Source organism: Mycobacterium sp. IDUB_17 (genome assembly GCF_055419465.1).
Window position 1 is genome coordinate 113216 of record NZ_JBVAXS010000003.1, and the last position, 115343, is coordinate 228558.

The following is a 115343-nucleotide window of genomic DNA, read 5'->3' on the forward strand; positions in this document are numbered from 1 at the left end:
GGCAGTTACCGCGACGACATCACGCAGATCCTGGGTACCGCCGACGACGCGGCCGCCGTCGAACTCGGCCGCGGCCTGCTGATCCGGCGCACCATCTCGGCCACCATCGCGGTCACGGGGCGGGTGATCGGCAATGCCGCGCTGGCCGACGCGCGCCCGGTGTGGGCCCGGGTGTTGGGCCGGCGGCTGCCCGAGACCGGCGCCGCCGACTGGGTGATGCCCGAGGCTGTCGCGGTCGCGGCCATCGCCAAGGGCCTGGTGGCCACGCGGGCGGTGGTGCTGCGCAACAGTCTGCGCACCGGGTTGGGACTGGCCGTGGCGGTGGCCGTCACGCACGTGTTCCCGGTCCAACACGGATTCTGGGTGGTGCTGGGCGCGATGTCGGTACTGCGCAGCAGCGCACTGACCACCGGGACGCGGGTGCTGCGGGCCGTGGCCGGCACCGCGATCGGATTCGTGCTGGGCGCGGTGCTCATCGAGTTCGTCGGGGTGGACCCCGTGGTGTTGTGGATCCTGTTGCCCCTCGTGGCATTCGGGTCCGCCTACGTGCCCGAGGTCGGATCGTTCATCGCCGGGCAGGCGGCGTTCACCATGATGGTGCTGATCAACTTCAACCTGATCGTGCCGACGGGCTGGCGCGTGGGGCTGGTCCGGGTCGAGGACGTCGTCGTCGGCGCGATGGTCGGGATCGTGGTGTCGCTGCTGTTGTGGCCACGGGGCGCGACGGCGTCGGTGTCGAAGGCGATCGACCAGGCCCGCGCGGCGGGTGCGCAGTTCCTGAAGTACGCCGTTCTTCGCGTGACCCGGGGCGCCTCCGAACAGGCCACCGACCGCGTCGTCGCCCTGGGACACGACGCGCTTTCGGCCTCCCGGACCCTTGATGATGCTGTCCGCCAATACCTTTCGGAGAACGGTGGGCCCAGCGACCAACGCGCTCCGGTGGTGCGCGCAGCCAACCGGGCCAACCGGGTGCGGGCCGCGGCCGAGCTGATCGCCGACGTCGTGCCGCCGCCGCTCGGCGTCTACCCACGCACCCGCGAAGTGATCGAGGAGCACGCCGCGGCCATCTGCGCCCGGCTCACCGGCGCCGACGCCACCGCGGTGCTGGTGCCGATCGGGGAGAGTTTCGTGGTGTCGTTACGCGCCGAGGCCGCCGGAACGGATCTTGCCGTTTCGGCGGCCCTGCCGCTGGTGGCGGCTGCAGCGCATCTCGGCGAGCTGGAGCTGTTGTACCCGCAGCCCGCCGAGTCGGTGGGTTAGCCCGTCAGCTCAAAGGCCGGTGGGGCATCAGGGCATTCGGCGGGATCTGGCCGAACTTGCCCGCCTGGTAGTCCTCCAGCGCCTGGATGAGCTCGGACTTCGAGTTCATCACGAAGGGGCCGTAGTGGAAGACCGGTTCCCGGATCGGCTGACCGCCCAGCAGCAGAACTTCCATCGCGGGCCGGTTCGAGTCCTGGGTTCCCTCGGCCGACACCGTGATCCGGTCGCCGGGGCCCAGTACCGCGAGCTGGCCCTGATGGATCGGGTGGCCGACCGGGCCGACGCTGCCGCGTCCGCTCAGCACGTACACCAGCGCGTTGAAATCACGGTTCCACGGCAGGTTGAGCTGCGCACCCGGTTCGATCGTGGCGTGCGCCAGGGTGATCGGGGTGTGTGTCGCACCCGGTCCCTGAGCACCGTCGATCTCACCGGCGATGATCCGGACCAAGGATCCGCCGTCCTGAGAGGACAGCAGCTTGGCGTCGGGACCCTCGATGGCCTGGTAGCGCGGGGTCGCGAACTTGTCCTTCTTGGGCAGGTTCACCCACAGCTGGATGCCGTGGAACGTGCCGCCGTTCTCGACCAGTTCGGCCGGCGGGGTCTCGATGTGCAGGATGCCCGATCCGGCGGTCATCCACTGGGTGGCGCCGTCGGTGATCAGGCCGCCACCGCCGTGTGAATCCTGGTGGGCGAAACGGCCGTCGATCATGTAGGTGACGGTTTCGAACCCGCGGTGCGGGTGCCAATCGGTGCCCCGGGGCTCGCCGGGCTGGTATTCCACCTCACCCATCTGGTCCATGTGGACGAACGGGTCGAGGTCTGCGGCGCTGACTCCACCGAACGCACGCACGACGGGGAATCCCTCGCCTTCGAATCCGCGCGGGCCGGTCGTGATGGAGCGGACCGGGCGTTCGGTGTCCGACGCCTGAGCTGCCGCGATGCGGGGCAGGGTCAAGGTGTCTGCGGTGATGGCTGGCATCTCCTACCTCCAATTTGTAGTCTGATGCCAGGTATAACCGGACTGCGGTCCGATTATTCCTCAGGAATCTTTCCCCTGGTCAGGCGAGGGCCGCCAGGGCGGCCTCGCGGGCCTCGGCAGCCGACTCGGTGTCCAGGACCGCCTCGGCCGCGGAGCGACACTGTTGCAACGTCACCTGCGCGATCCGCGCGCCCACCGCGGCGATCGCCGCCGGCGCCATCGACAACGACGTCACCCCGAGCCCCACCAGGACGGCGGCCAACAATGGGTCCGCCGCGGCCTCACCGCACACTCCGACCGGCTTGCCCGCCACCGCTCCCGCCCGCGCGGCCAACCCCACGAGGGCCAGCACCGCGGGCTGCCACGGATCCGTGAGGGCGGCCAGGTCGGCCGACATCCGGTCGGCCGCCATCGTGTACTGCGCGAGGTCGTTGGTGCCGATCGACAGAAACTCGACGTGCTCGAGAATCTTGTCGGCCAACAGTGCCGCGGCGGGCACCTCGATCATCACGCCGGGGCTGAGCCCATGCGAACGCACTTTGGCGGCAAAGCTTTTCGCCTCGGCCGCAGTGGCGATCATGGGCGCCATCACCCACGGCTGCTGGCCGGTCGCCTTGGCGGCGGCGGCCACCGCCTCGAGCTGGTGCTCCAGCAGGCCGGGATTGCCCTCGGCGATCCGGATACCACGCACGCCGAGTGCAGGGTTCGCCTCTTCGGGGTGCCCGGCGAACTTCAGGGGCTTGTCCGAGCCCGCATCGAGCGTACGGACCACGACTTTCTGCCCGGCGAAGGCCTCCAGGACCTCCCCGTAGATCTTGGCCTGTTCCGCCACGGTCGGCTCGGTGTCCCGGTTCAGGAAGCACAGCTCGGTGCGGAACAGCCCGACGCCTTCGGCAGGGGTTTCCCGCGCCGCCCTTGCGGCCGCGCCATCCTGCACGTTGGCCAGGATCGCGACGGCGTGACCGTCTGCCGTCGCACCGGGACCGGTCCACTCCCGGACCGCCTGGGCATCGCGTTGAGCGGCGGCCACCGCTTCGGCGGCAATGGATGGGTCCGGGTCAGTGGTCAGGGTGCCCGCGGTGCCGTCAAGCAGGACCATGGCACCGGCGGTGACGGAATCGAGCCCGCTCACCGCCACGACGCACGGAATCCCCAGCTGACGGGCGATGATCGCGGTGTGACTGGTCGGCCCGCCGAGCGTAGTGGCCAGCCCGACCACCAGCTGCGGGTCCAGCCCCGCGGTGTCGGCCGGCGCCAGGTCCTCAGCGCACAGGATGGATGGGATATCCGGCAGCGGCACACCAGGTTCCGGCAGTCCGGACAGTTCGGCGATCACCCGGTCGCGGATATCGCGCAGATCGGTGACGCGTTCGGCCATCAGCCCGCCGATCTGCGTGAACAGGTCCACGAACTGGTCGACGGCCTCGGTCACGGCACGGACCGCGGGCGCCCCGGCGGCGATCCGTTTGTCGGCAGCCCCCAGCCAGGCCCGGTCCTGGGCCAGCGTCGCGGTGGCCGCGAGAACTTCTGAGGCGGCGCCCGTGGCATGCGCGGCCCGGTCTCGCAGCCGGGTCGCGACCTCCGTCGCCGCGGCGGCGAAACGCTCAGCCTCGGCCGGCCGGTCCGCCTCATCGACGTCGCCGGCAGGAACCTGAATCTCCGGAAGCCTGCTGACCCGGATCACAGGTGCGTACCGCACACCCGGGACCACCGGAACCCCACGGAAGACGGTGGGTGATGCCACCGACGATGTAGTGCCCATGTGAGACAGATTACAAGAAAGCGTTGACAAGTCAACACAGTCAAGCGTAAAACAACACATATCAACATTTGATCGCGCTTGAACCCACACAAACGGAGGCTCATGTACGCCGAGGAGCGCCAGCAGGCCATCGCCGCGCTGGTCATGAGCAGGGGCCGCGCCTCAGTCGCCGAACTGGCGCAGACATACGACGTCACCACCGAGACCGTCCGCCGCGATCTGGCCGTGCTCGACAAAGCCGGCGTCGTGCGCCGCGTCCACGGCGGGGCGGTACCGGCCCAGATGCTGCATCTCGTCGAAGCCGGGGTCGGTGAACGCGACACCACCCGCGCCGCGCAGAAAGATGCCATCGCCGCGGCCGCTGTCGACTTCTTCCCCCTCACCGGTGCCAGCGTGCTGCTGGACGCGGGGACGACCACCGCCCGCGTCGCCTCCCAACTACCGGCGGATCGGGAACTCACCGTGGTGACCAACTCGGTCCCGATCGCCGGCCTCCTCGCCACGGTGCCGACCGTCACCCTGCAGTTGCTCGGCGGACGGGTCCGCGGGCTCACCCAGGCCGCCGTCGGCGAGCACGTACTGCGCGTACTCGAAACCCTGCGGGTGGACGTCGGGTTCATCGGCACCAACGCCATCAGCGTGCGGCACGGACTGTCGACCCCCGACACCGAGGAAGCAGCGGTGAAGCGGGCCATGGTGCAGGCCGCGAATTACGTCGTGGTCGTCGCGGACTCGTCAAAAGTCGGTCAAGAGGACTTCGTCAGCTTCGCCCCCATCGACAGCGTCGACACCCTGATCACCGACGCCGAGATCTCCGACGCCGACCGCGCGCTGCTCACCGGGCACGGCGTCGAGGTGGTGATCGCGTGATCATCACCGTCACCCCGAACCCCAGCCTGGACCGCACCGTCACCGTGGGATCGCCGTTGATCCGCGGAGCGGTGCAGCGCGTCGATTCCGTCACCGTCGAACCGGGCGGCAAGGGCATCAACGTGGCCCGTGCGTTGACCTTGGCCGGCGTCGCCGCCGAGGCCGTGTTGCCCGCGGGCGACTCTGATCCTCTTCTCGGTGCTCTGCTGACGCTTGGTGTGCCGTTCACCAATGTTCCGATCGCAGAGCCTGTCCGCACCAACCTGGCGATCACCGAATCCGACGGCACCACAACCAAACTCAACGAACGTGGCGCTGTTGTGGACGCTGACGCACTCGGGGCGTTGACCCGCTGCGTACTGGCCAAGGCGCAGGGTGCGTCGTGGGTGGTGCTGTCCGGATCGCTGCCGCCCGAGATACCGCTCGACTGGTACGCGCAGGTGGTCTCGCTGCTGGCACCGCTCGACTGCAGGGTGGCCGTCGATACCTCCGAGGCACCGCTGGCCGCGCTGGCCGCCGGATTCGAGGCGGCCGCGCCGGATCTGATCAAGCCCAATGCCGAAGAGCTGGCCGATCTGGCGGGAGTGCCGGCGGCGGAATTGGAAAGTGCTGCAGCCCAGGGCGATATGTCGCCGGTGGTGGCCGCTTCTCGTGCACTCGTCGGGCGAGGTGTCGGCGCCGTGCTGGCCACGCTCGGTGCCGCCGGCGCGGTGCTGGTCGATGGGTCGGGCGCCTGGCTCGCGACGCCGCCGCCGATCGTGCCCCGCAGCACCGTCGGTGCAGGGGATTCTTCCTTGGCGGGTTATCTACGCGCCGTCGTCGCCGGTGTCGAAGCCCCGCAGCGACTACAGATGGCGGTCGCCTACGGCAGTGCCGCCGCCGCGCTGCCCGGATCGGCCCTCCCCGGCCCCGACCAACTCGACCTCGACGCAGTCCGTACCCACCCCATGAAGGTGTCGCTATGAATCAACCGATCATCACCCCCGGGCTGGTCCTGCTCGATGTCGACGCGGGCAGTGACAAGGAAGCGGTCATCGCGCGTCTGGTCGGCGCACTCGCCGAGGCGGGCCGCACCAGCGACACCGAAGGCCTGGTAGGCGCGGCGATGGCCCGCGAGGCCCAATCCGCCACCGGACTACCCGGCGGCATCGCGATTCCACACTGCCGCTCCCCCTACGTCGATACGCCCACAATCGGCTTCGCCCGACTCTCCCCTAAGGTCGACTTCGGCGCCCCCGACGGTCCGGCCGATCTCGTGTTCCTGATCGCCGCTCCGGAATCCGGTGGGGCCGAACACATGAAGCTGCTGTCCAGCCTGGCCCGGGCGCTGGTCCGCAAGGATTTCGTGGCGTCGCTGCGGGACGCCGGGAGCGTCCCTGAGGTGGTGACGCTCGTCGACGATGTGGTGAACCCGGCGCCTGCCGTCCCTGCGCCTGTCCCGGTTGCTGAACCCGCCGCTGAGCCGGTCAAAGCGGTGTCGATCGTCGCGATCACGGCCTGCCCCACCGGTATTGCGCACACCTACATGGCGGCCGATGCACTCAAGCAGGCCGCCGAGACCGCCGGGGTGGAGTTGACCGTCGAAACTCAAGGGTCTTCCGGCAGCACGCCCGTGTCCGCGGCCACCATCGCCGCGGCGAATGCCGTCATCTTCGCCACAGACGTCGGCGTCAAGGACAAGCAACGCTTCGCGGGCAAGCCCGTCATCGCCTCCGGCGTCAAACGCGCCATCAACGAGCCCGACGCCATGATCTCCGAAGCCGTCAGTGCCGCAGGCAATCCCAATGCCCCGCGGGTGACCGGATCTGTTGACGAGGCCGCTCCGGCCGCGTCGGGCGACGTGGGCTGGGGTACCCGTACCCGCCAGATCCTGCTCACCGGCGTGAGCTACATGATCCCGTTCGTCGCGGCCGGTGGTCTACTCATCGCGCTGGGCTTCCTGTTCGCCGGATACGACATCGGCAATACCCCTGATGGCGCGGAACCACTGGCCTACGGGATGAACTCGCTGGGCCACCACATCGCCGTCACCAACACGCTGGCAGACCTGCCGCCGGGTGGGCTGACGCAGTATCTCGGGGCGGTGTTGTTCACGCTCGGCGGGCTGGCCTTCATGTTCCTGGTGCCTGCCCTGGCCGGTTACATCTCCTTCGCGATCGCCGACCGGCCCGGTATCGCACCGGGTTTCACCGCGGGAGCCGTGGCCGTCTTCGTCGGCGGCGGGTTCATCGGCGGCATCGTCGGCGGTTTGATCGCAGGGTTCGCCGCACAGTGGATCAGTTCCTTCAAGGTGCCGCAGTGGTTCCGGGGGCTGATGCCCGTGGTGGTGATCCCGCTCGGTGCGTCGCTCATCGTCGGTCTGCTGATGTTCCTGCTGCTCGGGCGGCCGTTGGCCGCGCTGACCACCGGCCTGACCAATTGGCTCAGCGGCATGACCGGAACCTCGGTCGTGGTGCTCGGGGTGATTCTCGGGTTGATGATGTGCTTCGACCTCGGCGGCCCGGTCAACAAGGCGGCATATGCATTCGCCACCGCGGGCCTCAATGTCGCCGACCCCGCCACTCTCCGCATCATGGCCGCGGTGATGGCCGCCGGCATGGTGCCGCCGCTCGCGATGGCGTTGGCCTCGACCCTGCGACCGGGGCTGTTCACTGAACCTGAGCGCGAGAATGGCCGTGCTGCATGGCTTCTCGGAGCATCCTTCATCTCCGAAGGTGCCATCCCGTTCGCCGCGGCGGACCCGCTGCGGGTGATTCCGTCGATGATGCTCGGCGGCGCCGTCACCGGCGGGCTGATCATGGCGTTCGACGTCACGCTGAAGGCACCGCACGGCGGCATCTTCGTGTTCTTCGCGATCGGCAACCTGCTGTGGTTCCTGGTCGCCCTGGCCGCTGGCACCGTCATCGCCGCCCTGGCCGTCATCATGGCCAAGCAATTCGCCAAACCAGCTGTCACCACACCGGAAACCCCGGCGCTGGCCACCACTTAAGTCACAACCCTAAGGAGAAACAATGCCCAGCAAGACTGTCACCGTCGGTTCCGCCATCGGCCTGCACGCCCGCCCCGCAGCGATCATCGCCGAGGCTGTGGTCAACGCCGGAGTCCCGGTCACCCTGTCGATGGATGGTGGCGAGCCCGTCGACGCCGGTTCGGCCCTGATGATCATGACGCTGGGTGCCGCCAAGGGAGCTCAGGTGACCGTGGAATCCGACGACACTGACGCGTTGGCCACTGTGGCGGGGTTGGTCGAACAGGATTTGGACGCGTAAGGCCTACCGCTCGGCGTGGCGGGCGATGAGTGCGAGTTCAGCCTCGCCAGCCTGTTCCGGGGTAGAAAACGGCATATTTGTCCCAACGAAGTCCCGAGCTTCACGAAAGTCCATGCCCTGCTCGACGAACATATTCACTGTGCCGACATGCAATACCGCTGTCGCACGCTTGGCGGCCACCCCGGCCACGAACCGGATCTCGTCGGCCAGCTGCGCCTCGGTCAGCTTCGTCACCTTTGGATCCAGGTCCAGCTGGGCAACCGAACCGCTGAGGTAGGCAGTAACAGTCACTGTGCCCGGCGGGTTGGTTATCTGCACCACCGGAATCTGCTCCTGGTCTTCGGGCTCACCCTCGCCATCGATGGCACCGAAGCCGTCGTCCTCCACTTCCTCGACTTCGCGGCCGGAGTAGTCATAGACCGCGTCGAGGTCGCCGTAATCGTTGCCAGGGTTCACATCGCCTGCCGCGTCGTCGGGCAGAGCGTCGAGTCCCGATCCATCGTCGAACACCGGGGTGCCAAAGTCGAGAGCGTCGAGACCGTTGTCGTTGCTGTCGTCGTCCCAGTCGTCCGAACCGTGAGGCGTCATGCGTCAGTGATATCCCATCGCATTCCATCGGTCGACCCCGATGTTGTCCGCGGCGCCGCAAATGGCGCTATCGGCCTGCCCGAACGCGCCCGCCTTGCCGCGTGCAACACTCACCGCGGACACAAAGCGTCATCACCCTCACCTGGGCACCCTTATGATTGCCTGCGTGCGATTAGCCGGACGGCTTGACGTGAGACGATGCGTTTCTGAACGGGCCGGATTTTGTTTGCTGAAAGTGCATCAGCACACTGCAGACATGTCCGATATCATTGGGGGAGTGTGAGGCGTGCAGCGCTTAGCCGTGATGCTGCTGGCAGTTTTGTTGGCCCTATTCAGTGCGCCTCCGGCGTTTGCGATCGATCCACCCGCGATCGACGCCGCGGCCCTTCCACCTGATGAAACCGGTCCCGATCAGCCGACGGAACAGCGCAAGATCTGTGCGGCGCCGACGGTCATGCCGAATTCGAACTTCGCCGACAAGCCGTGGGCGGCCGACTACCTGAAGCTGGCCGAGGCGCAGAAGTTCGCAACTGGCGCCGGCGTAACTGTCGCGGTCATCGACACCGGGGTCAACGGGTCGCCCCGGGTTCCGGCCGAGCCAGGTGGCGACTTCGTCGACGCCGCAGGCAACGGGATGTCCGACTGTGATGCCCACGGGACCCTGACCGCATCGATCATCGCCGGACGCCCGTCCCCGACTGACGGATTCGTCGGTGTGGCCCCCGATGCGCGACTGATTTCGCTGCGTCAGACGTCAGTGGCGTTCCAGCCCAAGGGTTCGCGCCAGGATCCCAACGACCCGAACTCCACCCAGACCGCGGGCTCGATTCGCAGCCTGGCCCGTTCGGTGGTCCACGCGGCCAACCTCGGCGCGCAAGTGATCAACATCAGTGAGGCCGCCTGCTACAAGGTGACCCGCCGGATCGACGAGAGCAGCCTGGGCGCGGCCATCAACTACGCGGTGAACGTCAAGGGCGCGGTGATCGTCGTCGCCGCCGGCAACACCGGCCAGGACTGCACCCAGAACCTGGCGCCGGATCCGTCGGTCCCCGCCGATGCGCGTGGTTGGAAGGGCGTTCAGACGATCGTCAGCCCGGCCTGGTACGACCCGCTGGTGCTCACCGTCGGCAGCGTCGGCCAGAACGGCCAGCCGAGCAATTTCTCGATGTCGGGTCCGTGGTTGGGCGCGGCCGCCCCCGGCGAGAATCTCACCGCGCTGGGCTATGAGGGCCAGCCGATCAATGCCACCCCCGGTGAGGACGGCCCGGTGCCGCTCAACGGCACGTCGTTCTCGGCCGCGTTCGTCTCCGGTCTGGCAGCGCTGGTCAAGCAGCGCTTCCCGGATCTGACCCCGGCCCAGGTCATCAATCGGATCACCGCCACCGCCCGCCATCCCGGCGGCGGGGTCGACAACTACGTCGGTGCCGGCGTGGTCGATCCGGTGGCCGCCCTGACATGGGAGGTTCCCGAGGGTCCGGCCAAGGCGCCGTTCCGCGTCAAGGAAGTTCCACCGCCGGTGTACATCCCGCCGCCAGATCGCGGCCCGATCACCGGTGTGGTGGTCGCGGGCGTCGCGCTGGCACTGATCCTCGGGATCGCTGCGATGACCCGACGCGCGTTGCGGCGGCGCCCGTGAACTTCCTGCGGCGGCATTTCGGTTTCCGATTCACCACGGGGCACGCCATCTGGGCGGCCACGCTGATCCCGGCCTGCATCGCGGTGTGCCTGCACTTCAAGCTGCTGTGGCTGGGAATCACGCTGTCGGTGCTGATCGCGATCTTCTCGGTGCTCACGATCCGCGGATACCGGCTCACCGGCTGGGTCAGAGCGCTCTTCTCGTGGCGGCGGCGCCACCGCAGCACCCCCGATGTGCCCTCGGAGCCTGCCGTCGGGGCCACCGTCATGCCGGGCGATCACGTCGCCGTGCGCTGGCAGGGCGACTACCTGGTCGCGGTAATCGAGTTGATACCAAGGCCTTTCACGCCGACGGTGATCGTCAACGGCGATGCCGTCTCTGACGACACCGTCAGCACCAAACTGGTCGAAAAGCTGCTACGGGCGCACTGCCCCGACCTGGAGGCCGATGTCGTGTCGGCCGGCTACCGCGTCGGCAAGACCGCACCGGCCAGCCTGGTGGCGCTTTACGAGCAGGTGGTGGGCCCGTACCCGGCGCCGGCGAACCGGCGCACCTGGATCGTGCTGCGTGCCGACCCGGAGAAGACCCGGCGCTCGGCCCAGCGCCGCGACAGCGGGGTGTCCGGGTTGGCCCGGTACCTGGTGGCGTCAGCCACCCGCATCGCGGATCAGTTGGCCAGCAACGGAATCGACGCGCGGTGCTCGCGCAGTTTCGACGATTACGACAAGGCCACCGAGATCAGTTTCGAGAAGGAAACCTGGTCGCTGATCAAGGGCCGTAGTACCTTCACCGCGGCGTACAACGCGCCCGGCGGTCCGGACGTCTGGTGGTCGGCCCGCGCCGATCACACCACGACGTGCGTACGGATTCGTCCCGGGGCGGCTCCGACGTCGACGGTGTTGTTGACGACGTTGTCCAATCCGACTACGCCGCGAGGGTTTTCCTGCCTCTACGGCGGGCAGCGGGCGGCCCTTCAGGGCCTCACGCCGGTCACCGACAAGCACTACGACCTGCCGATCGGCTCTGCCGGCGTGCTCGTCGGCGAGACCTCGGACCGCTACCCGGTGTACATGCCGTTCGACAACGTCGACGTCAGCATCAACCTCGGGGACGCCCGGCTGTTCACCCAGTTCGTCATCCGCTCCGCCGCATCCGGCGCGGTGGTGACCCTCGGGCCGCAGTTCCGCGAATTCGCCACGATGATCAACGGCCGCGTCGGGCGGGTCCCGCGCGTCGCGTGGCCGAACGCCACGACCTACCTTGGTCCGCATCAAGGCGTCGGCCGAGTGATCATGCGGCCCAACTTCATTGACACACCGCGACACCGGCAGCTGCCCATCACGTTGATCAATCCGCGTGAAGAGAGCCGCTACCAGATGGCGCTGGAGCAATGACATCAAGCTTCCTGGGAGAGGGGTCCCAGAAAGGTCGGGAGGAACTATGACGGACGAGATGCATCCACAGGTCGCTGCGGTCCTGCGTCAAGCGCAACAGCTGCAGTCACTCATGGACGACCAGCTACACAAGATGAACACCGAAACGTTCACTGCGGCAGACGAAGCCGAGAGCGTCGAAGTCACGCTCAACGGGCATCATCATCTGATCGACGTGTACATCAAAGATGGACTGCTGCGACTGGGCGCCCAAACCGTTGAGCAGCGACTCAACGAAGCGATTCAAAAGGCAACAGCCGCAGCCACCTCGTCAATCGAGGCCGACCGGGAACGGCTCGATGCGATGGTCGCAGAGTTGACTGAGGACGGTATGCCACGGGGCTGAGGTGCGTTCCGGGATTTCGTATTGGCGCGCATCATCGAGCCGACCAGCACCGCTCGATTCGCGTGCGCGCCAGACCGGCATCAAAACCGCCGACCACCGCACCGTGACCTATCGCCTGCCGAAGTTCGCCAACGGGCCGACGCTGATCCAATCAAATGGACGGAGAGTACGTGAGTGGACTGAGAGTATTTTCGATGGCGATCCTGGGCATCTGCGCCGTGGCGTGCGCAGCCTGGGCCGGATTTGCCCTGTTCCAGGGTGATTATCTGACCGCGTTGATAGCCGTTGGGGCCACCATATTCTGGCTCGCTCCTGCACGCGTCTGGCAGATTATGCCTACCGCCATCGCACGGGGCACATGCGATGCTCAGGGGACCACGATCCGTGTTGACAAGCGCGTCGACATTCTGTTGTTCATCGGTGTCATTGCCGGTGTGCTCGCCCTCGGCTCCGCCGGTGTGCTCGGGGCGATGAATAGACTTTTCATTCCCCTGCCTCCCGACATTGGCCCGATGTTCGCCATGGCCTTTATCGGGCCGGCGTTGGTGTTCGCCGCCGCCCTAGTCCTGACGGTCAAGCGCGGGGGCATCGGTTTTGTCCGGCTGACAGCTGACGGCTTCACGTTCGTCGAGGCGTTCTCAACGAACAGCGGTAAGTGGTCACAGGTGGTCGACATCGTAGATCGAGCACCCGACAGTGTGCCGGCAAAGAGTCCGCTGGTCATGGTAATGGCGGACGGCGATTTCAAGATGATCAAAGAGTCGTCGCTGTACTCCCCCAACGGAGCGGCCCTGCTGAAGTTCCTGCGGTTCTACTGGCTCAACCCCGACAGTCGCTCCGAGCTCACCGATGACCGTGCACTTGAGCGGCTACGCCAGGTCCAACTGGATCCCAACTCCACACCGATCTAGGTGTGCGCCTCCACCGGACCCAAATGCTGGTGCGCTAGAACATTTTGGTGTCCTGCAGGCCCCCAGTCAGTGCTTATGCTCGTAATCAACTACAGGAGAGAGAGCACGAAGCGTGGGATTTGTTGACGCCTATTCTTGGGGCAACTGGGGCTACGGTATGTATGACCGCAGTGAGGGTCTCCAAAAAGACGACCGGCATGTCGGCTGGGCCATGGCCGGATACGGCAATGACGCGGTCGGTTTTCTCCAGCCAGCAGGCGAAGGTATTGCAAAGGCACTGGGCAACGCCCGCGCTGCTGAGGCAATGGCCACTCCGATCATCCAGGCAGGCCTGTTCGCCATGATGGCGATGTCCAATACGTGCGGATTCGGCGACCCCAATACAGGTGATCAGTTCAGCCAAGGTGCCGCGAAGTTCGGCGATGCAAAGAACAAGCTCGAATCATCAGCCCGCCCTGCAAGCTGGGAAGGCGATGCCGCCAACGCGTATGACGCGCGCAACCGTGAACATAGTTCGCGAGTCGATCGACTGAAGAAAGCCGACGAGGCGATCCAGAACGCCATCAAGAGCGAGGCAGAGCAAAATGACGTCACTCGCAAGATGCTCGATCGCTGCCAGACAGTTCTGGGTCTGTCTATCATCCCGGCCATCGCACTGAATGCGGTTCCCGGTTGGGGCCAAGCCGCCTCGCTGGTATTTCAAACGGCAGCAGTCGCCGGTACGTTGCCGCCCGCCGAGTGGAGGTATCTCGACCTCATCGATAACTCCGCCCGCAATGCCACGTTGATTCGACGCGCCGGCGCCACCTACGACGAGGTTGCTGCCCAAGCCGGGGACTGGCCCGGAGCGTGCCGTTAGCGTGATAAACAACAACGTTCTCCGGCATACCTCTGAGTACAACGAAGGGAGATCGGCGTGCCCGACGATCTGAACGTTCTCGCAGAAGATCTGAATCAGCGCGGCGGGACACAACGGGCCGCTGCTGGCGACTTCAGTGCCGCCGACGCGGTGACCGACGGCGCGCCGATGGCAGTCTTCGTGACCCACGGCTTGGTATGTTCTGTAGCCACCGCGGCGCTCGGTGCAGCGCAAGCATCGCGAACGGCCGCCACAAAGGCGATGAACAAGGTCTCCAGTGAGCTCGCCGAGGCGCTCGACATCGGCGCTGCCGATTACCGACGCACCGACCATCACGAACAGAGCAACCTCGACGGCCAGATGCACCCGCGTTGACCGCTGCCTTCGTCTAGGTTTCGGCGAGCGCGAATATCCGGCCGATCGAAACCTGCGGCCTGGCCCACACCGAGCTGCCGTCCACCTTGTGCAAGGGCTACATCGGCGCACGCCGTGTTTCCTGCACCGGCGCCCACTGGGGTATCCATCGGCGTGACCCGCGCAGTGCTGGACACCGCCATCAACGACGGCAAGTCTCATGAGTTCTGCGCAAGTTTTGGCATGTTGAAAGCGCGTGGCCTGTTTGAGGCGTATGTGGCCAAGTCCGACGTCCTAGCCGGGCCCAAAGCTGCTGTGACCCAAGGATTCGCCAATGCTCGCGACGGCGTGTTGGGTGGATTTCATACGCAACCTGCACACCGCGGTGGCGGTCAAACGCCCGCGGCAGTCAGCTTCCCTGCGTTCGCCGCATTCTCGCCGGCCCGTGGCAGAGGAACTGGTCGGACAATCCGATCGAACGACTCACCAAGGGCATCAAACGCCGCGCCATCGCAGTGGGATAGTCGCCAACTCGGGCAGCGTTCATCATCGAACCCACCCACGACGGATGGCAAGCCGCCCGCCGCTAGCGCTCCGATGTCTCGAGGACGACTACGCCCTGTCATCGCAGCCAAGAGCACCCGGGCGACACTTGCTGACCAACACCAAATCACCTAGCGGTCAACATGACTCGTTGTTCGCACGCGTGAACGGCGCCGGATCCGAAGCCCATTGCTCATTGGGACGCGGCCACCGTCCACATGTGCCGCGCACACCCATTGGTGCATACATTTGCCGCCGAAGTTGCAGGGCCTCCATCTTCGGGAGGCCTCGACACCTATCCCCGGCAGCAACGCGCCCGCTCTGCAAAGAAAACAAAAAGAGCCGCCTCACCCACGCATGCAGCGGCGGGGGTTCGCGGGTAACCCCCGAACCCCCGCCTAAGCCGAAATCATCGACCGCAGGGCAGAAATGTAGCGCCCTACCCTGCGGCTACTTCTTGGTGTCCTTCGCATCCGGGCGCGCACGACGGCCAATAACCGCCTCGGTGTACGCGCGGTCTTCCTTGTAGAGGTCCTCGTCCTCGGACAGGTTGGGGTTGCGGCGCTTCTCCTTGCCCTGGCCCTGACCATGGCCACCGCCCATGCCACCCATACCGCCGCCCATACCGCCCGCGCCGGCACCGCCCGGTGTGCCGGGGACTCCGCCGCCGCCACGTGCGGCCGCGGGAGATGGCGCCACCGAGTCCGCTCCGACGGCGGGGCCCAGCGGCATCGACGGCATACCGCCGCCGCCACCGCCCATACCGCCACCGCCGCCCGCACTGGCGGGCTTCAGGCTGGGTTCCCCGACGCCGGGCATCTCCGGCATACCCTCAGTTCCCTTCGGAAGGCCACTCGGCATTCCCCCGGAAGGTGCGCCACCACCCGACGGAGAGCCACCGCTCGGTGAGCCGCCACCGCTGGGAGAACCACCACCCGACCCCTGACCGGCCGACGGATCAGCACTGGCCGGCGACATCGACGGCATATCGGGCATCTTGGGCGCTTCGGGCATCCCGGGAGCACCGCCAGGGCTTCCACCAGGGCTTCCACCGGGGCCTCCGGGCGTGCCGGTGCCTGGGACCGCCACGGGTGCCTCACCGTCGCATACCGCCGGAAGATCCTTGCCGATCGCTGGGGGATAACGCGGCGCAATCTCCGACAGATATACATTCGCGTAGTGGTCTAATGCATCGTTGGATGCCGTCTGCAGCCTGTCCCATTCGTCGCCACGGGTTTTCGCATCCTTCCAGCTATTTTCCCGGTCCTTTTGGCGGAAAAGGTTTACGTCCGCCATTGTGGGATGCTCTGCGACAAGCTTGTCATGCGCGTCAACGAATGTTGTCGCCTCGTGGCTCAGCTTTCCGCATTCAGCGCTCATTTCTTTCCACCAAGTGGTCAAGCTTTTCGCGGTGGCGTCGCACGCTTCCGCAGCGGGACCATGCCAACCCTGGACAGTTTTCGCGAAGATATCGCCGTGCATCGCCACGACAGGAACGTACTTATCCCACTCATCTCTAAACCACTTAAGTGAGCCCGCCTGAGGATCGTGACCCTGATGTATTTTCTCCGCGATTATGTCCCAATTGTCATCGTCCTTGGCCCCCTCCTTCAGAAAGACCTCGCCCTTGATCGGCAATGAATCGAGAATCAACTTCCGGTTAGGAATTGCCGTCTCGACCTGGGGCGGTGCAGCACCGTCGCTCATCTGGCTGTTCAGCGCTGCCGTCTTCTGTTCTTGGATCGTCTTGTAGGCACCCGCAGCAGCTCGCAGAGCGCCCCCAATCCGGACTCCCTCTCGCTCCCCAGCCTTAAGGGTCGACGCCAGTCTTACGCTAGACGCCCTCAGTTGGCCCGTCAGCTTGCTGGTGATTAGCAATCCATCCGGCTCTGCCGGCCGATCCGGCGGCGACGGGGGCAGAGGCGTTTCGTATTCGCCGGCTGTGCTCTCCAGCCCCTCCGTCGTGTACTGCAATCCATCGCCCGACCCAGGTACACCCATTTCAATTCATCCTCTCTGCACCGGCGAGGCCAGCCTTGACCACCGCCGAAATGCTCAGCAACCTCGCCCCCCGAGCGATCTGCTTAGGTGCCCGACACGCGCCACCGATGTTCAGGAGCCAATCCTAAGGGCCCAACGAAGGTGCAAAACCCGCAAAATCTTTCTCGGGTCACCCCGTTGGTTGTCCCGGATCCTGGTCACCCGTCGCTGATTCCTGCTCGAGGAAGGCGTCAGCAATCAGTTGTCCAACGTGCTGCCAATACACGAAGTCACTAACAGACCGGCGTTGATCTTCGGCCTGTGTCGCAGTGTGGGCGGCATAAATCGCTTGTTCCTGAGCATGCACGGCGTACTCCAAAAGTGCCTGCAGATGTTGCTCATTCTTCTTGGCGGATCGGCTCATCAAAGGTTCCCAAACCTTGTACCACAACCTGGTCCGTCGATCCTCCGGTTGCGCAGTATCAACCGGTGCCGGTGGCAGCACGTTCACCAGATCGCCATCGCTGATCCGCATCAGTTGGGACCCCGCCTGCGGAGCGATCACCTGCAGACGATCGCGACCAATCATCGTGCCACTCGGAGGGATGTCCTCGGGGGCCAGCACTTCATGGTGCACACCAGCATCTGAGTTCTTGAGCTGGTCCTCGGTCGCGATCACTGCTCGCAACTCTGTGCCGTGGTGGTGGGCCCAACGGTGCAGTGCCGCGACCGGCTGAGTTACGCAACTCGCACGCTCCGCTGGCGACATCGACTCATCCGCCGAAGCCATCTTCACCTGATCGGGCAACCGCACCTTCTCAGGGATATAGGCCAACCCGTAGTTATTGGCCACCACGATGCTGCCGTCAACGGTGACGGCAGTGACCCAGAAGAACTTGTAATCAGCGGAATTGACCATATCGGGGGCATTGAGCGCAGCGGCAATCCTGCGCGCCAACACCAACGGATCCGAACCTGACCGCTTCGCCGCATTCTGGGCAGCGTCACGCTCGGCCCGTGCCGCGGACACGGGAATCGGCGCCACCTGAGCGCCACCAGCGATATTGGTTGGCTGAGCCGGGGGCGGTGCGGCTGCGGGCAGTGGTGCCACTGGCGCGGCGGGCGGCGCCGTCGGCGGAGGTCCAAGCGGCATCGACGGCACTCCGCCGCCCATGCCCATCGAGCCGCCCGCCGGCGGCCCCTGCACCGGAGCCACGGGCGCCTGCGCACCACTCAGTGAGGCTGGCGCCGAATGAGTACTCGCCGGTGCCATCGCATCGCTCGCCGGAACCGTGGGGGCCGGCGCCAAAGGCGGTGCGCCAGTAGAAGCGGCATGAACCGGTGTCCCCGCCGAATCCGCAAACCCCTTCGAGAAGGCCTGCAACGGATCCGTCGGTGCCCCACCGACTGGTGCTTGGCCCAATGCCTGCGACGCGCTCGCGGCTTGCTCAGCGCCACTACCACCTAAGCCACCGCTCAACGGGCTAGGGGCACCTGATGCACCGGTGCCTCCGGTGCCCCCACCGGACAAATTGGGAGCTCCACCTGATGGCGATGGAGGAGTGGGTGTAGAGGTCACGGGGGATGGTGGTGGTGTGGGTGGAGTCTTGCCGAGGGTAGGAGGTGTGGTCGCCGTGGGTAGACCTTGAATGATCGGCGGAGCCACGTTCGTATCCAGCGATTGGCCAGGCGCAGTCTGATCAGCTTTGACAAAATCGCCTCCGCCGCTGTCCGCGTCATTTGCGTCCGGGACCCCTTGCACAGCGTCCGCAACGTGTCCAGGTTTAGTTTGATCGGCCTTGACAAAGTCCGTTACGTCACTCGTATCGAGAGGCCCGGGCACAGCATCCACCGCCTGCCCGGGCGTAGTTTGGCCGGCTTTTGTGAATAGCGATAGAGGATCTGCTTCGCCAGGCTTATCCTCCTCTTTCTTATCCTTGAAGTGTTCCTTGCCATACTTTGGCGGCTCAGTAGAAACCCCATCCTTGCCCGAAACAGTATCGGCGCCCCACTGAACAATGGTTTTATTAGCCTCGTATGCTTGGCCTCTAATTTTGCTGACAGCGTCGTCTGTATTCTTTCCTTTGGCTTCGGAAATGGTGTCGTTAATTACCTCAACCGCCGTGTTAACAGTGCCGACGACCGCTTCCTTAACCCTGCCAATTAGCCCAACAGCTTCTCCACACCACCCAGTGGCCGTCGTGAGTTGCTGCTCGTGTGCTTCCATAGCCTTCGTGTGGGTGTCGACCTTGGCGTTGGCCGCGGTCGCTGAGACGCCTGCCCAGTTGTTTTCGCTCTTGAGGTAAGACTGACCGGACTCCCAACCCTCCTTGGCGCCAGTCAGATCTTTACGAATGCCGCCCAACTGCGTACTGCGATCGGTAAACACCGACTCATCCGTCTCTGGCCAAGCGCCCGGCCCAACCATCTCGTCAATGTGCTCGCCGGAAGGCTTCTTGTGATTTTCGATACCCATCATGACGCGGCCTTACAGCCCCACGTGATAGTTGCCGATAGATATACTGCGGACTGCGACATAAAGTTATCTACAGGTCTGTAGTTGGGAATCGCCAGCACAAATGCTCGACGGTATTGCGCCGCCAGGACGGCAATGTCTTCGAAAACCGGATTCCCACTATCTCTGCCCAACCGTTCGATATCATCTGCGTTCGTCGACATCACGGCTGCCGCACTATCATTCACGGCTCGTTGTTCAGGCGTCCAGTCACCGGCGGGAGTTTTTGCGTCGATGGCCCGCCATTCTGCCGTCGTATCATCAAACTTCTCCATAAGGGGGCCCCATTCTGAGCAACTGGAATTCCCCAGCGCAAGGAACGGCTTCCCGACAGAGCTGTCACCAGGCGACCACACTTCGGACGGCGAGCCAGGTGCCGCAACAAGGGGTGCAAGAGTCTGCGCTACGTTTACGTGAATTGCCGAGCATATATTCGCCAGCGCAGACGCCACGGAATCGGTTGCCCCCGAAAGATTGTTATCTGTACTGACGTAATTCGGTATTGAGGCCACAGCCAGCCGCGAATAAGCGATGAATTGCGTATAAAGTTCGCGTATCACTCTATGAGGCGTCTGTTTTGCCAAGGTCTCTGCCTGATTCGCCGCATCCGTGCGTGCCTTCCCCATGGCTTCGTATGTCGCACGTTGCTCGGCGGTCCACGCAGTCGCGGGGATCGCAGAGTCCCGTTGGGCCCAGCCTGAAGCCTTTGTAACCGAAAGGTAGTCCTGATAAACCCGTCCCCAAGCGTCACACGTCGGGTCTTCGGTAATGATGTTGACCGGTCCGGTGTCATTGGCGCTCGCAAATTCGGATTTGGAGCCGTCTGCCCCAGCATTCGACCGACCATTCCCACCGCTGTCGGGCTTGACGACTAACACGGTAATGACGACGGCGAGTGCGATCGCCAGCGCCACAGCGAGCCCACCGAGGATCCATTTGGTTTTCCCGCCGCCGCTGGGCGGTGGCGGAGGGCCAGCCGCCCACTGCTGTTGAGGACCCCACGGCGGAGGCCCACCAGGCGGCGGGCCGGCCGGACCGCTGGGTTGCTGCTGCCACGGTTGCGGCGCACCGCCAGGCTGACCGCCACCACCCGTAGGCGGGTGCTGCCCAAACGAACCCGGCGGGGGAGGCAAACTCATTGGCACACCTTCGACTCAGTGATGGATACGGTTACAACACAATCGCAGGATCAGACGGTGCCCGTCGCGGCCCCGTCGCGACCGGCGGCGTCGCCGCTTCCGGCGCCGAGGTACCAGGCGCAGGGGCGGGTTGCGCAGTAGCCGGTGCAGACACCGGGGCCCGTTCGGTGGGCGCGGACTCTGCTGCAGCGCCCTCCGACGCCTCAGCTTCTCCGTCACGTTCGGCGTGGGGTTTCTCGCGCTCGTCACGCTGGTCGGCTTTGCCGGTGACAGGCTGTCCGGAGCCCGCAGGCCCGCCGCCGGGCTTGCCGGCCGCGCCATCAGCGCCTTGACCCATCCCCCCCGTCATCTGACCGATCTGCTGCACACCCTGCATCACCGCCTGGGGTATCTGGCCGGCCATCTGGGCCAATTGCATCGGAACCTGGGCGGCCATCTGCGCCATCTGCATCGGCATCTGCATCATCTGCTGCAGCTGCTGCAGTCCCTCCGCTCCACCGCCGCCACCGGATCCGCCGGCTGCGCCCGCAGCATCGCCCAGTCCCGTCGCCTGGACCTTCCCGGCGATGTCTTGATCGGACTGCTCATACTTGTCCGCAGCCGCCTGAATATTCCGTGCCGTGGCCTGTGCGTCAGCCTTGGTTTGGCCGACACCATCAATGAACGGCGCCTCGACCTCCTGCGTCCGAGTGGCCAACGCTTCCGACATCGGATCAGTGCCCTGTGCCGTAAATCGGTCCGGTGGCGCGGGAATGGCGGCGGCACTGGATTCCATCGATGCGCCATGATTCCGCACCTCGACTGTATTGACCTTCAGTTCACCCATCGGCATCCCCAATCGCCCGGTACACCAACCGCATCCACACCCCATAGACCGCGGGCGTTCCCACAGCCAGCGATCGCCATCACCGACAACGAGGAGACGCGAGTCGCGCAAGTAACAACCGAGGCGGCGTACACGTCACGCGTCGACTTCGAGCGAAGTTCAGCACTGATGTTGCGGTCTCCTGGTGACGACACTCGGTCAGTCAACTCGACAAACTTCCCCGCAGCGCGCGAACCCCGGCTCACCAGCCCAGACACGCCCATAGTGTGGTCCCCTCCACCAAATAGCTCAGCAAAAGACTACCTGAGCCGCAGCGACCCCCAACGCGCAAAATTTGGGCCGATGCCGCCTGGAGTCCACGAGGGTTAGTTCAGACTCCGAAGCGACAGGGCCAGTGCCAGAGTCGTCGCGCCCACACTGTCTTGGCCGAGTCGGGCACCCTGCCAGCGATCTGCCGCACTCCCAGCATGCTCGACGCCGGAATCGAGCTCAGCTGTTGGGCCATCTCCGTCGGCATATACATCATCTGTCCGAACTGACCTTGTGCATCCGTCGCCCCACCACCGCTCGGGATCGATGGCTCGAACTTCGAGTCGAACTCCGCCGACCGGGCATTGGCATCAGCCACCACGAGTCTTGGTCAAAGCCGTCTGCGAATCACCTCTGGTCGTCGGCTCAGCCGCTCAGCGGCGCCTCCATGGAACCCCCGCCTGACACATTGCGGGTACAGCAAGCCTCGGTACGTCCATCAACATGCGGTCACGGTGTCTCGCACCGGATTCTTCATCTGGTTGACAAGGCAGCGACGTCAGGTTCCGGCTCGCAACTTCCGCTGCCGAGAAAGTCCCCAAATCCCATGTGCTGCTCAGGACCTAGGTTGGTCGTCCACCTTGACATCGAACTTGACGTTGTCGCCGTCAACCGATGTGGCGTTGACATTCACGCCCAACTTCGAGCCGCCAGCTGTCAGCAGACATGTCTGCGTTGCCCCCACTTTGGCCTCAAGGTCCCCGTCGCAGGTCACCGAATCCGCCTTCTCACCCACCTGGGCTTCCAGCTTCTCCTTGACCAACTTGGCCAATTGCTCTTTGGAGATTGCGGCAGTCTTTCCAACCTCCACGCTGGCCGAACACGCGCCAAGCAGTCCAGCAGCAACCACCGCCACCGCTGCAACACCTACACGCACGTTTGACGTGATGTTCATTCTGGTGATCTCCCTCGAAGTCGTACCCCGATTCTGCTCGACTGCAGAATTCCTCGGCCAGCCAGCGTAACCCGTTGTCACACACCGAAAGCGCGGAAATTTTCCGCCGGCGCAGCCCTTCTTGATCCGGGTCGCACACCACGTCGCCGAAGCAGCACTAGTTCCCGTCCGCTCGAGCGTTCTAGGAAGAGTCGGGCTACTTAGATCTGCCCGCCTGACGCCTCAGCTCAACAACTCGGCCGGTGCGGAATACTGCTGGGTCCAGTCGGTCCACACCGGCGAAATGGCACCAATACGTCGGGCTGGTACGGTCAAAATCAAAGCGGGGTTGGGATTTGGTGACCATGCAGTTGCATGACGTCAATCAGAATTCGCCTGAGGGACAGGCAATTCTGAAGGCGTCCACCGACCTCGATGGCCAACTCGGTAAGCCCGCTCAGTTTGCGGTACAGACCTTCAAGGTCGTGAGCGGGTGGGCGTTCCTCTCCGTGCAGTTCAAGGGACCTGATGGGAGTCCGCTTGACTATGCGGGGACTCCGCTGGCCGAAGCCGCGGCAAATGGTGGCGCCTCGAAGCGGTCGCCGGTAATCGCCGCCGGCGAGGCCTTCTACCGAGGTGATCAAAACGGTCGTTTGGCGCGCCTGCTCTGCGGCCACCAAAAGGGCAGTCGCAGGGTACGGCCAGTCCGGAAGCCGATCGAACGCCGTCGAAGCCCGCTGCTCACATCGGATGACCCAGTTACGATGCAAGCCAGTACCGCCACGACGACACAGACGACACGAATGTGGCGGCGCCGCGACGGTGGTTTCGCCGTATTCAATTTCCCTGCACGTTTTCGACTATGTAACTGCCGTAGTCCACCACGCTACCGCCGCCCGCAGCGGGTCCTTTCGTCATCGTAACGGCCGCATCCGAGCGAATAAGAACAACAACTCGGCGGGCCAAACCCCCTAGGGGCTAATCCCTTTGGACGACAACGATCCCAACGAAGTCTGCGCCGAGCCGTGGGCACATTGGCGTCGGTCGGTCGGCACTTAGCGGTGGCCGCGACAAACGGGGGCCAAAGAGGCTCGCATCCGTGGCGGCCACCGTCTCGCGTTCCGCAGGAAGGACCGCTACCTAACGCATCCCGCCTCGTTGGGCTCGCGGCTGAGCATGACCTCGGTGTGGCTCTTGTCCCACGGAGCCGGATTCATACTCACCGAAACCAAGTCCGCCCGTGTCCCCCAGGTCCACATAGTTATGTCATACCTCTTACCATCAATTTCAGTTGGCCGAGTGTACTCACGGCACCACGCCAAACCGTCGTAGGGTCGGCCGATAGGCAGTTGCGTCCGCAGCGTCTCGACCGTCACGGTGTACTCCGTGGGGGAATCCCATTGCTCCAAATGCCCGGGTATCTCATTTACCAGTTTCGCTCCCGCTGCAAGCGTCAACTCGGGAAGCAACACGGATTGTGGCGCTGCAGCGGCTGGAGTATTCGCGGCAGCATCGTCAGCGGAGAGCCGCGGTCCGCGGTGCATAAGCACCGACGTCGCAACGCCGATGACCACAACCAGAACGAGAATTGACGCCGAAACGACGAGCCAAGCCCGTTTCGACAGCCCTGCGCCCCGACGATTCCCCCCGGACGCAACAGCACTGATCGGTTCAGTCCCGCTGGGGCCGAAGCCGTAAGGCAAACCCTGCTGCCCCTCCGGTGGCGGATACCACCCAGGTGGTGTACTCATCTACCGTCACTCTCCGCCGAACTCACAAAGTCAACTTCGAACGCATGATCAATCGGAACCACCGTAATACCGCGTCGCAAATACATGCGACTTTGTCGCTTCGTACTCTGCCTGAGACGGCATACCTATCTTGCCCAAGCTCTCGCCCATAGATACAGGATCGAGGCCCGTCAATCGGGCTACCTCGACAGCGAACTCACGTACTTCCGCCCTAGCCTGTTGCCCAGCAATATCTGCACTAACTCGAATCTCGTCTGCCAATTGTTGCTCAGACATACGGGAGGTCTCAGGACTGAGATCAATGCGATGAACCCTTCCGTCGTAGTTCACGGTCACCGATACGGAGCCTGGCGGATTCGTAAATGTCGTAAGTCCCGGATCTTCTTCTGCATCGCCAGCGCCATTCTCGAATTGCTCGAACTGCGCATTGTCGTCACGGTCAGCAGCTACCGCCGGAACATACTCTGGCAATCCATCCAAATCCGAGCCAGAACCTTCATCCTCGCCCCAGACCGAGTTGGAAGTGCCATCAATCTCGTCTCCCCACGAAGCCCACGTGCCGTCTGTCATAGGTTTCGCCTCTGATTCCGGCCCTCAACGGACCTCATCGGGGCGGAACCTGCCGATCAAGTTTGGCTTTCTCCGCATCGTCGGTCCCATCAAAGACCCCCGCACCATGCCGCAGTTTCTGAGCAAGCTCAGTGCAGACCGCCTGCATGTTGGTTCCCGCCGTTGACCGCTCAGCCTCCGCCGCCTTGACTGCATCATTTGTTACCGCGCAGATGACACCATGCGTCTTCTCCATCTCAACTCCTGCGAACTGCACGCGAAGTACTGCAGACTCGACGCCCTGCGACAAATGGTCCTGCATCGAGGCTAATCCCTTCATGGTTGACCCCGAAATATTCACATCTGGTTCGGTACTCACAGAGCTCTCCTTACGGTCGGCTTAACGGTGTGGATCAAAGTCGCCAAATGAATCTTGGGGGGTTGATTCTCTAGATACGCCTTCATACGACTGCAGAGCCTCCCTCACCGCGGCAGCGTTGGCATTGGCGTTGTCGTGCATTGCCCAGATCTTCTTGGTCGCTTCCGTCAGAACCTGAGCCACTGCAGCAGTTTCGATCGAAAGCTGCAGTGTTTTTCCAATTTGACCGACACCAAGAAACCTAGTGTATTCGCCAACCTCAGCCAATTCGTTGTGCAATCCGTCAAGAATTCGGCGAACTTCGTTAATTTCGTCGGCTTCTCGACTCATAACCTCCGCAACCCTACTGTCGGCATCTCGCATGATCGCAACGTGATTCAATTGCTTTTCAAGCCTGCGCTCATACGCTTTCGGTGCGTCACCACCTGACCAGGTATCACCTGGACGCGCGGCGTCGAATTTCGGCTCTAATTCCCTAAATGCTTGCGATCCTGCAACAAACCGGGTACCGAGAATGGGATCTCCGTCCCCAGTCGTCCAGCGCATGCCGACAACAATCTTCTGACCAGCCTTCAACACAGGCGTTGGCGCAATCTTTAGCGGAGAGACCCATTTACCAAAAGATTTGGCGAAGTCGGCAACGTCAAGAAGCTTGCCTTTCTTGGCGATGACCTCCACCACCTTCGCCCCATTTTTCAGTTTTCCTGCCGTGTCACCGACCGTATCAACGATTGTGTCAACGACATCGAAGAAACCCATTTCTATCCCCCATCCAGATTGATGACTATTTTACAGCTAAACGCCATAGAGATTTGTCACAATCTGAATCGTCAACTTGGGTTGTGCGCTGGTTCCGCTAGCACCACGCACGGAGTTCAGCGCACCTTTTTGACAACCACAGCAGCCCCAGTTTCAGCGCCGCGATATTTCATAGCTGCCGCCGCCAGATCCAGGCCGATGGTGGTCACACCCTTGGCGATGGTGCCCGACTGCTCGACCACCGCAGCGGGCGCGGCACGAATGGCCTCAGCCGTCCACAACCCCGCCACGCCACTGGCAGCCGAGTAGAGCGGAGGTCCACTTTGCGTACGGACACCTCCGACGCCGCAGTGCCATAAACAGTTTCGGCACTGGTCAGCGCACCGGGGTCGACCCGAAATCCGTCACCCGATTCGGTCCCCCGCGAGTGTAAGCCTCAGTGCAAGCGCAGGTTTCGCAGCAGGTCGTACACGCCGGCGATCCACAGCAGCAGTGGAATCACCGCGGCGATCGCGGCTCCGTCGGTCAGCTCCAGAATTCGCTTGGTCACCGGTGACACCCGACGCCCACTATCGGTGGCCCCCACCGCGATCACTGCGACCAGACCCACCGCCGTGTATACCGCCAGCACCAACCAGGCGTTACCCGGATTCCACAGGCACAGGCGCACCATCACACCCGTGGGCACGGCGATTGCCGCCGCGAGCAGTGCCCAGGAGCACCACCGCTCGGCATACAGCCGCGACCGGAAGCCACAGATCACGGCCACCAGTGCGGCCACGATCATGCTGTGTACGAAGAAATGCCCCTGCACCACAACCGCAATGGCACCCACCGACAGCACCAGGGAACCAGCCGACAGGAAACCGATCAACAGCTGGCTGGTCAGCTGGCTGCGCTCTTGCAGGCGTGCGGCCGATTCCGGCACCGAAGCGATGATCGCCTTCCATGTGGGCGAGGCGTCGTCGACCTCGTCCGGCGTGACGACCGGGTCGAGCAGCTCGTCGTTGGACACCGACTCACCGGGCGCCGGGATCGGCGGCAGGGCGATACGGGCAACGGCGACAGTGAGTTTGGCGGCGTTGGTCACCACGATCAATCCGAACGCGATGGCACCGGCGGGCACCCAGCTCGCTCCGCCGTACCCGACCGTGATCGCGGCGCCGGTGATCGCGATCGCCAAGATGGCGACGAATGAAGCCACGTCAGCGCGACGACGCGGCCCACCGCGGGTTGCCAACGTCACCAACAGCACCACCGCGCCTGCACCGGCGAGTTGTGGCGCACCAAGGGAATCCGCGTCGTAGGGCAACGGCACGGCCAGCGCTGCGGCACCGCCCAACACGATCGTCGCGCCCAGTAGCAGGCTCTCGGCCAGATCCAGGTTCTCGTAACGGCTCTGGGCAGCGAAGCTTCCGCCGAGCAGGCCCAGGCCGAACAACCCCAGCGCCACCGCCCACCACCAGCCCTGGCCGGCGCCACTCGAGGACACCAACGACATCGCGGTGATTGCCGTGGCCACCACCGGGATCGCCACGCCGACAAAGCGATTCAATGCAGTGCGGTCGAACACCGGTGATTCGTCGAGCACGGCGATCGCGTCGATCACGTCCTCGACCAGCGGGCGGTACCGCTCGGTGCGGCTGACCGAAACGAGCGTCAGCAACGAACCGTCGACCACTCCGGCATCATCCAGCGATTCGTCGGCCTTCAACGGCGGCGCACCCGGGCGGGCGAACGCCCACATGCCCTGCTCGGAGAAGTCGAAACCCGCGAGGGTGTCCTTCGGCGTGTCCTCGAGCAAATCGCCCAGCACACTGACGGTTTCGTCGATATAGGTCTCGATCGCCGCACTTGCCGGCAGCACCAGATCGGTCATCCGTTTGCCGGTGAGGATCGTGACCCTGGTGGTGGACGGCTTGTTCGGCGCCGAGGTCGATGAATCAGCGGTTGCTGCGGTCGCGGTCAACGGCGTTCAAGCCTGTCGAAATCGTCGGACAGGGCAGCGGCCAGCTCGGTGATGCGGCGCTGGAACGTGTCGCTGAGCAACTCGAGTTGAATCTCGGTGCCGGCGGCGATGTGTTTGTCGTACGGCAGCACGATGACACGACCCGGGGGTACGTGGCGCTCGAACTGCTGCACCAGGTCCTCGATGTCGACGTTGGGCTTACCCGGGTTGACGTGGTTGATGACGACGCAGGACCGGCCGAGCAGATCCTGATATCCGTTCTGGCGCAGCCAGTCCATCGTGATGGCGGCCTGGCGGGCGCCGTCGATCGAGGCGCTGGCCACGATGACCATGCCGGACACGGTGGACAACACACCGCGGGAGGCCTTCTGGAAAAGGCCGGCGCCGCAGTCGGCGAGAACCAGATTGTAGTAGCGCGACACCACGGAGGTGGCGCCCTTCCAGTCGTCGTCGTTGAATTCGCGCTGCGCGCCGCTGTAGTCCTCGGAGGACAGCACTTCGAGGTTGGACCCGTTCATGCTCGTGTAGGCGCGAATGTCGTTGTAACGCGACAGTTCCTGGTCGGCCAGCAGATCGTTGATCGTCGCCGCGGACTGCCGTCCGGCCCGGTCGGCCAGATTGCCGCCGTCGGGGTCGGCGTCGATCGCCAGGATGCGGTCGCCGCGAACCTTGGCCATCGCCGACCCGAGTGCAACGGTCACCGCGGTCTTGCCGACGCCGCCCTTCAAACCGAACACGCCGATCTGGTACGAGTCACGGGCATTGCGCCGAATTCGGCCGTGCAATTCAAGTTCATAGATCTCATCGGGCGACAGACCGAGATTGATCCGCGTCGTGAGATACAGCCAGTGCCGCCATCCACGCTGGGACGGCATCTTCACACCGGTTTTCACCCCGACATGCGACAGCGCGTCGATGGCACGGTGGTTGCCCATCGAGGCCGCCGAGGTGGGGCCGGGCGCAGCCGGGGACGGGATCGCCTGACCTGCCCGCCACTGGCCGCTGACCTCGGGATCGAGGTCAGCGAACTGTGACGGCGCCGGGCCGGGCGCGACGCGTGGAGCCGGGCCGGGCAGGGTGCGGGCCTGCTCGTGACGTGCGCCCTGGCCGAACTGCTGCTGCTGGGGGGCCCGCAGCATCGAGTTCTGCGGCCACTGCGGCGCGCTCGCCGGCGGCGGCGGCATCGGCGCAGGCATCTGCGGAGTGGTATCCGCATGCCGCGGCTGCGCGGCCGCTTGAGTTTGGGTTGCCCCCGTGGGGGCCACGGGAACGTCCGTGGAACTGGTTTCCCCAACCGGGACCGGCGGTGGCGGCGCGGCCGCGGCGGCCTTCAGAATGGCATCTCTGTCCACGATTGCGGTGGCATCGTCGACCGGTTTACCCGGTTCAGACGAGTGGAAGAGCCGGTCATAGTCGGCCGACATGGGGACCCCTCAATTTGTCAAATACAGATGATTAGATCTTTACACCCAAGCACAAGCGGTGGGCGGGTTCGGCCATCACCAGATAGACCGAGCACCCGCCCACCAAACGCATGCGTGTTGCTGCCCGTTGCTAGGCAAACATTCCCGCGACGCCGGACTCGGTCTGGGACATGGTCTGTCCAGCCTCGCTGATCGTCTGGGCGAGGTTCTGCAGAGCCGAGTTCAGCTCGTTGGCGGTGCTGTCCCAACGGGTCTGAACGGCCTGGTAGGCCTCCGAACCCGAGCCACCCCACGCCGAGGCGAGCGAGGCGAGCGAACCCTTGCCCTCGTCCAGGAGGCCGGCGGTGGTGCCGACGGCACCCTGGATCTCACTGGCTCCGCCTTCGATACCGGCGAAATTCCAAACCTGTTCTGTCATGTCTTGTCTCCGTTTCTTGAGGTCAGCTAGGTCAGATGTTCATCGACGAGGCCAGGTTTCCGGCCTGATCGTCGTCGGTGCTGGTGTACTGCGTACCCGAGGTGTGGATGTTGTTGGAGATGTCGTTCAGCTCCTGGATCTGCTTGTCAGCAGCCTCGTGGAACCGGATCAGTGCCTGCTGAGCGGCGGTGCCGGCCTGGCCCTGCATCTGCGTCGCCAGAGAGCCACCGGTCGACTCGACCTGAGCGATGACGCTCTTCAGCTCACCGGAGATGCGCTCGAAGTTGGCAGCCTCCTTGGCGAGGACGGCGGCATCTGTATTCATCTGTGCCATGTTGGATTCCCCTTATTTTTCCTTGTCCTCACCAGAAAAGTTTTGGCGAGTCCTCCGGCCGGGTGGCCGGAAAGTCTTGTCGTGGACGACTACCAATCGTCGTCTGCGTCTTCCGTTTGGTCGTATGTGAGAGCGGTCGGCGCGACCAATCCGTCTTTGGTTTCGCCGCTCTTCTCTTCGTTGTTCTTGGCGGCGTGCACCGGTGCACCACCACCTCCGCCGGCACCGCTGCCGACCGGTGCCATCGGACCCGCTGCGCCCGCGGCGGCAGCGGACACGGCCGGTTTGGCCTCCCCGCTGATACCGAGCATGCTGGACAACAGCGCGGTACGCGGCGGAGATCCGAGCGCACCCGGCAGTGACGCCGCGCGCACCAGACCGGCACCCGAACTCGGGCCCGCGCCTCCGGCCAGCGGATGGTTCGAGAACGGCATCGCCCCCATCAGCCCGACCTGCATACCCCGGTCACTGCCCCCCATGCTGGAGAACTGACTCACCATCTGCGTCACCTGCTGCAGCGGTTGCGTCATCGCCTGCATCGGGCTCTGGAGCATCTGCGGGATCTGCCCCGCGATCTGCCCAGCCTGCTGCCCCATCTGCATGACCATCTGCATGCCCTGCTGCATGGGGTTCTTCTCAGTCGGGTCCTTCTCCTGCTGCCCGGCGTTCTCGGCCTTGCCCGCCGCACCGACCGCCCGCTGCTCGGCATGGTTGGCCTGCGCGGCAGCGTTGCCGCCAACCAAACCCACCGATTCGACGGTGGCCAGTGCGCCGAGGCCCTCGATCATGGCGTTGCGCATCATGCCCATGGCAGTCCGCGGTGCCGTCGACGCCAGCGCCGCTGCCGCGGTCGTCTCGCCGATCCCGGGCAGCACGATGGGTGTCATCGGCATGATCGGCTCGAACAGCAGGTTCATGGTGGTTTCGGCGTGGTACGCCTCCATCGCGTCGGCGGCCTGGTTCCACATCCGGACGAAGTAGTCCATCTCGTTGAGGCCGATCGGCATCGTGTTGATACCGAGGAAGTTGGTGGCGTTCAGGACTGCGTTCGTGACGTGGTTCTGCTCGATCTCGGGAATCGGCGGAGTTGTCGCCAGGGCCAACGTGTACGAGCTTGCCTGCGCACCGGCCTGCAAGGCCCGTTTCTGCGCCTGCAATGCCATCGTCCGCAGCCACATGATCATCGGCATGGTTGCGGAGACAGCTCGCTCGCTCGCCCCGCCGCTCCACACCGACGTCAGGGTGCTCAGCGCCCCGGCGAGTTCGTCTGCCTGAGTCTCCAGCAGGATTGCCAGGCCCTCCCAACCGGTGGCCGCCTGGAGCATCGGTGCCGGGCCGGCACCGACCATCAAGCGTGCTGTGTTGACCTCTGGAGGCAACGCGAACCAGGTCGGTGGGACGGGCGGTACCGCAACCATTACTGGATGACCCTAACTTCGACGAATCGTGCCTGCTAAAGCGTGGTCGCCTGGGCGGCGTCGACCGCGTTGTAAATGCCCGCGATCTCCTGGTACGCGGCGCCCGCCCGGGTCAGCTCCTCCTGGGCGAACGAGTTCGCCGCCAGAGCCTCGACACCCTCGCTGGCGAAGGCCATGGCGGCGATCGCCGAGACCTCGTCAGCGCCGGCCGGAACCAGCGCGGTGACGGCGGCAGTGGCGGTGGTGCCACCGGCCAAACCACGGGCTGCGTTTGCGATCACCTGTGCCGCAACACCTTCGGCGCCCGGGTTGTGCATCAACGGTTCCATTTGCTTGCTCCCCTGTTTCGATTGCAAATAACCAGGGACAAGCACTCAAGATCGACCTGGCATGAAGTTTGCCAAGTCGCCAAGGAATCTGTCCCCCGATCCCTTTGCTGGCGGGCCGCCGCCAGCGTTGCTGAGTGCGTTGGATAAATACTAACCGCCCTATTGGGGTGCTGAGAACACTTATTCCGCGGGTGGATCGACGTAGGCCGCCTGAATGACTTCCTTGCCATCGGGCCCGACCATAAATGCCTGGCCAGGCGGCCTTTTCTTGACGATGATCTCCCGCGACGGGAAGTCGTTCTTCTCGCCGGAGAGGAACAAGGTCGGCGAACCGGCGCCATAAGCAGCGCCCACGAACTTGTCCATCGTGGCCCGGTGCGCCTGGCTCATCTGGCACGTCACGATGATGTGCAGGCCGATATCGGCGGCCGCGGGCAGTAGCGGGCCCAGCGGCGCCATCGGCGACAGCATGCCCGCAGCCGCGACGATCATGTGCCAGTCGTCGACCAGCAACACGATGTCCGGACCGGTCCACCACGACCGGGCCCGCAGCTGCGCGGTGGTCAGGTCCGGCGGTGGCAACCGCTTCTTCAGGTTGACCGCCAGCGCCTTGATCGACTCCTCCAGCGAGGCGCTGTTGCGGTTGATCGCACCGGCAGCGAGCAGATGCGATTCGGGCACCGCGTCGAGCAGCCCGGACCGGTAGTCAGCCAGCATGAACCGCACCTGGTCGGGACTGTTCCGGCTGCAGATCGCCTTGGCCACGGCCTGGGCGATCGTGGTCTTGCCCGACTTCGGGGCACCGAAGATCAGCTGATGCGGCGTCATGTTCATCTGGTTGTACGCAACCGTGAGGTCGGACTCGCGCACGCCCAGCGGCACCTGCCAACGGGTGCGGTAATCGGCATCGGCTCCCGGCGGGTTCGGATCCAGCTGATGGAGGTAGATCTTCTCTGGGAGCACCCGAACCTGCGGTGCCTGGTCGGTGTAGCGCGAGGCCACTTCCTGTACGCCGGCCGAGATCGCATCGACGATGTTGGCGGCGCTGTGGACGCCGTCCAGCCGGGGGACTCCGATCATCAGATGGTGTTTCTCGAGAGAGACGGCCCGGCCCGGCCGGTTGGCCGGGATATCCCGCGTGATCCGGTCGATCTGGGTCTCATTGACGTCGCCGAGGCGGAATTCCACCTTGGTGCCCAGGTAGTCGCGCACACGTGACTTGAGCTCGGTCCAGCGCGGTGTGGAGATGATGACGTGCACGCCGTACGCCAGACCCTGGCCGGCAAGATCCTGCACGGTCGGTTCCAGATCGGGGAACTCGGCCACGAAAGCCGGCCAGCCGTCGATCACCAGGAAAACGTCACCGAACGGATCTTGGGCAGCCGGATTGTTCGGGTCCTCCCGCATCTCGCGGTAGGACGAGATGGACCCCACGCGGTACTGCTTGAAGACCTGCTCACGGGCCCTCAGTACCGCTTTGACCTCGGCCACCACCCGGTTGACCCGGTCCGGCTCGGCACGGGTGGCCACGCCGCCCACATGCGGCAGCTCCTCCATGTACATCAAGCCACCACCGCCGAGGTCGATGCAGTAGAACTGCACCTGCCGCGGTGTGTGGGTGGCCGCGGCCGAGAGCATCAGAGTCTGCAGGAAGGTCGACTTCCCCGTCTGCGGTGCGCCACCGATCGCGATGTTGCCGCCGGCCGCCGACACGTCGACGCCCCAGATGTCCTGCCGGTGCCGGCGCGGCTCGTCCATGATTCCCAACGCGAAGCGCAGCGGCTGCCGCTGGTGGTCCCGCTCGATCAGTTCGTTGACCGGCGTCGGATCCGTCAGTGGCGGCAGCCACATCTTGTAGGCGCGGCTCTCACCAGTGCCCAGCTGCCCGAGGACCACCTCACGCAACACCCTGGGTTCGGCGTCTGTACTCATCGCTAACTCACCGCCGTATCAAAAATCGGGGTCGTCGTGAACTGATGAATCCGCACCCGGGTCTGCCGCTTCTCCCGCGGTCTGGCCTCGCCGTCCACGGAGTCCTCCACCTCGGGCACATAGTTGGCGCCGGTGTAGAGGGTGCTGAACTTCACCGGGTCTTCCATGCCCACTCGCAGGAACCCGACGCCGCTCTCCTTGTTGGTGATGTACTGGGCCTCCGGAGTACCGATCACCGCCTTCGACTCCGAGGAACTGGTGGTACGCAACGCGATTCGGTAGGTCAGGTTCGGCTCGAGCTTGTCGATCCGGACACCGCCAGTGTTCAGCGACTGGGTGGCCAGCAGCAGGTGCACGCGCAGCGAGCGACCCACACGGCAGATCCGGTCGAACAGCTGGATGAAGTCCGGATGGTTCTGTAGAAGCTCGGCGAACTCGTCGACCACCACGAACAGCGTCGGCAACGGTGGCAGGTCCGCACCACGCTCGCGGTGCTTCTCGTACTCGGCCACACCCGAGAGCGCACCCGCGGCACCCACCTGCATACCGGCCTGACGCAGGATCTGCTGACGCCGGTCGAGCTCACCGGTGAGCACCTCGCCCATACGTCCGACGAGTTCGGCTTCCTCTTCCATGTTGGTGACGACGGCCGCGGTGTGCGGCAGCTTCTCCATACCCAGGAAGGTCGAACCGCCCTTGAAGTCGGTGAGCAGCAGGTTGATCTGATCTGGGTGGTGGGTGGCCACCAGCGACAGGATCATGGTCCGGAGGAACTCCGACTTACCCGAGCCGGTGGTACCGATCAGCATGCCGTGCGGGCCGGCACCGAACTCGGCGCCCTCCTTGATGTCCAGCTTCATCACCTCGCCGGACTTGAGTTCGTGGCCGAACGGGATCTTGAGCCGGTCCCGGTCGGTGTCGGTGAACATCCGCCAACGCGCCGGAGTCACCTCCTCCACCGACTTGGCACCCACCAGGTGATGCCATTCCTTGGAGACCTTCTTCTGCACCCGGACGTTCTTGTCGATGATCGTCCCGGTGATCGACCAGCCGGCCAGTTTGCGGGCGACTCGGCCGGCCTGCGCCGGGGTCATCCGGTCGACGACCCGCGTCACCTCGCGGTAGTTCTGGTTCGGAAGCTTGTCGTCGGCTGTCCCGTCGGCGTCGACCCGCAGCCGGTAAGCCGAGCCGCGGTGATTACCCAGGGTCAGCACAGTGACCCCGGCCCGGCCGTCGACCGGGAACCCGGCCTTGCCACCGGTCAGATCCACCACGATCACATACGGGCCGCCGGGCGCGGCGTCCGCGCTGTGCGGGCCGCGCGCGGTCAGATCGCTCAGGCCGTCGGGGCGGGTGTAGACGAGGCGGGTGGGCCCGGCCGCGTCGGTATCCGTCTGGTGCTGAACGTGCGGCAACCACTTGAGCCAGGACCAGTTCGGATCTTCTGGATTGTCGGTGAGCACCCGGATCTGCAGCAGGTCTGGCGGATGGAACACCGCCAGATGACAGATCATCGCGGTCAGCAACGCCGAGGCGCCATCGATGTCGCCACCCACGGCGATGGTCGGAAATGTCCGCAGCTGAACAAGTTTCGGGCAATCCTGGATCAGGCCGTGAGTGCGCAGGAACTTGGTCACCCACATATGGCTGACCGGCTCCAGGTGCGGCTGCGGAGCGCCCTGCGGACCGGCAAGCTCGCCACTGGTGTTCGGCTTGAGCAACCGGTCCACCGCGATCTCGGCACCGATGCCGATCCGGGTGGCGGCGTAGAAGTCCGAGTTGGCCTGACGGGACCACTGCCGGTGCGTGCCGATGATCGAGAGCAGATCGTCGGGATGCGGTGCGTGGTAACCGAAGAAGGCCACCTGCGCCGATGCCGACGACGTCACCCGGGTACGCAGCCCGGCCAGGTACCGCAGGTATTCCTTGCGGTCGGCGTTGATCTCGGGGACCTTCTTGCCGCCGGCACCACCGCCGCCCATCACACCGACGGTGCCCATGATCATCATCAACGGCATCATCAGCATGTAGGGCGACAGCTGACGCACGCCCGTGAAGATCATGATCGCGATCATGCCGAGCATGCAGCCGCCCATGACCCAGGGCATGGCCTTCTGCATTCCCGATGGCGGGATCTCGATCCCGAGGTCATCCGGCGCGGCGACGTTGATCTCGCCCGGGGTGAGCCGCGGCCCCCGCTTGATCGTCGGGGTGAACTTCTTGGTGGTCATGAGCCCTGCTTGCTTTCGACTTTGCGCGGATGTGGGTCGGCAGGCAGCGTGTCGTGCTCAAGCAGCGCCGCGTCCTTCGACAGCACCGGGCCCTCCACCAGCAGCCCGACGACCTGCCACGGTGCGTTCACCGAACCGGACAAGCCCAGATTCTTGGCGGCATCGTCATTGGCGATGCCGTACCGCACCCCTTGCGGGTCGATGTAGTAGAGGCTCTCGCCCACCCGCGGATCCGGCGACTGCAGCCGCACGAACTGGCCGCCCTCGATGTACACCGTTGCGTCGCCGCCGATCTGGTCGATCCCGGTGCCGACCGCCGACGACGGGAGCGGCAGCCGGCGGCCGGCGATGACGGTGGTCTTCGGTGCCTGATCGCCCGGCTCGCGCTGCCAGGCCCAGCACAGCACCGGCGAGTCCTGACGCAACAGCACCTCGAGCGGCTTGTCCGGCAACGGCGAGGCATACACCTGCTCCGCGATCTTGGCGACCGCACTGGCCTCCACCGACGGCGGCTGCAAGAGTCCGTAGGAGTTGGTGGCGCGCAGGGCCGCAGCGGTCGTGGGATTCACCCGGGCCACCCCGTCCGGCAACACCACATAGTGCTGGGGATCGGATTCGGTGGCCGTCTGGAACACCGACCCGATCACCAAATTCTCCGGCAGCCCAACGGTATTCGGGGCACCAGCGGCCGGAATCGCCGGCAGCTGCCACGGGCCCATGTTGGCCATTGCGTTGAACAGCCCCTCCGAGACCGGGCTGGCCTTCGCGGTGACGGGGATACCCACCGCGGAACTCACCGCCCGGTCGCCCAGGTCGATGCTGTGCCGGCCTTCCGCGGTGACCAGCCAGTTGCCACCCTCGAACGACACCAGCATGCCCTGGTTCGGTCGCATCGGGCCGACCGCGACATCCGTTGCCAGCGACCGGATCAGGATCGAGGACTCCACCTTGGGTGCCGAGCTGTCCGGCTTGGCCACGGTGTCGCACAGCGTCCAGCGCGATGCGGGCGCACCCGTCGGGGTGGCATACGGCGCACCGGGGATGCCGATCGGCTGCCCCTTGGGCAACCGGTTGAGCTCTTCGGACTTCACCGCAGCGGGAGTGCCCGAATTGCCGAGCGCCAACCGGGCCGAGGTCAGGTTGTACACCGGCCGCAGCATGTTGCTGCCGGGCAACATCACGTAGAGCTGATTGGTGGTGCGATCCACCAGCAGCTGGTCGCTGCCCTGCTTGCCCAGTGGCTTGAAATACGCCAGCATGGCCGCGCCCAGGCAGATCAGCACCGAGACCACGATCCCGGCGAACACCGCACGGCTGTAGAACTGCAGCGGATCGTCGAACATCCGGGTGTCCCGGCGCACGATCGCGTGCTCGACCCGGCGCAGCAGAAAACGCCAGCCGCTGACCTGAACCTTGGTGGTGAGCCGGAAGCCTGCCATCGCCTATTCGCCGATATTCAGGCGGCTGTGCACCGCCGCGATCGCCGCCGACATGTCTTCTCCGTTGATCTCACTGAGCTGCTCGACACCCAGACTCTCGAAGTCCAGCGACCGGGACAGCCGCATGTCGCGGTTCTGCTCACCGGCTTCCACCAGCTGCCGTGCGTAGCGACCGTTACCGGCGATGTCGAGCGCCGGCTTGTTGTTGAGCGTGCGCTGACTCAACAACGCGGCCGCCTCGTTGACCCGCTTGCAGGCGTCATCATCGAGCCACGAATCATTGGACTTGGCAATGACTTTGGCGATCTCGACAATGTCGTCGGGGGAGTACGAGTCGAACTCGATACGGGTGGCGAACCGGGAACGCAGACCGTCGTTGGCCTCCAACAAACGGTCGATGTCGTTGCTGTAACCGGCGATGATGACCACCAGACGGTCGCGGTCGTTCTCCATCCGGGCCAGCAGGGTGTCCAGCGCCTCGGTACCGAACGGGTCGGCACGGCCGTCGCGCTCCTGCACCAGGGTGTAGGCCTCGTCGATGAACAGCACGCCACCAAGGGCGCGATCGATCGTCTTGGCCGTCTTCACCGCCGACTGGCCTTCGTACTCCGCGACGAAATCCTTACGCGAGGTTTCGATCAGCTTGGGCTCGGCGATGACCCCGAGGCCGGCCAGGATGTTGGCCACCACCCGCGCGATCGTGGTCTTACCCGTACCGGGCGGACCCGCGAAGATCATGTGCTTGGAGGTCTGGGCCACCTTCATGCCGCGCGCGGCACGGATCCGGGCCATCTGGGTCGCCGCCCGGTAGGCCTCGATCTGCTCCTTGACCCGGCTCAGGCCGATCTGCTTGTCCAGTTCGGCCTGCGCCTCGGCCAGCAGCTTGTCGCGCCCCGAGGTATCGGCCACCACGCTGGACGGATCCCACGGATCGGTACGGGCCGCGATCTTCTCAGCGGTGGTGGTCTCCAGTCGATACGCCGGATCACGCAGCGCCGCAGTGACTTTGGGCTCAGGGAAGTTCGCCTGCAGCCATTCCAGGAGAACCTGCGCCGACTCTTCGTTGCCCTGGGCGCGCCGGGCCATCGCCAGGAACCAGGCGATGGCACGTGAACAGGCGGCCGCTGCCGGCGTACCGTCCGCGGCGGTGAGGCGGCGGTCTGCCTCGGTGAACAGCCCGAGATTGGCCGCCGCCACGCCATGGGCCACACCTGCAGCGGCCGCCAGGAAACTGTCCGGCCATTGCTCGGCACCGCGCACCTGGTCGATCACATCGGTCCAGCGTTGCGCCGCACCGTAGATCACTGCCTTGACCCAGGACACCAGATGCTCGGACCCGCCGGCCGGGGCATCTTCCAACGCCTCCATGGCGTCGGCGTAGTTGCCCTCGGACGCCTCCTGCACCGCGAAACCCAAGGTGATCGCCAGCGGCGAGTTGATCGGGTAGGAGATGTCCTTCCCGTAGATGCCGCCGATCGGGATCCGCGCGCCGACACCGTTCATCGAGATCTCGGCCGAGCCGGCCAACTGACCGAAGTTCGAGCGTGAATACCAGGCCCGGAACAACGTCACCCGGTCGGTGTCACCGCAGCGGATCCGGCCCACCCATGCGTCACACGCGGATTCGTCGTAATTGGTGATCTCGGTGAATATCTCGAGTGAACGCGCCGGAGAACCGCTCAGCATCCCGACGGCCGAGCCGAACATCCCAGCGAGGTGGTCAACCATGATCGCCTCCATAGCGAGTCGAAAAGACCTGGGCCCGAGCATCATCGGCTTGCTCGGGGGTGAGCAGATCCAGGTCGCGAGTCAGAAAGTCGCGGGTCGCCGCGTCGTCGTGCCCAAGCTCGCGCATTCCCGCGAGCATGAACGCGTACTGGGCGGACTTGGCCTGTTGAGCTGCCAGGCCCGCGATCACCAGGATCTCCTCGGCAAGATCCCGTTCGGTCAGGTTGGTGATTTTGGGAGCCAATTCGATCCGATGCACCCTGCCGTCCATGAACGCCGTCACCGTGACGGATTCGGGCGGATTGGTGACGATGAACAGTGGAACTGCAAGATTCTCGTCCTCGTCGACGAAAGCGTCAGATTCTGCGCCGCCAGATATGGCAGCGCCAAAAACAACTCCGTCGCCGTCGTACGTCCCGAGCGCATCCAGACCCGCGGCGTCCGAATCCTCTTCCGGGTACGAGAATTCCGGCACCGAGCGGTTGTCATAGTCGTGGTCATCGTCGTCCGGATGATGTGGCGGAAAGTCACCCACCGTTGCGGCCTCTCTCAGTGCAGGTAGGAGCTATCCGGTTCGGACTTGTCGAACCATGAACCCGACGGCAGGAACTCGATCAACCCTTCCAGGGCCCGCTGCAGGTTGTCCTTGGTTCCGGTCAGGAAACTGCCGTAGAGCTCCCCGTTCACCTTGCGCGGGATGGACACGATGCGCCCCTGCTTGGAATCGAGCACACCTGCGGCCACGTCGACCTGAGCAGTGGTGCCGCCCGGATTCCGCTCGGACACCACGAGTTCCACCCAGCTCTCGGGTTCGGAGATGATGTTCGCGTACACCCGCGCCGAGGTCGGCGGAATCCCGTAACCGGTCAGCTCGTCGGCGGTCCGGCAATTGGCCAGCGTCGCCGCGACACCGGTCAAGGGCTCGACACTGGCAGGCATGCCTTCTCCGAGCACCGTCATCACCATGCCGGCCAGACCCACCTGCGCGGCCACCCGCTGCAGCACCAGCATGTCGTTGTCGCGGGCGGCGACCACATGCCGACCGCCCTTGCGGCACACCACGAACCGGATCATCTTTCCGCCCACATCGCGGCGCCACCAGCGCCCCTCCAGTGTGCGGTCGGGCCGGCTCAAGGTGTCGAGCATGGCGGCCACCTCCGGGTGTGGGGTGCCGAAGACATCCAGCACACCCTGGGCCGTGAGATCCCGCTCGACCTGTTCCCACACAGTCTTGCGCAGGTCGGGTTGCGGAATGTTCAGCCGGATTCCCATCGACGGCGGGAAATCGGTCAGTCCCAGCTTGTCGGCGACCACCAGGATCCCGTCGATGGTCAGTTCGACCCCGACGACATCGTCGATCGCCTGCGTATTCGCGTCAGCGCTGTACGGATTGGTCATGAGTCCGCTCCGCCGCTACCGAGCAGTTCCACAGATGGCGTCGCCCATCGTCGAATCCGTCCGGTCATACCCACCCGCTGCGCGGGTGAGTTTTTCCCCGAGGTTCCGCGACACACTGGCCATACCGGTTCCGGCAGCTCGGCGCGCATTGAGCGCGGCCACGACGGCCGTGGCCGTCGACGACGAAATCGGCCCATGCGTGACCCGCACCGAGGCGTCGACACCATCGACCACCCCGGTAGCGATAGTCAGACTGGTCGCGGCCTGGCCTTGTTTGGCCGACAGCTCATACAAATGCGCGGTGGCAACCCGCAAATCACCCGCCATGAAATTCCCCTCGATCCCTGTCCCCGGATTCTTACCTGTCGATCACGGCCGCAGATCCGGGTACACCGCGATCTAATGTAGCCGCCGCTGCCATGTGCAGCTGGCCCTGCTCGAAATCCACCCCGACATGCACCGGAGCCGGACCCGCCACGCCGCCGCCGGCAGCCACGGGTTCCAGGTCAGGCGGCAGTGTCTTGGCAGGCTTGTCATCCCGCCCGGCGTCCAGCGGATCAGCCGGTCCACCCGCAGAATCCGCGTCAGACGGGCCTCCTGCCTGTCCCTCGTCGGGCCCGTCCCCCCTGTCCTCGCCGTCCTTCTCGTCCGCCTTCTCGTCCTCGGCGTCCTTCTCGCGGTCTTCGTCATCTTTGTCATCAACGTCGAAGCCCGCACCTCCCGACGCCTTCCCGAGCTGGGCGTCGTCAGCGCCTGTGCCACCCGCCTGCCCGGCCATCTGGGCCGCCTGTGTCCCTGCCTGGGTGGCCGCCTGCAACACGCCGCCCAGGATTCCGCTCAGCGGGCCCATCAGTGAGCCCAGAATTCCGCCGAGCACGCCGGCGGCATCGGAGGCCGCGGGTGCCGACGGCGCAGCTGCGGACGGCGCGGCCCCCGTGGCCGGCATGTTCGACGGCATCGAGGGAGCTGACATCGGCCCCGACAAGCTCGTGGGTGCGCCACCGCCGCCACCGCCCGGGGCGTCTCCTCCTTCACCGGATGTGGAGCCAGCGGGAGCCGCGACCCAGGGACCTTCCGATGCACCGGGGCAGGCATCTTCCGGCGCGGCGGACGCCTCGGGGTCGCCGGCCGCGGGCACGGACTCCGCGCCGACAGGGGCGGCGCCACCCGCCAGGGCCTCGTATTGCGCTGCTGCGCTGCGCAATACGGCTGCGTTCTGGTCGATATGCCCACACAGGGCCTTCAGATCGCCGCTCGAGTCGCCAACGGCCTTGGCCACCATCGCGAATTCGGCCGACATTTGGGCCGCCGGACCGAAACCCGGAATGATGCCCGCGCTCGTGGTGAGCAGGCTCATCGCGCCCAGCCAGTCAGAATGCCCGTCAAGACTGTCCCTGGTGACCGCGATCTGGCCGGCTTCGGCGGACAGTACCCCGGCGACCATGGTGTCCAACCCGAGCATGGTCTGGACCCGGCCGACCTGCTCGGCGTTGCGGCCGGCGTAGGCGCTGGCGCCACCGCTGTTCCAACTGTCATCCGGGAATGCCGACACGAGCACCTGCCCGACCGCGTCCATCTTGTCGGCCCCGGTACCGAAGCGTTGTCCGTCTTCCGGATCGCCGACTCCGGTGCTCTTCTTCATCGACGCGATGGTCTGCTGACCGGCGGCCAGGATGGGCGACCGGGCCGATCTGATCAGGCGCCGGCCGATCCGCGATCCGAAAAAGTTGGCGGCGTTCTGGCTGAGGGCGACGATTTGGCCGCCGAACTTGGCGACCTGCTCGAGTTCGGCACCCACGGTGTTGCGGGCGATGAACTCCCCGACCTTGGCGGCGCGCTCGGTCCACTTCAGATTGTTCTCGATCACGCCTTTGCCGAACTCGGCAATATCGCCCAGCAGTCCCATGCCCCGTATCCCCTTCGCCGGAACAGAGATTACCAGCGCATCTGACCCGGTCAGCGCACCAATTTCAGCCCTCCGACGGCGCCGAACAAGCGGCCCCGGAACCCCCTCGGACCATGGTTTATTGCAGTTGGGAAAGCATTTTCCCCGAGGTGTCCAACCGGGTGCGGACCGTCCCTGCGCGGGGTGTGGGGTGTGGCGATACCGGGGCACTTCGCCATGCCTGCCGGCGCGGATTCCCCCTCGCTTTTGGCGCGCGCCGAGTTTGCCACCCGAATTTGCTGCAGCGTAACTTCGGGCCGATTGTGGGCGGATCATGCAAGCCGGACTGGTTGTGGTCGATACTTGAGCACGGTCAAAGTTCCCTTGTGTTGCGTTCCGGAGGAGATTCAGGCGTGCCCGACCCCGACGACACCTTGCGTAGAGAGCTCGGCTGGACGGGTCCGGAGGAATCTCATTTCGAACCCGATACCCGTCCGACCCGACGCAAGCCGCCAGAGCCGCCGTCGATCCCCGGACGCGCTCCGGTCAATTTCGTGCCGTCGAAGGCAGCGGAAACCACTGAGCCCAACGAATCCGGGCCGTCGCAGGGCGTACCGACCGACCCCGACGCCGAGCGCGCCCGCAGCACGTTCCGGGAGGCACCACCCGCTCAGCCACAGCAGCAGGCACCCCCGCCGCCGGCACCACCCCCGCCGCCACGCGACGTCCGTCAAGCACCGCCGAACCAGGCTCCGCCCAACATGGGCCATCCGGATGCCCGACCCGATGCGTGGGACCAGCACCCGCCGGGCTGGCAGCTTCCGTCCCAGCGTCCGCCCGGGCCCGGGGGCCCGCCGCAGCAGCCCTACGGACCACCACCCGGCCAACCTTGGCCTACCGAAGGCGGATTCGCGCCGGATCCGGGTGGCGCACCCGGCGTGCCGCCACTGCCTACCGGCTCCTACGCCGACCGCATCCGGGTCAACGACCTGGTGCCGCCGAAGCGGCAGCCGCCGGGCAGTGGCTGGCGACTGTTCGTGTATCGGGCGACGTTCGGGCTGGTCAACCCCGGCCCGTCACCCGAGGACCTTCGTCAGGCCGAGTTGGAGGCCAAGATCAAGGGGCTCCTCCGCGGCCATTACAAGGTCGGGGTGATGGGCAAGGGCGGGGTGGGCAAGACCACCGTCTCGGCCAGCGTCGGATCGATCTTCGCCCAGTTGCGCCAGGACGATCGCGTGGTGGCCATCGACGCCGACACGTCCTTCGGCAAGCTCGGCAGCCGCGTCGACCCCCAGGCGCAGAGCTCGTATTGGGAGCTCGCCAACGACAAACACCTGGATTCGTTCGCCGATGTGCGCAGTCGCGTCGGCAACAACGCCGCCGGGCTGTTCGTCCTGGCCGGCGAGGGCACGCCGGCTCGCCGCCGGGTGCTCGACGCGGCCATCTATCGCGAGGCCACCACCCGACTCGACAGGCATTTCTCGATCTCGGTGGTGGACTGCAGTTCGACCATGGACTCGCCGGTGACCCAGGAAGTGTTGCGCGATCTCGACGGTTTGATCGTGGTGTCCTCGCCATGGGTGGACGGCGCCGCCACGGCCGGCCAGACGCTGGACTGGCTGGCCGCCCACGAGATGACAGACCTGCTGCAGCGCACGGTCGTGGTGCTCAACGACTCCGACGGCCACGCCGACAAACGCACGCGCACCATCCTGGCCGGACAGTTCTCCGGTCAGGGTCAGCGAGTGATCGAGGTGCCTTTCGACGGGCATCTGCGTCCCGGCGGCGTCGTCGATCCGCGAGAGATGTCGACCCCGACCCGGCGCCGGTTCCTGGAGATCGCCGCGGCACTGGCCGAGCACTTCCCGACCCACGACGATCGGCGGGACCGCTAGCCGGTCCGCTGATCAGCGCATCGCGCCGATCAGTGCCTCAAGAGCATGGACCGCGGGGGCGTCGACGGGGTATTCCGCCTCGGCGCGGGCCACGGTGTCCTCTGAAACACCTGCAGCCGTTGCGGTTTCACCGATCGTCAGGTTCGCCTGCCGACGGGCGGCATACAGGCGCTGCCCGAGGGTGGCTCCGGGCGCGGTGGCGGCCAGCGTGGTCAGCTCGTCGATCTGGCGTCGCACCGCGCTGAGCGCCTTGATCAGTGCCGGAGTCACCATGCTGAGCCGCGCGGCTCGAGCGGCCACCGCCTCGAGCTGACGAAGATCGGCCAGCACGGACGTCACCCGCGGGGTGAACTCGGGTTCTCCCACGGCCGGCAGCGTGGCGATCGTCGACTCCAGGGTGTTCACCGCCGTCAGGACCGCCTGGGCGATCAGCGGTACCTCGTCGCTGGCCGGTGGCGTGGTCGTCAACCGCGGTTGCGTGGTGACGACGGTCGGCGGTTCCACGGGTGCTGGTGCCGGCATCGCCGGATCGGGTACCGGCCCGCCCTGGCGCAGCCGGGCGATGGTGCCCGGCGGCCAGCGCAACACCTCTTCGAGCTTGAGCCGGGTGCGCTCGCGGGGCCAGCTGCGGCCCTTCTCGAACGCGATGAGGGCTCCGGCGTTGATGATCCCGTCGGCGGCGAGGCTGCGCTGGCTGATGTCGAGTTCGCGACGCCTGGCCGCAGCTGCAGCACCAGCGCGAATAAGTCCGACATCGAACTCGCCGGTGGCGAGGTCGTACTCAGCGTCGGTCATACGGGGCTGTTTCCTCGCCAATGTGCTCAGCCTCAGCCGAAGTGCTGAAGCGGTTGCCGGGACCCGTCAATCCTAACCCCAGACCGAAGCACCGCTACACCTTGGGTTTTTCGCATCCACAGCAAACAACTCCGATGCTACGGCTTCTTGACCGGACAAATCGATCTCCCGCTACGGGTACATACAGGTACCTATCGGCGTTCTGACGTGCGGTTTTAGATCCAAGCGGACTTTCCCCTGGTGATCCACCATCGTTACCAATGCAAATTTCCGTAGCGTTGCACCGCTGCGGTTTCAATCAAACTGTTGCATCGCTACGGTTCTTGCTATAGCGTTCCCCGCAACGCGGTACACACCGCAACAAAAGTCCTAACAGGAGCAGCAGCATGAACGCACTCATGGCCAACGGCATCCCGCTCGGCGTGTGCACCAGTGACCCGGAGCGGTGGACCTCCACCCCCGACGATCAGGCCAAGGTCATCTGCCGGGAATGCCCGCGGCGGTGGCTGTGTGCCCGCGAAGCCTGCGAACTGCCCCGCGCTGAGGGACTTTGGGCCGGCATCACGGTTCCCGAGGGGGGCCGGGGCCGCAGCTTCGCGCTGAAGCAGCTGCGATCGCTGGCCGAGCGCAACGGCTACCCCGTGCGCAAGCTGGGCCTGGTCTTCCACGAAGCCGCCTGATCCGCCGGCCGGCGCAACACCAGTACTTTTGTCTGGCCCTTGCCCTGCCGATTCGAGGGGACGGCAGGGCAAGGACAGGTTTTCCACTGGGGGAGGAATAGGGGCCCGGGGTGTGCCGTTACACCCGGGGACGGTGTCGGGCATTGCCCCGGGCCCCACACCAGAACCGTCGCTTCGAGCGACCACTCGCCGAGAGGCGCAGTGACGGCACCGTCCCCCAACTTCTCCTTCGGCTCCTACGCGAGCGTGGCGACCACGGCATCGAGCAGAGCATCCACTTCGTCCTCGTCGTAGCCGCGCTGAAACAGCGGCGGCTTGGGGAACGCGATATTGCGGACGTCATCGGCATCGAGGTGTCCGCGTCCGTCGAGCCGGCGGGCCACCAACGCCAGGAAGTCGTCGACCGACTTCTTGTCATAGCCCCGCTTACCCAGCGGCGGTTTCGAAAGCTCAGCGCCGCGAACATCTTCGGCAGTCAATCCCCCGGTCATGCCGGTCATGCTAACCGCGCGTGGTCCCGGCTGAACGCGGTTACCGTGAGGTTCATGAGCAATACCGATACGGCGCCTGCCGAAGTCACGTGCGCCAACTCGGAGTTCACCGGGGTCCTGCACCCGCGCGAGGTACCGCTGGGCGGCCCGCGCGCGATGCTCGTCCGTCGCACCCTGCCGCAGCGGGACCGGTCCATGATCGGCACCTGGTGTTTCGCCGACCACTACGGTCCGCACGACGTCCGAACCGCCGGCAGAGGCATGGACGTGCCGCCCCATCCGCACACCGGATTGCAAACGGTGAGCTGGCTTTTCGACGGGCTGATCGAGCATCGCGACAGCGCAGGAGTGCACGCCATGGTGCGTCCCGGCGAGCTCAGCCTGATGACTGCGGGCGCCGGAATCTGCCACTCGGAGGTCTCGACGCCGGAGACCACGATCCTTCACGGTGTGCAGCTGTGGGTGGCGCTGCCCGACGCCGCCCGCGACACCGACCGCGACTTCGCCCATTACGCGCCGCCGCCACAAACCGTCGGCGGCGCCACCATCCGGGTATTCCTCGGCGAGCTCGCCGACTCATCGTCGCCGGTGCACACCTTCACGCCACTGTTGGGCGCGCAGATCGACCTGGTTCCCGGTGCGGTGCTGACGCTGGATGTCGACCCGGCCTTCGAACACGGGGTGCTGCTCGACCAGGGAGCGATCGAGGTGTGCGGTACCACCCTGGCGATCGCCGATCTGGCCTACCAGGCCCCGGGGCGCGCACAACTGCAGTTGGCCAACCGCGGCGACGGCCCGGCCCGGGCAATCCTGCTGGGCGGGCCACCCTTCACCGAGGAGCTGGTGATGTGGTGGAACTTCGTCGGCCGCAGCCACGACGACATCGCCATCTACCGAGAACTGTGGCAGGCCAACGATGCACGGTTCGGCGACGTGCAGGGGTACGAAGGCCACATCGCGCGGCTACCCGCACCGCCCTTGCCCAATGGCCGGCTCAAGCCGCGCCCGCGCCCTTCGGGCTAGACGTTCAAGTATTGCGCGGTGCTGCCGCCCACCGGCATCTCGGGCAGCCCGAGCTTGCGGTGGTCCCAGCTGCGCTGCCGAGTGGGCACCACCCGTACCGCGATGCGGTTGTTCATCATCTGGTCGACGAACGGGCGCATCTCCTCGGTGTAGGGCCCGGTGTAGCGCTCCCACACGCTGATGCCCACGCGCAGAATCGTTTCCGGGTCATCGACGATCTCGGCGGTGCCGTCGATCGACACGCCGCGCAGCGTGTTGTAGGTGTCGCCGTCTTCGATCATCACCGTGATCGTCGGGTCGCGGCGCAGGTTGACCGCCTTCTGCGACTTGGCCTTGGTCTCGAACCAGATCTCACCGTCGAGCACCGCGTACCACATGGCCACCAGGTGGGGTCGGCCGCTCGACAGCACCGTGGCCATCGTCGCGGTTCGGCTGCGTTCGACGAATTCGGCGATCTCGTCGTCGCTCATGACGATCTTCGTGCGCTCGTTCTTGCCCACCTGTCACCTCTCTGCTCGGTCAGCTCACCATAGCCACGCGTCCTCAACCGCTCACCGACGCGGTCGCCAACCGGACGGTTCGGTTAGAACACACCGAACTGCGAGGTCACCCAGCGCACCGGGTCCACGCACCGGAATGGCGCAATACCCCTGGCGTGCAGACGGTTTCCGGTGGGCGGATGCCCCAGCGCCGACACCGCAAAGAACCGGCTGGCCAACCGCGCACCGGCCGACGGGTTCTCCACGGTCGACACGATCGCTCCGCCGTGCAAGCGCACCAGCAGGCTGCGCACCTCCTGGTGCAGCAGCCGGCCGTCCACATCGTCGTAGTGTTCGCCGTCGGAGGTGTCGCGCAGGAACGCCGCTCCGCCGTTGGACATGACCAACGCCCACTCCGAACCCTGCACGTCGCGCAGCGCGCGCAGCACGTCGAACTTGGACAGGATCACCGCCAGCTTGGGCTGGCCCGGGTTGACCGCCAACAGCAGATTGCCCAGCACCGAGCGCGGCTCCCCGCCGATGAACGGCTGGGGCGGCAGCAGATCCTGCAACTGGTCGCGGATCGACTTCACCCGCAACGGATCAAACATGAAGAACACCGCGTCGGCGTGGGCGAAGAACTGAAAGGGCGGCGCCCGCAGGTCACCGTTCTCCAGGTCTTCGCCTGCGACATCACGCAGCACCAGGAACCGGCGCACCCCGTGCCACACACCGACCGAGAACACCAGTGGCTCACGCTGATTCGGAGCCTGCGTGTGCACCGTCGGAGTGGGCGGCAACAGACCGCGCTGAACATACAGCGGGCCCTCGTAGTTGGCGGCGTAGTTCTGTGCGGTGGCGCGGGTGACCGGTTCCAACACGACACCGAACTTCTCGCACAACAATTCCAGCTGTTTGATCAGCACGGCGATGTAGAGGCTCTTGCCCGTCGCACGCGCACCGGCCAGCGCGATGCAGATGGCGTGCCCTTCCCGGAAGCCCTCGGGAAGCGTGAAATGGCAGACCGGGCAGATCTCCACCGCCGCTCCCTGCAGCGCCCGGCTGGCCTCGGACGGCGGCGGCGGCGGGCCGTGATAGCCGGCCGCGCGGGTCCAGGTGTACAGCGGGCCGCAATCGGCGGGTGCACCCACGTAGGCGGAGGCGACGTCGTCGCGGTAGCGGGTGCCGCCGGCCTGGGCCGGCAGCGTCCACAGGTGGTTGTTCGGGCTCAGCGGGGTGAAGCACCGCGGGCATTTGCTCATGTCAGCCCCGGCTCCCCCTCAGTCGCTCCGCCAGCGACGGTTGCTCACCCCGCCGCGTCAGCAGCCTGTTCACCATTTTGCGGTATCCGCGCATCGTCCCCTCAGAGGAATCGCCCGACAACTGCGCCATCAACACCACCACGGATTCCGCGTCGGCGCCGGACATGGTGGCCGCCACCTGTCCGGCCAGCACCCCAGCCAGCTGATCCACCGGGTCGAGAACTTGCGCGGTGGCCTCGGCCACCGCGGTCCGCAACAGGCCGATCGCCACCACCGTCACCGGCGCCAACTGGCCGCCCTCGACCAGCGGCAGCACTCGGGCCACCGCCTGTGTGCCGCAAGCATTTTCGGCGACCAACCCATTGCAGGCCTGCGGATACGGCTGACCGGAAAGTACGCCCAACAACGCGAACGCCAGCAGCCGCACCGAGAAATCCTGGTGCACAGACCCCGGCTCCAGACCGGCCAACACCTGATCCCACAGCGGCACATAGGAACTCTGGTGTGTGTGCAGGTAGCGCTGATGCAGCCACTCCCGCGGCTCGATGTGTCGTACGGCTGCACAGGCCACCGCCACGTTGTCGCCGTTGTCCTCGATCACCTTGCCGGCCAACAGGTGCAGCGCAACCGAGTCCGCAGCCCCCACCAGGGTGCGCAGCGCGGCCATCCTGGGCAGCGGCTCGGTACCGATCGCCAGCAGCAGATCCGCTGGATCCCAGACCGACGCCGCGGCGACGGCGGTGAAGTGCCCGGGCGCCGTCGTCCGCAGCCACCACAACTGTGCTCCGAGATCACCCGTGCGTTGCGGCCCGCGCCGCTGCGACCGCAGTCCGCGCAGTGCGGCACGGATCCACACCGGATCCCACGGCCGGGCCCCCGCGAGCTCGTCGCGCTCGGGCAGAGGGGCCGCGTCGGCCAGCCAGTCCAGTACGTCATCATCGATCGCGCTGCCCTCGGCGTCGCCCTCGTGCAGCAACCACGCCGCCAGCGACAGCCGGTCCGCGGCACCGATCAGGGCCCGCACCCCCGGATCTGCCAGGCCGGGCAGCACACCATCGGTCAGCGCGGCCCGCAGCCGATCATCGGCGACCCCGGCCCGCAACAGCAGGTCAACGACCCGCAGCAGCCGGGCGGGCCCCTGGTCCTGGCTACGCTCCAGGGCCGGCCCGATCGCCTTCCGCAACACCGAAGGTAGTGGTTTCCCGTGAAACATTCTCGGCCCCAATGGGATTGGACCGTTTTGCGTCAACCACGCGTCATCAGCAATCGCCCGGGCAACGTACGTGGCGTCGGCGAACGCCGCGCCGGCCCCGTCCGGCAACTCGTGCACGGCCCGCCAGGCGTCGGCCGTCGTGACACCTACCACGGCCGAGAACACGTCGGCGATGATGTGCGCCGCCTCGGACCCCACCAGCGCGCCCGAGGGCGAATGTGCGCCGATCACCTCATGCGCTTCAACGTGCGCGTCGGCGAATTCCGGGCGAGCGGCCACCGCCATCGCCATCGGCCAGGCGGGGTGCAGTCCGTCGTCGCGGACCTGGCTGGACAACGCGTCGATTTCCTCGAGCACACGTCGCGCCGACGCCGCATCGAGCAGCACCACCTGGGACATCACCGACCAGCGGGTCACCCGGATGCGATGCCCGCCCGCGGTGCAGTGTGGGTCACCACCGAGCTCACCCATCGACACCGGCTCGGATTCGCTGATCACCACCATGCCCGGTTCGATCACATCGAGATCCTCGACCGGTACCGCGCTGAGCACCTGGCCGTTGTGCGGCGCAACCTGCTCGGCACGATCAAAGGTCGAAAAGCTCAGACCTGCCGCGGTACCGGGCGACATCAGAAAACTCACCAGGCCGATCCACTGCGCCGCCGAATCCGGGGAATGCACGCCCAGCACCACCGGTGGGCCGCCGGCCAGTGCCGCGGCCACCGCGTCGAGCAGCGCAAACAGCGTGGCCAGTCGCCAGGCAGTGGGGTCCAGGGCAAAGGCCACCACGCTGTCCTTCGTCACCGCGCTGCCCAACTGGGGCAGTTCGCCGGGCAACTCCGCGCGAGCCACCGCGGCCGGCCCGTAGGGCTGCAGCCAGTGCGGCGCCCGCCACCACTGGATGGCCCGCGACCGCGGGTGGGTGTCAGGCGCCCGATCCAACAGCACATGCGCGAAGACGTTGCCGGGACGGCCCGTACTGTCCGACCCCGCCGGGCAGGTGTGCCAGAAGCCGGCACCGTCGCCGAGGTGACGGTAGGCCAGCCGGCGCGGGCCCTGCTCGAGCTGTTCCGGCGTGGGGAAATCCGGCACCGAGCCCACCGGACGGAAGATCGTACGGACGCCTGAGATCAGCGCCTGGGTCTCCGCGGGCGTGAGGTCACCGCCGGTTTGTTTCACCTGCCAACCGCCGACGGTCCCGACCGCATCGAACGACGTGTAGGCAAGCTGGCCGTACCGCGTCGTCATAGCACCGTCACGGTCAGCTGCAGAGTCTCTACCGGAGGGTCCAGCAGTGCGACAGTGCGCAATTGGATCGGGTCGGAAATGTTGACGAACAGCCGGATCCACCCGTGCAGGCCGCTGACATTCGCGGCCCAGAGTTCGCCCTCGCCGGAAGCGGTCAGTGCGGTCCAGCGCAGCTGCTTGGACGGCTGATCGGCGAGCTGCCCCTGCGCGTTGAGCGGCGCCACGTCGACCGGCTGACCGTCGTGCGCACTCAACGGCAGCCGCTGAGGATTGTTGACCAACACGAATGACGGCGACCCCGGAACGTCGTACTCCGAACGCACGGCGACGGTGGCCGTGGTGGGGAATCCGCCTGCGTCGCGGCCGATCCGGACCGCGTACTGCAGTCGCAACCGGCCCGGGTATTCGATACTGGCCACCGGCCCGGTCACTCGACGCCCGCCCGAGAACGTCACCGGCGCCAGATGTAGAGAGCATCCACCCACCGGAAGCGCACCGGTCAGGTGTAGCCCGCCGTACTTCTCGTACTCCTCGAGCGAGATCTCGAAAGTCCTGCCGGTCAGACCCGTCCGGGGATCGTGATCCTTGGGCGCCAGCGTCACCACCACGCCGGCCGCACCGTCCGGCCAATCGAAGGTCAGCACCTGCTTGTTGCAGTATTCGACGAGCTCGATGTCCCCGATCGTGCCGGTGTGCACCGCCGATACGGTGCGGCCCAACACGGCACGTCCGGCCAGGATCGTCACCGGGGTGACACAGGCCCGGCTCCAGCCCTGCGGCCAGGGCACCCCGGTCATCACGGTGCGGTGACTGCCGTCTGGTTGCGGTTGATCGACAACCCGATGCGGCAGCCGCAGGTCCGGCGTCAGCCCGACCTGCTCGAGGGCATTCTCGGGCAGCTCGGTGGAGACACCGCCGGCACTCGGACCGGTCTGGCTGAGATAGAGGACAACCTCGGCCCCCGGCGCCGCCCACGACACGTCGAGCGATTCACCGTCGAACGCGGTGTCGACGTCGATGTCGGTGACCGCGGCCAGCACAGCCGACACCTCGACATCGGCCTCGACCGGCTGCGAAAGTATGACCGCACCGTCGACGTCGACCGCGCACCGCACGCGATAGCGGTACCGCTTGCCGCGCACCGCACCGGCGTCGACGAACCCGGCCATGTTGTCGCTGTCGGTGAGGATCCGGTACCGCGCCTCGTCGTCCTCGACGTCGCCGGCCCCATCGAACGGGAGTCGGTAGACGTGCACGGCGCGGGTCGCCGGTGGTGCCGTCCACTGCCCGACGACCAGGCCGGTGTCCTCGTTGACGGACACATCGCTGACGGGGGCCACCAACACCCCTGCGGCGTGCAGCACCGGCCGGGTGCTCAGGGCATCCGCGCGCGAGGTTCCGGTGATCACCCACACCTGGTAGTAGCGCACCGGACCGGTCAACGGCCGGTCATCGCTTGCCGCCGACAACGGGGTTGCCGCGACGAGGTCGGCGTTCTCGGGTGACCTGGGTGCCCGGTCCTCGGCGCTGACCACCCGGTACAGCACCACGCCCCCGTTGGCCTCATAGTCCGGCCAGCTCAATTCCACGACATCGGGCCGGGATTCACCGTGACGGAACGAAATGGCGTGCACGTCCGCGGCTCCGGCCTGAGAGGGCGACGGAGTTTCCGAAGTACCGGTGGGGGTCCCGGCTTCCAGCTCGGCCAGCACCCGGGCCATCTCTTCGGCATGCTCGGCCACCGAACCCGGCAACATCTCGCGGATCTGCTCGACATCGGTGCGTCCGGACCTCAGGACGAGGCGCAGATGCGCCTCCTTGAAGCTGCGTGCCGCCACCGCGCCTGAGTCGACCAGCTGCTGGCGCCACGCAAGCAGCGGCGCCAGTCGCGGATCCGCGTCGTCCGGATCGTCGACGGGATACAGATCGGGCATCAGAACACCAAATCCCCGCCGGACGGCACGTCGGGATCGCTCCGCATGACCTGCTCCGGCAGCTCGAACAGTGCGAACTCCTGAGGTGTCAGACCCTCGCTGGCCTGCACACCCGGCAACGCTACCGCAGCAGCGGCCCCGTCACCGCCACATGGTGAGCCCGGGCCCGCTGCCATGACGACGCCGTCCACCGCATAAGTTCGGCACATCCCGGCGAATCGCGATCTGAGGGGGGCCATGTCATCTTCCAGCTCTTCTGCCAGCCGTGCCAGCGACGACGTGTGGGAAGTGATGTCGACGTCGCGCACGATCCGCCGGTTCACCGACGAACCGGTCGACGACGCAACGCTGACCCGCTGCTTGCAGGCCGCGGTCTGGGCTCCCTCGGGCGCGAATGCGCAGGCCTGGCGATTTGTCGTACTGCGGTCAGCCGAGCAGCGCGCAGTGGTGGCGAGGGCGGCCGCTCAGGCGCTGGCGGTGATCGAACCGGTCTACGGCATGACCCGGCCCGCCGAGAACGACACCAGCCGGCGTGCCCGGACCAATCGCGCCACCTATGAATTGCACGACCGGGCAGGCGAGTTCACCTCGGTGCTGTTCACGCAGCAGCGCTTTCCGACGGCCTCGGAACTGCTGCTCGGCGGCTCGATCTTTCCGGCCATGCAGAATTTCCTGCTTGCCGCGCGAGCCCAGGGTCTCGGTGCCTGCCTGACCAGCTGGGCCTCGTACGGCGGTGAACAACTGCTGCGCGAGGCCGTCGGGGTGCCCGAGGACTGGATGCTGGCCGGCCACGTCGTGATCGGTTGGCCTCGAGGTTCCCATGGACCGGTGCGCCGTCGCCCGGTCGAGGAGCTGGTCTGCCTGGACCGCTGGGACAACCCCGCGCCCTAAGCTGGAATCCGCGGCATCCGGAGGAGGTTCTCCATGGGTATGACAGCACCCGGACTGATGCCCGCCGCGTTCATCGGTCACGGCAGCCCGATGAACGCGATCGAGTCCAATCGATTCACCGCGGCCTGGCGCAGTTTCGGCCAGTCAGTGCCGCGACCGCGGGCGATCCTGGTGGTGAGCGCGCACTGGTACATCAATGCCACCGCGGTCACCGCGATGCCCCGTCCCCGCACCATCCATGACTTCTATGGATTTCCCCGCGAGCTGTTCGCGATCCAGTACCCGGCGCCGGGTCTGCCGGAGTTCGCCGAAGAGGTCGGCGATACGGTGCACCCGACCTGGGTCGGGGCCGACGTGGACAGCTGGGGCATCGACCATGGCACCTGGTCGGTGCTGGTGCACGCCTTTCCCGACGCGTCGATACCCGTTGTGCAACTGGCCATCAATGCCAATCAGACGTCCGAGTATCACCTGCAGCTCGGCGCGAAGCTGGCGCCGCTACGTGAACGCGGCGTGCTGGTGGTCGGCAGCGGCAACATCGTGCACAACCTCGCAGCCATGGACCCCGCCCGACCCCAGGACGGCTACAGCTGGGCCAAGCGGTTTGACGAGGCCGCCAGAGAACAACTCATCCACTCCCCCGCCGACATCCTCACCCTCGAAGCGCACCCGGACCATGCGGACGCGGTTCCCACCCCCGATCACTTCATCCCGCTGCTCTACTTCGCCGGCCTGGCCGGTGCCGCAACCGATTCCGCACGCAACCTGGACACCTTGGTCACCGGATACACCTACGGTTCGCTGTCCATGGCGTCCTACCTGCTGCATTGAGGCCGGCCGTTTCGCCGAACCCGCGCGGGTCGGCACGCTATGGTGACGGGCGTGTTGGGCCATGACAAGCCGGCGAACGCCGTCGGGGTGTAGGAAACGTGCGCGGAATCATTCTGGCCGGGGGCTCCGGCACACGACTCCATCCGATCACCATGGGCGTCAGCAAGCAGTTGCTACCGGTGTACGACAAGCCGCTGATCTACTACCCGCTGTCCACCCTGATCATGGCCGGCATCCGCGACATCCTGGTGATCACCACGCCTGTCGACGCCCCGGCTTTCCAGCGCCTCCTCGGAGACGGCTCTGCCTTCGGAGTGAACCTGACCTACGCCGTCCAACCGCAGCCCGAGGGCCTTGCCCAGGCATTCGTCATCGGTGCCGAGCACATCGGCACCGACACCGTGGCACTTGTGTTGGGCGACAACCTCTTCTACGGCCCAGGACTGGGCACGAGCCTGCGGCGCTTCCAGGATGTCGACGGCGGAGCGATATTCGCCTACTGGGTGGCGAACCCGACGGCCTACGGGGTCATCGAGTTCGGCCCGGACGGGACAGCACTGTCCCTGGAGGAGAAGCCCGCCGTTCCCAAATCCCAGTACGCCGTGCCGGGACTGTACTTCTACGACAACGACGTCATCGAGATCGCGCGATCGCTCCGTCCATCGGCCCGCGGCGAATACGAGATCACCGGAATCAACCAGACCTACCTGAGCCAGGGCCGACTCACGGTCGAGGTCCTGGCCCGCGGCACCGCGTGGCTGGACACCGGCACGTTCGACTCGCTGTTGGACGCCAGTGACTACGTACGCACCATCGAGCGGCGCCAAGGCCTGAAAATCGGTGTGCCAGAGGAGATCGCGTGGCGGGCCGGCTACATCGACGACGATCAGCTGGCCGCCCGCGCCAAGCAACTTCCCAAATCCGGCTACGGCGACTATCTGCTGGAACTGTTGCGCCGATAGCCGGCGTCATCACGCACCGATAGCCGAAAATCTGGCGCCGGGAAGGCCGAATCAGGTCACTTATAATTCGGTGAACGACCACACCGGGTCAGGAGGGACTGTGCCCGATCAGTCCGGCGTCGATAACGTCGACCCTCCGCCTCCTGCCAGCCGATAGCTGGTCACAGCCATGGAGCCGACACCGTCGAAGAGGGGGCAGTCTTGACCTATCCACCGCAATGGAACCCACCGCCGGGAGATCCGTTCGAAAACTATCAGTCGCCGCAGACGCCGAGCCCGGGCGGTTACTACCAGCCGATCCCCGGATGGTCCGGCTACGGCGAAGCGCCTCCGGCCGACCAACCACCCAAGCGGAGCCGCACGCCGCTGATCGTCGGCACCGCCGCGGGAGTCGTTGCGATCACTCTCCTGGTCGGCCTGGCGCTGTGGGGGTTCAACTCCCGCGGCAACGACACCGCTGGCATTGCCACCACCACCTCGGCCGCGGCGACCGATGAGCCCACCGGTACCACCACCGCACCGAGCTCCACCACTTCCAGCAGCTCGTCGGCACCGGCGGCGCCCCCGGCGGCACCGGCGGCGTGCGAGGGACGTGTCCCCACTGCCACACCGCAGACTCCCGCAGGGTGGAATCCGGTGGCCAGCCCGCGAGGCCTGAACTATGCCGTACCCGGCAACTGGGAAGTCAATGCCTGCACCGACATGGTGGGCTGGGAAAAGCCCTGCTCCGACGGGCCTTTCGGCTACTGCCCGATCCGCACCATGAGCGGTTCGACCTCGATTCCCAACGAGCAGTGTCCCAAGGGCAGCCGAGGGGTCACCGGCGTTCCCGGTGCGAAGAACACGCCCGATATCAATGAAGCAGTGCAGGGAGAAGCGAAGCTGGTCGCCGACATCTACACCTCCAAAAATGGTGTGGTGCCATCGGTTTCCCTGAGCCCACCCCGCAACTTCACGGTGGGCGGGGCACCTGCTGTCCAGATCGTGGCGACCGTGACCGGGATCGAGGGAGACAACTGCACCGGCACTTCAGCATTGCACTCGATGGTGGCCACCACCGTCCCCGGCCAACCCGGGTCGGTGCTGTTTGTCGTCTCGCTGGAGCAGGGCTATCCCGGTGCACCGGATCCTGGCTTGATCGACCAATTGGTGGGAACGCTGAATCGGGCCAGCTAGTCGCGATGTCCAGGGAGGTTGGCCGGTTCGGCTGACCGGCGGGGAGCCTCCGGGGTCACACCCGGAGGCCTGCACTTGTGGCACAGGTTGCCCCGAAACCATGCGGGACAACCTCCCTGGACCAGTCAGCGCTTGCCGGTGATCTTTTCGCCGATTTCACGAGCAAAGCTGAACCCCGCCGTCGGATTGTCACGTGAGCATCCCCTAGCGTCGACGATCGTATTCACCCGCAGGGCCAAGCCGCGACTGCAGCCGATGGCATCGGCGGCTCCGGTGATATCGGTGAAGATGCTCAAGTTCATGAACTGTTCCGCCGCGTCGTATCCGACGCCACCGAGTTTGAGCGTGTCGGCGCCCAGCCCCTCGTAGGTGGCGTTGATCGGGCCGGGACGGCAGCCACGCCATCCGCTGAGCTGTTTCTGGAACGCAGCCTCCGCGGTCGCGTTGTCAGGGAACAGCACCACGGCCTGAACCGCCTGGGCCGCCGGCCCAGCCTGCACCATCTGGATAACTACGTCCGTGTAACCCGTACCAGCATAAGCTGATTCGGCACCTGGAGCCCACACACCCGCACAATTCGGCGGTGTGACCGGATCGGTGGACAGAGAAGTTTCAACAGGTCCGGCAGTCAGACCCGGAGCCTTCAGCCGCTTGCCGATCTCCTCGACGGACAACAGCACACCCTGCAACTCGGATGCCTCCACTTTGCCGTCAGCACCGGGTGCCGCCGCCGATGTCGAGGTGGTCGCCGGGCTCTGTGACGTCGTCTTGGACCCCGATGCCCGCGCGCTGGTGGTGCTGGTCGCGCCGGCCCGATCAGTCGTGTCATCCCCGCCGGTCAGGTTGGTCGCCACCACGACGATCACCACCAAGAGCAGGAGCACCGTGCCGATCACACCTCCGATGATCCACGGCGTCTTGTTGCTGGGCGGCGGGGTGTACGGCCCGTTCATCATGGGCGGTGCGTTCCACGGACCTGCCGGACCGGCCTGCCACTGCGTACCGACAGGCGGCGGCGGCGGATACGGCGGCGGGGCAGAAGGCGATCCGGCTCCCCACGCCGGTGGGGCCGAACCCTGCTGGGGGTTCGCCGGGACCCAGGGTGACTGCGGCGGTTCGGGCTGGCCGCCTCCACCGGGCCAGCCACCTCCACCGCTCTGGAATGGGTCGCTCGGTCCTTGGTTCATACGGGAATCTTCCTGTCTTTCATGAGATGTCACGGAATGCGCGACAGAATCTTGGCGGCCAGCGTCTCCGCGTCGCGGCCGGGATCCGCACCGAACGCCACCACCACGTCGACGACCACGTTGTTCTTGGCTGCAACAGCCCGGACAATCGGGGTGTTCACAAGCAACTGCGGCCCGTCCAAGGTCGTGCCTCTCAGCACCGCTATCGAGGGATCAACCGCAGCTCTGGTCACCGGGTCGATCTGATACTTCGAAGTCAGCTGGGTGGCACCCACCAAGTGGTCGACCTGGCCGACGCATCCGTTCCACCGCTGCTCGATCGCCGCGGCTTGGGCGGTGGCCGACGCGGCATCGGGATACAACGTGATCCGTTCGTCGATCGCGCCCAGCTGAATCATCGTCTTGACCGGCAGGCCGTTGATCGAACGGGTCAATGTTGTTATCGCACCACTGTTTTCGTACATATCAACGGCCCCTGCGGCGATGGCGGTCATACAGCCCGCCGGAGTGAAGGCGTCTTGCGGGAGGGAATTCCAGGTGGTCATGTCGGTGGCACCGTAGGTACTGCTCAGCGGATTCACCTCCGCCTTCACCTCGTCGAGGCTGGGCAGCAGTCCCGGAAACTGCGCTTCGGTCACGACGGGCACCGCCGGCGGCGGCGTGGTGGTCGGGGTGGGCGAGGACGTCGTACCGGGCGCGGACACGGCGGTGGAACCAGGACGTGCCACCGGAGTTTCCGCCGGACCAGGGATCACGGCCCAAACCACCAGTGCCACAACGGCAACGGTGATCACCACGTAGGACAGGATCACGCCGGTCAACGCGCGGTTGCGTCCTGGTTGCCCGGTCCGCTTGATCTGCGACAGTCCGAGGTGGCCGAGCACCGCCCCGACCGGAGCGAATACGAAAGCGAACACCAGTGACAGCGTCGCGAAGGTGTTGACCGGCGCGTTCGGCGGCGCCGGCGGCGGTGCCGAGACGATCGGGGGTCCGCCGAAGGGTTGCTGCCCGCCCGGAAACTGTCCGCCGGGTTGCTGCCCGCCCGGATACTGCCCGAACGGAGTACCGCCGAACGGGTCACCGGACCCGCCGAACGGATCCCCCGGATCGCCAAATCCTCCGTGGGTCATGCGGGGATCCGCGACAGTATCTCGGCGGCGATACTCTCACCGCTGTCACCGAGGTTCCCCCCGAACACCTGCGCGTCGACCACCACATTGGCCTTTGCCGCCACCACCCGGACGTGGAGGAACTTCGATGATCCGTCCATCGTGCTGCTCACGATCGTGATCGACGGATCACGCGTAGCGCGGGTGGTGGGGCCAATTTCATAGAGCACCGTGCGGCTCCCGTCGTTGAACTTCAAGGTGACCTGCCCGGCGCACCTTCTCGACACTTCCAAGATCTGCGCGACCTGCCGGCGGTGGCGCCGAAAAGATCGGCGGGCCACCGTACGGCAGCTGCCCGAACTGGTCGGGCGTCCCCCCTGCAAAGGTCATGTCAGCCCGGGATCCGATCGAGGATGCGGCGGGCGATGGTGATGTGATCGTCACGCTGTTCCCACGCGAGGAACTGCGTATCCACCATCACGTTGGATTTGACGGCGATAGCCCGGAAGGTGAATACCTCCGGGGATCCAGGGCTGACGCTGAGCAGAGTCGTCACTCCGCCACCGACGTCTTCCACCGGCCCCGAATTGAACACCATCGGACTCGATTTGGTCGGTACCGTCAGCTCCCGGCCTGAGCACTGGCGCCACCTGTCCACGTAACGGGCGAACGCCTCTTGAGCGGCCTTCGCGTCAGCGAAGGCGACCACTCCCTGCCCGGTGACCAGATGGGCGGTTGTCTCTTCCGCCGATGTCGCGTACGCGCTCACGTAGTCGGTGCCCGCATATCCCTCTGGCGCCATGCCATAAAGCGACGCAGTGCATTCGGCCGGCGTCACGTCCCCATGCTGATCGATGACGCCGAACTGGACTTGGCTGGCGGTCAGGTTGGGCGCCTTCATGATGACGCGCAGCTCCTCGAGGTTCGGCAACAACCCGCGCAGTTCCGCAGATGTCACCGTCGGCTCGGGTTTCACCGTGCTGGTGGGGGCTGCGCTTACCTTCGGCACGGCATTGGCGGACGACGTGGTGGCACTCGTGTTCGCCTTGGATCCGTTGTGCACCAAGGCCGCCCAGACCACCAGCCCCACCACCAGCAGCACGATGAATGTGTAGGACAGCACGATGCCGATCAACGCGCGGTCGCGGCCCCGCTGGCCGGTGCGTTTGATCTGCGACAGTCCCAGATGACCCAGCACCGCCCCGGCCGGGGCGAAGAGGAACGCGAACACCACCGAGAGCGTCGCGAAGGTGTTGACCTCGGCGCTCGGCGGCGGCGGGGCCGCCGGAACCATGGGCGGACCGCCATATGGCGCCTGCCCGTATGGCTGCCCGAACGGCGCACCGCCGAACGGGTCGCCGGTCCCCCCTCCGTATGTCATGTCAACCCGGGATCCGATCGAAGATCTGCCGGACGACCCTGTTGGCCTCGTCCGTCAATCCCATGCCCAGGATTTGTACGTCCACAAGAACATTGGCTTTGGCGCCGATCGCCCGCACCATCCACACCGTTCCTTGGGGTCCCTCGTTTGCGCTGCGCAATCCCGTGATTCCCGGGCCACCGTCCTCTGGGCCACCGAGGGTGAAGTTCGCCGACCGGCCTTCATTGGTGAACGCCCAGGTAAGAGTCCGGCCGTTGCATTCACGCCAGATCTGAACGTAATTGGCCAGTGCCCGCTGCGCGGCGGCCGCGTCGTCGAAGATCGCCACCCCTTCCACCGCCTGCATGTCCACCTTCGGTTTCTGCGCCTGAACTGCCCAGGCGAGCTTCCGGTAGCCGCTGTTCTCGTACGGCCGCGGCGTGAAGACGCTGAACGAACCGGCACACTCGACCGGAGCGTAGGTCTGGGTGTCCGGGAGACCTATCTCAGGGGCGTCGCCGGGCGGGTTGTCGACCAGTTCCTGGTTGCCGGTGATCGCTCGCATCTCGTCGACGCTGGGCAACAGCGGTGCCATCCCCGCCGCCTCGATCCGTGGCGGCGGCGGTGGAGGCTTCGGCGCTGCCGTGGCCGAAGTCGACTTGGCCACGGCCGACGACGTCGTGGGGACGTCCTCCGCAACCGTCGTCGACGTCGCATGTGGTTCTCGCACCGCGATCCACACCACCAGGGCGACCACCGCCAGGGCAATGAACGAATACGACAGCGTCAGGCCGACCATGGCACGGTCCCGCCCACGCTCGCCGGTGCGGCGCACCTGTGCCAGGCCGAGGTGGCCGAGCAGAGCCCCCACAGGGGCGAACACGAATGCGAACACCACCGACAGCGTCGACAACGTGTTGTGCTCATCGGCACCCGGCTGCTGCATCGGCGGCGGCGCGTACTGCATCGGCGGCGGCCCAGCCGGATGTTGGGCAGGGTGGGGCGGTACACCCGGCCCCCCGAACGGATCTTCCCAAGGTCCCCCGAAAGTCACTGCTAGAGCACCCCGAAACTCGACGTCACCCAGCGGATCGGGTCCGCACACCGGAATGGCGCGATGCCCCGGGAATGCAGCCGGTTTCCGCTGGGCGGCTGGCCGAGGGCAGACACCACGAAATACCGGTGATGCAATCGGATTCCGGTCGACGGATTCTCGACTGCGGCGACGATGGCTCCGCCGTGCAATCGGGTCAGCAGGCTGCGGACCTCCTCATGCATGAGTTCCCCGCCCACTTCGTCGTATTGCGGACCGTCCGAGGTGTCCCGCGAGTAGGCGGCTCCGGGGTTGGACATGATGAGGCTCCACTCGGAGCCCTCGACGTCACGCAGCACCCGTAGCGCATCGAATTTGGAGAGAATGACCGCGAGCTTGGGTTGTCCCGGCCCCACCGCCATCAGAACGTTGTTGAGCACCGAGCGCGGATCGCCCCCGCTGAACATCTGCGCCGGGAGCAGATCCTGCAACTGGTCGCGAATCGCCTTGACCCGCAACGGGTCGAACATGAAGAACACCGCATCGGCGTTGGCGAAGAACCGGAACGGCGGAGTGTGCAGGTCGCCCGATTCCATGTCCTCACCGGCCACGTCGCGCAGCACCAGGAACCGACGCACCCCGTGCCACACACCGATCGAGAACATCAGCGGCTCACGCTGATTGGAGGCCTGAGTGAGCACCGTCGGCGTGGGCGGGATCAACCCGCGCTGTACGTACAACGGGGACTCGTAGTTGGTTTCGTATGCCTGGGCGGTGGCCCGGGTGACGGGCTCCATCGACACCCCGAGTTGCTCACACAGCAGTTCCAGTTGCTTCACCAGCACCGCTATGTAGAGACTCTTGCCGGTGGCGCGGGCCCCGGCCATGGCGATGCAGATGGCGTGGCCTTGGCGCCAGCCCTCGGGCAAGGTGTAGTGACACACCAGGCAGATCTCGACCGCGGGTCCCTGCAGTGCTCGGCTGGCTTCGGCCGTCGGTGGCGGCGGACCGTTGTGCCCAGGGGGGCGGGTCCAGGTGTAGAGCGGACCGCACTCAGCGGGTGCGCCCAGATACGCCGAGGCGATGTCGTCGCGGTAGCGCGCCCCGTTCGCCTGCGGTGACAACGTCCACAGATGCTGGTTCGGGTTCAGAAGTGAGAAACAACGCGGGCACTTGCTCATTCGCGGTCCATCTTCGGCTCGTCACTGAAGCTCACGTCAGCGCTCGCACCAGGTTGGCGGTGATCCGGTCCAGGACCGGAGGATGAGCCAGGAGTTCGTCACTGGCCTCATTGCCCGGCCGGGGCGACGGCAGCCGTGCGCCTGCTGCATCGAGACGTCGGTCGTTGGACAGCGCGATGACCGGAAATCGTTGCAGCACAGAACCTGTCGGAAAATCCGCACAGACCACCGTCCGCGCCGACCCTGGCGCCAGCCGGGACCAGCGGGCTCCCGCCGACCACCGTGGCTGAACCTTGCGGAGGGCACCGGCCAAATCGGCAGTGCCCACCGCGTCGACCTGGGTCACCTCGGCACCGACCAACACGGCCGTGACGTCGCGTACCCCGACGGCGTCGGCGACGCCGACCACGATGTCGGTTGCGGCCGCAACACTGCCGTCGGCAAACCACGGCCGCATCGAGGCCGAACAGTCGAAGGCCACCACCACCGCGCCGTGGGACTCCTGCGGTCCCCGGCCGGTCACCTTGCGTGCCGAACTGCGGGCAGCCGTGGCGAGTGGACTCAACGGCGTGTCGGCGACAGCACTGACCGCGATGTCGATCTGGTTGCCCTTGGGGTGCAGCGCGGCGAAAGTCACTCCCGTATCGCCGCTGACATCCACCGGGTCGAACATCACCTGGACCGGGTCGACATCACCCGGGTTGTCATGCGCGATCGCCAGGTGGATGACCGAATCAGGACCGAACCGTTCGGAGCCGACCGGGCGGACGGACACCGTGACCTGTCCGGTCAGGCTGGGTAGCAACACGTGGTGTGCCGTCGAGTGGACGATCGGTTGCTCGGGGCCACCTTGTATCTCGAGCGCGGCCCCGCCGACGGCGCCGGTGATCGACACGGCCAGCGCTTGATTCGGAATCTGCACGCGCTGGTTGCGCGCACCCACCACATAGATCGGCATCAGCGGTTCCCCCGTAATCTCGCCACCAGAGACGGTGGTGTATCGCCCCGCCGTTCCAGCATCTTGCTCACCATTTTGCGGTACCGACGTTGGGCGCCGTCGGACGTGTCTCCGGACAGCTGCGTCATCAGCACGGTGACCCCCTCGACGAGGGTGTCATCTTCGACAAGCCCGGCGGCGGCCCGCTGCGCGAGCTGACCGACGAGTTCGTCGACCGGATCCGGTAACCGTTCGCTGTCCTCAGCCGCGGCGGTGCTCACCAGACTGACCGCCATGACCGCCTGCGGTGCAATCTCATTGCCTTCGATCAGCGGCCACGCCCGGGCCACCGCCTCGCCGCCGAGCACGGCGTCGGAGGCCAGCGCATTACATATCGCCGGATATGGCTGCGCCGCGATCACGCCGAGCACGGCGAACGTCAGCAAGCGCACCTCGAAATCGTGGTGCACCTGTCCACGCTCGACCGACAGCATCGCCTTTTCCCATAGTGGGCCGTAGGCACTGTGATGAGTTTCCACATACCGCTGCTGCATCCACGCCCACGGGTCGACGTGCCGCACCGCCGCGCATGCGACTGCGCCGGCATCGCCGTTCCCGTCGATCACCTTGCCGGCCAGATCCGTGAGCGCGGCGGAATCCGGTGCGCCCAGCAGCGTGCGGATCGCGGCGGGTCCCGGCACCGGTTCCGTTCCGAAGGCCAGTTGCAGGTCGGCCGGGTCCCAGACCGATGCCGCGACGGTGTCCTCGAAGTCCGGCGAACCCGTGGCCCGCAGCCACCACAGCCAGGCCCCGGCGTCCCCGGGCCGGGCCAGCCCGCGACGTGTGGTCCGCAGGCCGTGCATCGCCGCCCGAATCCAGGTGCGGTCCCACGCTTGTGCACGGGCCAGTTCATCGGCACCGGGCAGGGGCGTCGCGTCGGCGAACCAATCGAGCAGGCTGTCGCTGATCGCCTTGCCCTCGACGTCACCGCTGCTCTGCAACACCGTAGTGGCCAGCGCCAACCGACCGTCGACGTCGATCCGCTGGCGCAGCTTGGGGCCGCGCACCGGATCGTCGAGGAGAGGCAGCAGGTCGTTGTTCAACGCCGCGTTCAGGCGCGCGTCGGCGATACCGGCCCGCAACAACAGATCCACGACCCGTAGTTCCCGTTCGGGGCCCTGCTCGCGCGCCGCCGTGAGCGCAGGACTGATCGCGTCCTTCACCTGCCCCGGAATTGGTCTTCCGTGAAATGACCTCGGGCCCAACGGAATCGGTCCGATCTGAGCCAGCCAGGTGTCGTCGGCGATCGCCCGGCTCAGGTACGTGGCGTCGGCGAACTGAGCTGCCGGGCCGTCGGGCAGCTCCTGCACCGCCCGCCACGCATCGGCGGTACTGGCCCCGACCACCGACGAGAACACACCGAATATCGTTGCGGCCGCTGTCGATCCGGCCGGCACATCGAGCGGTGAATACCCCGCGATGACCTCGTGTGCTTCCTCTTCGGCGTCGGCGAACTCGGGACTCCCCGCGATCGCCATCGCCATCGGCCAGGCCGGATGCAAACCCTGATCGACGACCTGGGCGGCCACCCGGTCGATGTCGTCGAGTAGACGTCGCGCCGAGTGGGGGTCGAGCAGCGCGACCTGAGCCATCGCCGACCACGCGGTGGCCTCGACTGCATGCCCACCGGCCGTGCGGTGCGGTGCTCCGTCGAGTTCGCCCAGCCAAACCTCTTCGGTCTCGCTGATCACCGTCACACCTGCGGGGATCGCGTCGAGGTCGACGATCGGGACCGCGGTCAGCAACTGACCGCTCTGCAGGGCGAGCGTCACCTGATCGGCACGGTCGAAGGTGGAGAAGGTCAGTCGTGCCGCGGTGCCCGCCGACATCAGAAAACTCACCACGCCGATCCACTGGGCCGCCGAATCCGGCGACTGCGTACCGAGCACCACCGGCGCACCACCGTCGAGGGCGGCCGCCACGGCGTCGAGCAGAACGAACAGTGTCGCCAACCGCCAGGTGCGGGCATCGAGCGCAAACGCCACCACACTGTCCCGGGTCACCACGGAACCCGCGGCGGGTGGGGTATCACCGATCTCGGCGCGGGCCACCGCCGCGGCGCCGAACGGGCACACCCACCCGCCGGACTGCCACAACTCGATCGGCCGGACCTGCGGTGCCCTGAACGGCATCCGGTCCAGCACCACGTGAGCGAAGACGTTGCCGGGGCGACCGGTGCTGTCCGTTCCTGCCGGGACGGTGTGCCAATACCCCGCGGTGTCGTTGTCCAGTCGCCCGAAGGCCAGCCGGCGCGGTCTCTGTTCGAGCTGTTCGGCCGTTGGATACGGGGGCAAAGCCTCAACCGGGCGGAACACCGTGCGCACCCCGGCGATGAGCGCCGCGATCTCGTCGCTTGTCAGGGCGCCGGTGCGCTGTTTGACCTGCCAGCCACCAGCCGCACCGACCGCGTCGTAAGAGGTATAGGCCAGTTGACCGTAACGCGCCGTCACTGCGTCGGCGCCGTGAGTCGAAGGCTCGCCACCGGCGGATCGAGCAGGGCGATGACGCGCAGACGCTCCGCCGACGGGGTGTTGACGAACATCCGCACCCAACCCTGTAGGCCCTGCACGTTCGCCGCCCACAATTCCCCGGAACCGGTGGTGGTCAACGCCTTCCACCGCAACTCCTTGGAGGGGCGCTCGGCGATCTGGCCCTGGGCATCCATCGGGGCGACGTCAACGGCCTGACCGTCGTGGACACTGAGCGGAATCCGCTGCGGGTTGTTCACCAGAACGAACGCCGGAGAGCCCGGCAGATCATGTTCCGAGCGCAGCGCGATGGTGGCGGTCGTCGGATATCCGTGCGGATCCCTGCCGATGCGCACGGCGTACTGCAATCGCAGCAGACCGTGGTACTCGACGCTGGCGACCGCGCCGGTGACCCGGCGGCCACCGGAGAACGCGACCGGAGCCAGGTGCAGCGAGCATCCGCCGACCGGCAGCTGGCCGGTCAACTGCATGCCGCCGTATTTCTCGTACTCTTCCAACGAAATCTCGAAGGACTTACCCGTCAAACCTGCGCGTGGATCATGGCCTTTCGGCGCCAGGTGCATGACGACAGCCGCCGCGCCGTCGGGCCAATCAAAGGTCAGCACCTGCTTGTTGCAGTACTCGGCCAGCTCGATGTCCTTGATGCTGCCGGTGCGTACCGACGACAGCGTGCGGCCCAGCAGGGCCCGGCCGGCCAGGATGGTCACCGGAGTGAGGTAGGCACGACTCCACCCGGTCGGCCAGGACACCCCGGCCAGCAGCGCCTGGGGGCGCCCGTCCGGACCCGTCCGGTTGGCCACCGGTTGGGTGAGTCTCAGTTCAGGTCCCAAGCCGACCTGCTCGAGGGCATCCTCGGGAAGTTCCCCGGCGTCTGCGCCCGCATTCGGGCCGCTCTCGGTGCGGTAGATGACCACCTTGCCGCCGGCGGGCGGTGTCCAGGTCAGGTCGAACGCGCCGGCATCGACACCGCTGACCACCGCGAGATCGGTGACCGGTGCGAGCACTGCGGATACCTCGACGTCGGCCTCGACCGCCTCCGAGAGCCTCAGCACACCCTCCACGGTGGCCGCGCACCGCGCCCGATACTGATAGCGCTCGCCGCGAACGGCCTCGGTATCGACGAAGCCGGTGAGGTTGTCGGTGCCGGCGAGGATCCGGTATTGCGGTCCGTCGCGGGCGATGTCGGCGGCGGGCACCCGGTAGACGTAGACAGCGGTGACCCCCGGAGCCACGCTCCATTGACCGATCACCCGCCCGGCATCCTCACGGATGACGAAATTTCTTATGGGACTTACCAATACGCCGGCGGCATGCAGGATCGGCTGCGCGGCCAGCGCCTCGTCTCTGGTCGCGCCGAGATTGACCCAGACCTGATAGTGCCGTGCGGACGCGACCAGCGGCCGGGCGTCGGTGGCGACCGTGTCGGCTGTCGCGGCCACCAGATCGGCCCGGTCCGGCGAGTAAGGCGGGTTGTCCTCACTGCTGACCAGCCGATAGAGCACCACCTCGCCCGCACCTTGATGCGACGGCCAACTCAACTCCAGACCAGCATGAGTCGCACCCCGCCGCAGCGCGACGGTATGCACCGGCGGAGGCTGCTGACTGAACGTGAACGCGGCGAAATGAGCTGCGGTCAACGGTGCTTCGGTGGGAGCCGGCACAACGATCTCGGCCGTGGGGGCCGGGGTTTCGGGCACCTGCTCGGAAACCGACGGCGGCAAGGCCCCGGCTGCCGGCTGCGCAGCGGGCGTCGCCTCGGGAACCCGGTGTCTGGCGCTGAAGCCGGCCTGCTGAGGGGATGCGTCGGCCAGTTCAGACAGCACCCGCGCCATTTCGTCGGCGTGCTCGGCCGCCGACCCCGGCAACATGGCCCGGATCTCCTCGACTTCGGTGCGGCCGGACCGCAGCACCAGACGAAGATGTGCCTCTTTGAAACTGCGCGGGGCCACCGCGCCGGAGTCGATGAGTTGCTGGCGCCAAGCCAACAGCGGCGCCAACCGAGGGTCGGCGTCGTCGGGAGCATCGGTGTGAGACGACTCAGGACTGGAATCCGGCATGTCAGAACACCATGTCCTCCCCTGGCGGCACATCAAGTTCGGTGCGTCGGACCATCGTTGTCGGATCGTCGTCGCCACCGGCGATGGCAACCGGTATCTCGAACAACGCAAAATTGTACGGCGGGAGACCGTCGCTGGCCTGCACGACCACCGCCCGATATCCCAGCCCGCCGCGCACCACGACGGCTTCGTCGATGGCCACCCCGGACCGCCCGGCGGTGACCGCGGCGTTGGTGAACAGCGACGCGTCGAACGGAGCCGCCCGGTCCGGCCGGTGATCGACGAACCCCGCATTGAACTGCTGCGCCGGGATGTCACGGCCGAACGTCGGAACCCGCACCGTGCCGGTCAGTGCATCGGAAAGGGCACCGGGCCGGCCCGCTGCCTCGTCGGTGAACATCTGCTCCACCCGGGCCCACAACGCGTCGGCCCCGGTCGGACGCACCCGCCCGGACATCACGGCCGCCGACCACTGATCCAGGCCCGACGACGTGCCCACCCCGGGCTGCCGAAACAGCGCGATGGGCTCCTCACGCAGGCGGGCGGCTGCCTCGGCCAGCATGTCTTCCCACGGTTTCGTCAGCCAACCCAGCGAATAGAGCCTCCGCTGGATCCCGTGGACCGCGTTGTCAGCCTGATCCGGCGACGGCGTGGCAATGCCGACCTGCGTGGACCTGGGCAGTCCGTCGACCAGAAAGCCCGCGGCGCGTTGGCTCGGCGGCGGCGGCCCGAACGGCGCCCGCAGCACCGTGCCCAACGTCCTGCACCAGGCCAGCAGCTGTCCGTAGGCCGAGGTCATTCGGCTCAGATCCTGCACGGCGGTACGCAGATTGGCGTGCATCATCTCGAGTTGGTGTTGCTGAGATTTTCGCAAGTTCATCTCGGCGAACAGATCTCGCTGACTCAGCAGGAACAGCGCCAACGACACGAGGACGTAGATGAGGATCACCGCGGCGCCGGTGCTCAGGGCGAACTTCCAACTCACCCAGTCGGCGGCGGCGATGCCGATCAAAGCCAGCAGCACCACGAACACCGCGACGGTCAACGTTCGCAGGATGATGCTGATGACGGCCTGGCGTTCCCGAAGGCGCTCGTCGACGGCGTCGCGGTTGGCTATCGCCTGGATCTGCGACACCATGTCGGTCACCTCGGACCGGGCCCGCTGCATGAAATCGGCCAGGACCGAGCTCACCTGCCAGGCGTAGCTCCGGGTCGCGGCTGCCTGCCAACGATCCAATTCGGTGCCGGTGTTGCGGGCCTCCACCCCGGCGGCCGGATCGGAGTAGGCATTCTGCAGGCGTTCGCGCACATTGGCCGCGCCGAGCACGTCGGCGCCCTCGACCTCACCGACGCCGATCACCGCTGCCAGTGAGGTCGGGATGCCCCGGAAGTGACCGGCTGGGCTGGGCACCACGTCCTCGGCGTTGAACACCACGCCGACCGCAGAACCCACTGCGACGGGGTCGAGCCCGGCCGCCCGCCGCCCCCCATCGGCCAAAGTCAATGCGCCGTTGGCGAAGTCGGTCCACAACCCGGTCAGATCCTGCTGCTGGACGAGCCCGTCCTGACCGCCGTTCAGTGCCGTCTGCAGTGTCTCTGCACTGCGGTTGAGGTCCTGCCAGTCGGCTTTCGTCGCGTCGGCGACCACGGCGAATGCCGAGTCGGTGCGCCCGAACACGGTGCCCTGCACGGTGCTGGCCACCACCGAGGTGACCGAACCCATCACGGCCGAGAGCCAGGCTGACGGAGCGCTGCGCAGTGCGGTGCCCATGAACTTGAGGAACATCTTCATCGCGGCCCAGATGGAGATCGTCTGGGTCGGCCCGGCGTCGACGGCCAGGCGCGGTCCCCGCAGCACGTCGCGGTGTTTGGTCCACAACGCGCGAGCCATGGACTGTGTCGCCGTGGGAACGTCTTCGATATAGACCACCGGGACCTGACCGCCCTGCGGCAGGGGCAGCCGACCGGTCGGATCGAAAAGGTGTGTGCGCAAGCTCTCTTCGACGGCAGTGCTGTCCAGCCTGCGGTAGAAGGCGCGGACGGCCCGCACCGTCTGGCCGGGCAGGATCTCCAGAGCGTCGAACGGGCTCCGGTCCAACCCGGCCCACAGGCCGCTGATGCCGGCCACCACCGGCGCGGTCTGCTGGGCCACGTCGGCCGGATCGGTGAGTCGGTTCCATGGCACCGCACCGAGTCCGGGCGCGGCCGAATCCTCCGGTGCGATCAGCAGGTTGTGCCAGCCTTCCAGCACCAACGCCAGATCCGGTGTGGTCGGAGCGGAGTTTCCCGGGGTGATCAGAAGCCGTAGGAGGCTGATCGGCGCCCCCATCGCGCTGCTGCGCACACTTTGCTCGACCGCCTGCTCCGTTTCGAGCGGTACCCGCTCGGCGCTGGGCGCCTCGATCGGCACCAAGACCGTGATCCGGATCCGGTCGTAACGCTCACCGGTCAGAAGCTGTTGCAGCACAACGGGTCTGGCCTGACCGTCCTGGATCATGGTGGCCGGGGTGGAGGGACCGCCCACGTCTTCTGCTGCCACCCAGGCGAACGGGTGGAGCAGTCCGACCGCCGAGTAGTCGGCCAGCACCGCGAGGATTTCCTCGGTGTGCTTCGGCGGTGCCAGCAGCACGGTCAACGCCCGCGGCGGGGCCGGGGGCTGTGTTCCCATGGACGTCGACATCGTTTAGAAGGTCCCGCCGTCCGGAATCACGACCGAGCTGCCACCGTCGTCCAGGAACGTGGCCGCGCCGGCGTGCTCGCCCCTGGCCAGTGCCTCGGCCTCGCGCTCGAGCAGCTTGATCAACATGTCGGTGGCCCAGAAGACATCTGGCGCCAGATCGCGGAAGATCGGCGTCTTGGCTGCCTTGGACCGGGTCGTGATCGTGGTGAACGCCCCCTCGGGTGCCGCACCGGGCATGTCCGAGGGCAGATACTGCGCCGCGACGTCACGGACGTTGCTCAACCAGGTTTCGGCGGCGCTGCGCCGTTCCTCGGTCGTCTGCGCCGCTGCGATCGGCCCCACCCGGGAGGTGACGCCCCGGCCCGACACTCCGGTCTGGAGGAATTCACGAAGCAACCCGGCGGCTGACAACTCGACGATGCCGCTCGCCGGGTCCTGGCTGTGCGAGTCGTAGAGCTCACGCAACACCTGGTAGGGCCGCAGGGACCGCATCACCGGGGGTTCATGCGAGGTGGCGATCGCCAACAGGATTCCCTCGAGCACCGCAGGGAGCCAGTCGTACGACGCGGTGAACGCCGACGGTGGGGTGAGCAGCGGGTTGGGGAAGTTCAGCCACTGGTTGTCGTTGCCGTCGAAGATCCGCACCGGTTCGGTGTACGGCGACGCGGGAATCTGGATGCGGCCGAGGATCTGACCCAGGAACCAGCCGGCGGTCATGGTGCGCCGCTCGTCGTCGGTCATCGGCAGCGATGCCGCCAGCGGACGCGACCGCCGGTAGCGCCAGAACTGTCCGCGTCCGGGTCCCGCGGTCTGGGCCCACTGCTGCGCCGCCGGTTTGAGCACCGAATCGAACGCCAGCGGTGAGTAGTTCGGGTAGGACCCGAAGATGTCGATGCGGGTGACACTGTCCTCGTCCGACAGCGACCGGCCGTAGTTGTCCTTGGTGGCCTGGTCGATACGCGGATTGGACCTCAACACGTCACTGAGCGCCTCGGCCACCGGTTGCCCGGCGAACGGGATCTCGGAGAACTTGTATCGGTACTCGACCTGCTGGCCGGGGTGTACCCGTTGAAGTGCCTGGTCGTTCACGCTGGCCAGCGGCCGGGCCAGGGACAGCGCCTCGCTGAACTTGGTGGCGATGTCCTGGCGGCGGTTGTTCAGTTCGGATTCCGAGGCGCCGACGCCCTGCACGAAGTCGCGCAGCGACACCTTGCAGAAGACCTCGAAGGCCTCCCCCGGGCGTGCCACGTACAACCGGGCCCGGGACAGCAGTTCGGCAGGCCGCGTGTGAATGTCGAACTGCGCCATCGACGGCACGCGTGGTCTGCCGGTCTCCGGGTCGGTTCCCAGGGCGCGGGTGACCCAGCTGGCGGTCAGCTCGACGAGCCCGCCGGGAGCCGACACACCGCCGGTGGTCTGCCACTCACCCATGATCACCCGGGTAGTGGCGTCCTCGACGGCGTTGCGCAGCGGGATCATCGCGTGCGCGCCGCCGACTGCCTTGGGCAGGTCGGCTTCGTAGCGTTGCTTGAACGCCGCGGAACTGATCAGCAGCACCTCATTGTTGGCCTCGGCGAACCGCGACGGCACGAGCTCATCGGCATCCGACGGCCAGGCGACGTACTGATCGGTCGACAACCGGGCCAATCCGATGTCCGAGGGCGGTTCTGAACGAGCCTTCTCGAGCAGAATCATCGCCTCACCGAGCGATTCCCGAAGGGGCGCAAGCAATTCGGCGCCCATCACGCGCATCACGTCGGCAACGCGGGCGGCGGCATCGGCGAAGAGCTGGCGGCGCACGTTGGAGCGGAAACCGTCCAGCGCGACCCCCAGCACCTGGTCGGCGTTGGTCATGGTGCCGTGAAGGGACCGCAGCGCCGCGTCGACCTGCGGCGGCACCGCGACGATGTCCGGCGGGCCCATGGATCCGAGCTGCGCCAGGCCCGGCGCCAGCACGTCGTTGATATGGCGACGCAGCCGGTCGACGAGCTCACGGGCATACGGCAGACCGAGGGTCGCCGCGGCGCGGCCGACCATCACTCGGACCTGTTCGGAGAACTCGTTGTGCCACGCGTAGGCCATCGCGTAGCCCGTCTCGGCGCAGGAGCGGGAAAGATCGGCACGCCGGTTGAGCACCGCCTGCCGGAAAATCGGCACCCACTGGTCGGCCGACATCCCTTGCGGATTGGGCAGATAGCCCCGCAATTGGCGTTCCACCAGACCGTTGACGGCCCCGACGACGGCTTCGGGTGCGAAGGCCCCGTTGGCGATCCAGTTACCCAGAACGCCGACCCGGGTCTGCTCGTCGCCTGCCTGATCGGGGATGCGCAGTTCACCGCAGTGCGCATGCCACTGGCTGCTCAGCAGGCTGTCGAGCTGCTCGTTGCTCGACGCCGGGTTGCCCGGCTGGACGTGGCCGAAGAGAAGTTTGTCGGCGGCCGCACGGGCGAGCCGCTGCGCTGCGTACTCCGCATACCGATCACGGCCCATCGACAGACTGGAGAAACCATATGTGCCCCAAGGTAATACATCCCACGCCGAGATGCCCCAGCCGAGGACGTCACGGTCACCGACCGGCGACGCCGTGTTGCCGAGGTCGTAGGACACGAACTGGTCGCTGGCCTTGCCACTCATCATCAGCCCGGCCAGACCGCGGGCCAGGCCGCGGTACACGGCGTTCTGGGAGCCGTCGCCGAACAGGGTCCGATCGGCGCCGATGTACCGGCCGACCGGGAACACGCGGGCGAACGGGATCGGCTCGCCGTCACCGTGGTGCTGGCCCAGGGCCCGCAGGATCCGCACGTCGTGCTCACGGGCGGCGCCGGCCTGGCTGGCCACGATCTCACCCAGCATCGCCAGCGCATTGGCCCGCACACCGGTGCGCGCGCTCTCCGGCAACGAATCGAAGATGTCGGGCGTCACCATGAAGACACCCATCAGTTTCGGGTCCAGCCCGGTCACCAAGGTGAGCAACCGGCAGACGTCCAGGGCCATCGAGGCACCGGCACCGCCGGCCATCGAAGACACCACCAGCACCAGCGGCGGCTCGTTCGGGTCGAACCGACCCATCCCGGGCACGCTGGCCGAGGCCATCTCCGAGATTGTCTCCACCCGGAACAACGCATCCCAGGACGACTGCAGCCGGGCGTGAATCTCGCTGGCCTTGCTCAGCGTGATCATCCGGCCGATCGCGCGGTACTGGCCGGCACCGGCCGAGATCGGGTTGGTGACCTCCTGCGGATTGCGCGGCGCCCAGGTGGCGACGGTATCGAGGGCGCCATCGGCAGCCAGTCGCTGCGACAGCGCACCGTCGAGAATTGCATAACTACTGCCCTGGGGACCGCACCCGATGTAGCTGCCGCCCTGGGCCGGAACGTTCGCCAGGCCCTCGGGCCCCGATTCGGCGGCACTGGGCACATCGATGTGCACGAACTGCCAGCCCGCCAACAACTTGTCGATGCCTGCGGCGTGTAGTTCAGAGCGGAGCTGATCCATCATGAACGCCAAAGTGGCGCCACCGGAACCACCACATCCGACTACCAAGAAACGGCGCATCAGGCTCCTCCACCAAACGGGTCGAACGGATCGGGGTCATATTGCTGAGGGCGCCCCTGGGGCGCCGGGGGTCCCTGCTGCCCCTGTCGAGTATCGCCAGGTGCACCGGGTTGTCGGGCGGGTGGGGGCCGGTTCCCGTCCGGCTGATACGAGTGCGGCACTTGCTGTCCCGACTCATATGGACCGGCACCCGGCCCCTGCGGCGCGGGGGGCATGCCGGCTCCGAACGGATCGGGGGGGCCAGATGCCGCGGGGGGCCCGTACGCCCCGCCGGGCGCCTCCATCGGTGCCTGGGGTCCGCCGAACGGGTCGTATCCGGCAGGGGCAGCGCCGTGTCCGGCCTCACCGAACGGTGACGCACCCTGGTCCTGATCGTCGTGGGGCGACGCGACTCCGGCCTGTACCGCACGTAGCCGCAGGCCGTTGAGGAGCTCCGGCAGCCGGCGGCCCACCTCCTCGAAGATCTTCTCCCTCGCTGCGGTGTCGGTGTTGCCGCTGACCAGCAGCAGCACCTCCGCGCGATTCGACGGTCCCCGCGGATCGTGCAGCACCACCCAGGTGTTGTGCACGGCCAGCGGCAGCACCGCGTGCAGGCCGGTCTCGTCACTACCCGGCAACTCCGAACCGACGCTGACCAGGTTGCCCGCGTCCACCGTGACCCGGCCTGCACCGAAAGGACTGCGGCCCATCACCGCGTTGAGAGTCACCCCGAGCACCGACAGTCTGCGCACACCTTCGGTCAACCCGGTGACCGGCTGGATCAGATCGGAATCGACCATCGCGAACGGATTCCCGTCGCGCAGCGCCATGTCGTTGTTGACCTCGACGTGGATTCGTTCGGCCAGCAACGGCGTATTCGGGATCTTGGTGACCCACCACTTCGACAGGTACAGCAGGCCCAACGGAATTCCCGGCCCGAGCAGCAGCGCAGCGATCAAAACCAGCACGAAGTTGGTCTTGTTCAGCGGCTTCAGCAGCGACGCGGCAAACTGCACGTCGACCACCTGGCCGTCATCGGGGTTCTCCAACGAGGCCACATGCACCGGGACGGTGCCGTTCAGACCGCCATGTCCGTCCTGGTCGGTCCGCAACGTGACCTGCAGTTTCTGGGTCTGATCTTTGTCGAGCTTGAGACAGTTGCCCGACGAGTTCTGCGCCGCGGTCACCTTCGGGTCGCCGATTCCCTCCGGTCCGGCGATCACCTTGACGGGCTCGCCGTCGGCGATCCAGACACAGCCCGGACCGGTGACGGTCAGTTCCGCAGTGGCGCCCTCGGCCGCCTGTACCGAACCGAAGTCGATCCGATCACCGATGGTGGGCAATCCCACCTTGGGCTGGATCTGCACCGGCAGGTCCCGCGTCTGCTGCGACAGTTTGGTGCCGGGGGCGATCTGCACGCCGGCCGGATCCATCGCCGGTGCGGTGGTGATCCCCAGCGACATCTTGAGCGTGGCGCGGCCCGGGGCGGCCTTGGACAGATCTACGCTCACGGGGACTGCGATGTTCTCCTTGGGCGTGGCATCCATCAGCACTATCGGCTCAGCGCCCTCGGGTACGAGTTGAACCGTCATCTCGGCGGTACCGGCGAGATCCTTCGGTGACACGGCCTGGCCCTTGCCGTCGACCAGGCCGAAAGTCAGATCGTCGATCTTCGCGCCGCTGCGCCACTTGATGGCATCGCCGTTGGTCAGCGCGGGGAAGATGTCGGTGGTGATGTGGATGTTCACCTTCGACACCGCATCGGGATGCGCGCTGCTGGGATCGACGTAGGCGATCGCCCACTGGCCGGCCCACTCACCGCCGCCGCTGTTCATCGCAATGGTCTGGGAGGTGTCGGAGAGCCATTCGTAGCTCACCGGGGCACCACCCACCTGGAGCTCGACCTTGCCGTCCTTCTTCGGTAATTCGACGGTGGCTCCCGACGGGGAAATCAGATAGGGCACCACACCCGGGACGTCGCCGGAGCCCAGGATGGTCACCGATTTGATGGAGCGGTCCAGCACGAAGTTGTGCCGGGCCTCCTCACACAGCTGCCCCTGACACACCGGTCCCTGGGAGTTCACCCCGGGTTCGGGGTTGAGCTTGTCGAACGCGAACAACATGTCGTCGATGTTCGACACCGGATAGAAGTCACCGGGGACCGGATCGGTGATGTCCCCGCACTTCATGCCGTCCAGCCCTTTTCCGGTGCTGATCGCGCTCATCACGTCGAAGTCGCCTGGTGAGGCCTCGGCGCCCAGGCCGATGCCGAGCATCACGATCCCCGATGACCGCACCTGGTCGGCAACTCCCCCGCCGCGGCAGATCGACTCGACGGCCCGCTGCCTGGCCTGATCGATGCCGCCCTGGTTGGTCAGGTCGACACCTTCGGCGTAGGGCTTGGCCACCTCGCGCGGGGTGAAATCGATCTTGCCGTCGGAGAACCAGGCCACCGCCTGACACCGCTGACCCGAGTCGGCGCCGGCACCCGCGCCGCCACCGCCGCGGGCGGCCAGAGCCTGCCGAGCCCCATCCAGTGCCATCCAGTAATCGGTATCGATACCGGTGTTCTTCGATTTCAGACTCGCCAGTTGGTCCCCTACCGAATTGGCGCTCGCCACGGTGAGCGGGGTCCAATCGTGTTCGGGCGTATAGGTGTCGGAAAAGCCTGCCGAGGCCACTTCCAGTTTGGCGCCGACCCGATCGGCAAATTCGCCGAGCGTGCGCAACAGGTATCGCGCCGCGTTCACCCGATCGCCGCCGGGATCGCTCTGCTGCAGGCTGCTCGACTCGTCGAACAACAGCAGTAGGTCACCGGACTTCTGCGCGCCCACACATGCGCCGAACCGGGCTGCCCCGCCGGTGGCCGTTTCGGCCGACGCCACCGGCGCCGACCAACCCATCACGACGACCGCAGCGGCCGAGGCGACCGCGACCAAACCCTTCGTGCTCGCGCGCGCAGCCGAACGCAAGATCCCCCTCTTCATTCCTTAGAACCTGCCTGCCCATAGCGCGATCTGCCACGCCCCGATCGCAATGCCGATCAGGCAGGCCGCCAACACCACCCAATACAGAGTTTCCGTCCAACCAGGTGCCGAATAGATGGCCTCGGTCCGCCGACGCGTATCGACGCGGGTGTAGACCGCCAATGCGCCGATGGCGACCGGTCCTGCCAACAGCCAGCCGGCCAATGCGGTCAGCAACCATGGGCCGGCCACCGCCCCGACAATGGCTATCACCGCACCCAGAACCGCCAGGCCCAGCGCCACGCCGAACCACACCAGCGGCGGCCCGGCCGTCTTCAATGCAGTCCCGCCGAGTGTCGCGGTGGATTGCCCGAACACGTCCTGGCCGTGCGGCGTCGGTGCGGCACCGAATATGTCCTGCGGCCCGGACGGCTGGGGAGCCTGTGCCGGAGGTTGGCCGGCCCACGGGTCGAAACCGGCCTGCGCCGGCGGTCCGGCAAGACCCGGCGGTGCCGATGGCGGGCCCTGGCGCTGCGGCGGGCCGAAGTCGCTGAAATCAAACGGATTCGGATTGGTCATGACGACACTGATCCTCCCATCTGCGAACCCGTCAGCCAGACGCCAGACGTCGCGCGGATGCCATATCGATGCCCCGCCGCGACCGTAAGTGAGATCCCCCGCGCTGGATTGTCCGACTCTATCGGAAACATCGTGCTGCCCCCCGCCGCCAGCTAATCCCTTTCGGGAGGCACCGCACCATCCGCGCGACCCCCGCATGCTTATCAAACTTGTGTCGAGTTGTTGCCGGAGTAGTCCGATTCCCGGTGGTCGAACACGAGCGGCGACCGCAGCCGGCTGGCACGGCATCACACGTGGATCTGGTCATCAGCATTCTTCGGCTTTCGGGGCGTTGGTAAGACTGTCACCGAATTCGGTTGTCCGCACGCGATCGCCTGCCCGGAAACGTCGAGCGCTGCATGGTCGTCCTACTCGCGATGGGCCTGTTCGGCGGCGTTACTCGGACCTAGCGTGTTGACATCAACCACACGACCAACGCGATGATCAGCAGAAACATCATGATGAAAGACACCGTCACGCCGATCAGCGCGCGTTCGCGGCCGGGCTGACCGGTCTTACCGATCTGGTAGAGCGCGACCTGCCCCATTACGGCCCCAACCGGAGCCAGGATGAACGCGAACACGACCGACAGCGTGGCCAGGGCGTTGACTTCCTGCTGATACGGCGCGTGCCCGGGCGGCGGCGCCATGCCGTAGCCGGAGGCGACGATCGGCGGTCGGTATGCGGACTCCTGCGGTAGGCCGGAGAATCCACCCCGTCCGGCGAAGAGGTCACCGTCGGATGGAGATGTCGGGCCATCCCCGTACCCGCCGGACGTCACGGACATACCCCGGCTTCGCTCGAGTAGCGATCTGATCGAGTTTCTCCGGCTTGCCCAGGCCGCCGCCGAATACCGGACAGCGCCATGGACTGCTCCGTTTCCTCGTGATCTCAACCGGTCGAACCGAGCCTAACCCGGCGATCACGGACCGCTGGACACCAAATAAATGAGTACCGACCAGCCGGTCCAGACCAGCGGAAGGACCACGCCACCCCGGCGGCCATACCGGCTACCCCCGATGAGATTCGGCCGACGACGAGCTCACGCATTCCGCACATGTGGGTCCAGCAGCTATGACAGGCGCAGAACCCGAATACTGGCTGGCATTGATCGCAATATACGGCGTTGTATTGCCTCTAGCTATGCCCCGGGCCGATCACATTGTCGACTCGCCGTTGCTGCCGTCTGAAGTCGATTGATATTTCACATAGCTTCAGAGCTTGGCTGGCCTCTGTGAATGCGGTTCGTGTTTGTTCGCATTACGCGTTAGCAAGTTCTCGTCGGACACCAACATCGGCCGACCGGTGGAGTTAAGCGACGAGCGTGCCGTTTTCGAGAACGACAGAATTGGTTTCTGTGCTCCGTTCTTGCGAAATCTTCACCTGCTTGCGACACACCCCCTTAAATGCCGCGCAGCATATGGCCTCAGTACATCGAGCAGAAAGCGTTCTCGCCCACCGAACTCTGTGTCAGGGCCACGGATTTAGTCGGATTCACGTGGCGGTCGCAAGCTGACAGTGAAGTCGCATGTGCCTGTGTGCGTGTTTTCGGCATCCGTCAGGGACACCCGAACCACGGCGTCGCATCCACGGCCAGCGCGTAACTCTTGGCGCATGAGTTCGACCGTGCCCTCGTCAAGCTTGGCGGTAGCAGAGATGCCGCCGCGGGCCGGCCGACTGTATTTGATTGTGGCGTCACGGATCACGGTATATGCGCCATGGCCATCAGCCCCGGCTGCGATTACGGCAGCGCCGGCGCCGGCGACTTCGGCGACGCCGTAGATCACAGGTGCGTTCACATGGTTGTTGTGATTGAGGTGTTCAGGTTTGGGTCGACGCAGGATCACCTGGAGTGTGCCATCCGGACCGAACTCGGTGTCCAAGTCAAGCCAGCCGATCCACGGCATCTTGGTCATTGCCTCAGTCGCTGCCATTACACGGTCCTCTCAGAGTCATCCCTGCACGACAAGACTAGAGCACTGCTCTAGTCGATACTCTGTGGCGGTGGACACACTTCGGCCACCACAGGCTCTGCTGCAAACAGCGCTGGTCATCGTTGATCGCGACGGAGTTGACGCGTTGACTGTGCGGGCGTTGGTCCGGGAGTCCGGCATCAGTAACGGCAGCGTCTATCACCACGTTGGGTCGCTGGATCGGCTCCGCGCGCTCGTGGCTGACGAGGCGGTGCAGGACTGGTCCAATTCGTTCCTTACGGCCCTGCATGCCGGCGGTTACGCATCGGCGGTAGCAGCCGACCTAACTTGGTGCCGACAGCATCCTGCACTGGCCGAACTCCTCGAAACAGAAAGTAGGCATGGCCGTCTCGGGCGCAACGCAATCCGCTTCAGTCAGCAGCTACGTCGATGGCTGGATGAGCGCCAGCTAGCGCTCGGCGCTCCTGCCCACCTTGTTTCAGCGATCGTCATCGGACCCCTGACAGAGCTGCGGCGGATCACCCGCGACACCGCCCCACCCTCCGCCGCGGACCTCGATGCGCTCGATGTCGCTGTCACTACAGCGCTCCGGGCTCTCAACGACATTGCTCGCTGATCGTCTCTGCCAGGGGCGCACGCGAACGCCGGATGGTGAAGCAATACTTCGGTCACGGTTTACGGCCGCTGGATCACTTCATCGAATTTGTTGTTATCGCTTGCTTCATCGTCACCACCCCGCCTGACACTTTCTCTCAACCGGTCACAGGTGTGGGTGTGACCTATGCAAGGAGCGCGAAGAATCCACTTCTGTGATGCCAAACACACGCGCGCCGCGGAGAAGCTGTCGCCGGAGCTACTCACAAAACCGCAACAAAGAAGAACAGCGCGACGACCATGGCCTGGTAAGGGCGCGGGGATGGAGCCGCCGCCTCGCCGAGGAATCGGTCTACACGCCCGCAGCCCGACCGATAAGCTCACTTTCGGGATTACCCGGAACCGAGTCCCGCCACTGAAGACCAGACCCATACCAAAACACAAAGGTCGCGAACCCGATTGGGCTCGCGACCTTTGTGTGTGCGGTTCATCTGAACCGCTCTCTGTGGGCGAAGGGGGACTTGAACCCCCACGTCCCGAAGGACACTGGCACCTGAAGCCAGCGCGTCTGCCATTCCGCCACTCGCCCGAATGACCGAGGGAGCGTAACACTGCGAGCGCGCCGTTCCCAAACCGCCCGATCAGCGGGCCGCCGGAGCGGCCGTCAGACTGTCAGAAGATCCTTAAGCTCATCTAGATCAGGTCACTGACCTGCATCGACCGAATTCTCAGAGTTCTGTTGGTCCCGCATTACGGCACCAGGCCGATACCATGCTTGTGAGCAGTGTGGCCAGAGCGACACGCGGGAGCACGGGTGGCCGTGCCGAGGCGACGAGCGACAACGAGAAAAGGCGGGCGGTGACATGGGTCTGGTCGACCGCATCGAACGCAAACTCGAGTCGACCGTCGGCGATGCGTTCGCCCGGGTCTTCGGCGGCTCGATAGTGCCCCAGGAAGTAGAGACGGCGTTGTGCCGGGAAGCCGAGTCCCGGGCCCGTACCGTGGCCGGTGGTCAAGTTTTGGCACCGAACGCCTACGTAATTACGCTCAGTGGCACTGACTATCAGAAAGTAAGCGCCGATACTGACCTGACCTCGTCCGCGTTCGCCAAGCATCTGGGGGGATTCATTCGTGATCAGGGGTGGCAAACGTATGGTGATGTGGTCGTTAGATTCGAGCAATCATCGAACTTGCACACCGGACAGTTCCGCGCACACGGCGCGGTTAACCCCGATTCGACCGCTGGCGAATCCGCGCGAGCCCGAGGCGACCAAGCGTTCACCGCAGAATCAGGAGAACCACCTATGACCGATAACCCGAATTACCGCGGCGGCCAGGGACAAGGGCGGCCCGGCGACGACTATTACGACGACCGCTACGGGCCGCAGGACGATCCCCGCGGTGGCCAGTACCCGCCGGATCAGGGCGGCGGTTACCCCCCTCAGGACCAGGGCGGTTACCCCCCGCAGCGCGGCGGCTACGGCGCCGAGCGCGGTGGGTACCCCGAGCAGAGCGGCTACCCCGACCAGGGCGGGTACCCCGATCAAGGCGGCTACCCCGACCAGGGCGGCTACCCCCCGCAGTCCTACGAGCAGCAGCGTCCACCCGCCGGCGGCTACGGCGGCCAGCAGGGCGGCGGTTATGACCGTGGCTACGGCGGCCAGCAGGGCGGCGGCTACGGCCAGCCCGCTCCGCCCGCCCAGCCCGCACCGGGCGGTCAGCCCGGTTACGGCGGCGGCGAGTACGACTACGGACGTCAGGACCCACGCCAGGGCGGCGGCTACCCCGAGCAAGGTGGGTACGCCGGCGGCCAGCAGCCCTACGGGCGCCAGGAGTACGGCCAGCAGCAGGATTACGGCCGCGGCTACGCCGAGCCCCAGCAGGGCGGCTACCCCGAGCAGGGCTACGGCGAGCCAGGTTATGGCGAGCAGGGCGGCTACGGCGGCGGGGAGTACGGCGCACCGCAGGGTGGCCAACCCGGTTACGGCGGCCAGCAGGGCGGGTACGGCGGCGGCGACTATGCCGCCGGCGGCGCCGCGGTCACGCTCCAGCTCGACGACGGCAGCGGCCGCACCTACCAACTGCGCGAGGGCGCCAATGTGATCGGCCGCGGGCAGGACGCCCAGTTCCGTCTCCCCGACACCGGCGTGTCACGACGGCATCTGGAGATCCGTTGGGACGGGCAGGTCGCGTTGCTGTCAGACCTCAACTCCACCAACGGCACCACGGTGAACAACGCACCGGTGCAGGAGTGGCAGCTGGCCGACGGCGACGTGATCCGGCTGGGCCATTCCGAGATCATCGTGCGCGTGCACTGAGCGTCTGAAACCGGACACACCTGAGTGGCAAGCACCCCGCTTCGCCCTCACGGCGATCGGCGTCCAAGTATCGTGACGTTGCCGACGGTAGCTGAGCGATACCAGTGGGGCGGATACGGAGAGGACGTCAGATGCAGGGGTTAGTGCTGCAACTGACGCGTGTCGGTTTCCTCCTGCTGCTGTGGCTGTTCATCTGGTCGGTGCTGCGTATCCTGCGGACCGACATCTATGCGCCCACGGGCGCGGTGATGGTCCGCCGGGGGTTGGCTCTCCGCGGTTCCCTGCTTCCGAGCCGGGACCGACGGCATATCGCGCGGCAATTGGTGGTCACCGAGGGCGCACTGGCCGGAACCCGCATCACGTTGGGTGCCCAGCCGGTGCTGATCGGCCGTGCCGACGACTCCACTCTTGTGCTCACCGATGATTACGCTTCGACGCGCCACGCCCGGCTCTCGCCACGAGGTTCGGAGTGGTACGTCGAGGACCTAGGATCGACCAACGGCACATACCTTGACAGGGCGAAGGTGACAACAGCGGTAAGGGTTTCGATCGGAACACCGGTTCGAATCGGTAAGACGGTAATCGAGTTGCGTCCGTGACGCCGCGCACGCGAGGAGCAGATCGGGCACTCCGCGCGCGAGGAGCAGGATCGATACCGCGCATGCGAGGAGCGCGAGACACACTATGACCCTCGTTCTCCGATACGCCGCGCGCAGTGATCGCGGATTGGTTCGCGCCAACAATGAGGACTCGGTGTACGCCGGGGCGCGGCTGCTGGCGCTGGCCGACGGCATGGGTGGCCATGCCGCGGGCGAAGTGGCCTCACAGCTGGTCATCGCGGCGCTCGCGCATCTCGACGACGACGAGCCCGGCGGCGATCTGCTCAGCAAGCTCAATACCGCGGTCGGCCAGGGCAATGCCGCGATCGCGGCCCACGTGGAGGCCGACCCCGAACTCGACGGCATGGGCACGACGCTCACCGCGATCCTGTTCGCGGGCAACCGGCTCGGCCTGGTCCACATCGGCGATTCCCGCGGCTACCTGCTGCGCGACGGTGAGCTGACCCAGATCACCAAGGACGACACGTTCGTCCAGACACTGGTCGACGAGGGGCGCATCACCGCCGAGGAGGCCCACAGCCATCCCCAGCGCTCGCTGATCATGCGGGCGCTGACCGGACACGAGGTCGAGCCGACCTTGATCATGCGCGAGGCCAAGGCCGGTGATCGTTACCTGCTGTGCTCGGACGGTCTGTCCGATCCGGTCAGCCACGAGACCATCAACGAGGCCCTGCAGATCGAGGATGTCGCCGAGAGTGCCGACCGGCTGATCGAATTGGCGCTGCGCGGCGGCGGCCCGGACAACGTGACCGTGGTGGTCGCCGACGTCGTCGACTATGACTACGGGCAGACGCAGCCGATCCTCGCCGGCGCGGTATCCGGAGACGACGACCAGACCGCACCCCCGGACACGGCCGCCGGACGGGCCTCGGCGTTCAATCCCCGCCGCAATGAACCCAAACGCGTGGTCCCCCAGCCGGCCGAGCCGGATCGCCGGCCGCGGTCGCGTCGCCGGATCCTGATCGCCGCTGTGCTGCTGGTGCTGGTGCTCATCGTGGGGCTGGCAATCGGTCGGGAGATCATCCGCAACAACTATTACGTCGCCGAACATCAGGGCACGGTGTCCATCATGCGCGGGGTCCAGGGCACCTTCCTCGGCATCTCGCTGCAGGAGCCGTATCGCCTCGGCTGTCTCAACGCACGCAACGAACTGTCGCTGATCAGCGCCGACCAGGAGCGCAGCCGCCTCGACTGCCGGTTGATGGCGGTCGATGACATGCGGCCCTCCGAACGGGCCTCGGTCCGGGCCGGTCTGCCCGGCGGCACCCAGGACGAAGCCATCCAGCAGATCAACGATCTGGCCCGAAGCTCCGTCCTGCCGGTGTGCGTAACGCGCACCGCGCCCACGACGACGTCGAAGCCGGCCCCAGTGCCCAGCCCGTCACCGTCGCCCTCACCTGGCGCCGCGCCGGCCCCGGCCCCGACGCCCAGCGCGGAGCCGCCGGCCCCCGAGACTCCCGCACCTGAATCACCTGCCCCCGGGGTTCCCGGGAGCGCCGCTGCCCCGCCCCCGGCACCGCCGTCACCGTCACCGACGGTCACCGCGCTGCCTCCCCCACCACAAGAACCGGGGAAGAACTGCCGAGCGGTGTCATGACGACTCAGCCCCAGTCGCCGGTTACCGTCACGCCGCCGCTACCCAATCGGCGCAATGCGGAACTGCTGCTTCTGGGGTTCGCGGCCTTCATCACCACGGTCGCGCTGCTGATCGTCGAGGCCAACCAGGAACAGGGCCTGAACTGGGATCTGGCCCGCTACGTCATCGCGTTCATCGTCCTGATGGGCGCCGCGCACCTGGCCGTGCGCCGGTTCGCGCCCTATGCCGACCCGCTGCTGCTGCCGGTCGTGGCACTGCTCAACGGGCTGGGCCTGGTGATGATCCACCGGCTGGACCTGGCCAAGGGTGAGACGGCCTCCGACGGGCTCGGCGGCACCGCCAATCAGCAGATGATGTGGACGCTGGTGGGTGTCATCGGGTTCTCGGTCGTGGTGGCACTGCTGACCGACCACCGCATGCTCGCCCGGTACGGGTACATCTGCGCGCTGACCGGCCTTGTGCTGCTTGTCATTCCGGCGTTGTTGCCGGCGAAGTACTCCGAGCAGTACGGCGCCAAGATCTGGATCCAGTTTCCCGGCTTCTCGATTCAGCCCGCCGAGTTCTCCAAGATCCTGCTGCTGATCTTCTTCGCAGCCGTGCTGGTGGCCAAGCGTGATCTGTTCACCAGCGCGGGGAAACACTTCTTCGGACTCGACCTGCCGCGACCCCGCGACCTGGCTCCCCTGCTGCTGGCCTGGGCGGCCTCAGTGGGTGTGATGGTTTTCGAAAAGGATTTGGGCACTTCACTTCTGCTGTATGCGTCGTTCCTGGTGCTGGTCTACGTGGCTACCGAGCGACTGAGCTGGGTGGTCATCGGACTCGCCTTGTTCGCCGCGGGAAGCGTTGTGGCATACCAGGTTTTCGGCCATGTCCGGGTGCGGGTGGAGACCTGGCTCGATCCGTTCGCCGATCCTGACGGCGCCGGCTACCAGATGGTGCAGTCCCTGTTCAGTTTCGCCACCGGCGGCATCTTCGGCACCGGTCTGGGCAATGGACAGCCCGGGACCGTGCCCGCCGCGGCCACCGATTTCATCATCGCCGCGATCGGCGAAGAGCTCGGATTGGTCGGGCTGGCAGGCGTTCTCATGCTCTACACGATCCTGATCATCCGCGGCATGCGCACGGCGATCGCGGTGCGCGACAGCTTCGGCAAGCTCCTGGCGGCCGGGTTGGCCTCGACGCTGGCCATTCAGCTGTTCATCGTCGTCGGCGGCGTCACGAAGCTGATCCCGTTGACCGGCCTGACCACCCCGTGGATGTCCTACGGCGGCTCCTCACTGCTGGCCAACTACATCCTGCTGGCCATCCTGGTGCGCATCTCGCACGCCGCACGCCGGCCCATCACCACCACCCCGACGCCGAACCCGACCCCCATCGCCGCGGCCAACACCGAGGTGATCGAGAAGGTATGAACACCTCCCTGCGCCGGGTGGCAGTCACGATCATGGTGCTGATCGTGCTGCTGCTGGCCAACGCCACCATCACCCAGGTCTTCACGGCCGACGGGTTACGCGCCGACCCGCGCAACCAGCGGGTGCTGCTCGACGAGTATTCGCGTCAGCGGGGCCAGATCACCGCCGGCGGCCAGCTGATGGCCTACTCGGTGGCCACCGACGGCCGGTTCCGCTTCCTGCGCACCTACCCCAACCCCGACGTCTACGCCCCGATCACCGGGTTCTACTCGCTGGGCTATTCGAGCACCGGGCTGGAGCGGGCCGAGGACGCCATCCTCAACGGCTCGGACGAGCGCCTCTTCGGCCGTCGGCTCGCCGATTTCTTCACCGGCCGCGACCCGCGCGGCGGCAATGTCGACACCACGATCAACCCGCAGGTGCAGCAGGCGGCGTGGGACGCGCTGCAGCACGGCTGCAATGACGGCCCCTGCAAGGGCTCTGTGGTGGCCCTGGAGCCTTCGACGGGCAAGATCCTGGCCATGGCGTCGTCCCCCTCGTACGACCCCAACCGGCTCGCCACACACGACCTCAACGCGCAGAGCGAGGCCTGGCAGCAGTTGCGCGACAACGAGCAGTCCCCGCTTCTCAACCGCGCCATCGCGGAGACCTACCCACCGGGTTCGACGTTCAAGGTGATCACCACCGCGGCGGCCCTGCAGTCCGGCTCCACCCCGGACACCCAGCTGACCGCGGCGCCGCGGATCCCGCTACCCGACAGCACCGCCACGCTGGAGAACTTCGGTGGGGCCCCGTGTGGGCCCGGACCGACCGCCTCCCTGCGCGAGGCGTTCGCCAAATCGTGCAACACCGCCTTCGTCGAGCTGGGGATCAAAACCGGGGCCGACAAGCTCAAGGCCACCGCCCAGGCCTTCGGGCTCGATACTCCCCCGGCGGCCATCCCGCTGCAGGTGGCCGAATCCACCACCGGACCCATCTCCGACGGCGCGGCGCTCGGTATGTCCAGCATCGGGCAGCGTGATGTCGCGTTGACTCCGCTGCAGAATGCGCAAGTGGCCGCGACCATCGCGAATGACGGCATCGCCATGCGCCCGTATCTTGTGGATAGCCTAAAAGGACCCGACCTGACCACGATCGCCACCACCGCGCCCGCCCAAGAGCGCCGGGCGGTGTCACCCCAGGTCGCAGCTACACTTACGGACTTGATGGTCGCCGCCGAGCAGGTGACTCAGCAGAAGGGAGCCATCGCCGGCGTGCAGATCGCTTCGAAGACCGGTACGGCAGAGCACGGGACGGATCCCCGTAACACTCCGCCGCATGCCTGGTACATCGCATTCGCACCGGCCAGCGACCCCAAGGTCGCGGTCTCGGTGTTGATCGAGGACGGCGGGGACCGGTTGTCGGCCACCGGCGGCGCACTCGCCGCCCCGATCGGACGCGCCACCATCGCGGCGGCGCTACGGGAGGATTCATGAGTCCCCGGGTTGGAGTCACGCTGTCCGGGCGGTACCGGCTGCAGCGACTGATCGCCACCGGCGGTATGGGTCAGGTCTGGGAGGCCGTGGACTCGCGGCTGGGCCGGCGCGTCGCGGTCAAGGTGCTCAAGGCCGAGTTCTCCACAGATGCCGAATTCGTCGAGCGGTTCCGGGCCGAGGCCCGCACCGTGGCGATGCTCAACCACCCTGGCATCGCCAGCGTGTACGACTACGGCGAGACCGATATCGACGGCGAGGGCCGCACTGCGTATCTGGTGATGGAGCTCGTCAACGGTGAGCCACTGAACTCGGTGCTCAAGCGGACCGGGCGGCTCTCGCTCCGGCATGCCCTGGACATGCTCGAGCAGACCGGACGCGCGCTACAGGTGGCCCACACCGCCGGGCTGGTCCACCGCGACGTCAAGCCGGGCAACATCCTCATCACCCCGACCGGCCAGGTGAAACTGACCGACTTCGGCATCGCCAAGGCCGTCGACGCCGCCCCGGTAACCCAGACCGGCATGGTGATGGGCACCGCCCAGTACATCGCGCCCGAGCAGGCCCTCGGCCACGACGCCACCGCTGCCAGCGACGTCTACGCGCTGGGAGTCGTTGGCTACGAATCGGTTTCGGGCAAGCGTCCATTCACCGGCGACGGTGCGCTGACGGTCGCGATGAAGCACATCAAGGAGACCCCGCCGCCGCTGCCCGCGGATCTGCCGCCCAACGTCCGCGAGCTGATCGAGATCACCCTGGTGAAGAACCCGGGGATGCGTTACAAGTCGGGCGGGCCGTTCGCCGACGCGGTCGCCGCGGTGCGCTCCGGCCGCCGTCCCCCGCGTCCCAACCAGGCCCCGACTCTGGGCCGGGCCGCTCCGGCCGCGGTTCCCTCGGCCGCCCAGGCCCGCGCCGCGGCCGAGCTCACCGGCCGCACCCCGGTGACCGCCACCCGGGCCAGGCCGACCACCGCCGCCCACCGGCCCGCACCGGCTCCGCGGCGCACGTTCTCGTCGGGTCAGCGGGCCCTGTTGTGGGCCGCCGGGGTACTCGGCGCGCTCGCTATTGTGATTGCCATCCTGATCGTGCTCAATGCACAGGATCGCAAGGATCAGCAGCAGTCACCACCGCCCACGGTCACCGACACGGTGACCCAGACGACGCCTTACCAGACCCCGGCAGCGTTGCCGGACCTGGCATTCCACGTGATCTTGCCCAGAGAAGCCGGGGCTGACGCTCCGGCCACCTCAGGGGCCCCGGAACAGATACTGCGATGACGACGCCTCAGCACCTCTCTGACCGATATGAACTCGGTGAAATTCTCGGCTTCGGCGGCATGTCCGAAGTCCACATCGCACGCGACACGCGGCTACACCGCGATGTCGCGGTCAAGGTGCTGCGGGCCGATCTGGCCCGTGACCCCAGCTTCTACCTCCGGTTCCGCCGTGAAGCACAGAACGCGGCCGCGCTGAACCACCCCGCCATCGTGGCGGTCTACGACACCGGAGAGGCCGAGACGCCCAACGGTCCGCTGCCCTACATCGTCATGGAGTACGTCGACGGTGTGACGCTGCGCGACATCGTGCACACCGATGGGCCCATGACGCCGCGCCGCGCGATCGAGGTCATCGCCGATGCCTGCCAGGCGCTGAATTTCAGCCACCAGCACGGCATCGTGCACCGCGACGTCAAGCCGGCCAACATCATGATCAGCAAGAACAACGCTGTGAAGGTGATGGACTTCGGTATCGCGCGGGCCTTGGCCGACACCGGCAACAGTGTCACGCAGACCGCCGCGGTGATCGGCACCGCACAGTACCTGTCGCCCGAGCAAGCCCGCGGTGAGACCGTCGACGCCCGTTCCGACGTCTACTCGCTGGGCTGTGTGCTCTACGAAATGCTCACCGGGGAACCACCTTTCATCGGTGATTCACCGGTGGCGGTGGCGTATCAGCATGTTCGCGAGGATCCGGTCCCGCCGTCGCAACGCCACGCCGGCATCTCCCCGGAACTCGACGCCGTGGTGCTCAAGGCCCTGGCCAAGAACCCGGACAACCGCTACCAGACCGCCGCCGAGATGCGTACGGACCTGATCCGCGTGCACAGCGGTGAGGCCCCGGAGGCCCCCAAGGTGCTCACCGACGCCGAGCGGACGTCGATGATGAACTCCGGGCCGATGCTGGCCCAGGGCGGCGGGGTGCCCACCCAGAACATGGTCGTGCCCCGCCCGGCCGACCGCAATGCCTCGATCGCCCGCTGGTTGATCGCCGTCGCGGTGCTGGCGGTGTTGACCGTGGTGGTGACGGTGGCGATCAACATGTTCGACGGCACGTCACGCGACGTGCAGGTGCCCGACGTGAGCGGCCAGCGTTCGGCCGATGCCGTTGCCGCACTGCAGAACCGCGGCTTCAAGACCCGCACCGAGCCCAAGACTGACAACAAAGTGGCCCTGGGTGTCGTGATCAACACCGACCCGGCGGCCAACAGCATGGTGGCCGCAGGCGATGAGATCACCGTGAACGTTTCCGCCGGACCCCAGCAGGCTCAGGTGCCCGATGTGGCCGGGTTGACCCCGTCCCAGGCCCGCCAGAAGCTCAAGGACGCCGGGTTCGAGAAGGTCAAAGAATCCACCAGCCCGTCGACACCCGAACAGAAGGGCCGGGTGCTGGCCACCAATCCGCCGGCCAACCAGACCGCGGGGATCATCTACGAGGTCACCGTCGTGGTCGGTTCAGGCCCGGAGGACACTGCGGTTCCGTCCTGCACCGGCCAATCGGTCGACGTGTGCAAACAGATCCTCACCGCGTCGGGATTCACCAACACCGTCGTGATCGACGTCGACAACACCGCACCCGCGGGCCAGGTGGTGGGTACCGAGCCGCCCGCCGGGACGTCGGTGCCCAAGGACACCCCGATCCAGATCCATGTCTCGAAGGGCAACCAGTTCGTCATGCCCAACCTGGTCGGGCAGTTCTGGGATGACGCCTACCAGCGCCTGAGCGCGCTGGGCTGGACCGGGGTCCTGGACAAGGGGCCGGACGTGCGCGACAGCGGTCAGCGGACCAACGCGGTCGTCACCCAGAGCCCGTCCCCGGGCACCGGGGTGAACTTCGGCGCGAAGATCACACTGAGCTTCGCGTCGTAGCCGCCGCCACTGCGCGGGCCACCTCGGCCTCGAGCGTGGCCACCAGGCCTTCCTCGGGAGCGGCACCGCACACGCCGAGCCAATTGGCCAGCATGCGGTGCCCGCCCTGGGTGAGGATCGACTCGGGGTGGAACTGCACACCGTGAATCGGCAGCTGTCGATGGCGCACGGCCATGATGACGCCACCGTCGGTCTGCCCGATGACCTCGAGCTCATCGGGCACGGTCTCGGGCAGGATCGTCAGAGAGTGGTACCGCGTCGCGGTGAACGGATCCGGAAGGCCCTTGAGCACGCCGGCATCGGCGTGATGCACGACGCTCGTCTTGCCGTGGAGCAGTTCGGGCGCCCGGTCGACGGTGCCCCCGAACGCCACCCCGATGGCCTGGTGCCCGAGGCAGACGCCGAGTAGGGGAGTGCCGGCCGCGGCGCACGCGCGCACCAGCGGAATCGTGGCTCCGGCCCGTTCCGGCGTGCCCGGGCCCGGGCTCAGCAGGACGCCGTCGAAGTCGGCCGCCACCTTGGCGAGGTCGGCTTCGGTGGCCAGGCGATCGTCGTCGTTACGCCACACCTGCGCGTCCACCCCGAGCTGACCCAGATACTGGACCAGGTTGAACACGAAGCTGTCATAGTTGTCGACGACCAGAACCTGCATCGGGCCAGGTTACCGGCTCAGTAGCCGACCGGGCCCGCGGGTTTCGCGTAGCGCATCCGCAGTGGCTCGGTGTGCCCTACCAGGTCGACCTCGGCGCGCGACTCCTCCGCATAGCCCAATCCGAACCGCACCACGTACTGCTTGTAGAGGGTGACGTTCGGGGCGGCCGCCAGCGCGGCCTGCATGGCGGAGGCATCGCCGATCGCGGTGATCACGTAGGGCGGGCTGTAGGTCCGTCCGTTGAGTAGCAGGGTGTTGCCGACGCAGCGGGGTGCCGACGTGGCGATGATGCGTTGGTCCTGCATCTGGATGCCCTCGGCGCCGGCACTCCACAGTGCGTTCAGGACGGCCTGGATGTCCTGTTGGTGCACCACGAGGTCGTCGGGGGAGGCGTCGCGGGGAAAACGGCCCTGGGCGTCGCGCTGGGCGTCGTTGAGCGTGACGACCAGGCCGGGTCCCCGCATGGGCACGGTGCCCGCGTCGACGGCCAGCTCGGCGGAGCGCCGGGTGATGGCCCCGAGCGCCGCGTGTGATCCGGGGGATCCGCCGTGATGGCTGTCGATCTCGGTCGACAGCGAATCGCGCTGGACGGTCAGCCGGTCCACCGACTGCTGTGCCTCGCGCACCAGGTCGACGAGGCGCGGTGCGTCGCTACGGCGAATCTCGTCACCGCCCGAGACGCCGTGGGTAGCGGCCAAGAGCAAGCCGGCGGCCAGGCAGACGACCGGGACGCCGAAGCGCCACGGGGATCGATCCGGTTGGTCCATCGCAGTCTCTCCTGGACGTGCAGCTACGTTAGGCTCGTGAGGCATCCTGCCTCATCGTCGCACCGTGTGACGCCGACTGTCCGCGAAGGTACCCATGCCCAAGTCCAAAGTCCGTAAGAAGAACGATTTCACCATCAAGGCGGTGAGCCGGACCCCGGTCAAGGTGAAAGCCGGGCCGTCGAGTGTGTGGTTCGTCGCGCTGTTCATCGGCCTCATGCTGTTCGGCCTGTTGTGGCTGCTGGTGTTCCAGTTGGCCGCGACCAACCCCGTGGACACCCCATCCTTCCTCCAGTGGATGGCTGACCTGGGTCCGTGGAACTACGCGATTGCCTTTGCCTTCATGATCAGCGGGCTGTTGCTCACGATGCGCTGGCGATAACCCCGGACGACGTCATAATGAATTCATCTTACGTTTTCAGCGTTACCGGTTCAGCAACCTTGGCGATGCTCAATCACATCGTTGTGATTCATCCCCATTGGGGATAGCACCTGTGGATAACTCCATTAGTCGCGGTAAGAGGGTGTGAAGAGCCCGTGCAGCAAACTCATTGGGGACCACCTGCTGCCGGAGTCGCTGGTTGCGGCATAGCCGGACTTATGATGGCTATCGCAGCTGTGACCCTGATCACAGACCCGCCCGGACGTGTTCTTGCCGGCATAGCTGGGGTGGGATTGCTCACGTTCGCAACATTGTCGTGGCGGGCACGACCCAAACTGGCAATTAACCAAGACGGTCTCACGGTCGCCGGGTGGTGGCACACCCGGACATATCGCCGGAATGAGATCCGGACGATCCGCATCACCGAGTTCCGCCGGATCGCCCGCAAGGTCCGCCTGCTGGAGATCGACACCGTCGACGACCGCCTGGTGGTCCTCACGCGCTGGGATCTCGGAACGGACCCTCTCGACGTCCTGGACGCGCTCACACAGGCCGGTTTCGCGGCCGGGTGAGGAATGGACCCCACACAACACGCGACGCCCCCGACTACGGGGGCGTCGCGCATTTGTAGGTGCGGGGTCTGGCCCGTTATGACACGGTGACCGATTCGATGACAACCGGATCGGCCGGACGATCGGAACGATCGGTGGGGGTGGACGCGATGGCGTCGACCACCTTCTTGGACTCCGGATCCACGACCTCACCGAAGATGGTGTGGCGCCGGTTCAGGTGCGGGGTCTGGCCGACCGTGATGAAGAACTGGGAGCCGTTGGTGCCCGGCCCGGCGTTGGCCATCGCCAGCAGGTAGGGCTTGTCGAACTGGAGCTCGGGGTGGAACTCATCGGCGAACTGGAAGCCCGGGCCGCCGCGACCGGTGCCGGTCGGGTCGCCGCCCTGGATCATGAAGCCGTCGATCACCCGGTGGAAGACGACGCCGTCGTAGAACGGACCGGAGGTTCCGCCCGAGGCATTCTCGGTGCTGTAGTCCTTGGTGCCCTGCGCCAAGCCGACGAAGTTGGCCACGGTCTTGGGAGCGTGGTTTCCGAACAGTGCGATCTTGATGTCGCCGCGATTGGTGTGCAGTGTCGCCGTCGCGGTCTGAATGGGGCTCGTCACGGCTACTCAGTCTGCCATCCCGGCCGCCGGCAACCGTCAGATACCCCACCAACACCCCGCGACTCGCGCAGAGATGGCAGTCTGGATCTCAGCCGACATACCGGCCTACTCCACCTCCGCCGCCAGTGCCCAGAAAGGTGCCCGATGACCGCGAACGTCGATACCCGGTTGGCCCCCCGTCAGCGCCTAGCCCGCGGTTTGAAATACAGCACCGTCGGTCCGGTCGACGTGACCCGTGGTGTGGTGGGCATCAGCGCCAACACGGTGTCCGCCGCGGCGGCCGGGCTACGCAAGCGCTACGAGTCGGGCAAGCTGCGCCGTCAGCTTGCCGCGGCCGCAGCCGCGGTGGCCGCACTGCCCGAGGTACTGCAGGAGGCCGCCGCGGCGCCACAGCCCAAGCGGCGCCGTCGCCGGTTGGTGATCGCCGCGGTGGCTGCAGCGGTCCTGGCCGGTGGGGCCGTGGCATTCTCCATCGTGCGGCGGTCCAACCGGCCCGAGCCTTCATCGCTGCCACCCAGCGTGGACGTGACACCCCGGCCCTGATCCCGGCCCCCAGAACCCACCAAAGTTGTTGTGACACATGGCAATCACGGGTGCTGGTCCTCGACGATCCCTGGCTGCCGGTGTCGGCGGGCCGGCTATTCCGACGACGGCCCCTGGCAGTCCAGCCATTGGCCGTCCTCTCGGAGGAACGTGTTCGAGTCCGTGCTCGTGGCCGGTGGCTTGTCGCCTGATTTCCATGTGACGGTCAGGTCAGCCGTCGCGTTGTCGCCGGTGACCTTGATGTTCTCCACCTTGTCGATCGTCACTGTCGTTGTCTGCCGGAGAATCTCGAGGTTCGCCGCCTTGTAGGTCGGTTCGTCGTAGCTGATCAACGCATCGACCAGTTGGCCGATCGTGGCATCTGATGCGGCGGGGTACTGCTGTTTGAGCGCCTCGGCCATCACGTCGGCAGGCTTCGCGGCCAGTTCCTCAGGTGTCCCGGCCTCGCTGAGCGGTGGGAACATCGTGTCCGGCTGGGCCAGAACGACGTCACGGTACTGCGCACAGGTCAGCTCGGCCATCCTGTCGAAGTTGAACCCCGCCATCGCAGCCTCTTGCTCATCGATCAGAGCGCGGATCTGCTGCTCGTCGCTCACCTCGGCCTGAGCCGAGGTGGCAGCAGGCTCCGACGGCGCCGACTTGCTTTCCGATCCGCAACCAGCGACGGCCAACACGGCCAGTCCGACGATGAACGCTCGTATCACGTAGTTCCTCTTCCTCACGGTGGCGCTACCGGCTCTGTATGGAGCATCCCGAGGGCAGACGAGCTCCGGCCTGCCATCTGTGGGACGGCGGCAGCTTACCGACTGGGTGAGTTGAGGTCACGAACAAAAAAGCGGCTCCGGCATCTGACACCGGAACCGCTCATGACTGTTTTGATTTGTGGAGCCTAGGAGATTCGAACTCCTGACATCTGCCTTGCAAAGGCAGCGCTCTACCAACTGAGCTAAGGCCCCTCGCTCGGACGCGACTGCGGATTTTCCGCGTCGTGCCAAACCTCTTCACCGTGTCGTGATCGCCAGACGATCACCGCGACGGCTGCGATGCCGGCCAGAAGTATGAACCGCATGGCGCAACCTCTCGATGATCACCGGTTACACCGGGTGTCGTGGGCCTAGGAGGACTCGAACCTCCGACCTCTTCGTTATCAGCGAAGCGCTCTAACCACCTGAGCTATAGGCCCGAAAATTGGGATCGACCGAGCGCAGAGATTACCGCACCGGGGCGCAGACTCCCAAATCAATCCCGGTCGGCCAGCGTGACCTCGACTCCGCCGACCAGATCGGTGGTCAGGTTGTAGATGAAGGCCCCGATGGTCGCCATCGCACACAGCACCACGATGTTCACCAGGCCGACGAGCGCCGCCCCTCCGAAGATCGTTCCGCTGGAGACCAATTCGCCTCCTGAGGCGCCGCTGGCGCTGGTCAGCAGATCGCCCACGTTGCTGTTCAGCTTGCTCCACACGCCCATCGCGCCGAGCACGAGGTACAGGAACGCCACCGCGATCATCCACACGAAGAACAGCACCACCGACAGCACCAGTGAGACTTTCAGCACAGTCCACGGATCGACCCGGCGGATCTGCATGCTGGCCCGGACCGGCCCCTGATGCGGGGTGCGGTTGGCCACCTGGATCCGGGTGGTCGGGCTGTTACTCGAGGATCTGGGCGCCTGGGTATCGGCGGATGTCTTGCGTTGCGACGGACGCTGGGACGGCGCCGACAGGTCCGGAATTTCACTCGCGTAGGCCTCGGACCGCACCGGCTCGCTGCGCGGGGCGGACGGCGCGGCCGGGGCCGACGAGGGCACGCGTGCCGGCCGGGGCTGCTGCTCCGTCTCCTGGGTCTCCGGGCCCGCGACGAAGCGCTGCAGTCGGGCTTCCACACCGGGGGAGTGGGAGCCGGGCGTACGGGCACTCTCGTCGCGCGTCTCGGTTGGCGGCTGCGGCGTGGTCCTGCCGGTTCCGCGCTGCCACGGGGGCACCTCACCGGTCTCGGTGATCTGACCGCCCGCGGGCCGAGCCTGGACCCCGGCGGTCTTGCTCGCCGTCGAAGTGCTCTCGGTCCCGGCGGCCCCGGCACCTGAGCCGTTGGAGCTGCCGGGCCGGTCGCCCGCTCGCGGGTACCCCGGCTCGCTCGGTGAACTCACCTAACAGCTCCTTAGCTCAGGCCGAGGTCCGCGTCGGGCCTCAGCGACGGCGTCACGCCTCGTCGGACTCTTCACCATCCGCATCCGAGTCCTCCTCGGCGTTGCGCGCAATCGCAATCAGTGTGTCGCCGTCGCCCAGGTTCATCAAGCGGACACCCTTGGTCTGGCGCCCAGCTTTGCGAACCTGACGTGCGGCGGTCCGGATTACACCGCCACCGGAGGTGATGGCGTACAGCTCCGTCTCGTCATCGACGATCAGCGCTCCGACCAGACTGCCACGTTTGCGGTCGTACTGGATCGTCAGGATGCCTTTGCCGCCGCGGCCCTGAACCGTGTACTCGTCGATCGCGGTGCGCTTGGCGTAGCCGCCCGCGGTCGCGACCAGCAGATATGTATCCGGTTGGACCACGTTGAGCGACAGTAGCCGGTCATCCTCGTTGAACCGCATGCCCTGCACACCCGAGGTGGCCCGACCCATCGGCCGCAGCGCCTCGTCGGTCGCCGAGAACCGGATCGACTGGCCGTTCGCGCTGACCAGCAGCAGATCGTCCTCCGCCGAGCACAGCACCGCGCCGACCAGCTCGTCACCGTCGCGCAGGTTCACCGCCACGATGCCGCCCGACCGGTTGGAGTCGAAGTCGACCAACTTGGACTTCTTCACCAGACCGTTGCGGGTGGCCAGCACCAGGTATGGCGCATCCTCGTAGCTCTTGATCTGGATGACCTGGGCGATGCGCTCTTCCGGCTGGAACGCCAGCAGGTTCGCCACATGCTGACCGCGCGCGGTGCGTGAGGTTTCCGGCAGGTCGTATGCCTTGGCCCGGTAGACGCGACCCTGCGTGGTGAAGAACAGGATCCAGTCGTGGGTCGAGCAGACGAAGAAGTGGTTGACGATGTCGTCCTGCTTGAGCCCGGCACCCTGCACGCCCTTGCCGCCGCGCTTCTGGCTGCGGTAGAGGTCGGTCTTGGTGCGCTTGGCGTACCCGGTCTCGGTGATCGTGACGACCACGTCCTCCCGGGCGATCAGGTCCTCGTCGCTGACCTCGCCGTCGGCCGGCATGATCCGGGTCCGGCGGTCGTCACCGTGCTTCTCGACGATCTCGGCCAGCTCGTCGCGGACGATCGCCCGCTGCCGTTCCGGCTTGGCCAGAATGTCCTCGAGGTCGGCGATCTCGGCTTCGATCTTGGCCAGGTCGTCGACGATCTTCTGGCGCTCCAGGGCGGCCAACCGGCGCAACTGCATGTCCAGGATGGCCTGGGCCTGGATCTCGTCGATGTCGAGCAGCTCGATCAGGCCGGCGCGCGCGATCTCGACGGTCTGTGAGGCGCGGATCAACGCGATCACTTCATCGAGTGCGTCGAGGGCCTTGACCAGACCGCGCAGGATGTGGGCCCGCTCGTTAGCCTTGCGCAACCGGTACCGGGTGCGGCGGATGATCACGTCGAGTTGGTGTGCGACGTAATGCCGGATCATCTGGTCCAGGCGCAGTGTGCGCGGCACCCCGTCGACGATCGACAGCATGTTGGCGCCGAAGCTGGTCTGCAGTTGGGTGTGCTTGTAGAGGTTGTTCAGCACAACCTTCGCGACGGCATCGCGCTTGAGCTCCACCACGATTCGCAAGCCCACGCGGTCGCTGGACTGGTCCTCGATGTTGGAGATGCCAGCCAGCTTGCCGTCGCGCACCTGCTCGGCGATCGAGGTGATGAAGTTGTCGTGGTTGACCTGGTACGGCAGCTCGGTGATGACGATGCCGGTGCGGCCCCGGTTGTCCTCTTCGATCTCCACCACACCGCGCATCCGGATCGAGCCGCGACCGGTGGTGTAGGCGTCGTGGATGCCCTGGGATCCGACGATCAAGCCGCTGGTGGGGAAGTCCGGACCCTTGACCCGCTCGCACACCGCGGTGAGGGTGGCCTCCTCATCTGCCTCGTGGTTCTCCAGGCACCAGTACACGGCCTCGGCCAACTCGCGCAGGTTGTGCGGCGGGATGTTGGTGGCCATGCCGACGGCGATGCCGCCCGAACCATTGGCCAGCAGGTTGGGGAACCGGCTCGGCAGCACCGTCGGCTCTTGTACCCGACCGTCGTAGTTCGGAATGAACTCGACTGTCTCCTCGTCGATTTCACGCAGCATCTCCATAGCCAACGGCGTCAGCCGGGCTTCGGTGTAACGCATCGCGGCCGCGGGATCGTTACCCGGCGAACCGAAGTTCCCCTGGCCGTCGACCAGTGGGTACCGCAGCGACCAGGGCTGGGCCATCCGGACCAGTGTGTCGTAGATCGAGGAGTCGCCGTGCGGGTGGTAGTTACCCATCGTCTCGGCCACCGAGCGCGCCGACTTGGCGTGGCTGCGGTCCGGGCGGAAACCGGAGTCGTACATCGCATACAGCACACGGCGGTGCACCGGCTTGAGGCCGTCACGGACCTCGGGCAGCGCGCGGCCCACGATCACGCTCATCGCGTAATCGATGTAGCTGCGCTGCATTTCGTGCTGAATGTCGACCGGTTCGATGCGGTCAGATGTTCCGTCGCCGGGTGGCAACGTGGTGTCAGTCATGAGTTCCTCGCTCGTTGGCTCGGCTTGATGCGGTCAAAGGCCATCTGGACGCGACGTGAATTACGGTGGCGCGCAGGGCATGAGTGGTCCGCCTAAACGTCCAGGAACCGGACGTCTTTGGCGTTACGCGTGATGAAGCTGCGCCGCGCCTCGACGTCCTCACCCATCAGGATGGAGAACAACTCGTCGGCCGAAGCGGCGTCGTCAAGCGTCACCTGACGCAATACCCGCACCGACGGATCCATGGTGGTCTCCCACAGTTCCTTGGCGTCCATCTCGCCGAGACCCTTGTAGCGCTGGATGCCGTCGTCGATGTTGATCCGCTTGCCCGACGCCTTGCCCGCCTCGAGCAGACCGTCCCGCTCGCGGTCGGAGTAGGCGAACTCCGGTTCCTGGCGCTGCCACTTGAGTTTGTACAGCGGCGGCTGCGCCAGGAAGATGTGGCCGTGCTCGACCAGCGGTTTCATGAAGCGGAACAGCAGGGTCAGCAGCAGGGTCGAGATGTGCTGGCCGTCGACGTCGGCGTCCGCCATCAACACGATCTTGTGGTAGCGCAGCTTGCTGATGTCGAACTCGTCGTGAATGCCGGTGCCCAGGGCGGTGATGATGGCCTGGACTTCGGTGTTCTTCAAAACCCGGTCGATACGGGCCTTTTCGACGTTGATGATCTTGCCGCGCAGCGGCAGGATGGCCTGGAACATCGAATCCCGGCCACTCTTGGCCGAGCCGCCGGCTGAATCGCCCTCCACCACATACAGTTCGGACTTCGTCGGATCCGTCGAGCGGCAGTCGGCCAGCTTGCCCGGCAGGCCGCCGATATCGGTGGCGCTCTTACGCCGAACCAGTTCGCGGGCCTTACGCGCGGCGATACGGGCCTGTGCTGACGAAACTGCCTTGTTCACAACAGTTTTCGCCTCGGCCGGATTCGCCTCGAACCAGTGGGTGAGCTGCTCGTTGCAGATCTTCTGAACGAACGACTTCACCTCGGTGTTTCCGAGCTTGGTCTTGGTCTGACCCTCGAACTGCGGTTGGGCCACCTTCACGGAGATGACCGCTGCCAACCCCTCACGAATATCGTCGCCGGTGAGGTTCGGATCCTTGTCCTTGAGCAGCTTCTTGTCTTTGGCGTACTTGTTCACCACGGTGGTCAGCGCAGCGCGGAAACCTTCCTCGTGGGTACCGCCCTCGTGGGTGTTGATCGTGTTGGCGAACGTGTGCACCGACTCGGAGTAGCCGGCATTCCACTGCATCGCGATCTCGACCTCGTGGCCGGTGCCCTTGCCGTCGAAATCGATCACGCTGGGCTGGATCGCGGTCTTGGTTCGGTTGATGTGCTTGACGAAGTCGACCAGACCGCCCGGGTAATGGAAAGTGCGGTGCTTCACCTTATGGGGTGCGGCGGCCTCGGCGGCCGTCTCTTCCGCGGTTTTCGGCGCGGCCGCGGTGTCGGCGACCACCTCGTCGACGATCTCGTCCTTGGTCACCCGCTCATCGGTGAGCTCGATGGTCAGGCCCTTGTTCAGGAACGCCATCTCCTGCAGCCGCCGGGCGATGGTCTCGAAGTCGTACACCGTGGTCTCGAAGACGTTCGGATCCGCCCAGAACCGAATCGTGGTGCCGGTCTCCTTGGTCTTCTCACCCTTTCGCAGGGTTCCCGGGACCGAGTTGTCGTAGGTCTGGAACCACTCATATCCATCGGTACGGACATCGGCCTCCAGCCGCGTGGACAGCGCGTTGACCACCGAGACACCGACGCCGTGCAGGCCGCCGGACACCTGGTAGGCGCCCTCCTCGAACTTGCCGCCGGCATGCAGAACGGTCATCACCACGTCGATCGTCGGGATACCGGTGGCGTGCATGGCGACCGGAATGCCTCGCCCGTCGTCGGTGACCTGGACTCCGCCGTCCTCGAGGATGCGCACGTCGACCTTCGTCGCGAAGCCGGCCATCGCCTCGTCTACCGCGTTGTCGACGACCTCCCACACGAGGTGGTGCAGGCCACGTTCACCGGTGGAGCCGATATACATGCCGGGACGTTTGCGAACGGCTTCGAGGCCTTCCAGCACTTTGATCGAGTCGGCACCGTACTGATTCTGGGCAGCCACGTCGGACGCGTCTCCTTGGGGTTCGCGGGAGGTGGTTGCGTCACCGCCCTGCAGATCTCGCCACAGTCTACCGGTCGACACGTACAGGGCCGACTCTGTAGCGGCGTTTCCACCTATCTAACTGCGCCGTGCGCGGAATTTCTCGGGCATCGGTGCCTTCGGACGCTTGAGAAGATCCATTTAGCGCGTCTCGGCGGTTCTGAGCGCGGTCCTAGCCGTAGGTGTCTCGAGGGCCGCGGCCTGGGACGTGATACCGACCTTTCCGCCACGACGGGCCGACGGGGCCCACGATCTTCAATGAGGTCACCACACCGTCGCCGACCGCGGCGGCGATCTTGGCCAACACCTGGGACTGCACCATCCGCAGCTGGGTGGCCCACGCGGTGGACTCCGCCGAGACGGTCAGCACGCCCTCGTTCAGGCCGGTCGGGTTGGCATGGTCGGCGATCTGGTCGCCGACCACTGTCCGCCACCGACCGAACACCGAACCCTCGGCAACCCTCGAGGACCAGCCCCGCACCTTGGCAAGATCCTGGGTCGCGGACCCGAACAGCTGCGGATCGCGGACATCGGGCCCCGGACCCGACCAGCTGCGGCGCCGGCCGGCATTGCCCGCCACCCGCCGTACCGGGGCACGGCGGCCTCGGCCGACATCCTTGCCCTGGCTGCGTGCCGCGCCTCGAGCCTCTTCCAGGGTTCGCCGCACCAGATCCATGCCGCGCATCCGGGTCAGATCTTCCGGGGAGACCGCGGGGGTGGGGGCAGCCGGATCAGGGGATTCTGCGGGATCGTTCGTCATGACTGCACCACCGATATCCGTCCCTGGTCGCCTTCTGTCATCCTGATCTCAACCCGGTTGACCGCCCAGTCCTGCGGGATGTCCTCACCGACCGCCGCGGTCACCAGTACCTGCTCGGCTTCTCCGGCCACCGCCGCCAAAGCCTGCCTCCTCGAGGTATCCAGCTCCGCGAAGACGTCGTCGAGCAACAGCACCGGATCGACGCCGTCCGACCGCAGCAATTCGTAGGCACCCAGCCGCAGGGCCAGCGCCATCGACCACGATTCACCATGGCTGGCAAAGCCTTTCGCGGGTTGGTCGCCCAGCCACAGCTCGAGATCGTCACGATGCGGACCGACCAGACAGACCCCGCGATCCAACTCCGCGTCGCGGCGTCGCGCCAACGCGTCCAGCAGCGCGGCCTCGTAGAACTCCACGGATTCCGGACCCGGAGCGTTCTCGATCGCCTCCACACTGCTGCGGTACCGGATGGCCGCGGGCCTGCTGGACGGCGCCAACAATTGATAAGCCTTCTGAACCTCGGGATGCAGCTGCTCGACCAGCGCGATGCGCGCGGCAGTCAACGCCGCGCCATGGGCAGCGAGGTGTCCGTCCCACACATCGAGGGTGTCCAGCGCGCTACGATCCCCTCGATAACGTGCTCCCGCAGCGGTTTTCAGCAATGCCGTGCGCTGCCGCACGACCTTGTCGTAGTCGGCGCGAATACCCGCGATCGCCGGGCGCCGGGTGGTCGCGAGCTCGTCGAGGTAGCGCCGCCGCTCACCGGGGTCCCCCCGCACCAGTGCGAGGTCCTCAGGACTGAACAGCACCGCCCGCAGAACCCCGAGAATTTCGCGGGGCGAGCGGACCGGTGAGCGGTTCAGCCGGGCCTTGTTGGCCCGGCCGCTGGTGATCTCGAGATCGACGGCCAGCTCCCGCCCCTCGTTGACCACGATGCTCGAGACGATCGCGCGGGGCGCACCGGCCCGGATCAACGGGGCGTCAGAGGCCACCCGATGGGAACCTAAGGTGGCGCAATACCACAGTGCCTCAACAAGATTCGTCTTACCGAAGCCGTTCGACCCGACGAAGACCGTGCGGCCGGGCTCGAGCTCGAGCTCGACATGAGCCCAGGACCGGTAGTCGGTCAGTCCCAGGTGACGGACATACATCGGAATTGCGCCTACCCGGACTCACTGATCCGGTGCACCGCATGGCCACCGAACTGGTTACGCAGGGCCGAGACGGCTTTCATGGTGGGGGAGTCCTCTTGTCTCGAGGCGAACCGGGCGAACAACGACGCCGCGATCACCGGCATCGGGACCCGGTGGCTGATCGCCTCCTCCACGGTCCAGCGACCTTCCCCGGAATCCTCGGTATAACCGCTGATCGCCGAGAAACCGGGGTCCTCCTTGAGTGCCTTGGCCAGCAGCTGCTGCAACCACGACCGCACCACGGTGCCGTTCGTCCAGGCCTGGATCACCGCCTGGGGATCGGTGATCAATTGCTCGGCCGCCAGCAGTTCATATCCCTCGGCGTAGGCGTGCATCAGGCCGTATTCGACGCCGTTGTGCACCATCTTGGCGTAATGACCCGCGCCCACCGGGCCGGCGTGGACGAATCCGTCGGCCACATCACCTTCGGGGCGCAACGTGTCGAAGATCGGCATGGCTCGAGCCACATCGGCGTCACTACCACCGACCATCAGCCCGTAACCCTCGTGCAGACCCCAGACGCCACCCGAAACACCCGCGTCGATGAATTTGATTCCCTTGTCGCCCAACAACTTTGCATGTGGACCATCTTCGGTGTACCTCGAGTTACCACCGTCGATCACCAGATCACCGGGACCCAGTACATCGGCAAGCGCGACGATGGTCTCGTGCGTGACCGTGCCCGACGGCACCATCACCCAGACAACCCGCGGCGTCTCGAGCGCACCGGCCAGGTCCGCGAGGCTGGCCACGTCGCTCACTTCCGGGCGAGGGTCGTATCCCACGACCTCGTGACCGCCGGTGCGCAGGCGCTCGCGCATGTTGAAGCCCATCTTGCCCAGGCCGACTAACCCCAGTTGCATGTGCGCCCTCTCTCGCCCGCGCCGGTCAGCCGGGAAGGCGTACCGGCATCAGCAGGTAGACGTAATCGGTCTTGGCAGCCGGGAACGGACCCGAACCGCCACCTGTACCAGCATCCTCGCTCGTGGGCCGCAACACTGCGGGCCGGCTCGGCGTGGTGAAACCGAAAGTCACCCGGTCCGAATGCAACGAGCTCAACCCATCGGTCAGATAGGTCGGGTTGAACGCGATGGTCAGCGGATCACCGGCGAAGTCGACGGGCAGATCTTCCTCGGCCCGGCCGACGTCATCGGCGCCGGCCGACAGCCGCAGCACGTCGTCGCCGAATTCCATACGGATCTGGGCACCCCGGTCTGCCACGAGCGCCACACGCTTGATCGCCTCGGTGAGCTCGGCCACGCCGATCGTGGCCACCGCGGTGTGCTCGGTCGGCAGCAGCTGACGGAACTTCGGGAACTCCGCATCGAGCAGACGGGTGGTGCTGCGCTTGCCGTTGCTGCGAATTCCGAGCAGGCCGTCCTTGCCCACTGACGCGCCGGAACCCAAGGACAGGTGCACCTGGTTACCGTCGGTACCCGCCTTGGCAGCCTCGGCCAGGGTCTTCGCCGGAACGAGCACGGCGGTTTCGATGTCGCTGGCACTGGTTTCCCAGGTCAGCTCGCGCACGGCGAGCCGGAAGCGGTCGGTCGCCGCCAAAACCACTGATTCACCGGAGATCTCGACCCGGATACCGGTCAGCATGGGCAGAGTGTCATCACGACCGGCGGCGACGGCGACCTGGCCGATCGCCTCGGCGAACAGATCCGATGACACCACGCCGGTCTCGTCCGGCAGGGTCGGCAGTGCGGGGTAGTCCTCGACCGCCAGGGTCGGCAGCGAGAACCGGGCACTGCCGCAGGTCAATGCCACCCGGGTGCCCTCCACGCTGAGCTCGACCGGCTTGGCAGGCAAGGCCTTGGTGATGTCGGACAACAACCGTCCTGACACCAAAACGCTTCCGGGAGAAGCGATTTCAGCGCTGACACGGACTTCGGCGGAGACTTCGTAGTCGAAGCCGGAGATGGTCAGGCCCTCATCGGTGCCGGTCAGCAGGACGCCGGCCAACACCGGGATGGTGGGCCGGGTCGGCAGATTGCGGGCCACCCAGGCCACCGCGTCCGCGAAGTCCTCACGCACCACGCGGAACTTCAAGTCGGTCAGCCCAGCCGTCGTCGTCGCCACGTGCTTTGCGCCCCTTCGATGATCCCCATTACGAGCTCTACCTGCGTCTTCCGAAAACCACACCACGCAGCATGAGCGCTGAATGACAAAGCTGGAAACCGCTGTCGATGAACCACCGTAGAGCTTTCCGCATGAACTTGAAAGCTAATCGATCGGGGTGACATCCGTGCTTCGTGAGCTCGAGCGGACGCACGGTCCGTCCGGTGTCCCCAACCCCCTTCTTCTAGAAAGAACTCTTAGAAGATATTTGAGTAACAGTATTAGGGGCTGTGAAAACTGGGGATGAAGGGGTGTTTGCCCAGCACCGTAGGTGTGTCGGAATGTGAGTCGGCTGTGGAGACCGGTGGATGGACCGGCGCTCGAGTGTGGACAAATGACATCGTGTGGATGATTTTGTCATTCATCCCGTGGTTTGCCCGCAGGTTGTGCACAGCGGTATCCACAGCGGTCACCTGTGACTTGTGATGCGTAATGGGGCGGAAGTTGTTACAAGATTTTTCGCCAGACGGGCCTGAAGAGACCACGATGTGAGACGCCGGAAGCTGTAAGACGGCACGAGTGAGCCGCGCTCGAGGTTGTCTCGAGGCGTCAGGGAGAGATGCGGCGCGGGATTCAGCGCTTGGCGCGCTGGCGAATCCGGGTGGTGAGTTCCTTCACGTGGTCGAAAACCTCACGTCGTTCGGCCATCTCGCCACGGATCTTCTTTTCCGCGTACATGACCGTGGTGTGGTCGCGACCGAACGCCTGGCCGATCTTGGGCAGGGACAGATCGGTGAGCTCACGGCACAGATACATGGCGATCTGCCGGGATTGCGCCAGCGCCCGGGTCTTGCCGGGGCCGCGCAGCTCCTCCACGGTGGTCTCGAAGTACTCGGCGGTGGCCGCCATGATCGCAGCGGTACTGATCTGCATGGTCGTGGCGTCGGCGATGAGATCGCGCAGCACGACTTCGGCCAGCGACTTGTCGATCCGGGTCTTGTTGAGCGACGCGAAGGCCGTGACGCGGATCAGCGCACCCTCGAGCTCGCGGATGTTGCGCTCGATGCTGCTGGCGATGAGCTCCAGCACGTCATCAGGCACGTCCAGACGGTCCATCTGAGCCTTCTTACGAAGGATCGCGATGCGCGTCTCGAGCTCAGGCGGCTGGACGTCGGTGATCAGACCCCACTCGAAACGCGTACGCAGTCGATCCTCGAGGGTGGCGAGCTGTTTGGGCGGCCGGTCCGAGGAGATGACGATCTGCTTGTTGGCGTTGTGCAGGGTGTTGAAGGTATGGAAGAACTCTTCCTGGATACCTTCCTTGCCCTCGATGAACTGGATGTCGTCGACCAACAGGATGTCGATGTCGCGGTAACTCCGCTTGAACGAGGCCTTACGGTCGTCGCGCAGCGAGTTGATGAAGTCGTTGGTGAATTCTTCTGTGGAGACGTACTTCACGCGCATGCCGGGAAAGAGACGTTGCGCATAGTTTCCGGCCGCGTGCAGCAGATGCGTCTTGCCGAGGCCGGACTCGCCCCAGATGAACAACGGGTTGTACGCGCGGGCGGGTGCCTCCGCGATGGCGAGGGTCGCGGCGTGGGCGAATCGGTTCGACGCACCGATGACGAAGGTGTCGAAGGTGTAGCGCCGATTCAGATTGACCGCGTTGTCGTCGCTGACGGTGGAGTCACGCTGCGGGCTGCTGAAGTAGGTCGGCCAGGTCTCTTCGGCGCTGACCTTTGCGGCGCGGTCGTCGTCGATCTCGTCGTTGTCGGAAGCCTGGTCCGTTGACGTGGCCGCGGGTCCGGCGTCCCGGGAATCCGCCGGCGATTCGGCGGGGGAGTCCTCGGGTTCCTTGGACGGGGTGGCGATGCGCACACCGAGCTCGACACGCTGGCCCAGTTTGCGACTGAGCGCGTTGATGATGGGCTCGCGCAGATGGCGCTCGATCTCGTTCTGGACGAACGTGGTGGGGACCGAGAGCAGAGCAAATCCCTCGGCGATCACGAGTGGTTCCACCAGCTTGAGCCAGGCCCTTTGCTGAGGTGTCAGCTGAGGTGAGGCTGTATCACCCGCGGAACCGGACTCTGTGCCGCGGTCGCCGTTGAGTTCGGCTACGACGCTGTTCCAGACGGCGACGAATGGTGGGTCGGGGTCCGCTGTCAACGACCGTTTCCCCCTTTGAGGTGCTTCGAGGTCGACCCGGTGACGACCAAAAAGAACGATGACGAACTGTCCACATATTTATCCACAGCTTGTGGAGAAAGGACAGTCGTCGTCGCTCTGTTGTCTGTTGTGAGAGCGTCGTGGCCGGGTTCGTCACATGCTGTGAGGCTTGCGGCGGAGCGACGTCCTCATCTTATTGTCCGGGGCCGGTCCAGGCTCGGAACGGCATTGCCAGAAGCTAACAGTTTTCTCTCGATGTGCCAACAGTTCTGCAACATCGAACGCCGACGATGTGGGCGGTTCGGCGCAGGTTTGACCGAGGGAATTCTCATCAGTACCCTCGAGCAGTCGCCCGCACGTGGCGGTACGGCTGCGCCCGGGATTGTTCCGGAGAACGCGCCGGTTAGAAAAGCACGACGGACGAGCTTAAACCGAGCTTGCACGGTGACCGTGTTCTTGGCGACATTTCGGTGTCGGCGAGGCGCGGGTACCAAACGGAACAAGGAGAGATTGCCGTGGCCAAGGGCAAGCGGACCTACCAGCCCAACAACCGCCGCCGTGCGCGCGTGCATGGGTTCCGGCTGCGGATGCGCACTCGCGCCGGCCGCGCCATCGTCGCCAACCGCCGTAGCAAGGGCCGTCGCGCACTTACTGCGTGATACGACGCAGGATCTAGCGCGGTGCTCCCGGCTCGATACCGGATGAGGCGGTCCGCGGAGTTCAGTGCCACCGTCAGTCGTGGCGTGCGTGCGGTTCAACCTGACGTTGTCGTACACGCGCTCCACGAGGGGACGGACGCTACCGGCCCGCGGGTCGGTCTGATCGTGTCCAAAGCCGTCGGCAACGCCGTGGAACGTCATCTGGTGTCGCGGCGGCTGCGTCATGCCGCCCGCACCGTGATTCCCAAACTGGACGCCACGGACCTCGTGGTGATCCGGGCTCGCGCAGGCAGCAGTGAAGCGCCGTCACCGCGTCTGGAGCAGCAGTTGCACCGCGCTCTCGAGCGCCTTGAAGCGCGGCGCGGGACGTCACCATGATCCGCAGAGCGGGTGCCGGTGCTGCCCGCGGCGCGATCTTCCTGATTCAGCTCTACCGTCACACCATCTCTCCGCTTCGGCTGCCGTCGTGTCGATTCATGCCGACCTGCAGCCAGTACGCGGTCGATGCCCTCACCGAATACGGCTTGGTCCGCGGCGGGTGGCTGACGTTGATCCGACTGCTGAAATGCGGACCGTGGCACCCGGGTGGATGGGACCCCATCCCGGACCGGTGCCCTCACGATCACGAGTCCATCAGCTCTGATGAGACCGTCTCTGGCGAGATAGCCGTCGCCGAAAACCTTGTCTGGGATACCCCAGCGAAGCGATGGGAGAGCAAGTCGCGTGTTTAATTGGTTCAGCCTGGACATCATCTATTACCCGGTGTCGGCGATCATGTGGGTTTGGTACAAGGCGTTCGCCTTCCTGCTCGGCCCCGAGAACTTCTTCGCCTGGGCGCTGTCGGTGATGTTCCTGGTGTTCACGTTGCGCGCGATCCTCTACAAGCCTTTCGTCAAGCAGATCCGCACCACGCGGCAGATGCAGGAACTGCAGCCTCAGATCAAGGCGCTGCAGAAGAAGTACGGCAAGGACCGGCAGCGCATGGCGCTGGAGATGCAGAAGCTTCAGCGGGAGCACGGGTTCAACCCGATCCTCGGCTGTCTGCCGATGCTGGCGCAGGTGCCGGTGTTCCTCGGCCTGTACCACGTGTTGATGTCCTTCAACCGGACGCAGACCGGCATCGGCCGGTTGGGGTTGTCGGTGGATGAGAACCGGAGCTTGGCCAACTACGTCTTCAGCGCCACCGACGTCGGCCACTTCCTCGACGCGAACCTGTTCGGGGCACCGCTCGGCGCGACGATGGTTCAGCAGCACGGGCTCGAGGCGTTCACGGAATTCAACCGGCTCGCTGTGGTTGCGGTCGGCGTCCCGATCATGATCCTGGCCGGCATCGCCACGCACTTCAACAGCCGGGCCTCGGTGGCTCGCCAGAGCGTGGAGGCCGCCGCCAACCCACAGACCGCGATGATGAACAAGCTCGCGCTCTACGTGTTCCCGCTCGGTGTGGTTGTCGGTGGGCCGTTCCTGCCGCTGGCCGTGATCATCTACTGGTTGTCGAACAACATCTGGACTTACGGACAGCAGCACTACGTGTTCGGGATGATCGAGAAGGAAGAAGAAGCCAAGAAGGTCGAGGCGATGGAACGCCGCTCGGCGAATGCGCCGGCCCCTGGTGCGAAGCCCAACCGGGCCCGGAAGGCCGAATCTGCGAGCCAGACGGAGAGCGGTGACGCGGCGGGTACCCAGACGGACGCCGCTGAGGCGCAGACGGAGGACCAGAGTGACACGGCTGGTGGATCGGGAGGGCCGAGCGTGAACCGCACGCCCAAGACCGGTGCACGCCCCAAGAAGCGGAAACGGTGACCAGTTCTCACACTGGCTACAAGTAGGGAGAAGACGGATATGACGGACGCACAGACGACCGAGCCCGGCGCCGAGCTGGAGGAGGACACCCAGTCCGCGCCGAAGAGCGAGGACGACCTGGAGGAGCGACTGGTCGCCGAAGGCGAGATCGCCGGCGACTACCTCGAGGAGCTGCTCGACCTGCTGGACTTCGACGGCGATATCGATCTCGATGTCGAAGGGGACCGGGCCGTGGTGAGCATCGACGGCGGTGGCGATCTGAGCAAGCTGGTCGGCCGCAAGGGCGAGGTGCTCGACGCCCTCCAGGAGCTGACGCGGCTGGCCGTGCACCAGAAGACCGGCGAGCGTAGTCGGCTGATGCTCGACATCGCGCGGTGGCGTCGTCGTCGTCGTGACGAGCTCGCGGCATTGGGTGACAAGGTGGCCCGCCGCGTGCTGGAGTCGGGGGAGCGTGAGGAGCTGGCTCCGATGACGCCGTTCGAGCGCAAGATCGTGCACGACGCAGTGGCCGCGGTCGACGGTGTCCGCAGCGAGAGCGAGGGCGTGGAGCCGTCGCGACGCGTCGTCGTTCTGCTTGGCTGAGCTTTAGTTACAAAGGTGTAGTTCATTTGCGGCGACGGTGCCGTAGGGAGTGCGGAGGATGTTTCACGTGAAACATGGACCGGTCCCCGCGGCACCGGACGCCGCGGCGGAGGTCTTCGGAGATCGTCTGGAGACCGCCGAGCGGTACGCGGCAATTCTGGCCGGTGCCGGTGTCGAGTGGGGTCTGATTGGTCCGCGGGAAGTGGACCGGCTCTGGGATCGACACATTCTCAACAGCTCGGCTCTCGGAGAGCTTCTGGCTCCCGATGAACGCATCGCCGACATCGGCAGCGGCGCCGGCCTCCCGGGTATCCCGTTGGCCCTGGCGCGCCCCGATGTTCATGTCACGTTGATCGAGCCGCTGCTGCGCCGCAGCGAGTTCTTGCGTGAAGTGGTTGACGAGTTGGGCCTCGACGCGGCGGTGGTCCGCGGTCGGGCAGAGGACTCCGAGGTCCGCAAATTCGTAGGCGAGTTGGATGTGGTGACATCGCGTGCGGTCGCCTCGCTGGATAAGTTGACGCGCTGGAGCATGCCGCTGCTGCGCGTCGACGGAAGAATGCTCGCCCTCAAAGGCGAGCGCGCTGAGGCTGAGATTGAAGAGCACCGGCGTGTGATGGCTTCCCTGGGTGCAGTCGATGCCAGGGTGGTGAAATGTGGCGTGAACTATTTGAACCCACCCGTAACCGTGGTCGCCGTGCGGCGCGGAGCGGTGAGACCGGGCAGCCGGTCAACGGGCAGAGCCTCCGGGTCGCGGGGGAGATCGGGCAGGAGATGAGGATGGGTTCTGATAGGCAGGCAGCCGCTGGCGGGGGTGCTCGGCCCGCCGTTTCACGTGAAACGGTTTCACGTGAAACATGGAAAAACGGTGGCACTACCCCGTGGTCCACGGACGCCAGCATGGACACCCCGATTGCGGCCGAGGCGGAGCAGGCGACTCGCGTGCTCCACACCTCGCACGGGCAGCTTCCCCGGCCGGCGCGTCAACGCGTGTTCACGATCGCGAATCAGAAGGGCGGCGTCGGCAAGACGACCACCGCGGTGAACGTCGCCGCCGCGCTCGCGCTGCAGGGATTGCGGACGTTGGTGATCGATCTCGATCCGCAGGGCAATGCCAGCACAGCTCTCGGCATCGAGCACCGGCCCGGGACCCCGTCCTCCTACGAGGTCCTCATCGGGGATATCCCGGTGGAGGAGGCGCTCCAGCAGAGCCCGCACAGCGACCGGCTGTTCTGCATTCCCGCGACGATCGATCTGGCCGGTGCTGAGATCGAGTTGGTCAGCATGGTGGCTCGTGAGGGGCGGCTGCGCTCGGCGCTCGCGGCCCTGGCGAACCACAACTTCGACTACGTGTTCATCGACTGCCCGCCGTCCCTCGGATTGCTGACCATCAACGCTCTGGTGGCCGCCCCCGAGGTGCTGATCCCGATCCAGTGCGAGTACTACGCGCTGGAAGGTGTGGGGCAGCTGCTGCGCAACATCGAGATGGTGAAGGCGCATCTGAACCCGGAGCTGTCGGTGTCCACCGTGATACTGACGATGTACGACGGGCGGACCAAGTTGGCGGATCAGGTGGCCGAGGATGTGCGGGAGCACTTCGGTGACAAGGTGTTGCGGACGGTCATCCCGCGGAGCGTGAAGGTTTCGGAAGCGCCCGGATACGGGATGACGATCCTCGATTACGATCCGGGTTCCCGTGGCGCGTTGAGCTACCTCGATGCGAGCCGCGAGATCGCAGAGCGCGGGGCGCCGCCCCGAGCTCGCTAGGCGCCAGTAACCACCAGCAGCAGACAGACAGCGGACGGCAGCGATGAGCAGGAGACGACCATGAATCAGCCGGCACGGAAGCGGAGTGGCCTTGGCAGGGGACTGGCAGCCCTCATTCCGACCGGTCCCGCTGAGGACGGTACCGACGCCCTGAGCCCCAGGATCGGTGCGACCGCGGCGGACGTTCTGCTCGGTCCATCGTCCAACTCTGGTGATGGCGGGGCGGCGGCCCCGACATCCCCCGCGCACGATGGGGCGGACCCTGTCCTGACCGCCGGTGAAGTCGGCGCGACGTATCGCGAGATCGATCCCAGCCTGATCCAGCCGAATCCGCGTCAGCCCCGCCAGGTGTTCGACGAGGAGGCGCTCAGCGAGCTGGTGCACTCCATCCGCGAGTTCGGATTGATGCAGCCGATCGTTGTCCGCGCTGTCGAGGAGAACGGTCAATCCCACTACCAGTTGGTGATGGGCGAGCGCCGCTGGCGGGCCGCACAGCAGGCCGGCCTGGACACGATCCCCGCGATCGTCCGCGAGACCGGCGACGACAACATGCTGCGCGACGCGCTGCTGGAGAACATCCACCGGGTACAGCTCAACCCACTGGAAGAGGCCGCCGCCTACCAACAGCTGCTCGACGAATTCGAAGTCACCCACGATGAACTCGCCGCCCGGATCGGGCGCTCGCGGCCGCTGATCTCCAACATGATCCGGTTGTTGAGGCTGCCGATCGCCGTGCAGCGTCGCGTGGCGGCCGGCGTGCTGTCCGCGGGCCATGCACGGGCGCTGCTCGCCCTGGAGGGGGGAGCGGAGAAGCAAGAGGAGCTGGCCGCCCGGATCATCGCCGAGGGTATGTCGGTGCGGGCGACTGAGGAGGCCGTGACACTGGCCAACCGAGACGGCAACACCGCGCCGCCGGCACCTCGGCGCAAGCCGATTCAGATGCCGGGTCTCCAGGACGTTGCTGAACGGCTCTCGTCAGCCTTCGATACTCGGGTCACCGTGAGTCTCGGCAAACGAAAAGGCAAGATTGTGGTCGAGTTCGGGTCGGTTGACGATTTGCAGCGCATTGTCGAAATTATGAGCGCCGAAGAGCACTGAGAACCCACGACCAACGACACCAGGTTGTTCCGTCACTGTGACACATCAGTGATCAGCGCCCGGAGTCGCGAGCACCACATAGCGCAAAGCATCTGTGCGGCATAGCATTTCACTTTGGAGGCGGAGCGCGATGAGAATTTCGGGGCGCAGTGGTCCGACTCCGGCGGACTCTCCTATCCTTGAGGGGCAGCCACGCACAAAGTGTGAAAGCCAGGGACCTCAGTGACAGCACGAATCACGCCGCTTCGGCTCGAGGGCTTCGAGCAGCTGCCCAAGCATGCACGGCGCTGTGTGTTCTGGGAAGTCGATCCGTCCACAGTGGGCGACGACCACCTCACTGACCCTGAATTCGAAAAAGAAGCCTGGCTCTCGATGGTGATGCTCGAGTGGGGATCATGCGGCCAGCTGGCCGTCACGGCACGCGCGGACGTATCGGACCAGGATTCAGGTGCTGGGCCAGATGCCGGCTCCGATGCCACGCTCGATCTGGTGGTGCCCGTCGACGCAGCTGACTTGGTGGTGCCGGCGGGGGAGGACTGGACGGCTCCGGCGATCTTGGACGATCCCTGTCTGGGCTTCGCGTTCTACGCGCCTCCCGGCGCGGTACCGCGGGCCCGACTATTTCCTACTGCCCCGGTGAGCGCCGACGCGATTCTGTTGACGGCGATCGGTGTGGAGTGCGCCGAAGACCGCGAGCTGTTGTCGCAGAGTCTGCTTGCCGCGGTGGTCAATGATCTGGTGCGGCGCGGTGTTCGGGCATTGGAGGCGTTCGGCTACACCTCGGCCGTGACTGAAACAGCCGACGGCGGCAAGCTGCCCGTCGAGTTGTCTCCGGTGGTGGCAGTGCTGGGGGACTGCTCGGTCGACGAGTGCATGCTGTCATCCGATTTTCTCGAAGACGTCGGGTTCACGGTCGTGGCACCGCACCCGTACTTCCCGCGGCTGCGCCTGGAACTCGACAAGGGACTCGGCTGGAAGGCTGAAGTCGAGGCCGCGCTCGAGCGCCTGTTGGAGAACGCTCGGATAGAGTTGCCGATCGGTGCGGGGATGTCCGGAGCCGGCGTCGGCGCGAAAAGCGTTGTCCGACAGACCAGCCTGACGTAACCGCCATCGGCAGACCGTGCCGGCAGGCTGAGCAATCTCGTCGGCCGGCTGCGGCCGCGACGGTGAGCTTGTCGGCTTGTTGGGCAGGACTGCTGGACCGAAGGTTGGAAGTGACGACGGTGGAGCCCTAGCCTGTGGTCATGCCAGCTGTGGGGCGGTATGCCAAGGGTGAGGTCAAACGTGCGGAGATCAAGGCGGCCGCACTGGC

Annotated in this window: 99 protein-coding genes, 3 tRNA genes and 1 pseudogene (2 of these 103 running past the window's edge); 39 read left to right on the plus strand and 64 right to left on the minus strand. The window is 66.0% G+C overall.

Going from position 1 to position 115343, the window contains the following annotated elements:
* Positions 1-1260: the 3' portion of an FUSC family protein gene (locus ACZYZ7_RS13575; RefSeq protein ID WP_463741121.1), read on the plus strand. It extends 897 nt beyond the left edge of the window; only the last 1260 of its 2157 coding nucleotides appear in the window; its start codon lies off the left edge, out of view; the stop codon is at positions 1258-1260.
* Between the two features lie 4 nt (positions 1261-1264).
* Here the strand turns inward: ACZYZ7_RS13575 and ACZYZ7_RS13580 are convergent, their stop codons facing one another.
* Positions 1265-2239, minus strand: coding sequence for a pirin family protein (locus ACZYZ7_RS13580; RefSeq protein WP_463741122.1), 975 nt, complete (start codon positions 2237-2239; stop codon positions 1265-1267).
* 79 nt (positions 2240-2318) lie between these two features.
* The gene (gene ptsP, locus ACZYZ7_RS13585) at positions 2319-4001 is read right to left on the minus strand and encodes a phosphoenolpyruvate--protein phosphotransferase (protein ID WP_463741123.1); all 1683 of its coding nucleotides are present in this window, start codon (positions 3999-4001) and stop codon (positions 2319-2321) included.
* Positions 4002-4103: 102 nt separating this feature from the next.
* Here ptsP and ACZYZ7_RS13590 point away from each other — a divergent pair, with 102 nt between their 5' ends.
* From ACZYZ7_RS13590 to ACZYZ7_RS13605, 4 genes are read left to right on the plus strand one after another with little or no spacing between them, the layout of a single operon-like run.
* The gene (locus tag ACZYZ7_RS13590) at positions 4104-4871 is read left to right on the plus strand and encodes a DeoR/GlpR family DNA-binding transcription regulator (RefSeq protein ID WP_463741124.1); all 768 of its coding nucleotides are present in this window, start codon (positions 4104-4106) and stop codon (positions 4869-4871) included.
* Positions 4868-5836 (plus strand): 1-phosphofructokinase family hexose kinase, encoded by a 969-nt coding sequence (locus ACZYZ7_RS13595; RefSeq protein WP_463741125.1) that lies wholly within the window; start codon positions 4868-4870, stop codon positions 5834-5836. The genes ACZYZ7_RS13590 and ACZYZ7_RS13595 overlap by 4 nt, the downstream gene beginning before the upstream one ends.
* Positions 5833-7860, plus strand: a complete 2028-nt coding sequence (locus tag ACZYZ7_RS13600; RefSeq protein ID WP_463741126.1) for a PTS fructose transporter subunit IIABC — start codon at positions 5833-5835, stop codon at positions 7858-7860. Before ACZYZ7_RS13595 ends, ACZYZ7_RS13600 begins: the two co-directional genes overlap by 4 nt.
* A gap of 22 nt (positions 7861-7882) precedes the next feature.
* Positions 7883-8140: an HPr family phosphocarrier protein gene (locus ACZYZ7_RS13605; RefSeq protein WP_463741127.1), complete on the plus strand. Its 258-nt coding sequence runs from the start codon at positions 7883-7885 to the stop codon at positions 8138-8140.
* Positions 8141-8143: 3 nt separating this feature from the next.
* Here the strand turns inward: ACZYZ7_RS13605 and ACZYZ7_RS13610 are convergent, their stop codons facing one another.
* Positions 8144-8728 (minus strand): hypothetical protein, encoded by a 585-nt coding sequence (locus tag ACZYZ7_RS13610; protein ID WP_463741128.1) that lies wholly within the window; start codon positions 8726-8728, stop codon positions 8144-8146.
* A gap of 286 nt (positions 8729-9014) precedes the next feature.
* Here ACZYZ7_RS13610 and mycP point away from each other — a divergent pair, with 286 nt between their 5' ends.
* From mycP to ACZYZ7_RS13640, 6 genes are all read left to right on the plus strand, one after another.
* Positions 9015-10364 carry a type VII secretion-associated serine protease mycosin gene (gene mycP, locus ACZYZ7_RS13615; RefSeq protein ID WP_463741129.1) on the plus strand — a complete coding sequence of 450 codons (1350 nt, stop codon included), beginning with the start codon at positions 9015-9017 and terminating at the stop codon, positions 10362-10364.
* The gene (gene eccE / locus ACZYZ7_RS13620) at positions 10361-11758 is read left to right on the plus strand and encodes a type VII secretion protein EccE (RefSeq protein ID WP_463741130.1); all 1398 of its coding nucleotides are present in this window, start codon (positions 10361-10363) and stop codon (positions 11756-11758) included. The genes mycP and eccE overlap by 4 nt, the downstream gene beginning before the upstream one ends.
* A 46-nt stretch (positions 11759-11804) precedes the next feature.
* Positions 11805-12143: a YbaB/EbfC family nucleoid-associated protein gene (locus tag ACZYZ7_RS13625; RefSeq protein ID WP_463741131.1), complete on the plus strand. Its 339-nt coding sequence runs from the start codon at positions 11805-11807 to the stop codon at positions 12141-12143.
* Between the two features lie 194 nt (positions 12144-12337).
* Positions 12338-13054 (plus strand): hypothetical protein, encoded by a 717-nt coding sequence (locus ACZYZ7_RS13630; protein ID WP_463741132.1) that lies wholly within the window; start codon positions 12338-12340, stop codon positions 13052-13054.
* Positions 13055-13166: 112 nt separating this feature from the next.
* A complete protein-coding gene (locus ACZYZ7_RS13635) occupies positions 13167-13913 on the plus strand; it encodes an EspA/EspE family type VII secretion system effector (RefSeq protein ID WP_463741133.1) in 747 nt (248 codons plus the stop codon).
* 57 nt (positions 13914-13970) lie between these two features.
* Positions 13971-14288 carry a type VII secretion target gene (locus ACZYZ7_RS13640; RefSeq protein ID WP_463741134.1) on the plus strand — a complete coding sequence of 106 codons (318 nt, stop codon included), beginning with the start codon at positions 13971-13973 and terminating at the stop codon, positions 14286-14288.
* A 972-nt stretch (positions 14289-15260) separates the two neighbouring features.
* Here ACZYZ7_RS13640 and ACZYZ7_RS13645 read toward each other — a convergent pair.
* The 24 genes and pseudogenes from ACZYZ7_RS13645 to ACZYZ7_RS13760 form a co-directional block, all read right to left on the minus strand.
* The gene (locus ACZYZ7_RS13645) at positions 15261-15824 is read right to left on the minus strand and encodes a hypothetical protein (RefSeq protein WP_463741428.1); all 564 of its coding nucleotides are present in this window, start codon (positions 15822-15824) and stop codon (positions 15261-15263) included.
* Between the two features lie 132 nt (positions 15825-15956).
* Positions 15957-16811 (minus strand): annotated as a pseudogene (locus ACZYZ7_RS13650) (PPE domain-containing protein); the annotation flags it as partial.
* Between the two features lie 169 nt (positions 16812-16980).
* Positions 16981-19269, minus strand: a complete 2289-nt coding sequence (locus ACZYZ7_RS13655; RefSeq protein WP_463741135.1) for a hypothetical protein — start codon at positions 19267-19269, stop codon at positions 16981-16983.
* Entirely contained in the window at positions 19266-20219 is a 954-nt protein-coding gene (locus ACZYZ7_RS13660; RefSeq protein ID WP_463741136.1) for a hypothetical protein, read from the minus strand. The genes ACZYZ7_RS13655 and ACZYZ7_RS13660 overlap by 4 nt, the downstream gene beginning before the upstream one ends.
* Before the next feature lie 256 nt (positions 20220-20475).
* The gene (locus ACZYZ7_RS13665) at positions 20476-21270 is read right to left on the minus strand and encodes a hypothetical protein (protein WP_463741137.1); all 795 of its coding nucleotides are present in this window, start codon (positions 21268-21270) and stop codon (positions 20476-20478) included.
* 865 nt (positions 21271-22135) lie between these two features.
* The gene (locus ACZYZ7_RS13670) at positions 22136-22474 is read right to left on the minus strand and encodes a DUF4333 domain-containing protein (protein WP_463741138.1); all 339 of its coding nucleotides are present in this window, start codon (positions 22472-22474) and stop codon (positions 22136-22138) included.
* Positions 22475-24252: 1778 nt separating this feature from the next.
* Positions 24253-24774, minus strand: a complete 522-nt coding sequence (locus tag ACZYZ7_RS13675; protein ID WP_463741139.1) for a hypothetical protein — start codon at positions 24772-24774, stop codon at positions 24253-24255.
* A gap of 34 nt (positions 24775-24808) precedes the next feature.
* The gene (locus ACZYZ7_RS13680; protein ID WP_463741140.1) at positions 24809-25132 is read right to left on the minus strand and encodes an ESX-1 secretion-associated protein; all 324 of its coding nucleotides are present in this window, start codon (positions 25130-25132) and stop codon (positions 24809-24811) included.
* A gap of 21 nt (positions 25133-25153) precedes the next feature.
* Positions 25154-25891, minus strand: a complete 738-nt coding sequence (locus tag ACZYZ7_RS13685) for an EspA/EspE family type VII secretion system effector (RefSeq protein WP_463741141.1) — start codon at positions 25889-25891, stop codon at positions 25154-25156.
* 116 nt (positions 25892-26007) lie between these two features.
* Positions 26008-26181, minus strand: coding sequence for a hypothetical protein (locus ACZYZ7_RS13690; RefSeq protein WP_463741142.1), 174 nt, complete (start codon positions 26179-26181; stop codon positions 26008-26010).
* Between the two features lie 146 nt (positions 26182-26327).
* On the minus strand, positions 26328-27860 hold the full coding sequence (eccD, locus tag ACZYZ7_RS13695) for a type VII secretion integral membrane protein EccD (protein WP_463741143.1): 1533 nt from the start codon (positions 27858-27860) through the stop codon (positions 26328-26330).
* Positions 27857-29284 (minus strand): MinD/ParA family ATP-binding protein, encoded by a 1428-nt coding sequence (locus ACZYZ7_RS13700; protein ID WP_463741144.1) that lies wholly within the window; start codon positions 29282-29284, stop codon positions 27857-27859. The genes eccD and ACZYZ7_RS13700 overlap by 4 nt, the downstream gene beginning before the upstream one ends.
* A gap of 130 nt (positions 29285-29414) precedes the next feature.
* On the minus strand, positions 29415-29702 hold the full coding sequence (locus tag ACZYZ7_RS13705) for a WXG100 family type VII secretion target (RefSeq protein WP_450070914.1): 288 nt from the start codon (positions 29700-29702) through the stop codon (positions 29415-29417).
* A gap of 31 nt (positions 29703-29733) precedes the next feature.
* Positions 29734-30036 carry a WXG100 family type VII secretion target gene (locus tag ACZYZ7_RS13710; protein WP_450070915.1) on the minus strand — a complete coding sequence of 101 codons (303 nt, stop codon included), beginning with the start codon at positions 30034-30036 and terminating at the stop codon, positions 29734-29736.
* Between the two features lie 89 nt (positions 30037-30125).
* Positions 30126-31454, minus strand: coding sequence for a PPE family protein (locus ACZYZ7_RS13715; protein WP_463741145.1), 1329 nt, complete (start codon positions 31452-31454; stop codon positions 30126-30128).
* A 35-nt stretch (positions 31455-31489) separates the two neighbouring features.
* On the minus strand, positions 31490-31783 hold the full coding sequence (locus ACZYZ7_RS13720) for a PE family protein (RefSeq protein WP_450070917.1): 294 nt from the start codon (positions 31781-31783) through the stop codon (positions 31490-31492).
* 180 nt (positions 31784-31963) lie between these two features.
* Positions 31964-33715: a type VII secretion protein EccCb gene (gene eccCb / locus ACZYZ7_RS13725; protein WP_450070918.1), complete on the minus strand. Its 1752-nt coding sequence runs from the start codon at positions 33713-33715 to the stop codon at positions 31964-31966.
* 2 nt (positions 33716-33717) lie between these two features.
* Complete coding sequence (gene eccCa / locus ACZYZ7_RS13730; RefSeq protein ID WP_450070919.1) at positions 33718-35946, minus strand: type VII secretion protein EccCa; 2229 nt, start codon at positions 35944-35946, stop codon at positions 33718-33720.
* Positions 35943-37385, minus strand: a complete 1443-nt coding sequence (gene eccB / locus ACZYZ7_RS13735) for a type VII secretion protein EccB (RefSeq protein ID WP_463741146.1) — start codon at positions 37383-37385, stop codon at positions 35943-35945. The genes eccCa and eccB overlap by 4 nt, the downstream gene beginning before the upstream one ends.
* A 3-nt stretch (positions 37386-37388) precedes the next feature.
* Positions 37389-39113: a type VII secretion AAA-ATPase EccA gene (gene eccA, locus ACZYZ7_RS13740; RefSeq protein WP_450070921.1), complete on the minus strand. Its 1725-nt coding sequence runs from the start codon at positions 39111-39113 to the stop codon at positions 37389-37391.
* A complete protein-coding gene (locus ACZYZ7_RS13745; RefSeq protein ID WP_463741147.1) occupies positions 39106-39648 on the minus strand; it encodes a YbaB/EbfC family DNA-binding protein in 543 nt (180 codons plus the stop codon). Before ACZYZ7_RS13745 ends, eccA begins: the two co-directional genes overlap by 8 nt.
* 14 nt (positions 39649-39662) lie before the next feature.
* On the minus strand, positions 39663-40511 hold the full coding sequence (locus tag ACZYZ7_RS13750; protein ID WP_450070923.1) for an ESX secretion-associated protein EspG: 849 nt from the start codon (positions 40509-40511) through the stop codon (positions 39663-39665).
* A 15-nt stretch (positions 40512-40526) separates the two neighbouring features.
* A complete protein-coding gene (locus tag ACZYZ7_RS13755) occupies positions 40527-40838 on the minus strand; it encodes an ESX-1 secretion-associated protein (protein WP_135451371.1) in 312 nt (103 codons plus the stop codon).
* 31 nt (positions 40839-40869) lie between these two features.
* Positions 40870-42417 (minus strand): EspA/EspE family type VII secretion system effector, encoded by a 1548-nt coding sequence (locus ACZYZ7_RS13760; RefSeq protein WP_463741148.1) that lies wholly within the window; start codon positions 42415-42417, stop codon positions 40870-40872.
* Between the two features lie 392 nt (positions 42418-42809).
* On the opposite strand from ACZYZ7_RS13760, the gene ACZYZ7_RS13765 reads away from it, so the two are divergent.
* Positions 42810-44291, plus strand: a complete 1482-nt coding sequence (locus ACZYZ7_RS13765) for a MinD/ParA family ATP-binding protein (protein ID WP_463741149.1) — start codon at positions 42810-42812, stop codon at positions 44289-44291.
* Between the two features lie 12 nt (positions 44292-44303).
* Here the strand turns inward: ACZYZ7_RS13765 and ACZYZ7_RS13770 are convergent, their stop codons facing one another.
* Positions 44304-45086 carry a helix-turn-helix domain-containing protein gene (locus tag ACZYZ7_RS13770; RefSeq protein ID WP_135451368.1) on the minus strand — a complete coding sequence of 261 codons (783 nt, stop codon included), beginning with the start codon at positions 45084-45086 and terminating at the stop codon, positions 44304-44306.
* A 386-nt stretch (positions 45087-45472) separates the two neighbouring features.
* On the opposite strand from ACZYZ7_RS13770, the gene ACZYZ7_RS13775 reads away from it, so the two are divergent.
* On the plus strand, positions 45473-45766 hold the full coding sequence (locus ACZYZ7_RS13775) for a WhiB family transcriptional regulator (protein ID WP_135451367.1): 294 nt from the start codon (positions 45473-45475) through the stop codon (positions 45764-45766).
* A 236-nt stretch (positions 45767-46002) separates the two neighbouring features.
* On the opposite strand, the gene ACZYZ7_RS13780 is transcribed toward ACZYZ7_RS13775, so the two are convergent.
* Complete coding sequence (locus ACZYZ7_RS13780; RefSeq protein ID WP_450070928.1) at positions 46003-46266, minus strand: DivIVA domain-containing protein; 264 nt, start codon at positions 46264-46266, stop codon at positions 46003-46005.
* Positions 46267-46311: 45 nt separating this feature from the next.
* On the opposite strand from ACZYZ7_RS13780, the gene ACZYZ7_RS13785 reads away from it, so the two are divergent.
* The gene (locus ACZYZ7_RS13785; protein WP_463741150.1) at positions 46312-47280 is read left to right on the plus strand and encodes a pirin family protein; all 969 of its coding nucleotides are present in this window, start codon (positions 46312-46314) and stop codon (positions 47278-47280) included.
* Here the strand turns inward: ACZYZ7_RS13785 and ACZYZ7_RS13790 are convergent.
* From ACZYZ7_RS13790 to ACZYZ7_RS13810, 5 genes are all read right to left on the minus strand, one after another.
* Positions 47277-47780: a pyridoxamine 5'-phosphate oxidase family protein gene (locus ACZYZ7_RS13790; RefSeq protein WP_135451364.1), complete on the minus strand. Its 504-nt coding sequence runs from the start codon at positions 47778-47780 to the stop codon at positions 47277-47279. The two genes, ACZYZ7_RS13785 and ACZYZ7_RS13790, sit on opposite strands and share 4 nt — an antisense overlap.
* 83 nt (positions 47781-47863) lie before the next feature.
* The gene (locus ACZYZ7_RS13795; RefSeq protein ID WP_135451363.1) at positions 47864-49021 is read right to left on the minus strand and encodes a hypothetical protein; all 1158 of its coding nucleotides are present in this window, start codon (positions 49019-49021) and stop codon (positions 47864-47866) included.
* A gap of 1 nt (position 49022) precedes the next feature.
* Complete coding sequence (locus ACZYZ7_RS13800; protein ID WP_463741151.1) at positions 49023-51482, minus strand: GAP1-N2 domain-containing protein; 2460 nt, start codon at positions 51480-51482, stop codon at positions 49023-49025.
* Complete coding sequence (locus tag ACZYZ7_RS13805) at positions 51479-53416, minus strand: hypothetical protein (protein ID WP_463741152.1); 1938 nt, start codon at positions 53414-53416, stop codon at positions 51479-51481. Before ACZYZ7_RS13805 ends, ACZYZ7_RS13800 begins: the two co-directional genes overlap by 4 nt.
* Complete coding sequence (locus ACZYZ7_RS13810) at positions 53416-53655, minus strand: hypothetical protein (RefSeq protein WP_463741153.1); 240 nt, start codon at positions 53653-53655, stop codon at positions 53416-53418. Before ACZYZ7_RS13810 ends, ACZYZ7_RS13805 begins: the two co-directional genes overlap by 1 nt.
* On the opposite strand from ACZYZ7_RS13810, the gene ACZYZ7_RS13815 reads away from it, so the two are divergent.
* The 4 genes from ACZYZ7_RS13815 to ACZYZ7_RS13830 all read left to right on the plus strand — a co-directional run bounded on the left by ACZYZ7_RS13815 (position 53654) and on the right by ACZYZ7_RS13830 (position 57276).
* Positions 53654-54307: a nitroreductase family protein gene (locus ACZYZ7_RS13815; protein WP_135451359.1), complete on the plus strand. Its 654-nt coding sequence runs from the start codon at positions 53654-53656 to the stop codon at positions 54305-54307. The genes ACZYZ7_RS13810 and ACZYZ7_RS13815 overlap by 2 nt on opposite strands.
* A 57-nt stretch (positions 54308-54364) precedes the next feature.
* Complete coding sequence (gene ygiD / locus ACZYZ7_RS13820) at positions 54365-55138, plus strand: 4,5-DOPA-extradiol-dioxygenase (protein WP_450071024.1); 774 nt, start codon at positions 54365-54367, stop codon at positions 55136-55138.
* A 98-nt stretch (positions 55139-55236) separates the two neighbouring features.
* Positions 55237-56100 carry a glucose-1-phosphate thymidylyltransferase RfbA gene (gene rfbA / locus ACZYZ7_RS13825; RefSeq protein WP_135451358.1) on the plus strand — a complete coding sequence of 288 codons (864 nt, stop codon included), beginning with the start codon at positions 55237-55239 and terminating at the stop codon, positions 56098-56100.
* Between the two features lie 201 nt (positions 56101-56301).
* Complete coding sequence (locus tag ACZYZ7_RS13830; RefSeq protein ID WP_463741154.1) at positions 56302-57276, plus strand: DUF8017 domain-containing protein; 975 nt, start codon at positions 56302-56304, stop codon at positions 57274-57276.
* 125 nt (positions 57277-57401) lie between these two features.
* Here ACZYZ7_RS13830 and ACZYZ7_RS13835 read toward each other — a convergent pair whose 3' ends face one another.
* The 15 genes from ACZYZ7_RS13835 to ACZYZ7_RS13905 all read right to left on the minus strand — a co-directional run bounded on the left by ACZYZ7_RS13835 (position 57402) and on the right by ACZYZ7_RS13905 (position 80421).
* Positions 57402-58463 carry a sensor domain-containing protein gene (locus tag ACZYZ7_RS13835; RefSeq protein ID WP_463741155.1) on the minus strand — a complete coding sequence of 354 codons (1062 nt, stop codon included), beginning with the start codon at positions 58461-58463 and terminating at the stop codon, positions 57402-57404.
* Positions 58464-58492: 29 nt separating this feature from the next.
* Positions 58493-59593, minus strand: coding sequence for a sensor domain-containing protein (locus ACZYZ7_RS13840; protein ID WP_463741156.1), 1101 nt, complete (start codon positions 59591-59593; stop codon positions 58493-58495).
* A complete protein-coding gene (locus ACZYZ7_RS13845; protein ID WP_463741157.1) occupies positions 59590-59913 on the minus strand; it encodes a sensor domain-containing protein in 324 nt (107 codons plus the stop codon). Before ACZYZ7_RS13845 ends, ACZYZ7_RS13840 begins: the two co-directional genes overlap by 4 nt.
* A gap of 50 nt (positions 59914-59963) precedes the next feature.
* On the minus strand, positions 59964-60953 hold the full coding sequence (locus ACZYZ7_RS13850) for a sensor domain-containing protein (protein ID WP_463741158.1): 990 nt from the start codon (positions 60951-60953) through the stop codon (positions 59964-59966).
* Position 60954: 1 nt separating this feature from the next.
* Complete coding sequence (locus tag ACZYZ7_RS13855; protein WP_463741159.1) at positions 60955-61899, minus strand: sensor domain-containing protein; 945 nt, start codon at positions 61897-61899, stop codon at positions 60955-60957.
* 89 nt (positions 61900-61988) lie between these two features.
* Complete coding sequence (locus ACZYZ7_RS13860; RefSeq protein ID WP_135451353.1) at positions 61989-63146, minus strand: hypothetical protein; 1158 nt, start codon at positions 63144-63146, stop codon at positions 61989-61991.
* A 31-nt stretch (positions 63147-63177) separates the two neighbouring features.
* Positions 63178-64104, minus strand: coding sequence for a hypothetical protein (locus ACZYZ7_RS13865; RefSeq protein ID WP_463741160.1), 927 nt, complete (start codon positions 64102-64104; stop codon positions 63178-63180).
* Positions 64104-66593: a GAP1-N2 domain-containing protein gene (locus ACZYZ7_RS13870; protein ID WP_463741161.1), complete on the minus strand. Its 2490-nt coding sequence runs from the start codon at positions 66591-66593 to the stop codon at positions 64104-64106. The genes ACZYZ7_RS13865 and ACZYZ7_RS13870 overlap by 1 nt, the downstream gene beginning before the upstream one ends.
* Complete coding sequence (locus tag ACZYZ7_RS13875; protein ID WP_463741162.1) at positions 66590-68689, minus strand: hypothetical protein; 2100 nt, start codon at positions 68687-68689, stop codon at positions 66590-66592. Before ACZYZ7_RS13875 ends, ACZYZ7_RS13870 begins: the two co-directional genes overlap by 4 nt.
* A gap of 1 nt (position 68690) precedes the next feature.
* Entirely contained in the window at positions 68691-71357 is a 2667-nt protein-coding gene (locus ACZYZ7_RS13880; RefSeq protein WP_450070945.1) for a hypothetical protein, read from the minus strand.
* A 15-nt stretch (positions 71358-71372) separates the two neighbouring features.
* A complete protein-coding gene (locus tag ACZYZ7_RS13885) occupies positions 71373-74924 on the minus strand; it encodes a tubulin-like doman-containing protein (RefSeq protein WP_450070946.1) in 3552 nt (1183 codons plus the stop codon).
* Positions 74924-77890 (minus strand): VWA domain-containing protein, encoded by a 2967-nt coding sequence (locus ACZYZ7_RS13890; RefSeq protein ID WP_463741163.1) that lies wholly within the window; start codon positions 77888-77890, stop codon positions 74924-74926. Before ACZYZ7_RS13890 ends, ACZYZ7_RS13885 begins: the two co-directional genes overlap by 1 nt.
* Positions 77891-77893: 3 nt before the next feature.
* On the minus strand, positions 77894-78448 hold the full coding sequence (locus tag ACZYZ7_RS13895) for a hypothetical protein (RefSeq protein ID WP_135451347.1): 555 nt from the start codon (positions 78446-78448) through the stop codon (positions 77894-77896).
* Between the two features lie 445 nt (positions 78449-78893).
* Entirely contained in the window at positions 78894-79274 is a 381-nt protein-coding gene (locus ACZYZ7_RS13900) for a DUF4190 domain-containing protein (RefSeq protein ID WP_463741164.1), read from the minus strand.
* Positions 79275-79971: 697 nt separating this feature from the next.
* Positions 79972-80421: a YiiD C-terminal domain-containing protein gene (locus ACZYZ7_RS13905; RefSeq protein ID WP_450070949.1), complete on the minus strand. Its 450-nt coding sequence runs from the start codon at positions 80419-80421 to the stop codon at positions 79972-79974.
* 70 nt (positions 80422-80491) lie between these two features.
* Here ACZYZ7_RS13905 and ACZYZ7_RS13910 point away from each other — a divergent pair, with 70 nt between their 5' ends.
* A complete protein-coding gene (locus tag ACZYZ7_RS13910) occupies positions 80492-81037 on the plus strand; it encodes a TetR/AcrR family transcriptional regulator (RefSeq protein WP_463741165.1) in 546 nt (181 codons plus the stop codon).
* Between the two features lie 484 nt (positions 81038-81521).
* Here ACZYZ7_RS13910 and ACZYZ7_RS13915 read toward each other — a convergent pair.
* Positions 81522-81604: transfer RNA gene (locus ACZYZ7_RS13915), tRNA-Leu, on the minus strand.
* Positions 81605-81878: 274 nt separating this feature from the next.
* Between ACZYZ7_RS13915 and ACZYZ7_RS13920 the strand changes: the two genes are divergently transcribed.
* The 7 genes from ACZYZ7_RS13920 (at position 81879) to pknB (ending at position 91579) form a co-directional block, all read left to right on the plus strand.
* A complete protein-coding gene (locus ACZYZ7_RS13920; RefSeq protein ID WP_463741166.1) occupies positions 81879-83333 on the plus strand; it encodes a DUF3662 and FHA domain-containing protein in 1455 nt (484 codons plus the stop codon).
* A 131-nt stretch (positions 83334-83464) separates the two neighbouring features.
* A complete protein-coding gene (locus ACZYZ7_RS13925) occupies positions 83465-83932 on the plus strand; it encodes an FHA domain-containing protein FhaB/FipA (protein WP_029110475.1) in 468 nt (155 codons plus the stop codon).
* Positions 83933-84017: 85 nt separating this feature from the next.
* Complete coding sequence (locus ACZYZ7_RS13930; RefSeq protein WP_463741167.1) at positions 84018-85550, plus strand: PP2C family protein-serine/threonine phosphatase; 1533 nt, start codon at positions 84018-84020, stop codon at positions 85548-85550.
* Entirely contained in the window at positions 85547-86962 is a 1416-nt protein-coding gene (locus tag ACZYZ7_RS13935) for an FtsW/RodA/SpoVE family cell cycle protein (protein WP_463741168.1), read from the plus strand. The genes ACZYZ7_RS13930 and ACZYZ7_RS13935 overlap by 4 nt, the downstream gene beginning before the upstream one ends.
* Positions 86959-88437 (plus strand): D,D-transpeptidase PbpA, encoded by a 1479-nt coding sequence (gene pbpA / locus ACZYZ7_RS13940; RefSeq protein ID WP_463741169.1) that lies wholly within the window; start codon positions 86959-86961, stop codon positions 88435-88437. Before ACZYZ7_RS13935 ends, pbpA begins: the two co-directional genes overlap by 4 nt.
* Entirely contained in the window at positions 88434-89711 is a 1278-nt protein-coding gene (locus ACZYZ7_RS13945) for a protein kinase domain-containing protein (protein ID WP_135459698.1), read from the plus strand. The genes pbpA and ACZYZ7_RS13945 overlap by 4 nt, the downstream gene beginning before the upstream one ends.
* A complete protein-coding gene (gene pknB, locus ACZYZ7_RS13950) occupies positions 89708-91579 on the plus strand; it encodes a Stk1 family PASTA domain-containing Ser/Thr kinase (RefSeq protein ID WP_450070955.1) in 1872 nt (623 codons plus the stop codon). The genes ACZYZ7_RS13945 and pknB overlap by 4 nt, the downstream gene beginning before the upstream one ends.
* On the opposite strand, the gene ACZYZ7_RS13955 is transcribed toward pknB, so the two are convergent.
* Positions 91557-92231 carry an aminodeoxychorismate/anthranilate synthase component II gene (locus ACZYZ7_RS13955; RefSeq protein ID WP_450070956.1) on the minus strand — a complete coding sequence of 225 codons (675 nt, stop codon included), beginning with the start codon at positions 92229-92231 and terminating at the stop codon, positions 91557-91559. The two genes, pknB and ACZYZ7_RS13955, sit on opposite strands and share 23 nt — an antisense overlap.
* Before the next feature lie 17 nt (positions 92232-92248).
* Positions 92249-92998 carry a DUF881 domain-containing protein gene (locus tag ACZYZ7_RS13960; protein ID WP_463741170.1) on the minus strand — a complete coding sequence of 250 codons (750 nt, stop codon included), beginning with the start codon at positions 92996-92998 and terminating at the stop codon, positions 92249-92251.
* Positions 92999-93092: 94 nt separating this feature from the next.
* Here ACZYZ7_RS13960 and crgA point away from each other — a divergent pair, with 94 nt between their 5' ends.
* Both crgA and ACZYZ7_RS13970 read left to right on the plus strand, forming a co-directional pair.
* Positions 93093-93377: a cell division protein CrgA gene (crgA, locus tag ACZYZ7_RS13965; RefSeq protein WP_029110467.1), complete on the plus strand. Its 285-nt coding sequence runs from the start codon at positions 93093-93095 to the stop codon at positions 93375-93377.
* 155 nt (positions 93378-93532) lie between these two features.
* Complete coding sequence (locus tag ACZYZ7_RS13970; protein WP_450070958.1) at positions 93533-93949, plus strand: PH domain-containing protein; 417 nt, start codon at positions 93533-93535, stop codon at positions 93947-93949.
* 76 nt (positions 93950-94025) lie between these two features.
* Here ACZYZ7_RS13970 and ACZYZ7_RS13975 read toward each other — a convergent pair whose 3' ends face one another.
* The gene (locus ACZYZ7_RS13975; protein ID WP_450070959.1) at positions 94026-94553 is read right to left on the minus strand and encodes a peptidylprolyl isomerase; all 528 of its coding nucleotides are present in this window, start codon (positions 94551-94553) and stop codon (positions 94026-94028) included.
* 144 nt (positions 94554-94697) lie between these two features.
* Between ACZYZ7_RS13975 and cwsA the strand changes: the two genes are divergently transcribed.
* Positions 94698-95096, plus strand: a complete 399-nt coding sequence (gene cwsA / locus ACZYZ7_RS13980; RefSeq protein WP_450070960.1) for a cell wall synthesis protein CwsA — start codon at positions 94698-94700, stop codon at positions 95094-95096.
* A 95-nt stretch (positions 95097-95191) separates the two neighbouring features.
* Here the strand turns inward: cwsA and ACZYZ7_RS13985 are convergent, their stop codons facing one another.
* From ACZYZ7_RS13985 to dnaA, 11 genes are all read right to left on the minus strand, one after another.
* A complete protein-coding gene (locus ACZYZ7_RS13985; RefSeq protein ID WP_450070961.1) occupies positions 95192-95800 on the minus strand; it encodes an Rv0361 family membrane protein in 609 nt (202 codons plus the stop codon).
* Positions 95801-95979: 179 nt separating this feature from the next.
* Positions 95980-96052: transfer RNA gene (locus ACZYZ7_RS13990), tRNA-Ala, on the minus strand.
* A 153-nt stretch (positions 96053-96205) separates the two neighbouring features.
* Positions 96206-96279 (minus strand) — tRNA-Ile (locus ACZYZ7_RS13995).
* Positions 96280-96335: 56 nt separating this feature from the next.
* Positions 96336-97244: a DUF3566 domain-containing protein gene (locus ACZYZ7_RS14000; RefSeq protein ID WP_450070962.1), complete on the minus strand. Its 909-nt coding sequence runs from the start codon at positions 97242-97244 to the stop codon at positions 96336-96338.
* Between the two features lie 52 nt (positions 97245-97296).
* The gene (gene gyrA, locus ACZYZ7_RS14005; protein WP_135459688.1) at positions 97297-99801 is read right to left on the minus strand and encodes a DNA gyrase subunit A; all 2505 of its coding nucleotides are present in this window, start codon (positions 99799-99801) and stop codon (positions 97297-97299) included.
* A gap of 92 nt (positions 99802-99893) precedes the next feature.
* On the minus strand, positions 99894-101906 hold the full coding sequence (gene gyrB / locus ACZYZ7_RS14010) for a DNA topoisomerase (ATP-hydrolyzing) subunit B (RefSeq protein ID WP_450070963.1): 2013 nt from the start codon (positions 101904-101906) through the stop codon (positions 99894-99896).
* Positions 101907-102117: 211 nt separating this feature from the next.
* Entirely contained in the window at positions 102118-102705 is a 588-nt protein-coding gene (locus tag ACZYZ7_RS14015) for a DUF721 family protein (RefSeq protein WP_450070964.1), read from the minus strand.
* Positions 102702-103856, minus strand: coding sequence for a DNA replication/repair protein RecF (gene recF / locus ACZYZ7_RS14020; protein WP_135459685.1), 1155 nt, complete (start codon positions 103854-103856; stop codon positions 102702-102704). The genes ACZYZ7_RS14015 and recF overlap by 4 nt, the downstream gene beginning before the upstream one ends.
* Positions 103857-103867: 11 nt before the next feature.
* Complete coding sequence (gnd, locus tag ACZYZ7_RS14025; RefSeq protein ID WP_135459684.1) at positions 103868-104761, minus strand: phosphogluconate dehydrogenase (NAD(+)-dependent, decarboxylating); 894 nt, start codon at positions 104759-104761, stop codon at positions 103868-103870.
* Positions 104762-104786: 25 nt separating this feature from the next.
* Complete coding sequence (dnaN, locus tag ACZYZ7_RS14030) at positions 104787-105980, minus strand: DNA polymerase III subunit beta (protein ID WP_135459683.1); 1194 nt, start codon at positions 105978-105980, stop codon at positions 104787-104789.
* 612 nt (positions 105981-106592) lie between these two features.
* The gene (gene dnaA, locus ACZYZ7_RS14035; protein ID WP_450070966.1) at positions 106593-108125 is read right to left on the minus strand and encodes a chromosomal replication initiator protein DnaA; all 1533 of its coding nucleotides are present in this window, start codon (positions 108123-108125) and stop codon (positions 106593-106595) included.
* Between the two features lie 515 nt (positions 108126-108640).
* On the opposite strand from dnaA, the gene rpmH reads away from it, so the two are divergent.
* The 10 genes from rpmH to ACZYZ7_RS14085 form a co-directional block, all read left to right on the plus strand.
* Positions 108641-108784 (plus strand): 50S ribosomal protein L34, encoded by a 144-nt coding sequence (gene rpmH / locus ACZYZ7_RS14040; protein ID WP_003883350.1) that lies wholly within the window; start codon positions 108641-108643, stop codon positions 108782-108784.
* Positions 108785-108805: 21 nt separating this feature from the next.
* Positions 108806-109162 (plus strand): ribonuclease P protein component, encoded by a 357-nt coding sequence (gene rnpA, locus ACZYZ7_RS14045; RefSeq protein ID WP_135459681.1) that lies wholly within the window; start codon positions 108806-108808, stop codon positions 109160-109162.
* Positions 109159-109515, plus strand: coding sequence for a membrane protein insertion efficiency factor YidD (yidD, locus tag ACZYZ7_RS14050; RefSeq protein WP_450070967.1), 357 nt, complete (start codon positions 109159-109161; stop codon positions 109513-109515). Before rnpA ends, yidD begins: the two co-directional genes overlap by 4 nt.
* A 43-nt stretch (positions 109516-109558) precedes the next feature.
* Positions 109559-110587, plus strand: coding sequence for a membrane protein insertase YidC (yidC, locus tag ACZYZ7_RS14055; RefSeq protein ID WP_463741412.1), 1029 nt, complete (start codon positions 109559-109561; stop codon positions 110585-110587).
* Positions 110588-110626: 39 nt separating this feature from the next.
* Positions 110627-111169, plus strand: coding sequence for a Jag family protein (locus tag ACZYZ7_RS14060; RefSeq protein ID WP_055119208.1), 543 nt, complete (start codon positions 110627-110629; stop codon positions 111167-111169).
* Between the two features lie 58 nt (positions 111170-111227).
* Positions 111228-111944: a 16S rRNA (guanine(527)-N(7))-methyltransferase RsmG gene (rsmG, locus tag ACZYZ7_RS14065; protein WP_450070968.1), complete on the plus strand. Its 717-nt coding sequence runs from the start codon at positions 111228-111230 to the stop codon at positions 111942-111944.
* Between the two features lie 122 nt (positions 111945-112066).
* Positions 112067-112933 (plus strand): ParA family protein, encoded by an 867-nt coding sequence (locus ACZYZ7_RS14070; protein WP_463741171.1) that lies wholly within the window; start codon positions 112067-112069, stop codon positions 112931-112933.
* Positions 112934-112993: 60 nt separating this feature from the next.
* On the plus strand, positions 112994-114031 hold the full coding sequence (locus tag ACZYZ7_RS14075; RefSeq protein WP_463741172.1) for a ParB/RepB/Spo0J family partition protein: 1038 nt from the start codon (positions 112994-112996) through the stop codon (positions 114029-114031).
* Positions 114032-114253: 222 nt separating this feature from the next.
* Positions 114254-115135, plus strand: a complete 882-nt coding sequence (locus tag ACZYZ7_RS14080; RefSeq protein ID WP_463741173.1) for an acetyltransferase — start codon at positions 114254-114256, stop codon at positions 115133-115135.
* A 140-nt stretch (positions 115136-115275) separates the two neighbouring features.
* Positions 115276-115343: the 5' portion of a TetR/AcrR family transcriptional regulator gene (locus ACZYZ7_RS14085; RefSeq protein WP_135459675.1), read on the plus strand. Its footprint extends 517 nt past the window's final position; 68 of the gene's 585 nt are visible here — the first part of the coding sequence; it begins with the start codon at positions 115276-115278; the stop codon falls past the right edge of the window.

Coding starts and splice junctions, on each gene's coding strand:
- ACZYZ7_RS13580 (WP_463741122.1), bottom strand. CDS start 2,239: ATGCCAGCCATCACCGCAGACACCTTGACCCTGCCCCGCATCGCGGCA.
- ptsP (WP_463741123.1), bottom strand. CDS start 4,001: ATGGGCACTACATCGTCGGTGGCATCACCCACCGTCTTCCGTGGGGTT.
- ACZYZ7_RS13590 (WP_463741124.1), top strand. CDS start 4,104: ATGTACGCCGAGGAGCGCCAGCAGGCCATCGCCGCGCTGGTCATGAGC.
- ACZYZ7_RS13600 (WP_463741126.1), top strand. CDS start 5,833: ATGAATCAACCGATCATCACCCCCGGGCTGGTCCTGCTCGATGTCGAC.
- ACZYZ7_RS13605 (WP_463741127.1), top strand. CDS start 7,883: ATGCCCAGCAAGACTGTCACCGTCGGTTCCGCCATCGGCCTGCACGCC.
- ACZYZ7_RS13610 (WP_463741128.1), bottom strand. CDS start 8,728: ATGACGCCTCACGGTTCGGACGACTGGGACGACGACAGCAACGACAAC.
- ACZYZ7_RS13625 (WP_463741131.1), top strand. CDS start 11,805: ATGACGGACGAGATGCATCCACAGGTCGCTGCGGTCCTGCGTCAAGCG.
- ACZYZ7_RS13630 (WP_463741132.1), top strand. CDS start 12,338: ATGGCGATCCTGGGCATCTGCGCCGTGGCGTGCGCAGCCTGGGCCGGA.
- ACZYZ7_RS13645 (WP_463741428.1), bottom strand. CDS start 15,824: ATGCCCGAAGCGCCCAAGATGCCCGATATGCCGTCGATGTCGCCGGCC.
- ACZYZ7_RS13655 (WP_463741135.1), bottom strand. CDS start 19,269: ATGATGGGTATCGAAAATCACAAGAAGCCTTCCGGCGAGCACATTGAC.
- ACZYZ7_RS13665 (WP_463741137.1), bottom strand. CDS start 21,270: ATGGGTGAACTGAAGGTCAATACAGTCGAGGTGCGGAATCATGGCGCA.
- ACZYZ7_RS13670 (WP_463741138.1), bottom strand. CDS start 22,474: ATGAACATCACGTCAAACGTGCGTGTAGGTGTTGCAGCGGTGGCGGTG.
- ACZYZ7_RS13675 (WP_463741139.1), bottom strand. CDS start 24,774: ATGACAGACGGCACGTGGGCTTCGTGGGGAGACGAGATTGATGGCACT.
- ACZYZ7_RS13685 (WP_463741141.1), bottom strand. CDS start 25,891: ATGGGTTTCTTCGATGTCGTTGACACAATCGTTGATACGGTCGGTGAC.
- ACZYZ7_RS13700 (WP_463741144.1), bottom strand. CDS start 29,284: ATGTCGGCCGACTATGACCGGCTCTTCCACTCGTCTGAACCGGGTAAA.
- ACZYZ7_RS13705 (WP_450070914.1), bottom strand. CDS start 29,702: ATGACAGAACAGGTTTGGAATTTCGCCGGTATCGAAGGCGGAGCCAGT.
- ACZYZ7_RS13710 (WP_450070915.1), bottom strand. CDS start 30,036: ATGGCACAGATGAATACAGATGCCGCCGTCCTCGCCAAGGAGGCTGCC.
- ACZYZ7_RS13715 (WP_463741145.1), bottom strand. CDS start 31,454: ATGGTTGCGGTACCGCCCGTCCCACCGACCTGGTTCGCGTTGCCTCCA.
- ACZYZ7_RS13720 (WP_450070917.1), bottom strand. CDS start 31,783: ATGGAACCGTTGATGCACAACCCGGGCGCCGAAGGTGTTGCGGCACAG.
- eccCb (WP_450070918.1), bottom strand. CDS start 33,715: ATGAGTACAGACGCCGAACCCAGGGTGTTGCGTGAGGTGGTCCTCGGG.
- eccCa (WP_450070919.1), bottom strand. CDS start 35,946: ATGACCACCAAGAAGTTCACCCCGACGATCAAGCGGGGGCCGCGGCTC.
- eccB (WP_463741146.1), bottom strand. CDS start 37,385: ATGGCAGGCTTCCGGCTCACCACCAAGGTTCAGGTCAGCGGCTGGCGT.
- eccA (WP_450070921.1), bottom strand. CDS start 39,113: ATGGTTGACCACCTCGCTGGGATGTTCGGCTCGGCCGTCGGGATGCTG.
- ACZYZ7_RS13750 (WP_450070923.1), bottom strand. CDS start 40,511: ATGACCAATCCGTACAGCGCTGACGCGAATACGCAGGCGATCGACGAT.
- ACZYZ7_RS13755 (WP_135451371.1), bottom strand. CDS start 40,838: ATGGCGGGTGATTTGCGGGTTGCCACCGCGCATTTGTATGAGCTGTCG.
- ACZYZ7_RS13760 (WP_463741148.1), bottom strand. CDS start 42,417: ATGGGACTGCTGGGCGATATTGCCGAGTTCGGCAAAGGCGTGATCGAG.
- ACZYZ7_RS13770 (WP_135451368.1), bottom strand. CDS start 45,086: ATGACCGACGCTGAGTACGACCTCGCCACCGGCGAGTTCGATGTCGGA.
- ACZYZ7_RS13775 (WP_135451367.1), top strand. CDS start 45,473: ATGAACGCACTCATGGCCAACGGCATCCCGCTCGGCGTGTGCACCAGT.
- ACZYZ7_RS13780 (WP_450070928.1), bottom strand. CDS start 46,266: ATGACCGGCATGACCGGGGGATTGACTGCCGAAGATGTTCGCGGCGCT.
- ACZYZ7_RS13785 (WP_463741150.1), top strand. CDS start 46,312: ATGAGCAATACCGATACGGCGCCTGCCGAAGTCACGTGCGCCAACTCG.
- ACZYZ7_RS13795 (WP_135451363.1), bottom strand. CDS start 49,021: ATGAGCAAATGCCCGCGGTGCTTCACCCCGCTGAGCCCGAACAACCAC.
- ACZYZ7_RS13800 (WP_463741151.1), bottom strand. CDS start 51,482: ATGACGACGCGGTACGGCCAGCTTGCCTACACGTCGTTCGATGCGGTC.
- ACZYZ7_RS13805 (WP_463741152.1), bottom strand. CDS start 53,416: ATGCCCGATCTGTATCCCGTCGACGATCCGGACGACGCGGATCCGCGA.
- ACZYZ7_RS13815 (WP_135451359.1), top strand. CDS start 53,654: ATGTCATCTTCCAGCTCTTCTGCCAGCCGTGCCAGCGACGACGTGTGG.
- ACZYZ7_RS13810 (WP_463741153.1), bottom strand. CDS start 53,655: ATGGCCCCCCTCAGATCGCGATTCGCCGGGATGTGCCGAACTTATGCG.
- ygiD (WP_450071024.1), top strand. CDS start 54,365: ATGCCCGCCGCGTTCATCGGTCACGGCAGCCCGATGAACGCGATCGAG.
- ACZYZ7_RS13835 (WP_463741155.1), bottom strand. CDS start 58,463: ATGAACCAAGGACCGAGCGACCCATTCCAGAGCGGTGGAGGTGGCTGG.
- ACZYZ7_RS13840 (WP_463741156.1), bottom strand. CDS start 59,593: ATGACCCACGGAGGATTTGGCGATCCGGGGGATCCGTTCGGCGGGTCC.
- ACZYZ7_RS13850 (WP_463741158.1), bottom strand. CDS start 60,953: ATGACATACGGAGGGGGGACCGGCGACCCGTTCGGCGGTGCGCCGTTC.
- ACZYZ7_RS13855 (WP_463741159.1), bottom strand. CDS start 61,899: ATGCAGTACGCGCCGCCGCCGATGCAGCAGCCGGGTGCCGATGAGCAC.
- ACZYZ7_RS13860 (WP_135451353.1), bottom strand. CDS start 63,146: ATGAGCAAGTGCCCGCGTTGTTTCTCACTTCTGAACCCGAACCAGCAT.
- ACZYZ7_RS13865 (WP_463741160.1), bottom strand. CDS start 64,104: ATGCCGATCTATGTGGTGGGTGCGCGCAACCAGCGCGTGCAGATTCCG.
- ACZYZ7_RS13875 (WP_463741162.1), bottom strand. CDS start 68,689: ATGCCGGATTCCAGTCCTGAGTCGTCTCACACCGATGCTCCCGACGAC.
- ACZYZ7_RS13880 (WP_450070945.1), bottom strand. CDS start 71,357: ATGGGAACACAGCCCCCGGCCCCGCCGCGGGCGTTGACCGTGCTGCTG.
- ACZYZ7_RS13885 (WP_450070946.1), bottom strand. CDS start 74,924: ATGCGCCGTTTCTTGGTAGTCGGATGTGGTGGTTCCGGTGGCGCCACT.
- ACZYZ7_RS13890 (WP_463741163.1), bottom strand. CDS start 77,890: ATGAAGAGGGGGATCTTGCGTTCGGCTGCGCGCGCGAGCACGAAGGGT.
- ACZYZ7_RS13895 (WP_135451347.1), bottom strand. CDS start 78,448: ATGACCAATCCGAATCCGTTTGATTTCAGCGACTTCGGCCCGCCGCAG.
- ACZYZ7_RS13900 (WP_463741164.1), bottom strand. CDS start 79,274: ATGTCCGTGACGTCCGGCGGGTACGGGGATGGCCCGACATCTCCATCC.
- ACZYZ7_RS13905 (WP_450070949.1), bottom strand. CDS start 80,421: ATGGCAGCGACTGAGGCAATGACCAAGATGCCGTGGATCGGCTGGCTT.
- ACZYZ7_RS13920 (WP_463741166.1), top strand. CDS start 81,879: ATGGGTCTGGTCGACCGCATCGAACGCAAACTCGAGTCGACCGTCGGC.
- ACZYZ7_RS13925 (WP_029110475.1), top strand. CDS start 83,465: ATGCAGGGGTTAGTGCTGCAACTGACGCGTGTCGGTTTCCTCCTGCTG.
- ACZYZ7_RS13930 (WP_463741167.1), top strand. CDS start 84,018: ATGACCCTCGTTCTCCGATACGCCGCGCGCAGTGATCGCGGATTGGTT.
- ACZYZ7_RS13935 (WP_463741168.1), top strand. CDS start 85,547: ATGACGACTCAGCCCCAGTCGCCGGTTACCGTCACGCCGCCGCTACCC.
- pbpA (WP_463741169.1), top strand. CDS start 86,959: ATGAACACCTCCCTGCGCCGGGTGGCAGTCACGATCATGGTGCTGATC.
- ACZYZ7_RS13945 (WP_135459698.1), top strand. CDS start 88,434: ATGAGTCCCCGGGTTGGAGTCACGCTGTCCGGGCGGTACCGGCTGCAG.
- pknB (WP_450070955.1), top strand. CDS start 89,708: ATGACGACGCCTCAGCACCTCTCTGACCGATATGAACTCGGTGAAATT.
- ACZYZ7_RS13955 (WP_450070956.1), bottom strand. CDS start 92,231: ATGCAGGTTCTGGTCGTCGACAACTATGACAGCTTCGTGTTCAACCTG.
- ACZYZ7_RS13960 (WP_463741170.1), bottom strand. CDS start 92,998: ATGGACCAACCGGATCGATCCCCGTGGCGCTTCGGCGTCCCGGTCGTC.
- crgA (WP_029110467.1), top strand. CDS start 93,093: ATGCCCAAGTCCAAAGTCCGTAAGAAGAACGATTTCACCATCAAGGCG.
- cwsA (WP_450070960.1), top strand. CDS start 94,698: ATGACCGCGAACGTCGATACCCGGTTGGCCCCCCGTCAGCGCCTAGCC.
- gyrA (WP_135459688.1), bottom strand. CDS start 99,801: ATGACTGACACCACGTTGCCACCCGGCGACGGAACATCTGACCGCATC.
- ACZYZ7_RS14015 (WP_450070964.1), bottom strand. CDS start 102,705: ATGACGAACGATCCCGCAGAATCCCCTGATCCGGCTGCCCCCACCCCC.
- recF (WP_135459685.1), bottom strand. CDS start 103,856: ATGTATGTCCGTCACCTGGGACTGACCGACTACCGGTCCTGGGCTCAT.
- gnd (WP_135459684.1), bottom strand. CDS start 104,761: ATGCAACTGGGGTTAGTCGGCCTGGGCAAGATGGGCTTCAACATGCGC.
- yidD (WP_450070967.1), top strand. CDS start 109,159: ATGATCCGCAGAGCGGGTGCCGGTGCTGCCCGCGGCGCGATCTTCCTG.
- yidC (WP_463741412.1), top strand. CDS start 109,559: ATGTGGGTTTGGTACAAGGCGTTCGCCTTCCTGCTCGGCCCCGAGAAC.
- ACZYZ7_RS14060 (WP_055119208.1), top strand. CDS start 110,627: ATGACGGACGCACAGACGACCGAGCCCGGCGCCGAGCTGGAGGAGGAC.
- rsmG (WP_450070968.1), top strand. CDS start 111,228: ATGTTTCACGTGAAACATGGACCGGTCCCCGCGGCACCGGACGCCGCG.
- ACZYZ7_RS14070 (WP_463741171.1), top strand. CDS start 112,067: ATGGACACCCCGATTGCGGCCGAGGCGGAGCAGGCGACTCGCGTGCTC.
- ACZYZ7_RS14075 (WP_463741172.1), top strand. CDS start 112,994: ATGAATCAGCCGGCACGGAAGCGGAGTGGCCTTGGCAGGGGACTGGCA.